The following is a 113507-nucleotide window of genomic DNA, read 5'->3' on the forward strand; positions in this document are numbered from 1 at the left end:
CTGTGCGGTGCTTCCGGTGCAGAACGACTGCGTGTGATGCGTGTGGATGGTTTTCCACAGATCTTCTTATGTCTATTGAGCGGTAGAAGCCGGTAAAGCATGATCCATGCATGTACGTGTTCTTGGACCGAGCCATGCTGGACACGCTGGGGTACAGGGATGCGGCTCTGCGCAGGGCGCTGCAGTGCTGCCTCGTCCGTGTGCGCCGCGACCGCTACACCTTCACCCGGCGCTGTGAGGAGGAGGCACACGCCTCCCTGCAGCGATATGCGGTGGACGAGGGGCTCACCCTCGCGGCGGATCAGCCGGGGCTGCTGGGTGACATCGAACGACTGCGGCGCGGGGTCGCTGCGATCCGCGGCCGGCAGCCGGTCGGCTCGGTGCTCTCGCACACTGCGGCGGCTCTCGTGCATCAGCTGCCGCTGGTGACGGTGAGGGAGAAGGCGGTGGAACTCATCGTGCCCGGGCGCTCGCGGCGGCGGAACGGGCTGCGTGTGCGGGATCGCCGGCTCCCGGCGGGCCATGTCGAGGAGAACGGCGGCTACCGTGTGACCACGCCAGCGCGCACGGTGGCAGACATCGCCCGTGATCATGGCCTGGAGCTGGCGGTCCCCATGCTCGACCATCTGCTTGCGAGGGAAGAAGACGCAGAGGGCGGCGCAGCGTCTGCGATGAGGAGAGCGGTCGAGGCGGCGGCATCTGTCTACGCCACCCCGGCGGCGCGGGGGAGTGCGGCGAAGGTGCTTGCTCAGGCAGACGAGAGGAGGGAGTCGCCGGCCGAATCCCTGTGTGCAGTGCGGTTCTTCCAGCATGCGCTCACCGGTTTCGAACCGCAGGCGGAGATCCGCGGCGGGGACGGGGATCTCGTCGCCCGCGTCGACTTCCTCCACAGGGGTGCGCGGCTGATCGTCGAGGTGGACGGTCTGAGCAAGTACACCGCGGACGGGAACGACCGCGATGTGAGCTTCCGCGCGGAGCGCGAGCGGGAGTACGCCCTCCGCAACCTCGGATACATGGTCGTCCGCCTCACGTGGAAGGATCTGTTCCGCGCGGTGCCGTTCGAGAGGATCCGCGACGCCCTCGTACAGCGCGAGAGGCTCGCGGAGCGCGACGGCCTCGTGACGCGTTGACTGCGTGGTGAAGCGCGAGGGCGTGCTGGAGCGCGCAGGTCTCGTGAATCGTGAGGCAGTGGTGGAGCGTGAGGGTTTCGCGGAGCGCCGACGGGGTGGTGGGCCCCGAAATGTGCGGAACCGTCCGCGTATGTGTGGGTGGCTGCGCGGGTTCCCGGGGTGACGGATGCGCTCGGCCCGGAAACGCGTCGTCCCGCCCACGTATAGGTGGGCGGGAAGGCACCTACGCGGTGTGGGCCCTCGTCGCGTCGTGCGGGTGCGGCGCCACTGCGAAGCACCCGCCACGTCCCCGAGCGCACTCCGGCGCCGCGTCAGCTTCCGGCTGCGTGGCTCCGCAGGGCGGTGACCTCCGTGCTCAGCCCGTGCAGGTACGCGCCGATGTCCGGGACCGCGGAGAGCACGGTGTAGCCCATGTCCAGCGCCGCGGTGGCCAGGGGGCGTGCCGGGGAGAAGATCCCGGCCGCCTTGCCCGCGGAGCGTGCGGCCTCGGCCACGGTGCGCAGCGCGTCGAGGAGCTCCGGCGCGTCCCACTGCCCCGGCACCCCCAGGTTGGTGGAGAGGTCCAAGGGCCCCACGAACAGCACGTCCACGCCGTCCACGGCGGCGATGTCCGCGGCGGCGGCCACGGCCTCGGGCGTCTCGATCTGCGGGAGGAAGACGGTGGAGGCATTGGCCTCGGCCTGTGCTGCGGCTGCGTCCCCGCCGCGGTAGAGGTCGTGCGCGAGGCCGAACGCGGAGCCGCGCACGCCCACCGGCGGGAACTTCATCCACGAGACGATCTCACGGGCCTCCTCCGCGCTGGAGACCCACGGCATCATGATCCCCTCCGCTCCGGCGTCCAGGGCGGTGCTGACGAGGTCCTTCTGCGGCCCCGCGACCCGGACGAAGGAGGCGATCGGCTCCCTGCGGGAGACCGCGAGCGAGGCCCGGATCGCGTCCAGCGACCAGCCGGTGTGCTCGAGATCGTAGAGGATCCAGTCCGCTCCCGCCCGGGCGGCCAGCGCGCCCACCCCAGCGGTGGCGAACTCGAGGGTGAACGTGCCCAGCTGCGGTGTGCCTGCGGCCAGCGCCGCGCGGAAGCTCTCAGTCGTCATCCGGCCACGATAGCCGCGCCGGCCGCCGCGACGGCGGCGGCTTCTCGATCCGTGGGATGCTGGGGGCATGGACGCTCTGCTTCTCATCGACACGACCGCCCCGGCCTTCTCCGCTGATTCCCCTGCGGCGCTGGCAGACCTCCTGGCCCGTGCCCGAGGCGTGGGCGGGGTGATCCTCCACGTCGTCGGCAGCGCGGTGGAGGCCGCCGGCGACGGGGGCGCGGGTGCCGTCGATGGGCCGCACGGCGACGGTGCGCGAGGCCGCGGACCGGACGGTGCCGAGGGGGCGCCGGGAGCTGCCGCGGACGGGCCCGCGGAGTTCCGCAGCGTGTACGCGGACGCGGAGGACGGCGACGAGGAGGAGACGGGTCCGGTCGCTCCGGTCATCGACACCGTCTACGGCACGGGAGAGGACGAACTCGTGCTCGTCTCCGAGGCTCCGGACGCCTTCGAGGGCGTCGAGGAGCTGGCCGAGGGTCTGGACGACCTCGGCGTGGACCGGCTCATCGTGGCCGGCGGCGACGGCCGCGGCGCCGTCTACCAGACCTCCATGGCCGCTCTCGTGCTGGGATTCGAGGTGGTGCTCGCCGGCGACGCCGTGCGCACACCGGAGGGCGGGCAGGTGGACTGGCTCGCAGACGCCGAGGACGCGGGCGCCGTCGTGAAGCCTGCCGGGGACGTCTGGCTCAAGATGTGACCCTGCCGGCCGCGGACGCGGTACGACGAAGCGGCCCGGATCCGCATGGATCCGGGCCGCTTCACGGCTCCTGCCCCGTGTGGGGCGCTCAGCCGGGAGACTCCGTCAGCCGGTGCCGTTCATCCGGTCCGTGCTGATCAGGCCGGTGACTCAGGCGAGTGCGCCGGCCTTCCAGTCGTCGACGAAGTCCTGGTTGTCCTCGACCCATTCGGCGACGGCCTCCTCCGGGTCCTCTCCGCCGTAGTGCTCGTCGGAGAACATGATGTTCTCGAGGCTGGCGAGGTGCTCGTCGTCGAAGACGAAGTTCTTCACCAGCTGGAAGACCTCGGGGTTCTCCTCGCTGAAGCCGCTCCGAGCGAAGCTGTAGATGAGCTCCGCGTCGCCCATCGCGCCCTCGGGATCCTCGAGATCGCGGACGGGGAAGGCATCGTAGGCCCAGTGCGGACGCCACAGCGTGACGAGCACGTTCTCATCGGCATCGGTGGCCGACTTCAGCTCAGCGAGCATCGCCGGAGTCGAGGAGATCTTGAAGTCGTAGTCGTCGAGACCGTAGGTGGGGATGGCCGATTCCTCGGTCTGCTGGGTCAGGCCCGCACCCGCTTCGATGCCGTAGATGGTGCCGCCGTAGTCGTCGACCATGTCGGGCAGGTCGGCGATCGACTGCGCAGGGGAATCCTCGTTGACCGCCAGGGTCAGCTTGGCATTGTCGTACCAGCAGCCTGCGGCCTCGATGTCGTCCCCGTACTGGTTGAGGTAGTCGGCATGGGTGATCGGCAGCCAGGTGTCCATCGCGAAGTCGATGTCACCCTGCGCGAGGGCGGTGTATCCGGGGCCCGCCTCGAACGCTTCCACGTTGACGGTGTAGCCCTCGTCCTCGAGCACGTTCTCTGTGAGATAGGCGACGGCGAAGGACTCGTCCCAGCCGTTGTACGCGCCGATCGTGATGTTCTTGTTCTCGTCCGCTGCGACATCAGCCTCGGCCGAATCCTGGCCCGGGGTGCAGTTGGTCCAGTCCGTGCCGCCCTCCTCGGCGGCGGGTGCCTCCGACTGCTGCTGGCCGGCCTCGGTCTCACCGCAGGCGGTGAGTGCGAGCGCGCTGACGGCCAGCGCACCGGTGAGTGTCATGAGCTTGCGGGTCTTCATCGCTGTTGACCTTTCTTCTCGGGTTGTTCAGGTATGTCACGCCGAGGCGCGCTTGGCGCGCTCGAGCGGGGTCTTGTTGCCCAGGCCGCCGGTCACGCGGTCCAGGTAGACGGCCAGCAGCACCACTGCCAGGCCGGACTCGATGCCGACGCCCACATTCAGGCGGCTGATGGCTCCCACCACTTCGCCGCCGAGGCCGCCGGAGCCGGCCATGCCGGCGAGGACGACCATCGAGAGCGCGAGCATGATGACCTGGTTGATGCCGGCCATGATGGTGGGCATCGCCAGCGGCAGCTGGATCTTGCGCAGGATGTGACCGGGGCTCGCGCCGAATGCCTGGCCGGCCTCGACGGTCTCCCGGTCGACCTGCCGGATGCCCAGCTCCGTGAGACGCACGCCCGGGGGCAGGGAGAAGATGATGGTCGCGATGGCGCCGGGCACGATGCCCACACTGAACATCACGATGGCGGGGACCAGGTAGGCCAGCGCCGGCATCGCCTGCATGAGGTCGAGGACCGGCTTCACGATCATGGAAACGACGGGCGACTTCGCAGCCCAGATGCCCACGGGGATCGCAATGATGAGGGCGATCACCACGGCGACCACGACCATCGAGAGCGTCGCCATCGCGTTCTCCCACTGGCCGAGCGCGTAGATCACGTAGAACCCGATGACCGTGTAGACCGCGACCTTCCAGCTAGCGGCGAGCCAGGCGAGGGCTGCGAAGAGGAGGATCATGAGGATCGTGAGCAGCGCCTTCATCACGGACGAGTCCGCGATCATCTCCTTCTCCACGAGGATCCCGGGGAAGGAGAGGATGAGGAAGAGGAACTCGTAGGTCTCCTGCAGGACGACCGAGATCCCGTCGAGCAGCCAGCCGAAGACGCTCTGGATCCAGCTGATGAACGAGTCCGCCCACTGGCCGAGCGGAATGCGTGGGAAGAGGAACCACATGGCTCAGGCTCCCTTCTGGTCGTCGGACGTGGCTGATGCGGAGGCGCTCTCCTGCGCCTCGTCCTCGGTCTCGCCGTGCACCGAGGCGGCGATGCCGGGCTTGGCGTCCGGGGCCTCGGCCTCGGCGGCACGGGACTCGTCCGTGACCTCGTCCTGCGGCTCCACGGTGGCCGGCAGCTGGCTGACGGCCGGCAGCTCACCGGTCTCCGGCGAGAGGTGGGCCATCGAGTCGAGCAGCGCCACACGGGGCACGATGCCCAGCAGACGGTTGTCGTCATCCACCACGGCGAGCGGCACGCGCGCACCGGCGGACGGTGCGAAGAGCTCGGAGAGCGGGGTGTCCGGCTTGACGGTGAGGATGCCCTCGGTCTCCGTGATGTCCGTGAGCGTGTCGACGCCCTCACGTGCGGCGCGGACCACGGCGCGGTCGGAGACCGTCCCCAGGAGATGACGGGTGCGGTCGACCACGAAGAGGCCGGTCACGCGCTCGCGCTCGAAGAGGCGCATGGCGTAGCGCGGGCCCGCGGAGTGGGTCACCACCGCGTGGGTGTCCTGCATGATCGAGGAGGCCGTCAGCACGCGGGTGCGGTCGACGTCCTGGACGAAGTTCGCCACGTAGTCGTCCGCAGGCCGGGTGAGGATGTCCTCGGCGTCTCCGATCTGGGCGATGCGGCCGTCGCGCATGACGGCGATGTGGTCGCCCAGGTACATGGCCTCGTTGAGGTCGTGGGTGATGAAGACGATCGTCTTGTTGAGCTTGCTCTGCAGCTCGACGAGCTGGTCCTGCATCTCACGGCGGATCAGCGGGTCGAGGGCGGAGAAGGCCTCGTCCATGAGGAGGATGTCCGTCTCCGCGGCCAGCGCGCGGGCGAGGCCCACGCGCTGCTGCATACCGCCGGAGAGCTGGCCGGGGTACTTGTCGCCCCAGCCGCTCAGGCCCACGGTGTCCAGCCAGGCGTCGGCGCGCTCCAGGCGTTCCCGGGGGCCCACGTCCTGGAGTTCGAGGCCGTAGGCGGCGTTCTCCCGGACCGTGCGGTGCGGGAGGAGGGCGAAGTGCTGGAACACCATCGAGATGTGGTCGCGGCGGACCTGACGCAGCTGCGAGCCGCTCATCTTGGAGATGTCCTTGCCGACGATCTCCATGGAGCCGTCGGAGACGTCCCAGAGACCGTTGATCATGCGGATGAGCGTGGACTTGCCGGAGCCGGAGAGCCCCATGACCACGAAGATCTCGCCCTCGGCCACCTCGAAGCTCGCATCGATGACCGCGGCCGTGCCGAGCTCGGCAAGATCCTTGCGGTCTTCACCCGCCTTGAGGCGCTTGACTACTTCTCTCTCATGCCGGCCGAAGACCTTGTAGACATGAGATGCGCGGACTACTGCCACAGTGGCCGTATCCTTTCCTGTCGACTTCTGCGGAGGCGGTTGGCGGATGCGCGGTTCGCTGAGGAGCGGCGCATCCGGCCCCTGCTGCCGGATCGCGAACTCACCATTCCATCAACCTCCGTGGATGAATCGCAGGCCGCGTCGGAGGATCGCTCCGCCGACGTCCGGCGGCGGGACGTCACCGCCCTGCCTGAGAGCGAGCCTAACGCTCACCCTGTGGAAGACCTTGTTGATATCTTGTGGAGTTCCGTTCTCCGCTTGTGCACGGAGCGTTCGATTGCCGCGCTGACCTGCGGAGATGCAGGTCACGGGTGCGTTACTGGATTGTTAGTCGCGGCTCACCGATTCCGCAGGTCAAGCCCAGTGCGGGCACAGGATCCGCGGTGCGGCGCAATGGTCCCTGCCCGGTAGAGTCGGTGGCATGAGGCCACTTCCGTTCGCACCCCTCGCGGTGCCCGCGATCATCGCGCCGCTGACGGGCGGCAGCACCGAGGCCGTGGCCGCGCAGGCCGCCGCAGCCGGGTCGGAGCCCGGCGTGGACGTGCTGGAGTGGCGCGTCGATGCGCTGCTCGAGGCGCAGGATGCGTGGGGTGTGCGGTCATCGCGGGCCGCACGTGCAGTGGTGGAGGGATTCGAGGCCGCCACGCTGCCGGGCCTGCCCGTGCTCGCGACCTTCCGCAGTGAGGCGGAGGGCGGTGAGTGTCCCCTCGAGGTCTACTTCGAGCTCGTGGCGGCGCTCATGGGCGTGGCGGCACCGGACGACCGCGGCGGGATGGTGTCGCCGTCCGCTGTGGACGTGGAGATCGCCCGCGACGGTGCGCTCGAGCTCATCGGCGCGGCACGGGAGACCGGGGTGGCGGTGGTGGCCTCCTCGCACGAGTGGGAGGCCACTCCGCCGGCGGAGGAGATCCAGGCGCGGCTGCACCGGATGGCGGCTGCGGGTGCGGACGTCGCGAAGATCGCGGTGATGCCGCAGACGATGGAGGACGTCTTCGGCCTCATGCAGGCGACCCATGCGGCCTCGGAGGCGCTCGCGATCCCGGTCATCGGGATCGCGATGGGCGAGCGGGGCAGGCTCACCCGCCTCTGCGCGGCGGAGTTCGGCTCAGCGGCGACCTTCGCGACGGTGGGCGCGGCCTCGGCGCCGGGGCAGATGACGGCGGCGCAGGTCGCCGCCGTGCGTCAGGCGCTGCGCCGCTGAGCCCGAAACGCTGAGCCCGGCCCTCCCCGGAGCCCGCGTGCCCGGGCCGCTCTGAGCTGCGGGCGCGCGGAACCCCGTGCGCAGAGGGGCGCCCGGCGGCGGATGAACCGGACCGGAGTCATGGGTGCGGGAACCCCGTGCGCAGAGGCGGCCTCGGGCGATGGCGTGCCGCTGGGGCTGTCAGTCCGGTGCCGGGCGGCTCAGTCCCGCGCGGCCTGGACCAGGCGCATCTTCTTGGGCAGGGCCTCCTCGCCGAACCTGCTGCGGACGGCCTGTGCGGCGAACCGCTGCACCGTCAGCTGGACGACGGCGATGCCCACGCCGGAGACGACGGTCCACGCGATCGCCTCGCCGAGGCCCACCTCGCTGTTCGCGGGGTTGTCCGGCACGGGGCGGTGGGTGGACTTCTCCCACACCGCGCCGAGGGCCTTGCGCGTGGCGATGGCCGCCAGCGCCGCTCCGCCGGTGCCGAGGATCTGCCAAGCGAGCTTGTTCATGGAGTGTCTCCTTACGATGAGGCTGCGGATGCGCGCGGACTCCGCGCGGGTGCTCGTCTCAGCCTAACGTCAGCGGGCGCGGATCCACGCGTGCATGCGTGCGGTGAGTTCGCTCTGCGCGGGCAGGTCCGTGCCGTCGAGGCCGAGGATCGGCACGGCGGTGCGGACGGAGGAGACCATCCACGCGCCGTCGGCGGCGAGGACGTCCTCCACGCTCAGATCCGTGTACCCGGTCTTCCACCCCTCCTCCTGCGCTCCGGCGAAGACGGCGCGCTGGGTGGTGCCGTGCAGCAGGCCCGCGCGCGGATCTGGGGTGAGCAGCGTGTCCCCGCGACGGATGACGAGAGTGGAGTTGGGCCCCTCGAGCACCACGCCGTCGTGGGAGACGAAGAGCGCCTCGTCGGCGCCGCGGGCGCGAGCTTCGCGGGAGGCGGCCTCGTTGACGGCGTAGGAGAGCGTCTTGGCACCCACCAGCAGCCACGGTGCGGACTCGCCGATGTAGGCGGGATAGCCGCGGTCGACGGTCACGGCGCGGATGCCGTCCGCCCGCTGCGCCTTCTGCGCCGCCGTGACGGAGGCGGAGAAGACCCAGCCGTGCGCGCCGGTGGACACCCCCGCCGCCCGCAGCGCCTCCGCGTCCGCGTGGGAGTCGAGGCCGCGGGACATCGCATAGCGCACCGCGAACTCGTCCGCGTCCCCCAGCGTCGCCTCGACCACCGTGCTGATCGCCTTGTCGAAGAGCTCGCGCGGGGGCGCGGGCAGGGCGAGGGCCTGGGCCGAGGCCCGGAACCGTGCGAAGTGCAGATCCGCTCCGTGCACGCGGGGTGCGCCCGAGGCCGGGTCGACGGTGACGAGGGCGGTCTCGAAGATCCCCTCGCCGCGGTGGACGGTGAGGTCCTCGACGGGGAGGTGCGCGGCGGCGAGGTCGTGCGGGACGACCGCGCCGGCGTCGAAGTCGATGAGTGCGAGCGCGTACGGCATGAGCGCAATCCTATTCCCGCGCCGGCGGTGTGCGCGGATGCCGTGGCGGGTCCGCCGATGCCGTGCCAGGTGCGCGGATGCCGTGCCAGGTGTGCGCGGCGTGGACAGCCCGCCCCGCACGCCGCTGCACCTCATGCCCCCGCGCCCGTGTCAGCCGCGCAGCGCCTCACCCGCCCAGGCGCCGATCCCGTCGACGAGGTCCGCGCCCTCACGCAGCACGCCGTCCGCGTGGAGGAACCCGTGCGGCGTCCCGGGGAAGTCCCACTGCGTGACCGGCACGCCCGCCGCGCGGAGCCTGTCCGCCAGTGCCAGGTCCTCGTCGCGCAGCACATCCGCCCCGGCGGTCGCGAGGAGTGTGGGCGGCAGGCCGCCCAGCTCCGCCCGGCCCACGGAGGCCAGCGGCGAGCGGCGCTCCTCGCCCGGTGCGTAGCAGTCCCAGTAGAAGGCCATGCGCTCGGCCGTGAGGCCGCAGCCCGCACCGAAGTCCGCGTAGCTCGCGGTGTCCTGCCCCGCGTCCGTCACCGGGTAGACGAGTGCGAGTGCGGCGGGGGAGGGGGCCTCGGGCGCGGCCCAGCTGAAGGGCGCGTGCGTCCCCGCTGCCGGCGCGGGGATCTCGAACTCCGTCCGGTCGCGGAGCGCCAGTGCGGTGGCGAGTGCGAGGTTGCCGCCGGCGGAGTCGCCCGCCAGTCCCACCCGCAGCGGGTCCAGCCCCAGGCCGGCGGCGTGCTCCGTGACCCAGGCGTAGGCGGCGAGGCAGTCCGTGAGCGGAACGGGGAAGGGGTGCTCCGGCGCCTTCTGCGGGGTGGCGATGACCACGGCGCATCCCGCGGCGTTCGCGATCGCCCGGCTCGCGCTGTCCGCCAGGTCCGCGTTGCCCGTCACCCAGCCCCCGCCCGGCAGCATGAGGAGCGCGGGAAGGGGTGCGGCCTCGGGCTCCCCGCCGAGGGGCCAGTGGATCCGCAGCGGCACCTCGGCGGTGGGGGAGGGGGCGAAGGTGTCCAGGGTGCGGGCGACCGGCTGCGGGGGCCGCTGCTTCCACTCCGCGGCTGAGGCCTGGGCCCGGGCCTGCTGCAGCGGCAGCCGGTCCGTGGGCACCGGAGTGCGGCGGGCCGTCTCCTGCAGATAGGCGAGGGCGGCCGGGCTGAGGGCGGCAGTGCCGGTGAGGCGGGCGTCCTCCGTGGCGGGAGCGGGGCGCGCGGCGTGCGCAGGGCCGGCGGCGTGCGCGGGATCGGGGGCGTCCTCCGTGGCGGGAGCGGAACCGGCGGCGTTCACAGGATGGGCGGCGTTCACAGGGTCATCGTAGGAGAGGACGCGGCTCCGCTCAGCCCGCCACCGTGCCGAAGGCCAGGCCCAGCGCGTAGGTGACGGCGGCCGCACCGAATCCGATGGCGAGCTGCCGCAGCGCGCGGGGCAGGGGCGGGCGGCCGGAGAGCACGCCCACGACGCCGCCGGTGGCGAGCAGCGCGATGCCCACCAGTGCCGAGGCGGTGGCGACGGCGGCGAGGCCCGTCATGCCGAAGATGTAGGGCAGGATCGGGATGATGGCGCCCGAGGCGAAGAAGCAGAAGCTCGACAGGGCCGCGCCGAGGCCGGTGCCCAGCTCCTCGTGCTCGTCGACCGGCCCGAGGCTGAGCTCCGGGTCGCCGCGGTGGGTGGGCGAGGGGCGCTTGTGGATGCGCGACTGCGCGCGGCGGATGCTCGCCTCCGCGCGCGCATCCGCCTCCTCCGGCGTCAGGCCCCGCGCGCGGAAGACGAGCGCCAGTTCGTTGGCGTCGATGTCCAGGTGGGGGAGCGCGCGCGAGGACTCCGGGTCCGGCGAGGACGCCTCGAGCAGCTCCCGCTGTGAGCGCACGGAGACGTACTCCCCGGCCCCCATGGAGAGCGCGCCCGCGAGCAGACCGGAGATGCCGGTGAGGAGGACCTGGCCGGTGGTGAGGCCGGCGGCGGCCACGCCCAGGACGAGTGCGAGGTTGGAGACGAGGCCGTCGTTGGCTCCGAACACCGCGGCGCGGAAGCTGCCCGAGAGCCGTGCCCGGGACTGCTGCGCCAGCGCGCGGACGACCTCCGCGTGGATGGCCTCGTCCGCCGCCATCCGCTTGGTGGCCCAGCGGTCGCTGGCGTAGGGCGAGCGGGACTCCGACTGCTGTGCGAGCGCGAGGACGAAGACGGAGCCGAACACCCGGCCCAGCAGTGCGAGGAGGTAGGTGCCGAAGGAGGGGCGGCGGGGCGGCTCCGCGTAGTCGCCCAGCAGCGTCCTCCAGTGCGACTGGTGCCGGGACTCCGCGTCCGCCAGCGCCGTGAGGATCTCCGCCTCCTGGCCGTCCTTGCGGGAGGCGAGGCTCCGGTAGACGCGCTCCTCGAGGCGTTCGTTGGCGAGGTGCTTCTGCCAGCGGCGCACGAGGGCGCGGTCGGGTCCGGACAGCGTGTCCTCCGAGGTGAAGACGGCCTGGGTGGGGTGCTGACGCTCAGCGGGGGGTGCGGCGGGCTCCTGCTGATCGTCGGTCATGGTCTCTCCTCCTGAGGGTCCGGCTGCGGCGGACGGGGTCCGTGGCTGCGGGCCGCGCTCGAGCGCGACCGGGTCTGTGCCGAGCGTCGAGTCTAGGTCTCAGGAGAGATCAATTCAATAGTTGCGCAATCACTTGATCATAGAGGTGTCGAGAGTCACTGCCTCCTGCTGCGGAAGGCCCGGACCGCCCGCGCGTGGTCCGCGGTCTCCGCGCAGATCACCTGGGAGCGGTACTCCAGGAGGAGGTGATCGTGCAGGCTGGACGCGGTCGCCGCTGCCCCGAGCAGCTCCTTCGTCTGCCGGAGCGACTCCGGCGCTTTCGCGGCGAGGTCCGCGGCCAGCTCTTGCGCCCGCCCGCGCGGGTCCGCGGCGATCTCCGAGGCGAGCCCCCAGTCCACCGCCTGCTGCGCGAGGATCGGGGTCGCGGTGTAGAGGACGTGGGCCGCCCGCCCGGCCCCGATGAGGCGAGGCAGGTGGAAGGAGAGACCCAGATCCCCGGGAGTCATGCCGATGTCCGTGAAGACGGGGTCGAAGCTCGCATCCGGGGCGACGACGCGCAGATCGCAGGCCGCTGCCAGGGCGAAGCCCGCGCCCACCGCATGACCGCGCACCGCCGCGATCACCGGCTGCGGGAGATCGCGCAGCAGCCGGACGGTCTGGAACACGCGACGGCTCCGCCGGGTCCGGTCCTCCACGGCGGCGAAGTCCTGCGGTGCCTTCATGTCCTTGCCCGTGCTGAACGCCCGCCCGGCACCCGTGAGGACGACCACGGCGCAGTCCGGGTCCCTGTCCACCTCGTGCAGTGCCTCGGTGAGACGCGCGAACATGTCCGTGTTCGCGGCGTTGAGGCGCTCGGGCCGGTTGAGCACGAGCGTGGTCACGGGCCCCGCGCGCTCGATCTGCACGGTCTCCGCGGCCTCGGGTGTCAGGGGCGGGAAGCCTGATGCGGGCATGGCTCAGCCCTCCTCCGCGCCGACGATCGCCACGAAGGACACGCATTCGCCGGGACCGCCGCCCAGGTTCTGCGTGAGCCCGTACTTCCTGCCCCGCAGTGCGATCTGCCGCTCCTGAGGCGCCTCGCCCCGCAGCTGCAGCCAGCACTCGAAGAGCATGCGCAGTCCGGAGGCGCCGATGGGGTGCCCGAAGCTCTTGAGGCCGCCGTCGGGGTTGACCGGCAGGACGCCGTCGCGCGCGTAGCGGTTCTCCAGCGTGTCCGACCACGCCTCACCCCGGGCGGAGAAGCCGAGGTCCTCCATGAGCACGAGCTCCGTGGGGGTGAAGCAGTCGTGCACCTCGCACATGGACAGGTCCTCGACGGGATCAGTGACCCCGGCCTGGGCGTAGGCGTCCGAGGCGGAGCGGACGACCTCCTCGAACGAGGTGTAGTCGAACTCGGGGTCGATGGGGCCCGTGCCTGGCCCGGCGGCGAAGGCCAGCGCCTTCACGTAGAGGGGGCCGTCCGTGTACTTGTGAGCGTCCTCGGCGCGCACGATGATCGCCGCCGCGGCGCCGTCGCTCACCCCCGAGCAGTCGAAGACCCCGAGGTCCCCGGCCACGCGCGGAGAGGCGCGGATCGTCTCCTCCGGCACCTCCGAGCGGAACTGGGCGCGTTCGTTCCGTGCCCCGTTCGCGTGGTTCTTCCAGGCGACCCGTGTCATGGCGGACTTGAAGTCCTCGCGCTCCACCCCGTACTTCTCCGCATAGGAGGGGGCGATGACGGAGAAGCGCGCGGGCGCCGTGAGGCTGCCGCCGGTGCCCGCGTTCGGCGGATCGGCGCGATGCAGTCCGGAGTAGCCGGAGTCCTTGAGCTTCTCGACGCCCACAGCCATCACCATGTCGTAGGCGCCCGAGGCCACGGCATAGCAGGCGTTGCGGAACGCCTCGGAGCCGGAGGCGCAGAAGTTCTCCACCCGGGTGACGGGCTTGTAGTCGGTCTTGAGCGCGGACGACAGCGTCATCCCGGAGAAGCCCGAGGTCAGGGTGCCGAGCCAGAAGGCGTCGACATCGTCCTTGGCGACGCCGGCGGAGGCGAAGGCCGCCTCGCAGGCGTCGACGGCCATGTCCGCGGTCGAGGTCTCCCAGTGCTCACCGAACCGCGTGCATCCCATTCCGATGATCGCGACGCGATCCTTGATCCCATGTGACGTCATGACGCCTCCTCGCTGAGTGGGCGGGCCTTCCAGAAGTAGTTGACGATCCCGTCCGCCTCCCCGATCCGGCGGAACGTCATCTGCACGCGGTCGCCGATGGCGACGGCCTCGGGGTCCGCGTCCGTGAGCTCGCAGGCGAACCTGCCGCCGCCGTCGAAGTCGATGACGACGCCGATGACGGGCGGCGCGGGCGAATAGGCCAGGTGGTCGACGGTGTACGTGGCGAGGGTGCCGGCGACGTCCGCGAGCGGCTCGTCCTTCATCCGACCGCTCGCCCCGCAGCGCAGGCACACGCGCTGGGGCGGCATGTGGCGGGTGGCGCACGCATCGCAGCGCGCACCCGTGAACCCGTACTTCCAGCGCGCCTCGCGCAGGGAGGCCGGCGCGGAGATGCGGGCGGGCTCCGGCCTGCGCGGGGCCGGCCGCTCCAGCAGGCCCTTCCAGGTGAGGAACGTGGCATAGGCGAGCTGGTCGTCTCCCGCGGCGATCTGCGCAGCTGTCGTCTCCCTGCGGCGGTGAGCGGTGATCGCCTCCGTCACGCGCAGGACGAGGGTGTCAGCGCCGTCGGCCAGGAGGGTGAGGGCGAGGACGTCGCCGGGCCGTGCCCGGTCGAGCATGTCCGCGAGCAGGATGCCCGCGTGCGCGCTGCCCACCCGGCCGATCACGCTCGTGAGGTCGTCCGTCCGCACATCCCCGAGGCCCGTCGACCTCCCGAGCTGCCGGGCGGCGCGCTCGGAGAGGCCCGTCACCGCCCAGGAGGTGACCTCGGAGGGAGCGAGCCCCGCATCCTCCAGCGCCCGGGCGACCGAGGCGGCGCCGAGGCGCGTGTAGGCCTCCTGGCCGAACCGCTCCTCCCAGGTGCGCGCGAAGGTCTCGCCGGGTGCGTTCCAGCGGTCGAGGAACTCGGCGGTGGCCGCTCCTGTGCCCAGCGGCACCGCGACGGGTGCGGCACCGCCGAGGACGAAGGCGGCGGCACCGTCGCCCCCGCCGATCTCGTCCGCGCCGCCGGCGGGGCCGACGACGGTGTCCGCCAGCGCCACCAGGTGAGTCCCTGACCCGGCGAACCCGTCGAGCAGCGCGCCGAGTGCGCTGCGCTCCGGACCGCAGCGGTCCACGGCGCGGGCGTGGGCGGGCAGCGAGAGCGCCGCGTGGACCGCGGTCGCGTTCGTCTTCGCGGCGTACACCGGGTGCGCCGAGGAGAACGACACCGCGCCCACGGAATCGGCCGGCAGCTCCCGGAGCGCGCGGCGGGCGGCCTCGACCGCCATCGTGGTGGTGTCCTCGTCGCAGCCCGCGACCGCCCGGGTGCGGCCCGCGCGCCCGGTGCCCAGCGCCTCGCGCACCGTCTCGGATCGGAGTCGCGCGCGAGGCACATACGCGCCGTAGCTGATGATCCCTGTCGTCACCCCAGTCTCCCCCTTGAGTCCGCCGTGTTTCCAGAAACATATATGAGCGTTAACTCAAAGGCAAGGGTGACCTAGGGGATCCGGGAGAATAAGGCGTGTTAATGGGTGATCAGGGCTCGCTAGGCGATGCTCCCATGACCGCTTTGGTGCATATGACGGTTAACTCCTGTGCGAGCCCGGGGCGTCCGAGGAGCTCGTCGCTCTGCACCGTGCGGGCGAGGATCGAGAACACGGCCCCGACGTGGACGCGCGCTTCCTTGAGGGACATGCCCGGGAAGGCGTCGTGGAGTTTGGAGGCGACCTCCTCGACGACGACGCGCCGTCTGCGCTTGCTCTCGGCGCGGGCCTCGGGGTCGGTGCCGGCGGCCATGGTGAAGTTGATCCCGAAGAGGTCGCTGAACTCGACGTGCAGCAGGCAGAGGCGCGCGACCATGATCCTGACCGCCTCCTCCGGCGTGCGGGCCGTGCGGAGGGCGACGTCCACGGCGGTCAGCAGCAGATCGTGCCCGCGGTCCACGATCTGGGCGAGCACGCTCTCCTTGCTGGGGAAGTGGCGGTGGATCGCGGAGGGGGTGATGCCCACCTCTGCGCCGATGTCCCTGAGGGTCACGGCATTGAAGCCCGATCTGCGGAAGAGCGAGGTCGCCGCGGCGAGGACGGCCTCCCGGCGGTTCGCGTGCCGGAGCGGGGAAGGGGGGTCCCCCTCCGCGCCCGTCGCGGGATGCTCGATGGCCGGGGCGGCGTCCGGCAGCGGGGTGGAGAGGACGCGTGCAGCCGTCTCCGCGGCGATCGCGGCGCGGCGCGCCCTGCCGGCGTTCCCCGTCAGCCCCACGTGGATGAGCAGGCCCTGCAGGGCGGTGAGCTTGAGCCTGCCCTCGGGTGAGTCGAGGGCGACGCCGAACTCCGCCAGCAGGTCCTTCCACGGCGCGCGGATGTCTGCGCGGATCAGGCGCACCCGTTCGTGCGCCTCCGCGTCCAGATGCTGTCGCTGGTAGGCGAAGACGAAGTAGCCGTCCGGATCGTCCAGTGCGGTCTCGACCACCGCTTCGAGGATGGCCGCGGGGCGTTCCGCGCCGCCCAGGCGGTGCCAGGCCTCGCGCAGGTCGCGCAGATGCGTTTCGATGATCGCGGCGAGGAGTGCGTGTTTGCCCTTGAAGTGGCGGTAGATGGCCGGGCCGGAGATGCCGACGGCGGCGCCTATCTCGTCGATCCCGATCTCCTGGTACCCGCGCTGGCGGAACAGCCGGGCCGCCGCCGCCCTGATCTGCGCGGGACGGTCCGCGCCGCCCCTGCCGTTCCGACTGCCCATGTGCGAACTGCCCCTCGAATGCCGTAATGCGCTTGACCCTTCAAGACTACGGGGGCGGCCGCACTCCCGCCTTGTTAACGTCTGTTGACATACAGTTCCTCCGTAAATACTCTGATCGCAACGCTCGTGGAGGCGCATCTGTCTGCGAAGACGCAGTGCCGGATGCCGTGTGAGCGCGGGCTGAGCGAAAGCCCGAAGATAACGACCGTATGAGTTCGAGGAGAGTCGCATGGGGAATCTGCAGGGTCGGACGGCGATCATCACCGGCGCGGGCAGGGGGCTGGGGCGCTCCCATGCGCTGCGCTTCGCCTCGCTGGGGGCCTCGGTGGTGGTCAACGACGCCGGGGGCGGCCCGGACGGGGCCGGCGCTGACGCCTCACCGGCGCATGAGGTGGTCGAGGAGATCCGGGCGGCCGGCGGCACCGCTGTCGCTTACGTGGGCAGCGTCACCGACTGGGCGGCGGGTGCGGACATGGTGGAGCTGGCGGTGAGCGAATTCGGACGCCTCGACGTGCTCGTCGCCAATGCCGGGATCCTGCGGGACCGGACCCTGGCGAACCTCTCCGAGGAGGAGTGGGACTCCGTCGTCGCGGTCCACCTCAAGGGCCATGTCGCCCCGCTGCACCACGCCGCCGCGTACTGGCGCTCCGAATCGAAGGCCGGACGCGAGGTCAACGGCTCCGTCATCACCACCTCCTCGGGCTCGGGGCTGTTCGGCAATCCGGGCCAGGCGAACTACGCCGCCGCGAAGGCGGGCATCGCCGCGCTCACCCTCGTGGCGGCGCGGGAACTGGAGCGCTACGGCGTGCGGGCCAACTGCATCGCCCCGGCCGCCCGGACGCGCCTGACCCTGCAGACCCCGGGCATGGGGGAGCGCCTCGACGCGCAGATCACCGAGGACGGCTTCGATCCCTGGGCGCCGGAGAACATCACTCCGCTCGTCGCCTGGCTCGCCCAGGCCGACTGCCCGGTCTCCGGCCAGGTGTTCGCCAACCGCGGCGGGCACATCGGCCACATGCAGGGCTGGACCGAGGTCGAGGCCTTCGACAAGGACGGTGCGGCCTGGACGGAGGACGAACTCGACTCTGCCCTCGCGGGCCTGCCCACGGCGGCCTCGTCCTACTCGACGACGATCTGAAGGGAGGACCGGCATGTCGCAGCCGCACACGGAGGCGCCCTCGCAGCCGCGCCCGCAGCCGCAGAGCATCATCGGCAGGACCCTGCCGCCGTTTCGCACCACGCCGGAGAGGAGCCAGCTGCAGTTCTTCGCGCAGGTGATCGGGGAGACGGATCCGGTGTACACGGACGTCGAGGCCGCGCGCGCCGCAGGGCACGCGGACCTTCTCGTCCCGCCCACCTTCCTCTTCAGCCTGGAGCTGCGGCGCCCCGATTCGCACGTGCTCATCGACGAGCTCGGCTTCGACCGCCGGCAGTTCCTCCACGGTGAGGAGCGGTTCACTTACCATGCGCTCGCCTACGCGGGCGAGGAGCTCGAGCTCGCGGCGGAGTACACGGACTGCTATGAGAAGCGCGGCGGTGCGCTGACCTTCATCGTCCGGCGCACCACGGTGAGGCGCGAAGGGGCGCTCATCGCAGAACTGAGCAATGTGCTCGCGATCCGACAGCTGGAGATCCGCTCATGACCGCCACTGCATCCGTCCCGCATTCCCAGGGCGCCCTCGCCCCGGGCGACGAGCTCACCCCGCTCGCGCTCGCCCCCATCAGCCGCACGACTCTCGCGCTGTTCGCCGGCGCCTCGGGCGATCACAATCCCATCCACATCGACCTCGACGTGGCACGGTCCGCCGGCCTGGACGACGTGTTCGCCCACGGCATGCTCTCGATGGCGTACCTGGGCAGATTCCTCACGGCGAACGTCGCGCAGCCGCGCATCCGGGAGTGGGGTGTGCGCTTCACGGCGATCACCCCCGTGCTCGCGGAGCCCGTCTGCACCGGCTCCGTGCGCGAGGTCGTCGAGCGCGACGGCGAGCGTCTTGCCGTGCTCGACATCGCCGTGACCCTGGCCGACGGCACCGTCACCCTCCGCGGCGATGCCCTCGTCGCGGCAGATCCGGAGGACGCGGCATGACGGCGCTCGACCGCACCAAGCCCAGCTGGATGACCGGTGAGGTCGCGGACCTGTTCGAGCTCGCCTGCGACTTCTTCGAGAAGGAGGCGGTGCCGAATCTCGAGCGCTGGAACGAGCAGCGCTTCGTCGACCGCGAGTTCTGGGAGAGGGCCGGCGAGCTGGGACTCCTGCTCACCTCGATCCCGGAGGAGTACGGCGGCGGGGGAGGTTCGTTCCTGCACTTCGCCGCGGTCGCGGAGGCGATCGGCCGGACCGGCGACAGGTCCTGGGGCAACAACGTCCACAGCGGCATCGTCGCCCACTACCTGCTGGCCCACGGCACTCGGGAGCAGAAGCGGCGCTGGCTGCCGCAGCTGGCCTCGGGGCGGCGGGTCGCGGCCATCGGCATGACCGAGCCGTCCGCGGGATCGGACCTCAAGGCCATCCGCACCACCGCGCTGAGGGAGGGTGACGAGTACGTCGTCAGCGGGCAGAAGACCTTCATCACCAACGGGCAGACGGCGGACCTCATCGTGCTCGCGGTGAAGACGGACCCCGCCGCCGGCGCGCACGGGGTCTCGCTCCTCGTCGTCGAGACGGATGCGGTGAGCGGGTTCCGGCGCGGGCGCACGCTGAACAAGATCGGCCAGCACGGCGCGGACACCTCGGAGCTCTTCTTCGACGAGGTCCGGGTGCCGGCGGAGAACCTGCTGGGCGCCGAGGGCGGCGGCTTCGGGATCATGATGGGAGAGCTGCGCCAGGAGCGGCTCATCATCGGCATCACCGCGATCTGCGCGATGGAGCTGGCGGTCCGGGAGACCGTGGACTACGTGAACGAGCGCGAGGCCTTCGGCGCCCCGCTCATCACGATGCAGAACACGCGGTTCGTGCTCGCGGAGGCCGCGACGCAGGCCCGCGTGGCGCGCGTCTTCCTCGACGACTGCATCCGCAGGCACATGGCCGGGGAGCTCAGCGCGGCAGAGGCGGCGATGTGCAAGTGGTGGCTCACGGATCAGCAGAACGACGTGATCGACAAGCTCCTGCAGCTCTACGGCGGCTACGGCTACATGACCGAGTACGCGATCGCCCGCCTCTTCACCGATGCCAGGGCGCAGAAGATCTACGGCGGGGCCAACGAGGTGCAGAAGGAGCTCATCGCCCGCACGCTGGACCGGACCGCGAGGGGCGGGAGCCGGGCAGCGGGCGGTGCCTCCACAGGCGGTTCCGCGGGCAGTGCTGCAGCGCGCAGTGCCACGGGCGGCCCCTCGGCAGGCGGTGCCCGTCCCGCCGATCGGTCGCAGGGCTGAGAGGAGGCGGTCATGGAGCTCACGCAGTCTCTGCACCGCAATCTGCAGCAGCGCCCGGACGCCGCCGCAGTGGTCGACGGGGAGGTGGAGCTGAGCTGGCGGGAGCTCGTCGATGAGGTCGCCCGGCTCGCCGCCGCTCTGCGCGCCCACGGGGTGGAGCCGGGCGACCGGGTGGGGATCCTCGCGGAGAATTCCGTCCGCGTGGTCGAGCACGTCTTCGCCTGTGCGTGGGCCGGCACTGTCGCGACTCCGGTGAACTACCGCTGGTCGGTGGCGGAGATGGCCGGGCAGATCGAGGAGGCCGAGGTCGCGGTCCTCCTCGTGGGTGACGGCTTCGCCGGGGCCGCTGTGGCTCTGCGGGAGCGCTGCGCGTGCCTCACCGTGCTCGTGCACGCAGGCGGCGGATCCGCGCCCGCCGGGTTCGCGGACGTGCGGGAATGGATCGCCGGAGCCGCGCCGATGGCCGATGCCCGGCTCCCGGCCGACGCGCTCGCCCTCCTGCTCTACACGGGCGGCACGACGGGCGAGCCCAAGGGTGTCATGCTCAGCGCCCGCAGCGTCATGACCTCGGCGCTGGGCACGTTCGCCTCCACCGGCCTGCCCAACCGCGCTGAGCGCTGCCTCGTGATCTCCCCGCTGTTCCACCTCGCAGCGCTCGGGAACCTCCTGGGCCACATGATGATCGGCTCCACGATCGTCGTGGTCCCGGGCTTCGACCCGGCCGCCGTCGCGGAGCTCATCCACCGGCATCGCATCACGACGCTCACGATGGTGCCGACGATGATCGCCTGGATGCTCGACCATCTGGAGGAGGGGGAGGAGGAGAGGCTGCGCACCCTGCGGACCGTGAGCTACGGGGCGGAGTCCATCTCCCCGGAGCTGCTGCGCCGGCTGCGCGCGCGGCTGCCGGGGATCAGCCTCTCGCAGCGCTACGGGATGACGGAGCTGGGGCCGGTGGCGACCTCGCTGCGTCCCGATGACCACTCCGACCCCGCGCTGCTGGCCTCGGTGGGCCGGGCCGCGCCCCACGCTGAGGTGCGCATCGTCGATTCGCTCGACCGTGAGGTGCCGGTGGGCGAGGTCGGCGAGATCACAGTGCGCGGGGACAACGTCATGCTCGGCTACTGGAAGCACCCGGAGGAGACGGCCCGCGCCCTGCGCGGAGGCTGGATGCACACGGGCGATGCGGGCCGGATGGACGAGAACGGCTACCTGTTCCTCGCGGACAGGCTCAAGGACATGATCATCTCCGGCGGGGAGAACGTCTACAGCGCCGAGGTGGAGAAGGCGCTCGCGGAGCACCCGGACATCGCGCAGATCGCGGTGATCGGAGTGCCGGACGAGCGGTTCGGGGAACGGGTGCACGCGGTCGTCGTGCCCCGCGAGGGGGCGCACCCCTCGCTGGAGGAGCTGCGCGGCTTCGGAGCGGAGCGGCTGGCCCGCTACAAGCTGCCGCGATCCGTGCAGCTGGTCGAGAGGATGCCGCTCTCACCCGTGGGCAAGATCCTCAAGCGGGAGCTGCGGGATACCGCGGCCGAGGCGGCCGGCGTGACGGTGCCGACGGCGACAGGTGAGAGGGGTGCGGCCGAGGCCGCCGCCTCGGCGGAGAGGGGAGACGGAGGATGAGCGGCACTGATGCGGGCGCGGACACCGGAGCGGGCCCGCTTGCGGGAATCCGGGTCGTCGAGTTCGCCGGGATCGGTCCGGGTCCGCACGCGGCGATGCTGCTGGCCGACCACGGCGCCGAGGTCGTGCGCATCGAGCGTCCCGCGGGTGGTCCGCCTGCGGATGCGATGCTCCGCGGCCGGCGTCTGGTCCGGGCCGATCTCAAGGACACAGACGACCGTGAGGCCGTGCGCGGGCTGCTGGACGCCGCGGATGTCCTCATCGAGGGCTTCCGGCCCGGTGTGATGGAGCGGCTGGGACTGGGGCCGGACGAGGTCATGGCCCGCTGCCCGCGCCTCGTCTACGGCCGCATGACCGGCTGGGGGCAGGACGGGCCGGAGGCGCGCACCGCCGGTCACGATCTCGCCTACATCGCCCGGACGGGCACGCTCTCGCTCATCGGGCAGAGCCCGGACGCCGCGCCCGTGCCTCCGCTCAACCTCGTGGGCGACTTCGGCGGAGGGTCGATGTTCCTGGTCCTGGGCGTCCTCGCCGCTCTGCTGGAGCGTGAGAGGACCGGGCGCGGGCAGGTGGTCGACGCCGCCATCGTGGACGGGACCGCGGCGCTGTCCGCGATGATGTGGGCCCGGCGGGGCAGCGGCGGCTTCTCCGATGTGCGCGGTCGCAACCGGCTCGACGGCTCCGCTCCGTTCTACTCCGTCTATGCGTGCTCCGACGGCCGTCACATGGCGGTCTCCGCCGTGGAGCGGCCGTTCTTCGACCTCGTCACGGAGGCGCTGGGGCTGCCGGGCTGGCCGGAGGAGGAACGGCTGGATCCCGCACGCTGGCCGGCGCAGCGCGCGGTGCTGGCGGCGGAGTTCGCGCGGCATCCGCAGGCGCACTGGATCGAGGTCTTCGACGGCACCGATGCATGCACGGCCCCGGTGCGCGCGATGCCGGAAGCCGCTGCGGACCCGCAGCTGGCGGCGCGCGGCGTGCTCGTGGAGGCGGACGGTGTGGTGCAGCCGAGGCCCGCGCCGCGGTTCTCCGCACACGGAATCCAGGAGCCCCGCCCGGTGCCGCACGAGGCGGAAGCGCTGGAGACGCTTCTCCTGGAGTGGCGAGCCTGACCCCGTGTGCCCCGGCGCGGCGGGGGCAGCCGTGCGAAGTTAATAGATATGCACACGTGGCCGCTGAGCCCTGGTGCCGCTTTCCGAGTGGGAGGGCGGCACCAGGGCCTTTATGTGGCCCTGGAATGGGGTGCCTGTGGCAGTCTGCGTGCGATTCGCCTGCACTGGGAAGTTAACGCTTATTGACGGTAGACACTCGCGATACTAGGCTCGTGCCAGGACCAGGCGCACGGCTCGACGACGAGCGCGCCGTTGGGCGAGGGGGCTCCGGTCGGACTGGCGCGGTCCCTTCTGCGGGGCCGGGCGGAAGGGAGAATCATGCGGAGAGGACTTCAGTGCTCAGCCGTCGCGGCGGTGGGACTGCTGCTCGCATCGTGCGCCGGCGGAGGGGAGGCCGAGGGCGGAGCGGATGACGTGGTGATCACCAGCTACGGCACCTCCACCTCGTCCTATGCGGAGGTGGCGGCCGTGGCGGAGGCCGTCATGCAGGAGGACGGGACGCGCTTCCGCATTCTCCCCTCGGACACCGGGGTGGGGCGGCTGCAGCCGCTCGTCGAGGAGACCGCGGACTTCGCGCGCACGGGCGACGAGTACTGGTTCGCGTTCGAGGGCATGTACGAGTACGCGGTGCCGGAGTGGGGGCCGCAGCGGCTGCGGGTCGTGTGGACGCCCGTCTCGCGGGTGGGCTTCCTTGCGCGCGCGGACGCGGGGATCGGCTCGGCGGAGGACCTGGCGGGCAAGCAGGTGCCGCGGGTGACGGCGAACCCCTCCGCAGACACGAAGGTGCAGGCCCTGCTCCAGGCCGCGGGGCTGACGCGGGAGGACACGAACGCGGTGGACGTCGCCTACGGGGATCAGCCGGATGCGCTGAAGAACGGGCAGATCGACGTGATGATCATGTCCACCGACGCCTCGAACGTGGCCGAGCTCCGGAGTTCGGGCGAGTACGCGTGGGTGGAGATGGATCCCGCGGACCCGGAGCTCCAGGAGGCATTCGCCGAGTGGGCGCCGGCGGTGGAGATCGACGAGTTCTCCGGCGCGCCCGGGCAGGCGGAGGGCGAGTCGGACTGGGCCATGCACTACCCCCTCCCCATCGTCACCCGTGCGGATGCGCCCGAGGAGGAGGCGTATGAGATGACCAGGCGGATCGTGGAGACGTACCCGGAGTACGAGTCCTCCACGGCCATGGGGCAGATGTGGGCCCCGGACCGCGTACCGCTCGTGCCCACCGTGGTGCCGTTCCACGCGGGCGCCATCGCCTATCTCGAGGAGGAGGGGCTGTGGAGCGACGAGGCCCAGGAGCGGCAGGAGGAGCTGCTGGAGAAGGAGGAGGCGATGCTCGCCGGCTGGGAGGGGGTCGTCTCGGATGCGAGCGGAGACGAGCTGGCCGAGGCCTGGGCGGCATGGCGCGAGGACAACCTCTGAGAGCGCGGCCGTCAGGGGGCGACCTCCTCCAGGTAGCCGTCGAGCTCGCCGGTGCGCTCGGCCATCGTCGCGTAGCGGGCGCGGAACTCCTCGGCGTCCTCGGGCAGGTCTGCGCTGATGCTGGAGGCCTCCTCGAACAGAGGGGCATCGGCGCCGGCGGTCTCCGCGAAGCCGGTGACGAGGGCCTCGGCGTCGTCGACGCCTTCGGGTGCCGCCTCGGCCAGATCCTTCGCACGCTGCGTCCGGAACTCCGCGAGGGCATCGCGCATGTCCGTGGGGATGAGGATCTCCGTGTCCGCATCCCTGGCAAGAGGCCCGTCCTCGAGGAGCTCGTGGACCTCGTCGAACGAGGCATGGGCATAGGTGTCGAAGTACGCCTGGCGTCCCGTGGTCCGGATGATCTCCTGCAGGTCCTCCGGCAGGCTCTCGAGCGTGTCCGTGTTGAACAGCACCGGCAGGACCGTCGGCGAGAAGCCGATGGGGATGAGGTGCTTCGCGATCTCGTAGAGGCCCAGGTCCTCCGCGCCGGAGATGGAGGTGATCGTGCAGTCGATGGTGCCGCGCTGCAGTGCCTCGTAGGTCTCGCCGTGCGCCAGGGAGACCGGCGACATGCCGAGCTCCTCGACCTCCGCGCCGTGCTGGGTGGAGGCGACGCGCACCAGCTTGCCGCGGGCCTCCTCCAGGCTGTCGATGGGGTCCTTGCAGACGAGGGCGTAGGAGTCGGTGGTCGCCACCGTGACGGGCACCGCGCTGTGTTCCGCGTACTCCGTCGTGACGGCCTCACTGTCGAACGCCGCATGCATGGCGGGGTTGACCACGAAGGGAGGCAGGATGTTCGCCGTGGGCGCGAGGCCGGTGAGTCCCTCCGCCCAGCTCGCAACGGGCAGGTCCTTGGGGTAGTAGGCGGTCGGGATGCTGGCCGAGTCCACCATGCCGGAGCTGAGCGAGTTGAGGATCTCGGTCCCTCCCGCCATGGAGCCGGACCAGAAGTACTCGACCTCGATCGTGCCTGCGTACTCCTCGTCGATCGCCTCGAACATGGCCTGGGCGGCCTGGCCGAGGGTGTTGTCCTGGGAGGTGAGGTCGGCGAACGTGAGCGTGACGGTGTCCTGCTCGTTCTGCACGCCTCCGGCGCATCCGGAGACGGCGGTGAGCAGGAGGGCTGCCAGGGCGGCGCCTGTGCGGTGGGTTTCCACGGTTCTTTCCTCTCGGTGCCTTCATGTCGATGATCGTTCGACGGCGTTGTCGGCGATCCATGCTGAATGCGTGTGCGTGCGGTGTGCGCAAGGGATGATGTGCTCCCGTGTAGGCAACTCAAATGTATATGTCCGTTAACATCAAGGCAATGGTCGGAGGACTCTCGCCGAGCTGGCGCGTGAGTTGGCGTGGGCGCGCTGTGGCATCGGAGATCACTGGACGGTCACGACCGTTATCAATATGTGACCTTAATCACGCCCCCGTTCGTTACTGTGTAGAAGATGTGACCGCAGTTACAGGCTGCTGAGTGTCACCTGAACCACTCGCAGAGCGCCCGGAGTCCTGCCGCGCACACGCGCCGCGCACCGGGCGCACATCGAAAGGCACACAATGCAGAGACGATCCTCACGGCACCGCGCAGCGGTGCGCGGCACCGCCGCAGTCGCGGCAGCGGCGGCACTGGGTCTCGCCGCCACCGCCACGGCTCCCGCCCTCGCCGCACCGGCGCAGGACGGCCCCTCCGAGCACACGGATATGGGGGTCACCGGCGCAGACGCGATGAAGCACCTGCGCGAGATCTCCGACATCTCGCTCGCACACGCCTCCCAGGGCCACCGTGCGCTGGGCACGCCCGGCTACGCGGAGGCCTCGGAGTACGTCGAGAGCGTCCTCGAGGCGACCGGCGCGTACGAGGTGGAGCGGCAGAGCTTCACGCACGAGGCCTACACGTCCCATTCCGTGGGCTTCTCCGCCGACGGCACGGACTACGAGGCATTCAGCCTGAGCAACGCCGAGGCCGGAGAGGTGGCCGGGGCGCCGCTCACCGTGCCCCAGGACGACGCGTTCGGCGACGGTGCCGGCGGGGAGCTGGGCTGCGAGGCGGGCGACTTCGGTGCGGACGTGAGGGACTCGATCGTCCTCGTGAAGCGCGGCACCTGTGACTTCGGGCTCAAGGTGACCCACGCCTCGAACGCGGGGGCCGCCGGCGTCGTCATCATCAACACGGATGACAACCCCCTCAATGCGACCCTGGGCGACCGGGTGGAGGGCAATGCCCCCGCCGTGGGTCTGACCCAGACGGACGGCGATGCCCTGCGAGACAAGGTGCTCGAGGCCGCGGCCGACGGCGCGGATGCCGACGGCACGGACGCGGACGGCGCAGACGGTGCGAGTGCCGGCCTCGGCGGCTCGAGTGACGGCGATGCCCCTGAGGGCGATGCGGCCGAGGCGACGGCGACCGCTCCCGGTGAGGACGGCGAGGGCTCTGCCGAGCAGGCTGCCGAGCCCCTCACCGGCGACCTCTCCGTGGACGCGAGCTTCGACTCCGTCGAGACGTGGAACATCCTCGCGGAGACGAAGGCCGGCGACCCGGAGAACGTCGAGATGCTCGGCGCCCACCTCGACGGAGTGGCGGAGGGGCCGGGCGTGAACGACAACGGCTCCGGGACCGCGGCACTGCTGGCCGTGGCGGAGAAGCTCGCCGCGCAGCCCACCGAGGTCGACCACCAGGTCCGCTTCGGGTTCTGGGGCGCGGAGGAGGTGGGCCTCGTGGGGTCCACCCGGTACGTCGAGAGCCTCGACGAGGCGGAGCTGGCGAGGATCAACTCCTACCTCAACTTCGACATGGTGGGCAGCGAGAACTTCATCGTCGGCACCCTCGACTCCGACGGCTCGGACATCCCCATCCCCGAAGGCGTCGAGGTGCCGGAGGGCTCGGCCGAACTGGAGAAGATCTTCACGGACTTCTTCGACGCGGACGGGCAGCCGCACGTGGGCACGGACTTCTCCGGCCGCTCCGACTACAAGGCGTTCATGGACCACGGGATCGCCTCCTCGGGCCTGTTCTCCGGGGCCGACGGCATCAAGACCGCGGACGAGGTCGAGAAGTTCGGCGGCGTGGAGGGCGTCCAGTACGACCGCTACTACCACACCGTCGACGACACGATCGAGAACGTCTCCGCGGAGTCGATGGACATCTTCCTCCCGGCCATCGGCTTCGCCGCGCACACGCTGGCCTATGACCTGCGTGAGCCCACGGAGGAGCCGACCGAGGATCCCACGGACGACCCCACCGGTGAGCCCACCGGCGATCCTTCGGAGCGGCCGACGGATGACCCCGGCGGCGAGCCCACCGACGACCCGAACGGCGGTCAGGACGACGGTCGCGGCGACGGCGGCAGGGACGACAACGCCGACAGCCTCCCCCGCACGGGTGCGGACACCCTCCCGCTCGTGACGGCGGCGGCGATCCTCCTGGTGGGCGGCGGCGCACTGGTGGCCGCGACCCGCTCGCGGCGCAGGGGCTGACCCGGAGTCGGATCCCACTCGCGCTGCGTCGTTCCCACCCGGGGCGATGCGGCGCGAGGCCCGGGATCCGAGCAGATCCGTCCAGCAGGTGAGCGCAGGCTTCTCAGATGAGGGAGGCCTGCGCTCACCCGCGTCCGGTCCGTGAGGATGGACGCGTGACTCCCAAGACCTTCTTCAGCATCTTCGCCGTGGGCGAGGCCCTCACCTGGGCACTGCTCCTCGCGGGCATGTTCCTCAAGTACGTGACCCGGACGACGGAGGCGCTGGTGAGCGTGGGCGGTGCCCTGCACGGCTTCATGTTCCTCGCCTTCATCGTCGCCACCGTCTATGTGGGCGTGTCCCAGAAGTGGCGCGTGGGGAGGGTGCTGCTGGGGCTGCTCTCCGCGATCATCCCGTTCGCCACCGTCCCCTTCGAGGTGGTCGTCACCCGGCGCGGCGGCCTCGAGGGCGGCTGGCGCCTGGGGCGCGGGGGTGACGAGCCCGCCGGTGCGGCCGAGGCCGTGGTCTCCTGGACGCTCCACCGGCCGGTGGTCTCCGTCGTGGCGGGGCTGGTCGTGGTGGGCGGTGTGTTCACCGCGCTGATGCTCTCCGGTCCGCCCGTCTGAACGAACGGCCCGCAGTGGCGCCTCCCGCATGCGTTCTCCGCACGCGGGAGGCGCTGTCGCGTGGGGGAGCGGCCGCCCCGCGCCGGTGGGTGCGGAGTGTGCGCGCCGGTGCGCAGCGGGGTATGACCGCCTGCGGGCATGGTCCGCGAAGTGGCGTCCGTCATACTGGTGGGTGACGTTCAGACCGCGACGAACAGGATCCGCATGTTCCAGACCAACGCCGCAGAGATCGTCCTCCTGCTGCTGGCAGCGCTCGTCCTCGCAGGCTGTCTGGCTCTCGCGGCGATGGGGCTGCTCTGGCTGCGGCGGACCGGCCGTGTGCTCGCGCAGGAGGCCGCCGAGCGGACGGAGCGGGAGGCGAAGGCCGCCGGGCTGGAGACCGAGGCCGCGGGGCTGAGAGCGGAGGAGCTCCGTGCGCGGACGGCGGCACAGCAGGCGGCCCGCGCGCTCCGCGAGGTGCAGGCGAGGGAGGCGGAGGCCCGCGTACGGCGCACGGAGGCCGAGGTCGTCCGGGAACAGGCGGAGGCGTCTCGTGTCGAGATGGAGACCCGCCGGGTGGAGGCGCAGGTGCGGCAGGCTGAGGCAGAGACCTCGCGTGCGGAGGCTGAGGCCTCGCGTGCCGAGGCGGAGACCGTGCGTGCCCAGGCCGGCACCGAGGAGCTCCGGCGACCGGCCGGTGGTGTCGTCGGTGCCGGCAGCGGTGGCGCGAGCGGCCGCTCCGGCAGCGGCGGAGGGCTGTCGCCGCATGCGGCGTTCGACGCGGCCTCCCTGCAGCGGATGGCCAGGGAGCTGGGCGCGGACGTGTCTCTCGTGAAGAGGGTGGCGGACACCTTCGGCGACCGCGGGCTCACGGGTCTCTACGATCTCACCCAGCGCTGGGTCCCGGGACGCGGCGAACAGAGGCGCAGGAGCCGGGAGGACCGCGACGCCGAGGACCACGGCACCGAGGAGCGCGGTGCTGACGGGAGGGGCGATGCCGCGGACGAGGTGAGCCCGTCCGCGAGCCCCTCCGGCTGGCACCCGGGAGAGGTCGCCGAGGGAATCGAGCGCCTGCTGGGCCGCGGTATGGACAGTGCCGATCTCGAGGACCTCAAGGACTGGCTGGGCGACTGGTTCGATCTCGGCGCGGTGCGGCGACGGCTCGGAGATGCGGCCGGGCAGGACGATGCGGATGAGCAGTCCCCTCGGCCGGGGAAGGACGATCGGCGCGGACCGGACGGCGGCGCGGGGCCGGGAGAGGACGGGGGCGCCCCGGACGACCCGGCCTCGGGCGAGGACGCTGCGGACGGCCGTGCGGAGGCGGATCGCTCAGCCGCCGATGGCGATGCCGGGCCCGAGTGCTCCGGCGCCGGAGCGGACGCGGACGATCAGGTGCGTGCGGTCGAGGAGGACGGAGGACCCGCGGCGCCGGAGCTCGATGCCTCGCCGGCGCCCACGGGCGGGATCGACGTGCGCGCGCTCATCGAGGAGGCGCTGCGTGAGCGGCGCAGGGGAACGGAGTCCGCGGACGCGGACGACGAAGGCGACCCGGCCTCGGGCGACGCGGACTGAGCCAAGCCTCCGGCGCGCTGCCCCGTCGTCGGACACACACCTCACCTCCGCTGCAATGCATCTCGCCTCCGAGTTCCCCCGCTGCGGACCGGGAGCCCGGAGGCGAGGTGCCGCGCACCGCCCGGCCCGCGTGCATCTCGCCGTGCCGGAGCCCGCTCAGCGCGGGAGGTCGATGACCTCCGTGCGGAACTTCGCGAGCTGTGCCTCGTCGATGCTCACGCCGAAGCCGGGGCCGGTGGGAACGTCCACGACGCCGTCGTGCATGACGATCTCCTCCGTGATGTCCTCGTGGAAGAAGCGGCTGGAGCCGGAGATGTCTCCGGGGAGGCTGAAGCCCGGCAGGCTCGCCAGCGCGGCGTTCGCCGCACGTCCCAGGCCCGTCTCCACCATGCCGCCGTGCCACACCGCCACACCGTGGGCGCGGGCGAGGTCGTGGATCCGCTTGGCCTCGAGGTAGCCGCCCACCCGGCCGGGCTTGATGTTGATGACGGCGGCGGCCCCCAGGGAGATCGCATCGGCGGCGGCCTCGGCGGAGACGATCGACTCGTCCAGGCACATGGGGGTGTGCATGAGCGTGGCGAGCTCCGCGTGCTGGCGGATGTCCGCCTCGCCCAGCGGCTGCTCGATGAGGAGCAGGCCGTAGTCGTCGAGCCGGCGCAGGTGCGCGGCATCCACCAGCGTGTAGGCGGCGTTGGCGTCCACCTGGAAGAGGACGTCGTCGCCGAACTCCTTCCGCACCGCCGCCACCGGCTCGAGGTCCGCACCCGGCTTGATCTTCAGCTTGATGCGCGCGTAGCCCTCCTCGAGGTAGCCGCCCACCACGCGCAGGAGCTCCGGGATCGAATCCTGGATGCCGACGGACACGCCGGAGGGCACGGCGGCGCCCACGCCGCCCAGGTATTCCTGGAAAGAACGGCCCTGCGCCAGCAGCTGGGCGTGGAGGACCGCCATCTCCAGCGCGGATTTCGCCATGGGGTGCCCCACGATGTGGCGCAGGTGCCAGCCCACCGTCTCCGCCGTGAGGCTCTCCGCCTCGTACAGGCGCGGCGCGAGCCAGTCGCGGGTCACGGCGATGCCGCCGTCCACGTACTCCTCCGAGTACAGCGGCGCGATCATCGCCACGGACTCACCCCAGCCGGTCACGGGGCCGGCCTCGGTGTCGAAGGACGCCTCGACGAGGTAGCAGTCCTTCTCCGTCTCCCGCATGAAGGAGGTAGTGAAGGGGGAGATGAGGGGCATGGAGATCCGGTGGAGCCGGAGTGAGGTGAGCTGCATGACAGCAGGGTAGCAACGGAGCGGCTCGGCTTCCCGGCCGTGGGCCGGAGCCGCGGTCTCATTCCCCCGTGAGGCCGTCGAGCGACTGCCGGATGAGATCGGCGTGGCCGAGGTGTCGCGCGTACTCCTCGATCATGTGGGTGAGGATCCAGCGCAGGGAGACCTGCGCCCTCCCGCCCCAGGCCGGGTGCGTCCGCTCCAGTGCCACGGCCGCACCGCCCTCTGTGAGACGCGCGACCTGTGTGCGCGACCGGACAGTGCTCGCCTCCCACAGCGCGCGCAGCTCGACACCGTCGGAGGTGTGCACGAGGTGCCAGTCGGCGTCGGGGTCGGCGTCCCAGTCCGTGCCCGCCCAGGGCTGGGGCATGCGCTCCCGTGCAGCCGTGTGCGTGAACCAGAAGTCCTCCACGAAGGCGAGGTGCGCGAGCATCCCGCCCAGTGTGAGGTCCGCGGGCGGAAGGCAGCGGCGCAGCTGCTCGGTCGAGAGGCCGTCCGTCTTCCAGGCGAGCGAGGCGCGCAGGAAGTCGAGAAAGCCCAGGAGGGTGTCGAGCTCGCCGGCTGAGTGCGGAGGTTCCGGTCGACCGTGCTCGTCGCATGCGGCGTCGTCGTCGGCTGTCATACCGCTGAGTCTGCCACGCGACCGGAGCCTCGTGTCAGCATCGCGGCGGAGCCTCTGTGAGGCTCTGCCCGTTGCCCGTTGCCCGTTGCCCGTTGCCCGTTTCCCTCGCGCCGCGTCGCGTTGCCCGCGCGCCGTGTCGCCCGGACCGCCGCCGTTCAGTCCGCGAGCTGGTCGGCCAGGAGGGCTGCGAGCAGCGCGGTGCGCGGGGCGATGTGGGCACTGAGCGCGTGCTCGTGCTCCGCGTGTGCGCCGTCGCCCACGGCGCCGAGGCCGTCGAGGGTGGGGATGCCGTCCCCGGCCGTGAAGTTGCCGTCCGAGGCGCCGCCCACCTCCACGCCCACGGGAGCGTCGATGCCCAGCTCCGCCGCGAGCTCGCCGGCACGGGCGAAGAGGCCCTCGGAGGCGCTGCGCTCCATGGGCGGACGGTTGATGCCGCCGCGCACCTCGATCCGCGCACCCTCGACGGTGGGTGTGAGCGCACGGATCGCCGCGTCGACGCGTTCCTGCTCCGCGAGGGACTTCGCGCGCACGTCCACGTCGAACTGCGCCTGCGCCGGCACCGTGTTCGTGGTGGTGCCGCCGGACAGCAGCGTGGGCGTGACCGTGGTGCCCAGTGCGGGATCGCCCAGCGTCGCCACCTGCTGCAGCAGATGCGCGAGCTCCAGGCCTGCGTTGACGCCCTTCTCCGGTTCCAGCCCGGCGTGGGCCGCATGCCCGTGGATGACGAGGGTGTAGATGGACGTGCCCTTCCGCGCGAGCTTGAGCGCACCCGCCTCGCCGGCCGAGGCCTCGAGCACGAAGGCGGCGCGGGCACCGGCGGACTCGGCCCGGAGGAAGTCCGAGCCGGTGAGGGAGCCCACCTCCTCGTCGCCGGTGACGAGGAGCGTGAGACCGTCGAGGGCCTCGGGCCCGCCGTGCTCCTGCAGCATCGCGATGGCGTGGATCGCCATGATCGCGCCGGTGAGCATGTCGAAGCTGCCGGGCCCGCGGATCACGCCGTCCTCATGTGAGAAGGGGATGCGCTCCAGCGTGCCCACCGGCCACACGGTGTCCTGGTGGCAGAGCACCGCGACGCGGACGGGCGCGGAGCCGAACCGCAGGCGCAGGTGCGTGACCCCGTCCACCACGACGGTCTCCGGCGTCGCTCCCAGGCGCTCTGCGATCAGCGCGGCGAAGTCCGCGGCACCGGCGGCCACGGCGGCGAGATCGTGCGAGGGCGTCTCGACGGAGATGACCCGCTCGAGGTCCGCGAGCATCTGCGGCAGACGGGACTCGGCGGTCGGGACGAGCGAGGACAGGACGGCGGAATCGAGGTGTGCGGTCATGCGGCGAGTGTATGCGCGAGGTCCGCGGCGGTGAGCAGCCGGGGCCGAGGCGGGCGGGACGGTGAGAGGGCATGGAACGGAAAGTGGGAGCGGAGGTGAGATCTGTGCCACCATTCGTGCATGGGAGAAGCAGTCGGGTCCACCCGGTACACACCGCGCGAGCGGACGCACTACAGGACGAAGCTCCAGGAGAACCTGGAGACCTTCGACTCGTATCTGCAGAAGGCGGTCTTCGTCGCCAAGGGCACGGTGGGCCTCGAAGTCGAGTTCAACCTCATCGACGAGGAGGGGGAGCCCGCGCTCCGCAACGCCGAGGTGCTCGCGGAGGCGGACGACGGCGACTTCCAGTCGGAGATCGGCGCCTACAACGTGGAGATCAACCTGCCGGTCATGCGGGTGCGGGACCACGGGCTGGCGAAACTGGAGCAGAGCCTCGAGACGAGGTTCGCCGCCCTGCGGAAGGCGGCCTCGGCGGTGGGCGCCACCCCCGTCTCCATCGGCACGCTTCCCACGGTCACCACGGAGCTCCTGGAGAACGAGGCGTGGATGACGGAGGAGAACCGCTACAAGGCGCTCTCCAACGCGGTCATCGACGCCCGTGGGGAGTACGTGGGCATCGACCTGGACCGGGAGGACCACTACACCCACGAGTTCGCGGACATCGCTCCCGAATCCACCTGCACCTCCATGCAGCTGCACCTCCAGGTGGCGCCCAACCGCTTCGCGGACGTCTGGAACGCCTCGCAAGCCATCGCCGGTGTGCAGGTGGCGATGGCCGCGAACTCACCTCTGTTCCTGGGGCGGCGGCTCTGGCACGAATCCCGCCTGCCCATCTTCGCCCAGTCCATCGACACGCGGACGCCTGAGCTCGTCCACCAGGGGGTGCGGCCGCGCGTGTGGTTCGGCGAACGCTGGATCACGAGCGTCTTCGATCTCTTCGAGGAGAACGTCAGCTACTTCCCGCCGCTGCTGCCGGAGAGCAGGGAGGCCTCTGGCACGCCCATCGCCACGGATGGCGGCGTGCCGCTCCTGCACGAGCTGCGGCTGCACAACGGGACCGTGTGGCGCTGGAACCGGCCCATCTACGCGCCCGGCGGGGATTCCGCGCACATCCGGATCGAGAACCGGCTCCTGCCGGCCGGACCCTCGGTGAAGGACATGGTCGCGGACGCTGCCTTCTACTACGGGATGGTCTCCTTCCTCGTGAACGAGAACCGTCCGGTGTGGTCGCGGATGACCTTCGCGGAGGCGCACGAGAACTTCGAGAACGGAGCCCGGGACGGGATCGGCGCGCGCGTGAGCTGGCCCAAGCACGGCACGCTCGACGTCACCGAGCTGGTGCTGGAGACGCTGGCCCCGCAGGCGCGGGTGGGCCTCGAGCAGCTCGAGGTGGACGAGGAGCTGATCGACGAGTTCATCGGCATCTACGAGGAGCGTGCGCGCACGGGGCGCAACGGCGCGTGGTGGCAGCGAAAGGCGCTCGACGCCCTGTCCGGCCGTGCGGCGGTGGGCACCGAGGAGCGGGCGGAGGGTCTGCGGACGCTCACCCGGCTCTATGCGGAGAACCAGGCCTCGGGTGCGCCTGTGCACACCTGGGAGCTGCCCTCCGCATGAGGGGTGGGGACTGAGGTGCTGCGGTGGGCCTCGGCGATGCCGGAGCGCCGTTAGAGTGAGGCCATGATCGACGACCAGACCGGAACGGACCGCGCCGTCGCTGCCGCGTCCGTGACCGCTGCCCCGCTGACGGTCTCCCGCCGCTCCTCCCGCGTGCGCCCTTTCGAGGTGATGACGATCCTCAACCGGGTCTTCGAGATGCGCGCGGAGGGCCGCGACGTCATCTCGCTGTGCGTGGGCGAGCCGCAGCAGGGTGCGCCGGCGGACGTGCGCAGGCGCGCGGCGGAGGTGGTGCTCGACGGCACGGACCTGGGCTACTCCGAGGTGTTCGGCATCGTGGGCCTGCGCGAGCGGATCGCGGAGCACTACCGGCGCTGGTACGGGGTGGAGGTCCCCGTCTCCCGGATCGCCGTGACGAGCGGCTCGTCCGGCGCGTTCGACATGGTCTTCCTCGCGAGCTTCGACGCCGGTGACAGGGTGGCGCTCGCGACGCCGGGCTACCCCGCGTACACGAACATCCTCCGCGCGCAGGACGTGGAGGTCGTGGAGCTGCCCTGCGGGCCGGACGTCCGCTTCCAGCCCACCGTGGAGATGCTCGAGGCCGCGCACCGGCAGGAGCCGCTCAAGGGCCTCATGCTCGCCTCCCCGGCCAACCCCACCGGCACGATGATCTCCCGCGAGGAGCTCGCCGCGCTCGCCGGCTGGTGCGCGGAGAACGGCGTGCGGCTCATCTCCGACGAGATCTACCACGGCGTCACCTTCGGCTCGTCGAAGGGCACGTCCCTCCTGGAGTGCTCGGACACCGGCGTCGTCATCTCCTCGTTCTCCAAGTACTGGGGGATGACCGGGTGGCGGCTGGGCTGGGCGATCCTGCCGGAGGACCTCGTGAAGCCCTGCGACGACATCGCGGGCAACCTCGCACTCTGCCCGCCGGTCCCGGCGCAGCACGCCTGCGTCGAGGCGTTCACGGAGGAGTCCTACGCGGAGTGCGACGCCGCGGTGGCCGGCTTCGCGCGTGCGCGGCAGCTGGTCCTCGACGCGGTGGAGGGACTGGGCTGGACGAACATGGCCCCGGCGGACGGCGCCTTCTACATGTACTTCCGCATCGACCAGGTGCTGGGCGTCTACCGGGACGCCACTGCCTGGTGCGCGGGCCTCCTGGAGCGGGAGGGCGTGGCGCTCGCCCCCGGTCTGGACTTCGATCCCGTCAACGGCCGGGACTACGTGCGGCTCTCGCTGGCCGCAGGGCCGGAGAACATCGCCGAGGCGCTGACCCGGATCCGCCGGTTCCAGGACTCCTCCGCGGGCTGAGGAGGCCGGTCTCCCGGCGGCGCGGCCCCGGCGCTCCTCCGGAATCCGTGCCTGCCCGTCACCGGACGCGCAGGTCCCCTCTGCTCCGCGAAGGAGCGCCGTCCGTAGGGTGGGGCCGAGCGGTGCCGTCGAGGGTGGGCGCACCGTCGACGGGCGTGGGTGAGGGGTGCCGCGGCGGGCGGAGGCATGTGCGCGCGGACCGAGGCGCGGCCTCAGTCGTCCTCGTGCTCCACGCTGTGGTCGAGCGCGTCGAGGAGGATGTGGGAGACGTGGTCGTCCTTGAAGGAGTAGATCGCCTCGCGGCCCATGCGGCGGACCTCCACCAGGTGAAGGCTGCGGAGCAGTTTGAGGTGCTGGGAGACGAGCGGCTGGGAGAGGCCCGTCTCGTCGACGATCCCGGACACGCTCGTCTCGCCGCGGGTGAGGACCAGGAGGATGCGCAGCCGGGAGCTCGCGGCGAGGGCGCGGAAGACCTCGGCGGTGCGGTCGAGGGTCTCCGCGGAGTAGTCGGGACCGTCTGCGGGGTCGAGGTCCGGGGCGCACACCTCGACGGGTGCCTGCGCGCCCGGGGAGTGTGCGGTTCCGACGGTCTGCGGCTGCTGGCTCATGGAACGCATCGTAGCGCGGCACCCCCGCCGCCTTCCCTCATCCCCCCTTCCCCTCCCGCTTCCCTGCAAGTTCTCTCCCTCTCCTCTCCCCTTCCCCTTCTTCCCCTTCCCGCAAGTTACGTCTGCGTACCGGCCGTGGTGGGCGGCCGGTACGCAGACGTAACTTGCGGGGAGAGGGGGTTTCGGAGGGGAGGCGGAAACGCGGAGGTGCTGGGGATCGGGAAAGCGGCGGTCAGCGGACCTCGGACTCCTCCAGCAGGGAGGTGGCGAGAGCCTCCCAGCGCCCGTACTGCTCGGGGTGGTTGGAGCGCTGCACCTCCTGCGCGGCATCGTTGAGCGACATCGTCCGCCAGTTCGCGACGTCCAGCAGTCCGGGATTCTCGACCGCGTCGTTGGTGCCCAGGAACGCCGCCACCGCCCACTGCGGATCCCGCACCTGCTCGATGTCTCCCCAGCCCATCGACGGCCGCTGCTGGAACAGGCCCTGCGAATCCGCGTCGCCGTGGTTCAGATTGCGCAGCGAGCTCTCCTGCAGCGCCGTCATGAGGACGATCTTCTGGGCCCGGGCGATGTCGTCGGACGCGAGGCCCGCGGACTCGAGTTCCGCGCGGGTGATGTCAGCCACCTCTCCGGCCACATAGCGCTGACCTGCCGAGAGCTGCGAGGTGGTCATCGTCTCCGCGTCGCGCATGGACGAGGGGGACGCCTGGCCGAGGGTCAGCCCGCCTGCCACGAGGAGGGTGATGAGCGCGGAGGCGAGGACGGAGCGGCGGCGCCGAGTGCGCGAGCGGGCGACGCGGTCACCGGCCGCGTGCGCTGCGCGGGGGCCGGCCATCGCCGAGGCGTCAGCGCCCGTCGCTGTGTCTTCTGCGGGCGGGTGCGCCCGGCGCTCTGCGAGCAGTGACATGGTCCGGCCTCCTCTCTCGGCAGCGGTTCCGATGGCGGCGTGCGCGGGGTTCCCGCTCACGCATCCGGCGATGTTACACGATCGTGATGTTCCCGGCGTGCAACCGGGTGTTTGGCGCGCGCCCCCGGGGCTGGCAGGATCGAAGGATGCGCTACATCGTTGCGGTCGCCGCTGCCGTCGTGGTTCTGTTCCTGCTGAGCGTCACCACGGGGTTCGGCGACTGGCCGCGCCCGTGGGGCAGCCTGTCGCGCGGACTGGTGGGCGGGCTCGTCTGCGTGGGAGTCCTCATGCTGTGGGAGCAGTTGGCGCCCAGCCCGGACCGGGACACGCAGGCGGACGAGGAGCCCGAGGCCGGTGGGGACAGCGCTCACGCCGCAGACGGCGAAGGCCCGGAGAGCGGCGCTCCGGAGGATCGCTGACCGTCCGCACGGGCGGCGCGCTGTGCGGGCCGGGTGATCCGCTCAGCGCGCCGCCGCTCAGCGCAGTGAGTCGAAGAGCTCCCGGGCGAGGACGAACCCCGCGGAGGCCTCCTCGATGAACGCGGCCTGCTGCGCCGGGCTCAGGGGTGCCGAGTCGAGCGCCTCCCGGTAGGCGTCCTTGTACGGCTTGAGCTTCTCGATGCCGTCGAACCGCCAGGTGCGCATGGCGGTCTGCGGCACGCCGTAGTGCCGACCTGCGAGTCTGCCGATGACCTGCCCGCCGGAGAGATCGCCGAGGTAGCGCAGATAGTGGTGGGCGAAGAACCTCTCCGGCTGTTCCGGTCCGAGGCTGCTCAGCCGTCCCATGTACTCCGCCGTGGCTGCGGTGGGGGCGGCGAGCGGTGCCTCGTCCTTGAGTTCGGCGAGATCCGCCTCGAGTGCGGAGGAACGGTGCAGCCGGGCGTCCAGCACGCCTGCGAGCTCCGGTGCGGCGGCGAAGCGTGACTCCACCGCCTCAAGCACCCGGTAGAGGTGCAGGTACTGCTCGAGGAGGGAGACATAGGCCTGTGCGTCGAGCCTGCCGTTCAGCAGGTCGTCCATGAAGGCCGAGTGCTCGGCATCGTCGTGTGCGGCCTGGGTCTCCGTCTTCACCCGTGCGGCGAAGCCGGCGGCAGGCTCCCCGGGCCGCTGCGGCATGGTCTGCTCAGCGGTGTGCTGGGCTGCGGTCATGATCTTCTCCAGTGCTCGTGGTGGTGATGAGGGTAGTGGGCGGGTCTGAGTGCGAACCGTGTGCGGACCCGCCGCGAGATGCTGCGTTCAGACGAACGCGGCCGGGTCCAGCCCCAGCCGTCTGCGGAAGTACACGATCGAGGTGATCGTCGCGGCGAGGCCGGCACCGCCGGTGATCGCCGCGATGACCACGGTCCTCGTCGGTATCCCCTCCATACCGGCTGCGTCCTGCGCGACCTGGGAGAACGCGGAGCGGTCCTCGGAGAGATCGGCCTCCTCCGCCGAGGCCGCCTCCGGGGCTCCTCCGCCGTTGGCACCGTCCGGCTGTGCGCCGGCATCGGGATTCGTGGCCTGTGGTGCGCCTCCGCTTCCTCCGGCTGCCTCCTCTCCGGAGTAGTCGCCTGCTGTGGTGTCGTAGTCCTCGCTGTAGCCCACGGTCATGGGCACGGTGGGCTTGTACGGATCACGGGCACCGTCAGAGCTGAACCAGTAGGAGAACTGCCCGGTCTCGTTCTGGAAGTCGAGGAAGTCGGAGGGGAAGGCGCCCCAGTAGTCCTCGTTCTCAGCAGTGCGCGGAGCCTGCTTGTTGGGATTGCCTCCCTCGCCGCCCACGTCGTTCCCGCCGCTGTCCTCCTCGCCGCCGGTGCCGGAGTACTTCACGCCCAGGTATTCGGGGGTGACGGTGAAGCCTCCGTCGGACTCCGCCTTGTCCACATCGACGCCCTTGACGTTCGCCAGGGTGATGGTGGTGGACGAGAGCTTGTCCCACTTGGAGGAGTCGTACATGGCCGCGCCGTAGCCGGAGGCCTCGGCGGTGACCGTGCCGTTGCCGTTCCCGTCGAGCTCGAGCACCGGGTCCTTGGCGAACCAGTAGGTCATGCCTCCGTAGAAGACCACGCTGAACGAGCCCTTCCACTGGATCTTCACACCGTCGCCGCTGGTGGTCCTCTCGCCACCGGTGATGACGACCTGCTGCTCGCTCCACTGGTCCTTGCCGTTGGTGGAGAGCGTCTTGCCGTTGCGGTCCAGGCACTTGTTGTCCCAGGTGGCGTCCACCCAGTCGCCGGAGGCGTTGGGCTTGCGCACGGAGACGTTGCCGGCCTTGGTCTTGTAGAAGGACTTGTCGGTCCAGACCTTGGACATGCCCGTGTCCGGAGCCTCGCCCGCCGTGATGAAGTTGCAGCCGCCGAAGTACGCACCGGAGCCGGCCTCGCGGTTCATGCCCCAGCGGAACACCGCGCCGTCGGAGGAGGAGCCATCGCCGGTTTCGTCTCCGTCCTCCTCATCGCCGCCGGGCAGGGAGTCCGGTGTATCGTCCGGCGGCGGCTCCTCCGCGGGTGTCTTCCCGGTCGTGAAGGTCGTGCTGATCCAGTCGCCGATGAGGTCTTCGGGGTATTCGCCGTCCTCGTTCTTGTTGGAGGCGCGCAGCGCGACGGTGTACTCGGTCTCGGGCTCCAGGCCGTTGATCGTGGCTGACTTGACCGCGCCCAGATTCTGCGACGACCAGCCGGAGTCGTTCTTCGGATCGGTGTCCTGCCCGACCGACTGCGAACCCTTCGCCCAGGCGAGCTCGTACTTGGGTGCTGCGCCATTGGACGGGTGCTCCCAGGAGACCGAGGCCGAGTTGTGCCCGGGACCGACCTCGAGACCGGTGATGGCCTCGGGAACCTGTCCCGGGGGCATGGGTGAGGCGATCTCGACCGTGATCGGGTTGGTGGGTTTGCGGGGCTGGATGGAGGTCGCGCCGCCGGCAGACGAGTACCAGTAGGAGTCCTGACCGGTGGCGACGTTGAAGTCGATCCACTCCTGCGGGAAGGCACCCCACCACTCCTGGCTCCGGTCCTGGATGTTGCGGCCCTCGGTGTCCGTCTCCACCCCCAGGTAGTCCGGCGTGACCTCGAACCCGGTCTCTGTGACATCCACCGTGGAGTTCTGCAGATTCGCGATCGGGCCCTCCACCGGGTCCAGCTTGATCCACTTGGAAAGGTCGTCCATGTCCGTGCCGTAGCCGGAGTAGGTGCCGGTGATGGCGCCCTTGCCGTTCGTGACCTTCAGATGCGGATCGGAGATGGTCCAGTAGGTCATGCCGCCGTAATAGGCGAACGTCCAGGACCCCTCCCAGCGGATGTCCGCGGTGTCGGTCTCCGGATCGACCGTCCCGGTGCCGCCGGTGATCTCGACGAAGTCACCGGTGTGGTTGTCGTCCGCCTGTGCATTGGTGTTGCTGTTGACCGTCGCACCGTCCGCCGTGCTGCAGCGCTTGCTGAAGCTGCTGACGGCGACCCCGTCGGACTTGCGGATCGTGGTGTTGCCGACTCTGAAGTTCCCGTCCTCGTCGGTCTTGTAGACGGTTCCGGCGTCGTTCGCGGTCCAGATGCGGGCCATGCCGGTGTCCCCGGCCTCTCCGGCGACGAGGAAGTTGCAGCCGCCGAAGTAGGAGCCGCCGGTGGACTCGTCGTTGACCGACCAGTTGAAGGTCACGTCCTCGACCTCTGTCTCCGCCGCGTTCGCGGGCGTCGCTGCCATGCCGATGCCCATGACCGCCGTGAGCAGCGAGGCGCCTGCCATGCCGCCGAGGCGCGCCAGCCGCCTCCTGAGCGTCTGCCGGGGGAAGGCGCGCGGATTCCTCCGCCCCCCTCCTGCGTTCGTCCCTGTGCGTCTCATCGCTCATCCTCCTTCACGTGTGTCAGCACGGTGGTGCGCGCCTCGGAGGAGGGCGTCGCAGAGGTGCCTCCCACCGGGTCGATCGACTGTGTGTCCGCGTCCTCGGCCGCGGGCGTGTGCGCCGGTGTCGCCCACTGCGCCGCGCCGTTGGCCGCGGTCGGCACGGCGACGTCGTCGCCTCCGGCGAAGAAGCGCATGAGGGCTTCGTCCGCGGTGCTCGCGCCGGTCTCCGGCGAATCCATGGTCGCGCGGGCGACGCGGCCGCCGTCGCGGGCCTCGGCGCGCTGGCTGCGGATCTCCTCGCGCCTGCGGATGGCGGAGATCCTGCGCCGGCGCTTCGCCTCGGCGCGCACCGCACGGGCCTCCCGCCTGGCCCGGACCTTCTCCAGCGCCTCCGGATTCACCCCCAGCAGCAGGGACTTCATCGCGAGATAGCCGCCTATGCCGAAGGCGAGCCCCACCACGCAGAGTGTGAGGACGATGCCCACGCCCAGCAGCACTGCGAGCAGGGTGGTCTGCCGCTGCTGTGCGGCGAGGAGCTCGGGATCCGCGGCGGCGGGAACCGCCGCCTGCTGCGCGGTGCCCGGGTCCGCGGCGGCGGCCTCGGGGGAGGCCTCGGCGTCCTCGGCCTCGGGAGCGTCCGCAGCGGCCTCAGCGTCCTCGGATTCCTCCTCGCCGCCTCCGTCCCCACCGCCGGAGCCGCCGGCGAAGGAGACGGGGGTGAAGGTTTCGTTGTTCGCGTTCACCACGCCGTGCGCGCCGATCGTCATGATCCCGCAGCCGTCGGCCAAGCAGTCGACCTCGGCCACGTTCTGCGAGCGGTCATAGGACTCGAACTTCGCGCCGGGCACGCGGAGCGTGGCCTCCCAGGTGCCATCGGCGTTGATCTGCCCGCCGTTGGCGGCGTCGGCGGTCGAGGAGCCGGGGAAGGTGACGAAGAGCTGGAAGCCCGCGGGCTTGGTCTCGTCGTCGTAGACGTAGCGGTAGTCCTCGCCCGTCTTGCCGCCCTTGCTGGGCCGCCAGCCGCCGCCGGTGCCGTCCTTCGCCCAGCCGAACAGCACGTAGATCCCGCCGAACCCGCCCTGCACGGACTGGAAGCCCGTGCCCTTGAGCTTGAGCTGGGTCTCGCCGTCGGGATCGAGGCTGTCCCCGCCTTCGATCGTCACCTTGGCGGCCGCCTGGGCCGGGGCGGACGGGCCGACGGCTCCGAGCAGACCGCCGCCGGCGACGAGCGCGGCGACGGCGAGCGCGGAGAGCGCCGCCCTCAGCCGGCGGCCGCGTGTGCGGCGTGCGGCTTGTTCGCGCGCGGCGCGCCGGGGCGCGAGCGCTTCCTGGTCCGCGGCGCACGCGGGCGCATCGGCGCGAGCGTGACGCATGTGTGCCTTGCTCATAGCAGCTGCTCCTTGGGAGTGCGGATGGGGACGATCACAGGCGCCCCGGTGATGGGATCCGGCACCACGTGCACCGGATAGTCGTAGACGTGGGAGAGGAGCTCTGCGGAGAACACCTCTTCGGGCGGGCCGTCGGCGGCGATCCTGCCGTGTGCGAGCACGGCGACCCGGTCCGCGTAGGCCCCTGCGAGGTCGAGGTCGTGGATGATGACGACCACGGCGCTCCCGGTGGCCGCGTACCGGCGCGCGGTGGCGAGGACCTGTTCCTGGTGGCGGATGTCGAGTGCGGCGGTGGGCTCGTCCAGCAGCATGGCGGCCGCGGTCTGGGAGAGCACGCGGGCCAGCGCCACGCGCGCCCGCTCGCCGCCGGACAGGGAGGAGTAGCTGCGCGCGACCAGGTGGGAGGTCTCCGTGCGCGCCAGGGCGCCGTGGACGATCTGCTCGTCGTTCTGCGACTCCGGCAGGTTCGCCCACGGCGAGCGGCCCATCTCCGTGACCTCGAGCGCGGTGAAGGGGAAGGAGACGTCCACCTGCTGGAGCAGGACGGCCCTGCGCATGGCGAGCTCCCGTCCGGTCCAGGCGTGCCAGGCATGACCGTCCACCTCGACGTTCCCGCTCACCAGCTCCGCGTCGCCGGTGATGACATTCAGCAGGGTGGACTTGCCGGCGCCGTTGGGGCCGACGATCGCGAGGACCTCCCCGGCGCGGATGTCCAGGTCGATGCCGTCGAGCACCCGCTTCTCCCCGAACTCCACGACGACGTCGCGGACTCGGATGAGCGTGGTGCCGACGGAGGCGTATGCGGGGCGGCGCGGCCCGCGGAACAGGGGCCTCATGCCCAGCCTCCGGACGCCGCGCGGGACCGGCGCAGCAGGTAGAAGAAGAACGGTCCGCCCACCAGCGAGGTGAGCATGCCGATCGGCAGGTCCGCGAACTCCACGAGCGTCCTGGCGCCGAGGTCCGCGATGACGAGGAGCACCGCGCCCCCCAGCACGGAGGCCGGGAGCAGGGCCCGGTGGCCGGGGCCGATGAGCATGCGCACGAGGTGCGGTACCACGAGGCCCACGAAGGCGATGATCCCGGCGAAGGCCACGGCGGCCGAGACCAGCAGGGCCACGTAGATCATCGCGAGCATGCGGAGCCGCTCGACGTTGACTCCCAGGTGGCGGGCGGACTTCTCGCCGAGCGCGAGCAGGTCGAGCTGCTGGGCGAGGAAGAGGGAGGCCGCGATTCCCGCGATGATGATGGGCAGGATCACGCTCACCTGCTCCCAGCGGGAGCCGTTGAAGGAGCCCATCTGCCAGAAGACGATCTGTTCGCGCGCCGAGGTGGGCGCCTTGAACACGATGAAGGAGATGGCGGCGCCGGCCACGGCATTCACCGCCACACCCGTGAGGATGAGGGTGACCACCTCGGTGCGCCCGTGCGCCCGGGCGAGCCCGTAGACCAGCGCGGTGGTGGCGAGGCCCGCGAGGAAGGCGAAGAGCGGGGTGGTGAAGGAGCCCAGGAAGGTGAAGCCGAAGAGGATCGAGAAGCTCGCGCCCACGGCGGCCCCGGAGCTCACGCCCACCACACCGGGCTCCGCGAGGGGGTTGCCGAAGATCCCCTGCATGAGTGCGCCGGCGATCGCGAGCGCGGCGCCCACGAGGATCGTCATCGCCACGCGGGGGAAGCGGACCTCCCAGAGGGCCTCGTGGCCGAACTCCTGCCCGGGGGCCGGCAGCCAGGAGAAGCTCAGTCCCAGACCGCGGAAGAAGGAGCCCACCACCTCGCCGGGCGGGATGAACAGCTGGCCGATCATCGCCGAGGCGAGGGTGGCGAGCACCAGCACGACCGAGAGCACGAGGAACAGCAGGCCTACTGCGCTGCGTCCGCGTCCGCCGCGCGGCTTGGGCTCCGGCGGGGCCACCCCGCCGCGTCTCGGGGCTCCGCCCTCCGCGCCCGGCAGTGCGGAGGGCGCACCCGCGCCCTCCGCTGCGGTGCGGTCCTGCGAGTCCGTGACGACGGAGTGCCGTCCGCGCAGCTGGGTGCGGTCACGCCGTTCGACGGGAGCGCTCATTCGGTCTCTCCTTCGTCCTGAGCCCGCTCCTCGCGGATCTCCTCCACGCGCTTCTCCACGGCCTCGGGGCCGTGCTCGGGCTGATAGGAGTGCTCAGGGTCGTAGATGGCGGTCGACAGGGCGGCGAGCACCGAGGCGGACCGCGGTCCGAAGCTCATGACCTCGTAGTCGCTCATGTCGACGATCCGGCGGTTCTTCCCGGCGGGCGTCTGCCTGATGCCGGGGAGTTCGAGCGCGCGGTCCAGGCCGCCCACCGATTCCAGTCCCAGCGTCATGACGATGATGACGTCCGGCGCCGCCTTGATGAGCGCCTCCGAATTGGTGGGGGACATGCCTTCGAAGCCCACCTCGGTGGCGACATCGCGTGCGCCGATGCCCTGGATGAGCGTGTCCGCGCCCGATCCGCGGCCGAACCAGTAGTAGATGCTCCCGCGCAGGTAGAGGAAGACAGTGCGCGGCTTGTCCTCCGCGTCCGGCGGTGCCTGCTCCGCGCCGATCGCCTGGATGGTCTGGCTGATCTCCGCGTCGGTGCGTTTGGCGAGCCGTTCGCCCAGCTCGGACAGGCCCAGCGCATCGCCCACGGCCTGGATCTGGTCGCCCACACCGTGGATGCCGTCCTCGCTGCTCGAAGGGATGAAGACGACGGGCACCCCGGCGTTGCGGAGCTGGATCTGCGTGTCGTAGGGACCGATGGTCGTGTCCGTGAGGATGACCGTGGGCGCGAGGTTGAGGACCGCCTCCGCATTGAGCTCGTGCCCGTTCTGGGTGACGAGCGGGACGTCCTCGGCCTCCGGCATGAGACCGCTGATGTTGGTCGCCACGTCCCTGCCGATGATGTTGCAGCCCAGCCCCAGGCCGACGACCGCGGCGGCGAGCCCGCCGTTCTGGTTGAGGGCGAGGATGCGGCTGGTGTCGGTGATCGTCTGCTCCGGTCCGTCCGAACTCTTCACGGTGACCGGCAGGCGCTGGGACAGCTCCGGGTTCGCGTCGATCGGAGCGATCTCCCCGGTGCGGGTGTAGGCGGTGGTCCTGCCTTCGATGGTCTTGGGGTCGGGGAGGTCGGCGCGATCTGTGCCGGGCAGCTCGGGAGGCTGCGGATCCGCGACTGCCTCCGGTGGGGTGCAGCTGTCGTTCGCGGCGAAGGTCGAAGATCCGATGTTGTGGAGTCCGTTGTTCCACAGCAGCAGGACGACGACGAGGCCGCCGGCGATCCAGGAGCCGCGGCGGATCGCCTTCCGGCGGGTGCGCAGCACGCGCCTCAGGGGACCTGCGGGCATGTGTTCCCTTCAATCTGTTCTACCTGCGCGGGCCTGGCTGCGCCGGAGGCAGGTGCGGTGCGTTCGGTGTGCCGACTCCCGTGGCAGGCGGCGCTGTCGTTGAGTGACCGATCACCGGATTCACATTTGATTCCAAGGTGCGGCACGGCTACTGTAGCGCATGACGTTGAGGTCAGCCTAACCTTTGAATGGTTAGCCTCACTAAATTCAGGTGAGGCTAAAAGATCAGGAGCTCTGCGGAATGAAGCGGGGCCGTGGCTGACAGGAGCGCGTCACTACCAGCGCCGGCGGGACACACCGCGGCGCGCACGACGAACTGGAGAGTCATATGAAGACACCTGCTCGCAAGAGCGGTGCCCGTTTCGCTGCGCTCGCCGCTGCGGTGACGGTGGGAGCGGCCGCCTCCGGCCTGCCCATCGGTCCCGCGCAGGCGGCGGAGGGGAACGTCACCGATGCGACCTTCAACTGGTCGGTCAACGACGAGTCCACCGGCGGCTCCTACTTCGGCGGCTGCAACTTCCTCGTCGCCGGAGAGGCCGGGGACAGCGGCATGGCCCGCATCTGGACCGCCGCCGACGCCGGGGAGCTGTTCCCGACCGATGCCGACGGCAGCTTCGTCGACGGCAACACCTCGATCAGGAAGTCCGACGGCGAGGGTCTCAACAACTTCGCCGATCGCTGCAAGACCGTGGACGGCGCGCTGGTCAACAGCAAGACCAACGCGCAGGCCGAGGACAACCACACCGGCGACTTCGTCGAGATCACCGGCGGCACGGGCACCGTGGATCCGGAGACGGACACCGGCACCATCGAGTGGGAGGGGTCCTGGACCTTCGCCTACTACGGCGGCATGACCTACTGGACCATCTCCGACCCCAAGCTGGTCGTGGAGAACGGCAAGGGCACCATCACCGGCACCTACTCCGGCTACGGCACGGACATGGACGACCTTTCCAAGTGGATCAAGCTGGACCCGGTCGAGGGCCCGATTGCCAATCTGCAGAACTCCACGGTGGATCTCACCGAGACCGGGTTCGAGGTCACCCCCGACTACCTGGGGGTGGAGACGGACACCCAGGGCCGCAACATCCAGGACCGCACCCAGGAGTGGTGGGGCGCCTTCCCGCAGGAGTGGATCGACTTCAACGTCGCCACCGGCCAGGACTCCTACTGGTACTCCACCGCCGGCGGCGCGACCTCCATCCAGCCCCGCAAACCCACCAACCCGGTCGAAGTCACCTACAGCTACGAGGCCCCGCCCGAGGAACCCGCGGAGTTCGAGGGCGCCACCGCGCACGAGGTCATCGGCGCCTCCGAGGCGGACGGCCTCCAGGTCGAGGTCGAGGGAACGGACTACAGGAACCTGCCGAAGACCTCGACTGGCAGCGATGCGGTGGGCGTGTACTCCGCCATCATCGACCGGGAGAAGCCCGACGAATTCACCTCCGCCGACGTGCTCGGTGCCGAGTTCTCCTACTTCCGGGACACCTCGGCGGCCAACAGCTTCACGAAGGTCTCCACCGTTGCTGCGAGCAGCCTCGAGGAGGCGAAGGAGTACGACGCGGTCGTCTGGACCGCGCACGGCAACGGCACCGAGGAGTCGGTCGTCTACCGCGAGCCCGTCGAGCTGACCGACGAGCAGCGCGACGCGCTCTTCCCTGGTGAGGAGCCGACGGAGGAGCCCACGGACGACCCGACCGAGGAGCCGACCACGGACCCGACGGAGGAGCCAACCGAGGAGCCCACAGACGACCCGACCGAGGAGCCGACCACGGACCCGACGGAGGACCCGACCACGGAGCCCACGGACGACCCGACCGAGGAGCCGACCACGGACCCGACCACGGACCCGACCACGGACCCGACGGACGAGCCGGCTGAGCCGGCACTGGGCATCAGCCCCGAGGAGATCGGCGTCTCCGACTTCCTCGACGAGGGGAAGGGCGTGACTCTCACGGTGGACGGGCTGGAGCCCGGCACCGAGGTCGAGTTCGATGTGGCGCCTGCTGCGGAGCAGAACGTCGAGCCCAGCACCCTCCCGGGTGAGGCCGACGAGGAGGGCGTCGCATCGGCGGTGGTCTACGGGGTCAGCGCGGCCGACGCCGAGGACTACCTGGGCGAGTACTCCGTGGAGGCCTCCGTGGAGGAGGGATCCGGTGAGGCCTCTGCCGTCGACGCCTCGGCGGAGGACCTGAGCGGAACGTTCAGCGTCGTGGCCGACGACGATGCGCCGAACGGTGGCGACGACGGTGCCGGCGACGACGGTGACGACAACGGCAGTGACGACGACGGTGCCGGCGACGGCTCGGACCTGCCGCGGACCGGCGGCAGCAGCCTTGCCGCTCTGCTCCTCGGCGTGGTGACCGTGGGAGTCGGTGTGACCGCGCTGTTCTTCACCCGCCGCCGCAGGGCCTGAAGGGGAACCCGGCCCGAGAGCTGAGGACGGCGTGCTGAGGGAAGGGCTGGGAGGCGAACGCCTCCCAGCCCTTCATTCCGCGGTGTGTCCCGGTGCCGTGGGCGGCCCGCGCTCGGTGACGCGGGGCCCTTCACTCCGCCCCCGAGGGGGCGACCGCTCAGCGGCTCAGCCCCTCCCGCAGGCTCTCCAGCACGGTGACGTCCTCGATCGTGGAGGGGATGCGCACCTCCTCGCCGTCGACGATCTCCCGCATGGTCTTGCGGAGGATCTTGCCGGAGCGCGTCTTGGGCAGCGCTTCCACCACGTCCACCTGCCGGAGTGCGGCCACCGGTCCCACCTCGGAGCGGACCAGGGAGACGAGCTCCGCGGGCACCGTCTGCGCGTCCGCTCCCGGGGAGAGCACCACGAAGGCCCGCGGGATCTGTCCCTTGGTCTCGTCGTGGACGCCGATCACGGCGCACTCCGTCACGCCGGGATGCGAGGCGACCACGGCCTCCAGCACTCCGGTGGAGAGCCGGTGACCGGCGACGTTGATGACGTCGTCGGTGCGGCCCATCACGTAGACGTACCCGTCCTCGTCGATCATGCCGGAGTCGCCGGTGAGATAGGTGCCCTCGAAGGCGGAGAGGTAGCTGGAGACATAGCGCTCCTCATCGCCCCAGAGTCCCGCGAGCGTGCCGGGCGGCAGCGGCAGATCGATGACGATGAGGCCCTCCGTGCCGGCGGGGACCGGAGCGCCCGCGGAATCCACGACGCGCACCTGATATCCGGGGGTGGGCACGGTGGGCGAGCCGGGCCGCAGCGGCAGCCGTTCGATGCCCAGCGGATTCGCGGCGATGGGCCAGCCGGTCTCCGTCTGCCACCAGTTGTCCACCACCGGGATGTCGCGGCCCGTCGAAGACCGCAGCATCTGCGTCGTCCACTCCCAGGTGTCCGGGTCCAGCCGTTCGCCGGCGAGGAACACCGCGCGCAGCGAGGAGAGGTCCCGAGCGGCGGGGTGCTCCCCGTCCGGGTCCTCCTTGCGGACCACGCGCATGGCGGTGGGGGCGGCGAAGAAGACGTTCACGCCGTGCTCCTCGATCACCCGGAAGAACGCGCCCGCGTCCGGGGTGCCGATGGGCTTGCCCTCGTAGAGGACGGTGGTGACGCCGGCCAGCAGCGGGGCGTAGACGATGTAGGAGTGCCCCACCACCCAGCCCACGTCCGAGGCCGTGAACATCGTGTCGCCGGGGTGCAGGTCGAACACGTGGGGCATGGACCACTGGAGTGCGACGGCACAGCCGCCGGCATCGCGGAGGATCCCCTTGGGCTTCCCCGTGGTGCCCGAGGTGTAGAGGACGTAGAGCGGGTCCGTCGCCTTCACCGGCACCGGGTCGATGCCCTCCTGCGCGGCCTCCAGGAGCCGGGCATAGTCGAGGTCGAAGCCCTCGCGCAGCTGCGCCGGCGACTGCTCCCGCTGCACCACCACGCTGAACTCCGGCTCCGCCTCCGCGATCTCCAGCGCGCGGTCCAGGAGGGGCTTGTACTCGATGACCCGGTTCCGTTCGATCCCCGCGGACGCGCTGATGACGGCCTTGGGACGGATGTCGTCGATGCGGACGGCGAGCTCATTGGCCGCGAAGCCGCCGAACACCACCGAGTGGACCGCGCCCAGGCGCGCGCAGGCGAGCATCGCGACCACGGCCTCGGGCACCATGGGCATGTAGATGACGACCGTGTCTTCCCGGCCCACGCCCCGCTCCGCCAGCGCGCGGGCGAAGCGGGAGACCTCGTCGAGGAGCTCTGCGTACGTGTAGGTCCGGACCGTACCGGTGACGGGGGAGTCGTAGACGAGTGCGGCCTGCGCCCCGCGGCCGGCGGCCACGTGCCTGTCGAGCGCGTTGGCGCACACGTTGAGCTCCCCGTCCGGGAACCAGCGGTAGACGGGCGCACGGCTGCCGTCCACCGCGCGTGTGGGCGGAACCGTCCAGTCGATCGCCTCTGCGGCCTCCAGCCAGAAGCCCTCCGGGTCTGCGGCCGCGCGCCGGGCGACTGCGGAATACGTCTGATCCTGTGTGCTCTGCGTCATAGGAATACTGTAATGATGGTCACGGACATTGCCAGGCCGGGCGCCCCGGGTGGCGCTGCGCGTCCGCGACGTGGACCGCACGCGCTGCGCCCGGATGCGCTCCCGGCCGTGACGGAGACCGGGGGAGACCATGACCTATGACGCCGAGCTCGAGGCCAGCAGGCGCCTGCACTGGATGAACATGCTGGAGCTGCACGCGCAGGACCGCGGCGGGGCCGAGGCGCTGGTGGGGGAGGGGCTCCGGCTCACCTGGCGGGAGCTGAGGGACCGGGTGCGCGCCGTCGCGGCGATGCTTCAGCGCAGGGGAGTGAGCCGGGGCGACCGCGTGTACCTCCTCGCCCTCAACAGCGTCGAGTACATCGCGGCGCTCGCTGCGATCAACACCGCGGGCGCCGTCGCGGTGCCGCTCAACATCCGCTCCGCAGGGCCGGAGCTCGACTACCTCATCGGCGACTCCGGCGCGGTGTTCGGCTTCGTCGACGAGCTGGGAGCCGCCAGGCTGGCCGAGGCCACGGCGGCGCAGGACGTCCCCGTCCTCCGGTTCGGGGAGGAGTTCGCCGCGTGCGCGGCCTCGGGCGAGGTGCCGGAGCCGGTGGACGTGGCGGAGACGGACACCGCCTTCCTCGTCTACACCTCGGGCACCACCTCCGCGCCCAAGGGCGCCATGATCAGCCACCTCAACCTCGTCACGCAGGTGATCACCGCCAATCGGATGGGTCCTGCCGGCACCGCGCACGACGCCTCGATCATCGTCGTCCCGCTGTTCCACATCGTGGGCGTCTCGAACGCCTACACGGCGTTCTTCAACGCCTCGAAGGTGGTGGTCGCGCCCTCCAGGGTGCTCATGAGCATAGAGGCGCTCACGGACACGGTGGAGGCCGAGGGCGTCACCCACATGTTCCTCGTGCCCACCCTCTGGCAGGCGTTCTGCTCGCAGCCGGGCATCCGCGAGCGGAAGCTGGACCTCAAGGTCATGACCTGGGGCGCCTCGCCGGCGAGCCGGGAGACGCTGCAGCTCATGGCGGACACCTTCCCGGACGCCATCATCAGCGCGGGGCTGGGGCAGACGGAGATGTCGCCCACCACCACCGCGCTCACCGGCGCGGACTCCCTCGTGAAGATGGGCTCCGTGGGCCGGCCCGTGGGGATGGTCGCCGCGCGCGTCGTGGGTCCGGACGGGGAGGACGTGCCGGCGGGGGAGACGGGGGAGATCGTCTACCGCGGACCCGGCCTCATGCAGGGCTACTGGAACAAGCCGGAGCAGACCGCCGAGGCCGCCTACGACGGGTGGTTCCACTCCGGTGACCTGGTGACCCGGGACGAGGACGGCTTCGTCTACGTCGTCGACCGGGCGAAGGACATCATCATCTCCGGCGGGGAGAACATCTCCTCCGTGGAGGTCGAGCACGCCGTCGCCGCCCACCCCAAGGTCGCCGATGCCAGCGTCATCGGCATGCCGCACCCGCAGTGGGTGGAGACGCCGGTCGCCGTGGTGGTGCCCGCCGACCCCGAGGACCCGCCCACCCTCGAGGAGATCCAGGACTTCCTCGCGCCCCGGCTGGCGTCGTTCAAGAAGCCCACGCGGCTGGAGGTCGTGGCCGAGCTGCCGCGGAACGCCTCGGGCAAGCTGCAGAAGCACCGGCTGCGGGAGGCCTTCTCAGGCTGAGCGAACGGCGGCGGAAGCAGGTATCCTCGGTTCCAGTCCACGTTGACTGATCGTTCGTTCAAAGGAGAGCCGAACAATGCTGGAACCGACGACTGCGCGCATGTCCGGAGGTCCCTCCCGTCGTCCCCCGGCCGGCGATGCCCACACGGTCCGCGCCGCCGGTATCACTCGCCCCAGAGGCGCCGTCCGCGAATCCCGTCCGCACCGGGGACTGCGCTCCGCCGCGCTCCCCGCTGCGGTGCTCGCGCTTGCGCTGGGGATGAGCGGCTGTGCGGGCGGCGCGGGCGGCGGCGCTGGTGGGGAGGCCGGCGGCGGCGAGGGCGTGGAGTACGGTGCGAGCCCCGAGGAGTACCAGGCGGCTCTGGAGGACATGGAGCCCGTCACCCTCACCTACCAGGGCGGTGGGGCCTCGGCGGAGAGCGGCAGCGGCAAGGCGGAGCTCGAGTTCGCGCAGCGGGTCGAGGAGCTCACCGGCGGCAAGGTGACGTTCGAGATGGCGTGGGGCCAGTCGGTGGCGCCCTTCGACGAGGTGACCGAGGCCGTGGCGGACGGGCGCATCGACATCGGCGTGGAGATCCCCATCTACACGCCCAGCAAGTACGAGGCGATCGGCGAGCTCATCAGCCTGAGCCCGTCCACGCCCTCGAGCCCCGTGCTCACCGAGGTCGCCACGACCGCGGCCGCGCTGGAGACCGCCTGGGACACGCCCGAGGTCGTCGAGAACTACGAGGAGATGGGCGCGACGGTGCTGCGTCCCATGTTCTTCGAGACCTCCAACGCCCTCATGTGCACGGAGCCCGTCACCTCCGCGGCGGACTTCCGCGGCAAGCAGATCCGCGTGGGGTCCGCCTCGGACTTCACGATCGTGGAGGCGCTGGACGCCTCGCCGGTGTCGATGCAGTTCACGGAGGCCTATGAGGCGCTGCAGCGGAACACCATCGACTGCACCCTGGGCGGTCTGCGCATCGGCGCGGACTACGGCTTCCTCGAGGTCGCGCCGCACGTGTCCCTGCCGCAGGACGGTGCATGGGGCCGCAACCCCACCGCACTCGTCGCGGGGCCCGGCTACGAGCGTCTGCCGCTCGCGGCCAAGCAGGCGATCTTCGACTCCTTCGAGGTGTTCACCGGTGCCGGTCTCACCGCCATGATCGACTCCTCGGCGACCGCCGTGGGCATGATCGAGGACAACGGCGGTGAGGTTGCCCGCCTGGAGGACGACGCCGAGTCCGCGTTCCAGGGCGCGGTCGAGGAGCTCCGCGCGCAGGTGGAGGCCTCGGACGCCCTCGACGGTGCGGCCGCGGCAGCCTCCTTCGACGAGGGCTACGAGAAGTGGGCGGCCCTCGCGGAGGAGAGCGGGATCCCCGCCGAGGACGACTACCACGCCTTCGCGCAGGAGTGGGAGGGCTCGCCGCTGGATCTCCAGCCGTTCGGCGCGCGGATCTACGAGGAGATCCACCTGCCGCGGAGGCCGGAGTGAGAGCGGAGTGAAGGATCCGGGTGTCCGCGGCGCACCTGGGGAGGATTCGACGCCACGAGAGGTCGGGACGCAGCGGCCGCGACGCCCACAGCGCTCCCGGGAAGAACGGACATGCGCGGATGAGCGCGGAGGAGGAGACGACGATGTTGGATGCACAGCTGGCCGCGAGCAGGCGGCTGCACTGGATGAACATGGTGGAGCTGCACGCTCAGGACAGGGGCGAGCAGATCGCCCACGTGGACGGTGAGAGCCGGACCACCTGGGCCCAGCTGCACGCGCGGATGCGGGCTGTCGCGGCCGAGCTGCAGCGCCGCGGCGTGGGGCCCGGCGACCGCGTGTTCCTGCTCTCGCTCAACAGTGCGCAGGCGCTGGCCGCGCTCCTGGCGATCAACACCGCCGGCGCGGTCGCGGTGCCGCTCAACATCCGCTCCGCCGGTCCGGAGCTCGACTACCTCATCGAGGACTCCGGCGCCGTGCTGGGGTTCGCGGATCAGCTGGGCGAGGCGCGGCTGGCGGAGGCCACTTCCGGCGGCGAGGTCCCGGTCATCCGCTTCGGGGAGGAGTTCGAGGCGATCGCGGACTCCGGCGAAATCTCCGCACCCGTGGACGTGGCGGAGTCCGAGGCGGCCTTCATCATCTACACCTCCGGCACCACCTCCGCCCCCAAGGGCGTGGTCCTCACACACCTGAACATGGCGGCGCAGACCATCACCACGAACCGCATCGCCCCGGCCGGCGGAGCGGACGACGCCCTGATGCTCGTGGTCCCTCTGTTCCACATCGCCGCGATCGGCACCGTCTATCCGGCGGTCCTCAACTCGGTGAAGGTCGTCGTGGCGCCCTCGCAGGTGATGACGAACATCGCCGCGCTCGCGGACCTGGTCGAGGCCGAGGGCGTGACCAACATGTTCCTCGTGCCCACCCTCTGGCAGGCGTTCTGCTCGCTGCCGGGCATCCGGGAGCGCCGGCTGCGTCTCAAGGCGCTGCAGTGGGGTGCGTCCCCGGCGAGCCGGGAGACGCTGCAGCTCATGGCGGACACCTTCCCGGACGCGGCGATCAGCGCCGCCTTCGGGCAGACGGAGATGTCTCCCGTCACGTGCGTCCTCTCCAGCGAGGACTCGTTCACCCGGATGGGTGCCGTGGGCAAGCCGGTGGGCCTCGTCGCCGCGCGAGTGGTGGGGCCCGACGGCGAGGACGTGCCGGTGGGGGAGACGGGGGAGATCGTCTACCGCGGCCCCGGCCTCATGCGCGAGTACTGGCGGAAGCCGGAGCAGACCGCCGAGGCCACCTACGACGGGTGGTTCCACTCCGGCGATCTCGTCACCCGGGACGAGGACGGCTACGTGACGGTGGTGGACCGGGCGAAGGACATCATCATCTCCGGCGGGGAGAACATCTCCTCCGTCGAGGTTGAACATGCCGTCGCCGCTCATCCCAAGGTTGCCGATGCGAGCGTGATCGGCGTGCCGCACCCGCAGTGGGTGGAGACGCCCCTGGCGATCGTCGTACCGGCGGATCCGGCGGACCCGCCCACGCTGGAGGAGATCCAGGACTTCCTCGCGCCCCGGCTGGCGTCGTTCAAGAAGCCCACGCGGCTGGAGGTCGTGGACGAGCTGCCGCGGAACGCCTCGGGCAAGCTGCAGAAGCACCGCCTGCGGGAGGAGTTCGCCGGCTGAGGCCGGGGTCGGAGGCAGCGGGGCGAGGCTCGCGCGAGGCGGCCCGAGGCCGGGGTCGGCTGTGCCGGAGCCGGCCGTGCTGGGACAGGCGGCCTCGGCGAGGGTGGGATCTGCCCGAGGCCGGCCCGGGTCAGCCGGCCGGCCTCGGCGGCCTCAGTCCGCGCTGCCGCCGTAGTGGGCCGCCGTGAGCGCGAGCCCCTCCTCGACGGAGACGCGCGGCTCCCACTGCAGGACCTCGCGCGTGCGGCGCTGGTCGAACCAGTGGGCGGTGGAGAGCTGTTCGGCGAGGAAGCGGGTGAGCGGCGGCTCGCCGTCACCCTTCTCCCGCACGGATTCCGGCAGATGCTCCCACGCGGTCTCCACCGCCGCACCTGCGGCCAGCCCCGCCGCCACCGGCACGTGCACGGCCGGCGGCTTCGCCCCTCCTGCCAGCGCGATCCGGCTCATGAGCTCGCCGATCATCCGCGGCTGCCCGTTCGTGAGCACGAGGGCCTCGCCGTGCACGCGCGCACACGCGGGCAGCGCCGCGGTGATCGCCTCGACGGCGTTGGCCGAGTACAGCGTGTCCACCAGTGCGGCACCGGAGCCGATGAAGGGCAGCCGCCCCGCCCGCGCGCGGTCGATGATCCGCTCCGTGAGCTGCGTGTCGCCCGGCCCCCACATGAGGTGCGGACGCAGGACGAGGACGCGGAAGTCCTCCCCCGCGGCCTCGGCACGGGCGTCCGCGCCCAGTGCCAGCAGCTCGCCGGCGGCCTTCGTCCGGGCGTAGTCGCCGCGCGCGCGTTCCGGGTCCGCCGGGCCCGCGCCGTCGCCCGTGAGCGAGGAGCCCGCGTGCGCCACCGACGGCGAGGAGATGTGCACCCAGCGGCGCACGCGTGCCGCGCGCGCACCCTCGAGGAGCACGCGGGTGCCCTCGACGTTGATGCGCTCGAAGTCCGCCGGGTCCCCGGAGACGGAGACCTTCGCCGCCATGTGGATGACGGCCTCGGCCCCGGAGACCGCCATCTGCACGGCCTCCGGATCCGTGACGGAGCCCTGCACGTCCACTGCCCCCGGCACGCCTGAGGGCCTGCGCTGCAGCGTCGTGACGGTGTGGCCGGCATCGATGAGCGCCCGGGCGGTCGAGGAGCCGAGCAGCCCGGAAGCGCCGGTGACGAGTACGTGCATGAGTGCCTCCTGGTGACGGGGACGGACGATCCGGGTCCGACGAACGGGAGCCGGGGCGGGCAGGCCGGGGTGATGCGCCCGGCCTGCCGTGGGCGGTGCCGGCGGGGATGGTCCGCCCTGCGTGGCGTCAGGGCCTCCCGATGCGCCCGCCGGCCAGCACCTCGGCCGCCCAGCGTGCGAGCCGTGAGCGGTCGATCTTGGAGTTGTGGCGGATGTCCGTGGGGAAGGACCGGGTGACGAGCACCGCGGCGACGTCGTGGCCGGTGACGGCGCGCACGGCGGAGCGGACCGCCGAGGCCAGCCCCAGGGGCGCCGGACCGTGCGCCGGGAGCCCCCGGGAGTGCAGCCCGCGGCCACGGACGCCCGGGGACCGTGCGGGATCCGGCTCCACGACGATGACGAGGGCCTGCGTGCCGGTGGGCCCCACGCCCACGGCGGCGGAGCGGAGCACGCCGTCCAGCGCGTCCACCACGGCCTCCGGGCCGCCCGGTCCCAGCGGACCGTGCGGTGTGGTGACGACGTGCTGGACGCGTCCCTCGAGCCAGACGCGGCCGTGAGCGTCGAAGTGGCCGATGTCGTTGGTGCGGTGCCAGAGGAGGCCGTCGCGCGAATCGCGGGCGGCGGCGCGGTCCGTGCTCCACAGGCGGTCGTAGCCGGCCTTGAGGTGTGCGCCGGAGGCGACGAACTCGCCCAGGACGCCCTGGGCCTCCTCGCCCTCCAGCAGGGCCTCGGACGGAGCGCCGTCTTCGCCGATGGGAGCGAGCGCCAGGCGCACGCCGTCCACCGGCCGGCCCACGCAGACGCCCAGGTCGCGGGAGACCGCGGTGCGGGCGGAGGTGCGGGCGGTGCCGGAGGCAGCTGCGGTGCCGGAGGCAGTCGCGGGGGCGGAAGCAGCAGCGGGGGCGGACCCTGCTGCGGCCTCGGAGGTGGCTGCAGCCTCGGCGGACGGCTCCTCCGCTGCGGCACGGAGCGCGCGCTCGGAGTCCGCGTGCGCCTGAGCGACCTCGGCCCGGTCGATGTCCGTGAGCACGAGGCCCTCGGTCATGCCGTAGGGCGTGTGGATGCGCGCATTGGGGAACACGGACGCGAGGGCGTTCATGAGCTCCAGCGGTACGGGCGCCCCTGCGGAGAGGACCATCTGCACGCGTGCGCACGCCGTGGACTGCGCGAGGCTGAGCTCATGGGCCGTGGCGACGACATTGCGGTAGGCGGCGGGGGAGGCGAAGACCATCGTGGCCCCGCCCTCCTCGATCGCCTCCGCCAGGGCCGCGGCCGTGAGCGTGCGCGGCTTCGTCACCGCCATGTCCGGCGTGGTCGAGACCGCCCCGATCCCCGGCCCCAGCAGTGCGAAGGGCGGGAAGCCCGCGACGAGCGAGGTGCCCGGCTGTACGTCGAAGACCCGCGTGAGCACCTGTGTGAGAGCGGTGAGACGCGCATGCGTGTAGCGGACGCCCTTGGCCGGTCCAGTGGAGCCGGAGGTGAAGAGGATGGCGGCGTCGTCCTCGGCCGCGGGGCGGGGCAGCGGTGTGCCGGCGGCCTCGGGCGCATCGAGGAGCTCCTCCAGGCTCGTCTCCACGCTCAGGGCGGTGCGCTGGGCGCGGGAGAGCTTCTGCACGGAGAGCCTGCGACCGGGCCAGCCGGCCATGCGGGCGAGGGCCAGGCCGGGTCGCTCCCCGATGATCCACTGCGGGTCGGCCGAACGCACCGCGCGGGTCATGCCCGCAGGCCCCAGACCCGCGTCCGCCACCACAGCGACTCCGCCCGCACGCAGCACGCCGTAGAGGCCGGTCGTGAGGTCGTTGCCGGGCGGCACGAGCATGGACACGCGGTCGCCGGGCCGCAGGCCCAGCCGCACGAGGCCCTCCGCGATGGCCTGGACGCGCGCCGCGACCTCCGCCCAGGTGAGGGATGCGGGCGGATTCTGCGACATGTCCACGGTGGCGGGGGAGTGGTCGTCCGCGCGCTCCTCGAGCGCATCGACGATGAGGCGCGTGGATTCCGAGGGCTGTGTGCTGGTGCGGGGCTGTTCGGCTGCGGGGGCCTCCGCGTCCGTGGGCGCCGCCGAGGCTGCGGACGGTTCCGAGGCCGTCGTCGCAGAGGTGCGCGCGGCCTCGGCCGCGGGGGTCTGCGCGACTGCGGACGGACCGGCTGCGGGGAACTGCTCCTCCAGCCAGCGCAGCACCACGCCGGCCACGTCCTCCTCCTCGCTCACCAGGTGGCTCGCCTTCTCGAAGCGGTGCAGGTCCGCCTGCGGCAGGCGGGTGCGGAGGTCGCGGAGGTAGCGCTCGAGGAAGACGGGGTCCTTGGGGCCCCACACCAGCAGAGCCGGGTGCGTGAAGGAGGCGATGTCCTCGCCCAGCTGCTGCAGCTCGGAGTGGGAGGGGTGCGTGTCCGTGGCGGGGATGTCCGCGACGAACCCGCCGATCCCGCCGCGCTCCGCCGCCGTGGTGTAGGGCGCCCGGAACCCGGCGACGGCCCCGGCGGAGAGTGCGTCCTTCGCCAGCGAGAGCGTGGTGCGCAGGAACAGATCCGTGTGCACCGTGGAGACGGGGAGCAGCGGTCCCGCGAGCGCGGCGGCCAGCGGTGCCGGCAGCTGCGCGTGCTCGGGCTGGTGCACGGCGGTGTTGAGCGAGACGGCGGCGGAGACGCGGTCCTGGTTGCGCGCGGCCCAGGTGAGCGAGAGCACGCCGCCCCAGTCGTGGCCGATCGTGACGACGGGGTGGTCTGCGGTGCTCTCCCAGGCAGCCTTTGCTGCGGCGGCGGTGGCTTCCGCGGTGCCTGCTGCGGTTGCCGGACCGGTGGGCGCGTCTCCGTCACCCTCGGCCAGCAGGTGGGTGACGAGCGCGTCGAAGTCCGCCACCCGGTCCGCGATGCGGCGCACACCGGGATCCGCCGGGCGCGGGGCGCGGGCGTGCGGGAGGCGCTCGGAGAATCCCATGTCCAGCTGGTCCGGGGCGATGACACGCCATACGCGCCCGGGCCGAGGCCCTGCGGCCTCGGTCCCCGCGGCCTGGTCCATCGCCGCCTGTGCGAGGTGCCGCCACAGGTACGACCAGGTGGGGTTGCCGTGCAGGGCGAGGATGGTGCCGGTGGGGGTGAGGCCGGCCTCGGCGAGTGCCGGACCGGTGTCCAGCACGTGGAAGGTGCGGGCGCCGTCGAAGGTGTCGACCGTGACGAGCCGCGACCAGGCGGGATCGAAGCCCTCGAACTCGCCGCAGGCCTCATGGGGCAGGCGCGCGGGGAGGGCGGGGATGCCGGAGGCGGGCAGGGCGGGGCGCAGCGCCTTGGGCGCGCCGGGGATGCGGGGGCTCATCCGCGGCTCACCAGACGATCTCTGTCATCGCGGTGTTGAGCCCGCTGCCCACGCCCATCGCCAGCACCCGGTCGCCGGCACGCAGGCTCTCGACCTCGCGGGCGAGGGTGATGGGCAGGGCCGCGGGGCCCACGTTGCCCAGCTCCGGGTAGGTGGTGGGGACGCGGCGCGGGTCCAGATCCACGGCCTTGGTGATGGCGTTGGTGTGGATGGAGGAGACCTGGTGGGTGACGTAGCGGTCCATGCTGCGCCAGTCCCAGCCGTCCGCGTGCGCCTCCTCCCACGCGGCGACGACGAGTTCCATGCCGTTGTCCAGGAGGCCCTTCGCGTCCGTGAACATGCCGTTGTGGTCGCCCACGCAGAGCTCGTGGTTCCAGGTGGCCGCACGGGTGACACCGCCGAGCACGCGGTGGCCCTCGGGGTGGCGGTCGGCCGGCCCCAGCACTGCGGCGGCGGCGCCGGAGCCCAGGGTGAGGGAGGCGAACTCCTCGAGGTACTCCTCACGGGTGATGCCGTCACGGCTGAGCCGGCGCACCGTGGCGTCCTGGACGTGGGAGGCATCCTCGCCGGCGACGATGAGCGCGTAGTCGATCTGCCCGGAGTCGATCATCGTGCCGGCCACGGTCATTCCGTTGACGAAGCCCAGGCAGGCGTTGGCGATGTCGAAGTTCATGGCCTGCGGGCCGAGCCCGATCCCGTCGTGGACGGCCACTGCGACGGAGGGCTCGAGCTGCTCCCGGGTCACCGAGGTGTTGATCATCAGGCCGATCCGGCTCTGGTCGATCCCGGAGACCTTGAGCGCGCGGCGGCCGGCCTCGGCAGCCCCGGCGGTGAAGTCCTGCGGGCGGTTCCAGTTGCGGCGGGCGTGGACCCCGGCCACGCGCTGGAGGAGGCCGTTGGGCAGCCCGAGCGAGGTCAGGGCGCCGGCGAGGCGGGCATCGAGCTCGTCCGAGGTCAGCTCCACCGGGGCGGTGACCTCAGAGATCCCCAGAAGGGCGACGTTCCTGTGGCGGAAGGTCGTGTTGCCGTTGCTGCCGTTGCTGCCGTTCAAGAAGCGTCCGTTCCGGGTCGATGCATGGGGTGTGCGGGTCCGGAGCGATGGGCGCGGACTCGCATGCGTGCGGGCGCACCTGTGGGGCAGGTCCGCACGAATCCGGATACATCTTAGTACCCGCACTCTGAACGCCTCCCGAAAGAGTGTGTGAGCAGGGAACGGGCGTGGCGGAGGTGCCCGGGCGCGGCGCGGGCTCCACCCCACTCGTAGGTTACGTCTGCGTAGCGGCCGGGGTGGGCGGCCGCTACGCAGACGTAACTTGCAGGGGTGCGGGGGGTCAGCCTCGGGCGGCGTCGAGGTCTTCGAGGAGGAGCTGGACGCGCGCGGAGAGCAGCTCCGCGGAGCGCTCGTCGAAGTCCGGCTTGGTGGGGTCCGCGAAGAGGTGCGCGTCGCCGGGGTAGAGGTAGTGCTCGGCGCGGGCGCCGGCGCGAGCGGCCGAACGCAGGAGGTTCTCCGGGCCGCCCTCGTCGATCCACGGGTCGTCGACGGAATGGTGGATCTGCAGCGCGACGCGGGCGGGCCAGTCGATGAGCCGGGACTCGCCGCCCGCGTGGAGGAGCACTGCGGCCTCGGTCCGGGGGTCCTTCTTCCCCAGGCGCTGGGCCAGCGCGGCTCCCAGGGAGATGCCCGCGGCCACGAGGGGTCCCTCGACCCCGGCCAGCGCGGCCGTGGCGCGGTCCGTGAGCGTGCGGAAGCCCACTTCGTCGCGGTAGGCGATGCCCTTCTCGGTGGAGTCGAACACATGCCCGTCGTAGACATCAGGTGTGGTGACGGTGTGCCCGGCCTCGCGGATGGCGTCTGCCATTGCGTGGACGCCCTTGTCCAGGCCCAGAGCGGAGTGGAAGAAGATCACGTGTGCCATGGACGCCATACCATCACAGTGATGTGGACCACGTCGATGCGGGCGCCCTCTGGTCTCGCGGAGCGGACGGTCTGCAGCAGAGGACGTGGCGTACCCGCTCGGAGCCGAGGCCAGGGCGCCTGCCGCTGCGCCCCTCCCGCCCCGCCTTACCGTGCCTCCGCCCTCCCGCGCCTGCCCTCCCGCGCCCGAACGACCTCCCCGGGAGTAGCCTCGGAGCGTGTCCGCCTCGCTCCTCGCCCTCGTGATCGCCGCGGTGCTCGTGGGTGCCGCGCTGCAGCGTCTCTCCGGCACCGGCGTGGGCCTCGTCGTCGCTCCCACCCTCGCCCTGGCGATGGGGCCGGGCCTGGGCGTGTTCGTCACCAACGCCACGACCGTGGTCTCCGGCTTCCTCATCATGCTCTCCGTCCTCCGCGACGTGGACTGGAAGCGGTGGCTGGTGTTCGCCCCCATGGCGGTGGTGGGCGGCGTCCCGGCGGCGCTGCTGGTGCGGGAGCTGGGGGACGGGTGGCTCAACATCGTGATCGGCGCCGTGGTGCTGCTGGCGCTCGTCATGACCTTCAGCCTGCCGCGGGTGCCGCACGTGAGCGGCCGCGGTCTGCCGCCCGTCACCGCGGCCGCGGGCATGGTGGGCGGCTTCCTCAACACCGCGGCGGGTGTGGCGGCCCCTGCGATGGTCATCTACTCCAAGCTCGCCCGCTGGGAGCAGCGCCGCTTCGCCGCCACCATGCAGCCCACGTTCATGACAATGGGGCTCGTGTCCGTGGGCGCCAAGCTCTCCGTGGGTGCGACGACGGTCGCGCAGCTCCCGCCGCTGTGGCTGTTCCCCGTGATCGCCGTCGCAGTGGTGGGCGGGATCGGCGCGGGCACATGGCTCTCCCGCAGGGTCTCCGCCGAGGCCGCCCGCACCGTGGCGATCGTGCTCGCCGGCACGGGTGCGCTGGTGGCGCTGGCACGGGGTCTGTTCTCGCTCCTCGGCTGAGCGGTGCCGGACCGCCTGGGCGCGGGCGGGGAGAGGAGGCGCGGCGCCGGGCAGGTACGGTGAGAGGCGACATGCCGGCCGCAGCCGGGCGCCCCAGGCTCCCGGACCCGCCGGCCCTGCCCGAGGAGGACGATGACGACCACACCCCCATCCGCGTCCCACGCACAGAGCGGGACGCCCGCACAGACTGAGACGCCCGCCCAGGCCGTGGCCCCAGCCCAGGCTGCCGCGCCTGACCGGGACTCCGCCGCTGCCGCGCCCGCCCAGGCCGCCGCGGGTGCCACCGCACCGGCACCTGCCGCTCCCTCACCGCAGACCCCGCCCGAGGCCTCGGGCACGGCCGTGCTCCCCGCGCCGGATGCGGTGCACGCCATGCCCGCAGGCACCGTGCGGATCGAGACCTACGGACCCGTCGCGCATGTGGTCCTCGACCGCCCGGACACCATGAACTCCGTGACGCCGGACGTCATGCGCGACCTCATCGCCGCGGCCCTGGAGCTGCGTGAGGACGGCACGGTGAACGCCGTGGTGCTCCGCGGCGAGGGACGCGCGTTCTGCGCCGGGCTGGACATGGGCCAGTTCAAGCGGCTGGCCGAGGGCGGCGCGGCCGGCACCCCGCTGGACCTCCCCACCGCCGCGAAGGCGCTCGCCCAGCAGTCGGTCGAGATGTTCTCGCACGTGCCGGTGCCGGTGATCGCGTGCCTGCACGGTCCCGTGCTGGGCGCGGGCTTTCAGTACGCGCTGGGGGCCGACATCCGCGTGAGCGCACCCGATGCGCGCCTCGGGCTCATGGAGGTCGTCTGGGGGATCGTGCCGGACATGATGGGCACGCAGCTGCTGCCGCGCCTCGCGGGGCCGTCGAAGGCCAAGCACCTCATCTTCACGTGCGACATGATCAGCGGTGAGAAGGCGCTGGAGTGGGGCGTGGTCGACGAGGTCGCCGCGGAGCCGCTGGAGCGCGCGCATGCGCTCGCGGTGCAGATCGCGGACCAGTCGCGGTCCTCGCTGGTGGCGGCGAAGAAGCTCGTGGACCTCTCCGCGACGGCCTCGCTGGAGGAGGGCCTCGCGGCGGAGCAGGAGGAGCTCGCGAAGCTCAAGGGGACGGACGAGCAGAAGGCCGCGATCGCGAAGCGGATGGCCCACCTGCAGGCGCGCAAGGAGAAGAAGCGGGGATGACGGTGGAAGGCAAGGACACGGGCCGGGCGTACAGAGGTGCCGCCGAGGCCGAGAGGCTGGGGCCGCACACGGTGCAGCTGCGTGCCGGGGGCGGGAAGTACCCGTACGGCTCGCCGCTGCTGGTGACGGGCACGGAGCGCACCGCGATGCTCGACTCGTGCCTGGAGGCGGTGCCCGAGGACGCGGACCTGCTGCTCATCAGCCACTACCACGAGGACCACACGGTGGGGCTGGGGAGCTTCCGGGGCGAGGTGCGGGTGCATGAGCGCGATCTCGACGCCGTGCGCGCGGAGGACGCCTTCGCCGAGGCGATGGGCATGTCCGAGGACGCGGTCGCCTCGGTCCGCCGGGACTTCGCGTGGTCGCCGGTCCCGCACGCGCAGGGCTTTGCGGACGGCGATGTCTTCGACCTGGGCGGAGGCGTGCGCATCACCGCGGTCCATCTTCCCGGACACACCCCGGGGCACTGCGGGTTCCTCGTCGAGCCGGACGGCGTGCTGTTCCTGGGCGACGTGGACCTCTCGTCGTTCGGCCCGCTCTACAGCGACGAGGAATCCGGCATCGCGGACTTCCGCGCCGCGCTGGCCCGCTGCGCACAGATCGAGGCGCAGGTCTTCACGGGCGCCCATCACAAGGGACCGTACCGGGACCGCGAGGAGTACCTCGCCGCTCTCGAGGCCTTCTCCCGTGTCCTCGATGCGCGTGAGCAGGCCGTCCTCGACCTCGTGCGCGCGGGAGCCGCCACGCCGGAGGAGATGGTGGGGAAGGGCGTCGTCTACCGTCCGGGCAAGCGCCCCAGCTTCGCGGACGGCGTGGAGCTGCGCACATGCGAGAAGCACCTGGCCGATCTCGCGGAGCGCGGAGTGGTCCGAGGCCCGGACGCGGAGGGGCGGTACACCCTGGCCTGAGGCGGTGCGCCGCGACGCGCCCGCGCCGCGGGTGACACTGCGCTATGGGTGACGCGGCGCTGCGGGTGACACTGCGCTGCGGGTGACACTGCGCTGCGGGTGACACTGCGCTGCGGGTTACGCGGCGCCGCGACGCGCCCGCGCTGCGGGCAACCGAACACACCGCCTATCGGTTCAGCCGCCCACATATGAGTGGGCGGCTGAACCGCTTCCCGGGCTGTGGTGCGAGCGCCCGGAGGGCTCAGTGGACGCCGGGGATCTTGGGGCGGATCGACTCGATGACGCGTTCGCCGCCCGTCGCAAGGTCCATGACGGCGCTCAGGTCGCCCAGCGCATCGAGTTCGGTGAGGAGCGCGAGCGTGGGGCGCATGAGCCGGAACCGTTCGGCGCGCTCGCCGTCGAGCAGTTCGCGGACGCCCAGCCACTCCGAGTTCGTGGCCTCCGTCGTCTGATGCGTGAGGGCGGAGAGCTCCGCGCCGCCGGTCACGTAGAAGTAGGTGTCGAAGCGCTTGGAGCGTCCCGGGGGTGTGACGAGGTTCGCCCAGGGATTCAGCGCGGCGGGCGCGATCCGCTGGCCGGTCTCCTCCTCCACCTCGCGCACCGCGCAGGCGAGGAGGGAGCGCACGCCGCCGGCTGCCTCGGCGTCGGTGCGCTCCCAGGCACGGGTGTGGGCGGCCTCGGCGGCGGGGTCCAGGGGAAGCGTGGAGGCCGTCTCATGGTCCGCGGGGTCCACGCGCCCGCCGGGGAACACCACCACGCCCGCGGCGAAGTCCATCGTCTTCACCCGGTGCTGCACGAACACCTCCAGCGGCGTGGACCCGCGGCCCTCCCGGAGCATGATGACGCTGGTGGCCGGTCGCACCGGGACCTCCCGCGAATAGTCCAGTGGCACGCCGGTGGACGAATGCGTGGGGCGGCCCCGGGAGTCGACGGACCCTCCCTGCGCGGATGAGCCCTGCGCGGCCGGACCCTGTGCCGAGGTCCCGGCGGCGGGGGCTCCCCGTGTCGCGCTCTTCTCATGGGAGGCGGCCCGCGCAGCGGCGTACTCGCGGGCTGCGTTGAGGTCGGCGGTGAGGTCGCGTGCGTCTGCTCCGCGCTGTGTCAGCGGGTCCGTGGCCTGTGACAGATCCGCGCGGTCGTCGCCCATCACGAGGGCTTCGAGGTCGACTGGCTTTCCGGTGCTCATCCGTGCTCCTTTGGTTCCGCCTGGCGGTCCGCATCGGCGGGGACCGTCCTGATCGATAGTATCCCCAGTGTGACTGATCACTCGTTAAGCAGCGTGCGAGCGCCCGGTGGAGGCGCGGTCGAGGCCTGTGCGGTGCGCGTGCCCCGTCCGCGGATGCGCCGATGGGCTGTTCCTGTGGCACCTGCGCGTCTACACTGTTGCTGAGAGTGTAAGCAGTCACGGTTCATTGATAGTAAATCTGTACTGATAGAAGGAGACCGCAATGGTGCGCACCATCAACGGAATCGCAGAACTCGAACAGCTCGTCGGCCAGGAGCTGGGCTCCAGCGACTGGTTCACGGTCGACCAGGACCGCGTCAACCTCTTCGCGGACGCCACCGGCGACCACCAGTGGATCCACATCGACGAGGAGAAGGCCGCGGCCGGTCCGTTCGGCGGCACCATCGCCCACGGCTTCCTCACCCTGAGCCTCCTGCCTGTCCTGGGCGCCCAGGTCACGGACGTCACCGGCATGAAGATGAAGATCAACTACGGCCTCAACAAGGTCCGCTTCCCCAACCCGGTGAAGGTGGGCTCCAAGGTGCGCGACGTCGTCACGCTCAAGGAGGTGGTCCGCAAGTCCTCCGGCGTCCAGGTCGTCATGGACCACGTCATCGAGATCGAGGGCCAGGACCGCCCGGCCTGCATCGCAGAGGCCGTCACCCTCATGGTCGAAGAGGACTGAACCATCCGTGTGCGGCCGGTTCAGGCGTGTGCGGGGAGCGCGGATGCGTGTCTCCGCCCGGCGTCTGAACCGGCTGTTCGCGGCTGAGGCAGCCGCCCGGGCACGCCGCGGCCGTCCGCTGTCATCCGCAGCACCGGACGGCCGACGACCCGCCCGGCAACCCGCTTCGCAGTGCGGTCGCATCACAGAATCGAGGAGCAGATGAGCACCCAGAACCCCTACCCCGGCAACCCCGGCATGGACGAGGAGACCTTCCAGGAGGTGCTCGCCACGGTGCGCGAGTACGTCCGCGAGCAGGTCGTGCCCCGCGAGCTGGAGATCGAGGAGACCGACGAGATCCCGCAGTCCATCCGTGAGGAGTCCGCGGAGATGGGCCTGTTCGGCTGGGCCATCCCGGAGGAGTACGGCGGCCTCGGCCTCAATGCGGAGCAGGACGCGCGCCTGGCGTTCGAGCTGGGCTACACCACCCCGTCCTTCCGCTCGCTGTTCGGCACCAACAACGGCATCGCCGGCCAGGTGCTCGTGAACTACGGCACGGAGGAGCAGAAGCAGGAGTGGCTGCCCAAGATCGCCTCGGGTGAGGCCATCGCCTCCTTCGCCCTCACGGAGGCGGACGCGGGTTCGGACCCGTCCGGGCTGACCACCAAGGCCGTGCGCGACGGCGACGACTACGTCATCAACGGCTCCAAGCGCTTCATCACCAATGCGCAGCTCTCCACGGTCCTCATGGTCTTCGCGCGGACGGACCCCGACGCCACCGGCACCAAGGGCATCAGCGTCTTCCTCGTGCCCACGGCCTCGGCGGGCGTCACGGTGGGCCCGCACGACAAGAAGATGGGCCAGGCCGGTGCCTGGACCTCGGAGATCTTCTTCGACGACGTGCGCGTGCCCGCGGCGAACATGATCGGCGGCGAGGAGGAGGGCTTCCGCGCGGCGATGGCCTCGCTCAACAAGGGCCGCCTCCACATCGGCGCCATGTGCGTGGGCCAGGCGACCCGCATCCTCGACGACACGGTGGAGCACGCCAAGAACGCCAAGCAGGGCGGCCGGCCCATCGCGGACTTCCAGCTCGTGCAGGCCCAGCTCGCGGACTGCTACACCGAGCTCGCCGCCGCACGCGCCCTCGTGCTGGACTCCGCCCGCCGCTGGGACGATGGCTCGGACCGGAAGCTGGGCCCCAGCTCGTCGAAGCTCTTCGCCTCGGAGATGCTGGCCCGCGTGGCCGACCGCGGCGTGCAGGTGCACGGCGGCATGGGCTACATGCGCGAGACGAGCGTGGAGCGTTTCTACCGCCACGCGCGCCTCTTCCGCATCTACGAGGGCACCTCGGAGATCCAGCGCCTCGTCATCGCCCGGCAGGTGCTCAAGGGCGCACACAAGAACTGAGGGCACACCGCGCCCGAGGCCGGCTGAGCTCCCCGCGCGGGGCGAGCCGGCCTCGGGCACGGGCCTGCTCCACCACACGAATCCTCACCACACGAATCTCTGAAGGAGAATGGACATGGCACTTCTCGAAGGCCGTACAGCAGTCGTCACGGGAGCCGCGCAGGGACTGGGCTTCGCGATCGCGGAGGCGTTCGTTGCCGAGGGCGCGAACGTCGTGCTGGGCGATCTGAATGAGGAGGCGGTCGTCGAGGCCGCCGCCAAGCTGGGTGTGGGCGACCGCGCTGTGGGCGTGGCCTGCAACGTCGTCTCGCTCGAGGCGGTCGAGGCGCTCTGCCGCACCGCGGTGGAGACGTTCGGCAGCCTGGACGTCATGGTCAACAACGCCGGCATCACGCGTGACGCCACCATGCGCAAGATGACCGAGGAGCAATTCGACCAGGTCATCGCCGTGCACCTGCGCGGCACCTGGAACGGCCTCAAGACGGCCTCCGGCATCATGCGCGAGCAGGAGAACGGCGGCTCGATCATCAACGTCTCCTCGATCTCCGGCAAGGTCGGCATGCTGGGCCAGACGAACTACTCCGCCGCCAAGGCAGGCATCGTGGGCATGACCAAGGCCGCCGCCAAGGAGGTGGGCTTCAAGAACGTCCGCGTCAACGCGATCCAGCCCGGCTTCATCAACACCGCCATGACCGCCGCCATGCCGCAGCACGTCATCGACTCCAAGCTCGCGGAGATCCCGATGGGCCGCCCCGGTGAGCCCTCCGAGGTCGCGTCCGTGGTGCTGTTCCTCGCCTCCGACATGTCCTCGTACATGACCGGCACTGTGCAGGAGATCGCCGGCGGCCGCCACATCTGAGCAGCGTGCAGCTGCCGCAGGTGAGCAGCGCGCAGTTGCCGCATCTGTGTGGAGCTCCGGCCGGCTTCCTCCGCGATCCCCCGCACCGCCTCGGTGCGGGGGATCGCCGTGTTCGGCCCGAGGGTCCTCTCATCTCCTTCGCCTGCCCGCCTCGGCGGGGCGGCGAATGGAATATGCGGGCACTTGTTCCTTCGGGGCTGCTCACTCCAGGTCGAGGTCGAGCAGATGGTAGCTGAGCGCCTTCCCGTGTCCGTCGAGGAGGGACGAACCGGTCACCCCTCCGCCCAGATATCCAGCGAGAGTGAAGGTGAGGGCCCGGAGGTGCGGCAGCTCGGTGCGGGAGACCCGCTCCACCGGGGAGCCGTAGTGCTCGGCCACCGCTCGCGGTGTGAGCTTCTCCGCGAGCATTTCGAAGCCGTCCTCGCTGCGGGCGACGACGGCGAGAATCAGCGAGTCTCCCTTGTCTCCTGTGCGGGCGTCCGCCAGCTCGTCGACACGGGTCATATCAGGCCTCCTCGTCGATGGTGCAATCCCCTGGCGCCGCAGTCCCTTCGCCCGTCGCGGGCCGGTGCAGGATCACTTCGGAGGAGACGGCGTCCCTGGAAATGCTTGCGGACTTCACGGCGATGACCTCACGGATGGAGTGCCGTGCGCCGCCTCCCCCTGCCGGGCCGTTGGTGTAGAGGGACTCGACCTCCCGGCCGACCGCCAGCGCCGCGCGCCGTTCGGGCAGGACGGCCGCCATCCTCAGTCGCACTTCCTCGGGAACCGCGGAGGGCGGACGTCTGAGGGCTGCGCCCGTGCCGATGAACTCGACGCCCACGTCCTCCGGGACGATGCCATGGACGCGGTCGAGTCTGCTCAGCACGACCTCCGCGGCGAGCTGAGCGCGGTCGAGGGCGCGCGGACCCGCATAGCTGATCTGGCCCTCGCCCTCCCAGCCGCCGTGGAAGCCGAGTGTCGCTTTGAGCTCTGCCGGTCTGGCGCGGCCGGTGCCGCCGCTCACCCGTACCTCGTCGGGGGCGAGCTGCTCGAACTGTGCCCGCGAGAAGTCGGCGATCACATCGGGCGTGAGGTAGCTGCGGAGATCGTTCACCTCGTAGAGGAGCTGCTCCGTGCAGGTGGCCGTGGTGACAGTGCCGCCCGTCCCCTGCAGCTTGGAAAGGACGGCAGAGGCATCGGCGGCCACGTCTGCGAACGGGAAGCCGAGGCGGTCGAGGCCGTCCACCGGCTTCGTGACGGGGTCCGCGAAGTATCCCCCGGTCACCTGCCCTGCGCATTCGAGGAGATGGCCGATGAGGGTGCCCCCTCCCAGGCGGTGCCAGTCGTCGGGAGCCCAGCCGAAGCTGTGGCACAGCGGCGCCACGTAGAGGGAAGGATCCGCGACCCTCCCGGTGATGACGATGTCAGCTCCCCGAGCCAGCGCACTTATGATTCCGCTGCTGCCCGCGTAGGCGTTCGCCGAGATCAGCGCCGACCCGGCAGATGAGACGGGTCTTCCTGTCTCCCAGAGCACCGGGTCCGCAGCCGCAACGGCTGCCTGTACGTCGTCACCGGTCACGGCTGCCACTGTCAGAGGTATGCCCCGCTGGGCGAGCAACTCTGCCACTGCACGGGCGGCCGCAAGGGGATTCGCCGCGCCGCCGTTGGTGATGACCGTCGTTCCATTGGCCGCGCAGTGCGCAGCTACGGCGTCGATGCGTTCGAGCAGCATGGGGTCGTAACCGGTGTCGGGGTCGTGGAGCCGCCTGAGCTGGGCTGCTGCAACAGTCCGCTCGCCCAGGAGTTCGAAGACGAGGTAGTCCAGCATTCCGAACTGGGCCAGCTCTACAGCAGGGTCGATCCGGTCACCGGCGTATCCGGCACCGGCGCCGAGGCGGATGTGCCCGGGATCCTTGGGACGCGGACGGAGCGCGGGTGTCAGGCGGTCCATGCGGGGATCACTCCCATCAGTACGGCGACGACGAGCATGACGACGCTGACGATCCACGCCCATCCGATCAGATTGAGGATATGCCTGCCGATCGACACCCCGCCAAGGCCCACGAGGAGGTAGAACGCCCCGGTGAGCGGGCTGATCGGGAAGCCGACGGTCTCCTGGCCGATGATCGAGGCCTGTGCGAGCACCACCGGATCGATGCCGTGTTCCGCTCCCACCGCGGTCAGGACCGGCAGCACACCGAAGTAGTAGGCATCGGGGCCGAAGAGAAGGCTCATCGGAACGCCCAGAATCCCGACGAGCAGAGGCAGGACGGGCATGAGCCCCGTGGGGAGGACGCCGGCGGCGCTCTTGGCCATCGCCGCGATCATGCCGCTCTCCTCGAGCACCCCGAGGAGAACACCCGCGGCGAGGAGCGTACTCGCCATGAGCATGGCGGACTGCGCGCTGTGGTCGAACTGTGCGACCTGGCTCTTCATGCCGCGGTGGTTGAGGAGCAGGGCGAGGATAGTTGCGACCATGAACACCATCGCCGGGGAGACGATGCCGGACATGAGCACACCCAGGGCGGCGAGGAGCAGGAGGCCGTTTGTCCACTGGCGGAGAGCGCTCCGCGGCACGGGTGCGGTCGGGTGGGCTGCATCCGTACTCGCGGGCTCTCCCTCACCGTGGCCGTCGGTGAAATCCGCCGCACCGCCGCGGGCCAGGCGGCGGGCTTCACGATGTCCGAGGAGGAATGCGATAGCGAGAGCCGCCGCGATCCCCACGATCTGGGCAGGGATGAGGGGGACCCAGAGCTCGTTCGCATCCACCCCCACGGTCACTGCTGCGCGTGCGCTGGGGCCGCCCCAGGGCAGGATGTTCATCACTCCTGCTCCCAGTCCCACACATGCCGTCAGCGTGAGCCTGCTCATCCCGAGGCGCTGGTAGAGGGGGAGCATGGCCGGAATGGTCACGAGGAAGGTCGTCGCTCCTGCGCCGTCGAGATGGGCGACACATGCGAGTGCGGTGGTGGCCACGGTGACTGTTCGGGGAGAGCCGCCACCGAATCGCACGAGGGCGTCGATGACGGGATCGAAGAAGCCTGCGTTCCTCAGGATCCCGAAGAAGACGATGGCGAAGACGAACATCACCACGACGTCGACGACCCCGGCGACTCCCGTGCTGAGGAAACCGCTCACCTCTCCGGGTGGGTTGCCGGCGATGAGAGCTGCGACTATGGGCACACCCGCCAGCGCGACGACGGGGGAGACGCGCTGCGTCAGCAGCAGCGCGAGGATGATGAGCATGGTGGCATAGCCGATGAGCGAAAGCATCGTCGATTCCCTTCTCGGTGTCCCGTCCATGCTCCGACAACCCAGGAAAAGCGTCCAATACCGGTTCTCTCTGAGGACATAACCTGAACGCATGAACTTGGGGATGAGGCACTTGACCTCCGTCGTCGCGCTGCACCGCCTGCGCAGCTTCACGCTTGCGGCCGCGGAGATGGGCGTGAGCCAGCCTGCGCTGAGCCGGACTGTCGCAGAGGCGGAGAGGCGCATCGGCATCAGACTGTTCGTGCGGACCTCGCAGGGGGCTGTTCCTACGGATGCGGGGACTGCCGTTGCCGAACGTGCGGCGACTGCCGTGCGAGCGTTCGAGGACGCAGTGGGCTTCGCCTCGGCGTATTCCGCAGGCTCGGTCGGGTCCGTGCGCCTGGCATGTCTGCCGTCGGTCGCGGCCACCGTGCTCCCCGCAGTGGTGGCGGGATTCCGCGATACGTACCCGGACGTGCAGCTTGTGCTCGAGGACGGTCAACAGGACACAGCGATGGCGCTCGTCGCCGAAGGCGGTGCTGAGCTGGGTCTTGTGGCAGTAGACGAGGCTCTGCCTGCTGGGATCCGGGCAGAGGTCGCGATCCGCGACGGGTTCGTGGCAGCGGTGCCGTCGGGACACGAGTACGCAGACAGGGAACTGCTGCGGTGGACGGATTTCCAGGCGCAGCCGTTCGTTGCGTTCGACGCGATCACCAGCATCGGCCCTCTGGTGCGAAGAGCACTGGCCCAGCAGCGGGTGCGCGTCTCGGAGATGGTGAGTGCAGGGAGCATCGCGGCGGTGGGCGGTCTCGTCGCCGCGGGGATGGGCATGACTGCGGTGCCGCGTTTGGTAGTCCCGCTCATGCAGCTCTCGGGCATCGTCATCATCCCTCTGGAGGAACAGGTGGAGAGGACCCTCGCGGTAGTGCACAGGGCAGGTATCGGGCTCAGTCCCGCAGCGGAACTCTTCCGCGGCGCGCTGCTGGAGCATCTACGTTCCTGAGGCCGGATCGGGGTATCGCCTCTGGAGCCCAGGAGGTTCCCTTCACCACCCCATCGCAGCTGAGTGGCGAAGGGAGTGCGTGGGTCCTCGCCCGTCGGGGCCGGGTGCAGACGTCCGCCGTGTCCGGCCCGGACGATAGGCTCATGGCGTACACACTTCCCACCTCCGCAGATGCGCCTGCGACTAGGAGCTGCCATGGACACCGCCGGGCTCGTGCAGTGGGCGCAGTCGCAGCTGCCCGGGTGGACGGCGTTCGTGGTCCTGGGCCTGGATCTCGCGATCCGGGTGATCGCCCTCGGCACCATCCCCTACCGCCGCAAGCCGGAGGTGGCGCTGGGGTGGCTCATGCTCATCTTCCTGTTCCCCTTCCTGGGGCTGCTGGTCTACCTCTTCCTCGGCTCGCCCAAGCTGCCGCTGCGCCGGCGGGAGAAGCAGCACGAGATCAACCAGCTGGTGAAGGAGGAGGCAGGCCACCAGGCGATCGTCGGGAAGCACGACCATCTGCCGCTCCCGCTGTCCACCTCGGCCCAGCTCAACTACGAGCTGGGCGCGCTGCCGATGGTCCACGGGAACGACTTCACCCTCCTGCAGGACTCCTCCGAGTGCATCCGGCTCATGAAGGAGGCTGCGGAACGCGCTGTGGACTACGTCCACTTCGAGTTCTACATCGTGGCGCTCGACCAGGACACGCAGGGACTCATCGAGGCGATGCTGGCCGCGCACCGCAGGGGTGTGCGCGTGCGGATCCTCGTCGATCACGTCGGGTCGCTGGGGTATCCCGGGTACAAGCAGCTCGTGCGGATGCTGGACGAGTCAGGCGTTCCCTGGCGCCGGAGCCTGCCCATCCGCCCGTGGAGAGGCGAGTACCAGCGGCCGGATCTGCGCAATCACCGCAAGATCTTCGTGGTCGACGGGGAGGTGGCCTATACGGGCTCCCAGAACGTCATCCACCCGTCCTACAACAAGCGGGCCAACCTCCGGCGCGGGCTGCGGTGGAAGGACCTCATGGTGGAGTGCCGCGGGCCGGTCGTCGACGAGCTCAACGCGGTCTTCGCCTCGGACTGGTACTCGGAGACGGACGACATCCTCTTCGACGAGTTCGAGCGGCAGCTCGACCTGCCCGACGACGGGGGCATGCTCGCCCAGGTGGTGCCCTCGGGGCCGGGGTTCGAGCAGGAGAACAACATCCAGCTCTTCACCCACCTCATCTACAACGCCAATGAGAGCGTCGTGGTGTGCTCGCCGTACTTCGTGCCGGACACCGCCCTGCTCACCGCGCTGAAGACGGAGTCGCAGTCCGGCGTGGCGGTCAGGCTGTACGTGGGTGCGACCAGCGATCACTGGGTCACCGCCAAGGCACAGGAGTCCTACTACGACGAGCTGGTGGAGGCCGGGGTGGAGATCTACCAGTACCACGCCCCCACGGTGCTGCACTCGAAGTTCATGATCGTGGACGACCAGGTCACCGTCATCGGCTCCTCGAACATGGACCAGCGTTCGTTCTCCATGAACCACGAGGTGTCCCTGTTCGTCATCGACCGGGACTTCGCCGCGCAGATGTACGAGCTGGAGGAGCAGGACTACCGCGCCCACTCCGCGCAGCTCAATCCCAAGGTCTGGCGGCAGCGGTCGATGATGCGCAAATACATCGAGAACGTCTGCCGGCTGACCTCATCGCTGCTCTGAGCGCGTCTGTGCCCCGTCCGAGGCGGTGGGAGGTGCGCCGGTGAATCCTCTTCGCGTGTGAGCGCAGTGCGTGCGTCTGTACCCCGCCGGCTCCGTACGGGGCACAGACGTCCTGCAGCTCAGCGTTCGTGCAGCGGTCCCTCGTCCTCCATGGGCGTCTCGGGATCGGACTCGGAATCCGGATCGAGCGCGATCTCCCCGTCGCCCAGGGGCGGGATGTGCTCGGGTTCCAGATCGAGGTCCGCCTCCGTCTGCTCCTCGGCGGAATCGGGGGCCGAGGCCGCGTCCCCGGTGTCCGAGGCGGTCCGGTGCTCCACGGCCTCCTTGAGCTCTCCGGCCTTCTCCGCGGCCGCGGCGGCCGCGTGCTTCACGCCCGCCGCCACCTCCGGCGCCTTGTCCTTCACCGCCTCGCCGGCTCGTCCGACCTGTTCCCGGACCCGCGGGTCGGAGACGAGCTCGTCGAACCGGGCGCGGAGCTTCTCGTAGCTCGATCGTCCGGAGTACGAGCCGATCACGAACCCGATCCCCACGCCTGCGAGCAGTATCAATCGCTTCTTCATGGTCTCCTCGGTCTCCTCCTGCCGGAACGGGTGTACGGCACCAACCTATCGCCGTTCGTGACGCCGGTCACCACCCCTTCCGGGTGCGGGGGAGACGCGGCCGGACTTTCGGCACGCGCGAGCGCGCTCACTACGATGGTCGGGTGACCTCGTGCTCCTCCACCCCTCGCCCCTCCGCACGTCCGGACACGGAGCCGTCTCCGGATCCGGCGCCCGGGTGCATCGCCGCCCTCGACCTCGGCACCAGCCACGTGAAGGCCGCGCTCGTCGACGCCTCGGGCCGAACCCTCGCCGAGGCCGCCGCACCGCTGCCCACCGAGCGCGGACCGCACGGGCGGATGCATCAGCATGTGTTGGACTGGCAGACCGCCGTCCGTGCGGTGCTGGGGGAGCTTCTGGGCCTGCTCTCGGGGGAGGGCCCTTCTGCCGCAGAGGGACCGTCGGCCGAGGAGGATGCGCTCGCTTCGCTCGGTGCTTCCGCCCAGCCCGGAGATCCCGGTCAGCCCGAGGGTTCCGTCCCGCCGGGAGAGCCCGCTCCGTCGGCCGCGCCCATCCCGCCGCTCCTCGCCCTCGCGGTGACCGGTCAGATGCAGGACCTCGTGCTGCTCGGTGCCGCCGGCGAACCCACACACCCGGTTGTCCTCTACTCGGACACGGAGGCGGAACCGGAACTCGCGGAGCTCCTCGCGGCGCGCCCGGACTGGGCGGCCCGCCTCCTGCTGGCTCCCGGCCCCGATGCGCTCCCGCCCAAGCTGCTGCGTCTTGCCCGCACGGAGCCCGAGGCGATGCAGCGCTCCCGGCGGATCCTCTTCTCCGCCGCCGGCTGGCTGGGCTTCGCGCTCACGGGCAGGAGCGTCTGCGACAGGCTGACGGCCAGCACCACCTCGGCCTACTTCACGCGGACCGATGACTGGTTCCCGTTCGGTCCCGTGTTCGAGCCGCTGGCCTTCCCGGAGCTGACGGACCCGGGAACGATCGGCGAGGTGACGCCCGAGGCCGCAGCGCAGTTCGGACTGCCTGCGGGGCTGCCGGTGGTCATGGCACTCGGCGACGCGGGCGCGGCGACGGACGGCATGGTCGGCAGCATGCCGGGAAGCCTCTACCTGCACCTGGGCACGACGGGCTGGGCCGCGCACGTGCATCCACGGCCGGCCTCGGCGCTGCCGCTGCCGTCTGAGACCGGTGAGCCCGGCACACACCACCGCCTCACCCATCCGGCCGGGCACCTCGCGCTCGCACGTATGCCCGAGGCCGGGGAGGCCCTGGAGCGGGTGCGTCGCAGGGAGCTCGGTCTCGAAGACCCGCACTCCGAGGCCGCACATGCTGCCGCGGAGGCCGCTCTCCTCCGTGCGCTCGCCGCGGAAGCGGGAACGGGCGGAGGTACGGCCACGGAGCGGGGAGCGGCGCGGAATGATGCGGTAGGGAGCGGCGCGGCAGAGAGCGGCGCGGTGGTGCGCGGTGCGGCGGCGCGCGGTGCGGCGGCGCGCGGTGCGGCGACGGGTGGCGCTGCGGAGAGTGGCGCGGAGAGCAGTGCGGCGAGCGGCGCGGCAGAGAGTGATGCGGAGACGGGTGGCGCTGCGACGGGTGGCGCTGCGGAGAGCAGTGCAGAGAGCGGCGCGGCGATGGGTGGCAGCAGTGCTGCCGGCAAGGCAAGGGGCCCTGGTGGTTCAGGCGCAGCGGGCAGCGCAGGGGTGAGCGCAGCGGGCAGCGCAGGGGTGAGCGCAGAGAACGGCGAAGTGCCGGACGCCAGCGGTGTGGAGGCGGCGGGGGAAGGCACCACGGACGCCGATCGTGCTTACCTCGCCGCAGTGCGTGCTCTTGCCGGAGAGGTGCGCGAGCTTCTCGTCCGCCTCGATGCCGCGCCGGAGGTGCTGCCGGCCACCGGGGGAGTGGTGCGTTCGGCGGCCGTGCGGACGGTCCTCGAGGCTGAGCTCGGGGTTCCGGTCGTCCTCCTGCCGGCTGCCGAGGCCGGACTGCGCTCCTGCGCCCGCGTGGGTTTCGAGGCCTTGGGCCGCGAACACACGATCACGCCGCTCGTACACTGAGCCGAGTCACCGAGTCACCGAGTCACCGAGTCACCAAGCCGCCCAGCCACCGAGACCGCGGGCAATGGCCCCGCGTGTCCCCTCATGAGCATCCGCGGGGATGACACCCGCTTCTCGCCCAGACACCCGCGAATTCGCGTGAAGAAGTGGGTATCCGAGACGAGAAGCGGGTGTCATGCTGACGCGAAGCGGGTGCCCAGGACGGGTATGGGGCGCGCGGCAGAAGAGGCGGGTGCGCAGGATGTTGCGCGGCATGCACGTGGAGCGCGGCGACAGACCTCCGAGGCCGCGGCGGCATGCGGAGAGGCGCGCACCTTCGTTGCTGACGCGGCCCGCACGGATCGCAGCGCTTCACACAAAGCGAAGGGGCTCTCCCACCCACATATATGTGGGTGGGAGAGCCCCTTCACGGTGCTTGCGCTGATGCGGCGTTCACGCGACGCCTGGGCGCTCACGTCTTGCGCCAAAAGCGCCGCTGCGAACCTAGGCATTCACGCTGACGCGCCACGGCACCGAAGCGCCTCGGCGCAAGCGCCGCCGCGCTCACGCTCACTTGCGTGCGTTGACCGCCTCGGTGGCCTGGGGGAGGACCGAGAAGAGGTCGCCCACGACGCCGTAGTCGGCGAGCTCGAAGATGGGAGCCTCGTCGTCCTTGTTGATGGCGACGATGTTCTTCGAGGTCTGCATGCCGGCGCGGTGCTGGATGGCACCGGAGATGCCGGCGGCCACGTACAGCTGCGGGGAGACGGCCTTGCCGGTCTGGCCCACCTGGTGCGAGTGCGGGTACCAGCCTGCATCCACAGCTGCACGGGAGGCGCCCACGGCTGCGCCCAGGGCGTCCGCCAGGGCCTCGACGGGGGAGAAGTCCCCGCCGGTGCCGCGTCCGCCGGAGACCACGATCGCGGCCTCGGTGAGGTTGGGCCGGCCGGAGGCGGGCTTCTCCTCGACGCGGACCACGCGGGCGGTCTTGGAGGCGTCGGAGGGCGCGAAGGAGACGGACTCCACGGCCGCGGCGCCGGAGGCCGGCTCGGCGGAGACGGAGTTGGGCTTCACGGCGATGAACGGCGTGCCGGCGGTGACCTTGGCCGTCGAGTTGTAGGCGGCGGCGAACACGGACTTCGAGGCGGTGGCGTCGGCGGCCACGTCCACGGCGTCCGTGATGAGGCCGGAGCCGGTCTTGATCGCGGCACGGGCGGCGATCTCGCGGCCGTCGGCGGAGGCCGGGACGAGCACGGCGGCCGGCTGGCGCTCCGTGACGAGGTGTGCGAGCAGCTCGGCGGCCGGGGCCACGAGGTACTCGGAGTAGGCCGCGTCCGAGGCCACGAGGACCTTCGCGGCACCGTACTCACCCAGCGTGGGGGCGGCGGCCTCGCCGGCGGCGGCATCGCCCACGAACACGGCGACGGGCTCGCCGATCCGCGCGGCGGCGGTCAGCAGCTCGAAGGTGGACTTGCGGACGCTGCCGTCCGCGTGATCGACGAGAACGAGAACTTCAGACATAGGGTTCTATTCCTTACGCGAGGAGGGGCTGGAGGTGACGGGCACTCTGGGCGCAGCTCAGACGAGCTTCTTGTTCGCGAGCCACTCGACGAGCTTGGTGCCGCCGTCGCCCTCGTCCGTGACGATCTCGCCCGCGCTGCGCGGAGGAGCCGCGGAGAGCTCGACGAGCTGGACCAGCGCGCCGGCGCCGCCCACCTCGGCCGCATCCAGACCCAGGTCGGCCAGGTCGTACTGGGCGACGGGCTTCTTCTTCGCCTTCATGATGCCCTTGAAGGAGGGGTAGCGCGGCTCGTTGATCTGGTCCGTGACGGAGACCAGGGCGGGCAGCGCGACCTCGACGTGCTGGGAGGCGACGTCGCCGTCACGGCGGATCGTCGCGGTGGTGTCGGTCACCTCGAGTGCGGAGCCCTGCGTGGCGGCGGGGCGGCCCAGCAGCTCCGCGACCATGACGGGGACGACGGACATCTGTCCGTCCGTGGAGGCGAGGCCCGTGATGATGAGATCCACCGGGCCCTCGTCGGCCTCCACTTTGCGCACGGCGGCGGCGAGGATCTTGGCGGTGCCCACGGCATCGGCGCCGGAGATGGCGTCGTCGAGCACGTGCACGCCCTTGTCCGCGCCCATCTGCAGGGACTTGCGAACGGCGTCCTTGGCCTCCGCGGGACCGACGGTGAGGGCGATGGTCTCCGAGCCCTTGTCCTTGTCGGTGAGGTTGAGAGCCTCTTCGATCGCGTACTCGTCGAGCTCCGACAGCAGGCCGTCGGTCTCACGGTCGACGGTGTTGTCGGACTCGAAGGAGCGATCGCCGGCGGCATCCGGCACGTACTTGACAAAAGTGACAATCCGCATGTGGGTGATTCATCCTTCCTGGGGAACCGCTGGCCCGGGGACGCGGCGACGTACGCACCGCTGCGGGGTCGGGTTCTCTAACGTTATCAACTGTGAATGATACCTGCGTCACAGAGTCTGCCCAGCTCGGCATGGCTCAGACCCAGACGGGCGCTCAGCACCTGCTGCGTGGCGCCTCCGAACACGGTCGGGCTCTCGTCGCCCAGGTACTCGCCGTCGAAGCGGATGGGGTTCGCCCCCACCAGCATCGTGCCCAGCTCCGGGGACTCGAGGGTGCGCAGCACCCTGCCGCCGAGGCCGGCCGGGGTCCCGCTCGCCTGTGCGCCTTCGCCGGTGCCGGAGCCCGCCGTGCCCGAGGCCGGAGCGGTGTTCGCGGCCGCCGTGCCGTCCTGGCTCACACCGCCGTCCGTGCCCACACCGTGTGCGGCCGCGACGCTCGCGGCGACCTCGGCCGTGGTGCGGTAGGGGGCCCACAGCACGGCGGTGCCCTCGAAGGCCTCGGTCACCTGCGCGAGCGTGCGCGCGGCGAACCACGGCTTGAGCAGGGACTCGAGGGTCTCCCGCAGCCCGTAGCGCTCGGACTCGTCCGCGAGGTCCACGCCCAGTGCGCTCTGCAGGGCCTCGACGACCGCGGTCATCCCGGTGGCCTCCACGAGGCCGGCCCACTGGCGACGGGTGATGGCGGTGACCATGACGGAGCGGCCGTCCGCCGTGGCGAAGTCCGTGCCGAAGCTGCCGAAGATGTGGTTGCCGTGCTTGGCGCGCTGGCTGCTCAGCGCCTCCGTGTACCAGCCCAGGTTCGCCACGGCGGCGAACGCGATGTCCGCCAGCGAGATCTCCGAGTACGCGCCCCTGCCGGTGGCCTGGCGCTGGAGCAGGCCCGTGACGACCGCGGTGGTCGCGGCCTGGCCGCAGAGCAGATCCCAGGCGGGCAGGGCGTGGTTGACCGGCGCTGAGGAGCCCACGGGGCCCGTGATGCCGGGGATGCCGGTCTCCGCGTTGACGGTGTAGTCCACGCCGGGGCCGCCGCTGGGGGAGCCCTGGACCTTCACGTGGATGAGGTCCGCGCGCCTGGCGCGCAGGGCCTCGTCGCCCAGGAAGGGGCGGCCCACGTTGTTGGACACGAAGATGCCGTTCTTCGAGGGGTCGTCACCGCCGGCCGTGATGAGCGCCTGCGCGAGCTCCTGGCCCTCCGGGCTGCGGAGATCCAGCGCGACGGACTGCTTGCCGCGGTTGAGGGTGCCCCAGTAGATGGAGTGGCCCTCGGCATTGAGCGGCCAGCGATCGATGTCCGGCCCGCCCTTGAGGGGGTCGATCTTGATGATCTCCGCGCCCAGCTGGGCCAGGCCCAGGCAGGAGGAGGGGCCGGCGACGAAGGAGTCCTGCTCGACGACGGTGATGCCCGCGAGCGGGCGCGCCGGGGCCTGGGCCGTGCCCGAGGCCGTGGCGGCTTCCGCTGCTGTGCCCGTGCCGGCCTCGGGCGCGGGGGTGGTGCCGGAGGTCTCCGCCATCAGGCGTCCACCCGCTCGAAGACCGCGGCGAGGCCCTGGCCGCCGCCGATGCACATGGTCTCGAGGCCGTAGCGGGCCCCGCGGCGCTCCATCTCACGGGAGAGGGTGGTGAGGATGCGCACGCCGGTGGCGCCCACGGGGTGGCCCAGGGAGATGCCGGAGCCGTTGACGTTGGTGCGGGCGAAGTCGTCCTTGCCGAATCCCCACTCGCGGGTGCAGGCCAGAGCCTGGGCGGCGAAGGCCTCGTTGAGCTCGATGAGGTCGATGTTCTTGAGCTCCAGGTCTGCGCGCTGCAGTGCCGCGGCGGTGGCCGGGACCGGGCCGATGCCCATGGTGCGCGGCGGGACGCCCGCCAGTCCCCAGCTCACGATGCGGACGAGGGGCTTGAGGCCCAGGGCCTCGGCCTTCGCGCGGGTGGTGACGATGGTGGCCGCGGCGCCGTCGTTCTGGCCGGAGGCGTTGCCCGCCGTGACGGTGGAGGCGGGGTCCAGGCCCAGACGCATCGGCTTGAGCTTGGCGAGCTTCTCCACCGTGGTGCCGGGGCGGATGTGCTCATCCGTCGTGATCTGCGTCTCCGGGGTCTTGCGGGTGGCGGCGATCGTGACGGGCACGATCTCCTCCGCGAAGGTGCCGTTCTCCGCCGCCGCGGCTGCGCGGCGGTGCGATTCCGCGGCGAGCTCGTCCTGCTCCTCGCGGGAGATCGAGTACTCCTCCCGGAGGTTCTCGGCGGTCTCGATCATGCCGCCCTCCACCGGGTAGTTCCTGCCGCCGGCCGTGAGACGGCCGCGGACCAGGCTGTCCTTGAGCTCGATGTTGCCGCCGCGGACTCCCCAACGGATCTCCTCGTTGAAGAACGGCGCGCGGGACATGGTCTCCGCGCCGCCGGCGATGATGAGTTCCGCGCCGCCGGTCGAGATCGCACCCATGGCGTCGATGACGGCCTGCAGGCCGGAGCCGCAGCGGCGGTCCACCTGGCGGCCGGGGACCGTGACGGGCAGGCCTGCATCGAGCGCGACGACACGGCCGATGGCCGGGGCCTCGACCTGCGGGTAGCACTGCCCGAAGATGACGTCGTCGATGACCTCGGGATCCAGTCCGGTGCGCTCGATCAGCGCGGAGACGACGGTGGTGCCCAGCACCTCCGGCGCGATGTCCTTGAACTGGCCGCCGTAGGCGCCCACTGCGGTGCGCAGCGGTTCGCAGATGACGATGTCAGATGCAGATGCAGGTGCGTTCGACACGATCTCTCCTCGATGAGTGTGGTGTGGCTCCTACTGTCCCACGCGCATCTATACCTGTCTAGTTGATAGTGGCATCGAATTGATGCGCACAGGTGGAACAGTCGGGGGCGTGCGAACCGAAGACTGGGGCATTCGGGCGAGATTGTGGCTGCGCGTGCGGGGTCTGAGGTGTGCGGGCGGGACCCCTGGGTGCGCATGGTCCATCCGAATGCGCCTGCTCGTGTCCCGGTGGCCTCGCCTGTCGCCTCGCGGCCCCCCTCCCGACGCTCGCCCCCCCAGCCGCATATTCCGATTCTGGATTGCTCGTTTTCCCCGGCCGACGTCGCGGAGATGGCTGGGTGAAGTGATCAGTCCAGCTCTGGGGCATGGGTGAGTGTGGGGGACTGGCGCAGGGATGAAGGCGTGGGCGGAGGTGGGTGGCGCTCAGGTGCGCGAGGTGGGCACGGCGTCCTGGGGCTCACTCCGGGAGAGGATGCCCGGGAGCCCCCGGCCGCGCTCCATTGCGAGCACGAACACCGCCCCCACCAGGAGGAACAGGAATCCGAGGCTGCCGGTGGCGGAGATGAGCTGATAGCCGCCGATCCCGCCCAGCCAGCGCAGGATGCGGCCGGGCGCGGACAGGGCGTGTGCGCTTGCAGTCGGATCGGTGATCATGCCCGCGGGTGCGTCCGGGGCAGGACCGAGGGCTGAGGCGGAGCCCGTCCCGGAGGCGGGGTCCCAGGAGGAGGCCGAGGCCGCGGTCCCGGAACCTGCAGTTCCGGAGCCTGCAGCTCCGGAGCTTGCTGTCCCGGAACCGGCAGCCCCGGAGGTCGCAGTCCTGCTGTCCGCGGGTGCTGCGGAGGCATAGCGGATCGCGACGGTGTGGTCGCCCGGTGTGCGGCCGGTGAAGAGGGTGAGGAGACCTGTGACCGCGACCGTTCCCCAGATTCCCAGGGCGGTGCCGAGGTCTCCGGAGGAGTCCGCCCGCAGTTCGCCCGTGAGCGCGTACTCGAGGAGATTGATCGTCACCGTGATCGTCGTGGAGAGCAGGGTGGCGAAGAGGAGATCGCAGACCGCGCCCAGGACGCGTCGCCGCTTGGAGACCGGACGGGGCCTTCTTGCGGTGCCCGCGCTCGACTCGAGTGCAGACCTGTCCCCGCCGGCCGCGTGCGCAGACGTGCCCGCGTCGGCCGTGACTGGGGATGGGCCCGCGCCGGCCCCGGCCTCGGGCGCGGTGCTCATGCCGGCCTCACCTGCGGCAGTGCCTGCGGCCAGCCGCCGCAGCAGTGCGAAGGCGGCCGCGAGGACTCCGCCCAGGAGTGCGCCGACGGTGTTCGCCATGAGGTCGTCGACGTCGAAGAGCCGGTAGGCGCAGGGATAGAGCCCCCACAGTCCGGTGAGCTGCGTCGTCTCGATGCAGAGCGAGACGGCGAAGCCGAGCACGGTGGACCAGATGATCCCGCGTCCCCACAGCCAGCGCAGCAGGATGCCCAGTGGCAGGAACAGCAGGATGTTGAAGGCCACCTGGAGGACGGCGGGATTGTGCAGGAGCGCGCGCGGGCCCGAGGTGTCGAACGTCCGGACGTCCGCGAGGAACTGGAAGGGGGTGAGCTGGGCGGGCGCACAGCGGATCTGCGCGGGGTCCGGCAGCGGCAGCAGGGTGTAGGTCCACAGCGCCATCGCGTAGATGAGGAACGCCGTCCAGAGGAGGGTGCGCAGCAGCGTGAGATGTCCGCGTCGCCGGTAGTTCGCGTACACGAAGGGGACGAACAGCGCGACGGCGATGAGGATGCCCACGCCGATCGCGACCGCTGCCGAGAGGACCTGACCGTTCATGGGTCAAGATTCTCACGCGGACGGCGGCCCTGAAGGCGGCCGCGGCGAGGAGGTCTCTCCAGAATCACACGCGGACGCGGACGCGGAGGGCGGAGGTGTGATCTCCGGCCGGGTGCGCGTGGTGCGGCAGCCGGATCTGCGGGGGCGGACGGACGCGGCGTGTGCGCCCGAGGCGCCGGCTCAGCCGGTGGGCACCTCGATGGTGGGCAGGGCGGTCGCGGCGGTGGTGAGGACCTCGCGCAGCGCCGGGCTGCTGGGCGGCTCCCGGTGGGCGAGGTAGACGACGATGGGGTCGTCGTGGCCCACCTCCAGGGGCACGCTCACCACTCCGGGGTGGTTGAACCCGGCGGTGACGGAGTCGTAGGAGATGGTGATGCCCATCTCCGTGGAGATGAGGGCGCCGATGATCCACGAGTCCGCGACCTCCTGGACGACGCGGGGTTCGAAGCCCGCGCGATGGCACCAGCGGGAGATGAGTTCGCGCATCGTCGAGCCGGAGTCCGAGGGCAGGAGGATGAAGCTCTCGTCCGCGAGCTCCTCGACCCTGACGGAGGTGCGCCGGGCGAAGCGGTGGGAGCCGTAGACGGCGACGACGGGCTGGTCGATCATGACCGGCCGGCCGTAGATGTGCGGCGGCTGGGTCTGCCAGCGCACGAGTGCGAGGTCGATCGTGCCGTCGCGCAGCCGGTCCAGGGCCTCCTTGGTGTAGATGCTGGACTCGAGCTCCATCGTGATGCCGGGCTTGCGGTGGCGGACGGCGCGGGTGAGCCGTGCCGCGAGCAGGGCGGAGGAGTAGCCGCCGAATCCGAGGCGGACCCGGCCCGTGTCGCCGGCGGCGGCGAAGTGCACGGCCTGCTCCGCGGTCTCCGAGGCCTCCAGCAGTGCGCGTGCCGGGCCCACGAGGGCCTCGCCCGCGGGGGCGAGGGCGACCTGGCGGGTGGTGCGGTGGAAGAGTTCGGCGCCCAGCTCCTTCTCGAACTGGCGGATGGTGCGGCTGAGCGGTGGCTGCGCCATGCCCAGCCGTTCCGCCGCGCGACCGAAGTGCAGCTCTTCCGCCACGGCGAGGAAGGCGCGGATCTGTTGCAGTTCCATGAACGGCAGTATCGCATGATTAATGCTCAAATATAAAGAAAGAAGGTGGATTCTCTCTGGCTGTTGACATAATCTGGCGGGGTCCTGCTGTGACGCGGGACGCTCGGTGAGCAGGACGCTCCGGAGCGGAGCGATGAAGCTGTGAGAGAGGGAGCTGCCAGTGGCAGAGGAGCAGGGGGCGCCGGACCGGCGCTCGGACAAGGTCAGAGACCTCGGCGAGGCGATCGCGGAGCTTGTGCACGACGGGGACACCATCGCACTCGAGGGCTTCTCGCACCTCATCCCCTTCGCCGCAGGCCACGAGATCATCCGGCAGGGGAGGAAGCACCTCACATTCTGCCGCATGACCCCGGATCTCATCGCGGACATGCTGATCGCCGCGGGCTGTGTCGACCGGCTGGTGTGCTCGTTCTTCGCCTCCGGCTCCGCCGGCAGCCTCTACGAGATCCGCAGGCGTCTGGAGAAGCACGACCCGGAACCCCTCGCGGTGGAGGAGTACAGCCACCACGCGATGGTCCTGCGCTACCACGCGGGTGCCAGCCGCCTCCCCTTCGTCCCCATCCGCTCGTTCGCCGGCTCGGACATCCCCCGCATCAACCCGGACATCCGCGAGGTGGACGACCCCTACGGCGAGGGCACCGTCTACGTGGTGCCGCCGCTCAACCCGGATGTGACGATCATCCACGCACAGCGCGCGGACTCCCGCGGCAACGCGCAGATCTGGGGCATCACGGGGGTGCAGCAGGAGGCCGTCTACGCCGCGCAGCGCGTGATCGTTACGGTCGAGGAGATCGTGGACGACGAGGTGGTCCGCTCCGATCCCAACCGCACCCTCATCCCCGCACACGCCGTGGACGCCGTGTGCGTGGTGCCCCGCGGCGCGCACCCCTCGTATGTGCAGGGTTCCTACGACCGCGACAACGCCTTCTACCGGATGTGGCCGCCGCTCGCCAAGGACCCCGCGAAGCTCCAGGAGTGGCTGGACACCCACGTGCGGGGGACCCGCACGCACGAGGAGTACCTGGCGCAGGTGGGCGAGGAGCACCTGCGCTCGCTGGAGGTGGCCTCGCGGCCCTCGCAGCCGGTGGACTACGGCAGAAGGAGGACGGACGCATGAGCGCGGTGGACGGAGCACGCACGGAAGCACGCACTGTGGAGGGAACGGCAGCGGTGGACGCAGGACAGGCGGCGGTGGCTCAGGACTACTCGCAGACGGAGCTCATCGTCTGCGCGGCGGCTGCGCTGCTGGCCGGCAAGCGGACGGTGTTCGCGGGCATCGGACTGCCCACCCTGGCGGTGGACCTGGCGCACCGGACCATCAACCGGGGCATCGAGCTCATCTACGAATCCGGCGTGGCCGGAGCGCACCCCGAGGCCATGGCGGAGGGCATCGCGGACTCCGTGGTGGTCTCCGGCGCGGAGTCCGTGGTGAGCATGCAGGCGCTGTTCGGCTACGTGCTGCAGGGCGGCAACGTGGATGTGGGCTTCCTGGGTGCGGCGCAGATCGACCGGCACGGCTCGCTCAACACCTCCGTGATCGGCGACTGGGAGAAGCCCACCGTGCGGCTGCCCGGCTCCGGCGGGGCGACGGACATCATGGCCAACGCCGGAGAGGTGTTCGTCATCATCCGCCGGCACGACCACGCCTCGTTCCCCGCGCAGCTGGACTTCGTCACCTCGCCCTCGCCGGTGGCCGCACGCGCCAGCGGCCGCGGCATCATGCCGCAGGGCCACGGCGTGAGCACCGTCATCACCCCGCTGGGCGTGCTGCGGCGTGAGGACCCGTACGGCGAGCTCGTGCTCACGCACACGCACCCGGGAGTGACGGTGGAGCAGGTGCGCGAGGCCACCGGCTGGGACCTGGCCGTCGCGGACGAGGTCGCGGTCACCTCGGAGCCCACGGCGGAGCAGGTGCGCCTGCTCCGGGACGAGATCGACACCGTCCGCCTGTACCTGCGCTGACTGTGCCTGCGCTGACTGCGCCTGCGACGAGCACGGCCGGCACTGGAGATTCGATGAGAACGGAAGAGGAGAGTCAGCCGATGAGCTCGGAGAACGTGACCACGGAGAGCCTGTTCGAGCGGTCCGGGGAGGGCCCGCTGGCGGGCGTGGTCGTCGCGGACTTCTCACGGGTGCTCGCGGGCCCCTACGCCACGATGATGCTGGCGGACCTGGGTGCCACCGTCATCAAGGTGGAGGGCCCCGGCGGTGACGACACCCGCAGCTGGAAGCCGCCGGTGCGCGGCGACGACGCCACCTACTACCTCTCCGTCAACCGCAACAAGCGCGACGTGGTGCTCGACTTCGGCGTGCCCGAGGACCTGGCGCTCGCCCAGGAGCTCGCCCGGCGCGCGGACGTGGTGGTGGAGAACTTCAAGCCCGGTGGGCTCGCGAAGTTCGGGCTCGACTACGAGACCGTCCGGGCCGGCAACCCCAGCGTCGTCTACGCCTCGGTCACGGGGTTCGGCGGGCACAATCCGCAGCCCGGCTACGACCTGCTCGTCCAGGGCCTCTCCGGCTTCATGAGTCTCACCGGCGCTCCGGACGGCCCGCCCTTCCGCGGCGGAGTGGCGATCTTCGACGTGATGACGGGCCTGCACACCACCATCGGCATCCTCGCCGCGCTCCGTCACCGCACGGCGACGGGGGAGGGCCAGCAGGTGGAGACGAACCTGCTCTCCTCCGCGCTCTCCGGCATGGTCAACCAGACCTCCGGCTACGTGGCGGCGGGCAACGTGCCCACGCGCATGGGCAACGAGCACCCCAGCCTCTACCCGTACCAGCCGATGGCGACGGGTGAGGGGGAGCTCATCATCGCCTGCGGCAACGACCGCCAGTTCGCGGTGCTCGCGGAGGCGGTGGAGCGTCCGGAGTGGCTCGAGGACGAGCGCTTCGCCACCGCCGTTCCCCGGAACCGGCACCGCAAGGAGCTGGAGCCGCTGCTGCTGGAGGCGCTCTCCCACCGGTCCGCGCAGGAGTGGTACGCCCTCCTCACGGAGCGCGGGCTGCCGTGCGCGCCCATCAACTCGGTGGCGCAGGGAGTGCAGCTCGCGGAGCAGATGGGTCTGGACCCGGTCGCCGAGGTGGGCTCCGGCGACCGCGTCGTCCCCACCGTGGCCAGCCCCCTGCGCCTCTCGCGCACGCCGGTCGCCTACGACCTCGCCCCGCCGCGGCTGGGGGAGGACTCGGACCTCGTGCGCGCCTGGCTGAGCGCTCCCCCGGCGGGGGAGGGCTCCGCACAGTGACCGGCACCCGCCCGCCGGGCAGGCTGGCATACCTGGCGATGCTGGGTGTCACCGCGGCGGGCACGCTCGGCGGCACCGTCATCAACGCGCCGCTCGACTGGATCCGCGAGGAGTTCCACTCGACCGACGCGCGCGTGGTCCTCGCGGTCGCCGCCTACACCGTCGCGATGGCGGTCTCCGTCCCGCTGGCGGGATGGCTGTGCGACCGGTTCGGGGCCATCCGCGTGGTGCTCGCGGGCCTGGCGCTGCTGGCGCTCGCCCAGCTGCTGGCAGTGTTCGCCCCCAGCCTCGAGATGCTCATCGTCCTGCGGGCCGTGCAGGGGGCGGCCTGCGCGGCGTTCCCGCCGGGAGTGCAGCGCTCCCTCGTGATCCTCTGGCCGGAGAAGGGGTCAGCGGCCCTCGCGGCGTGGGCGGCTGCCATAGGCGTGGGACAGGCGATGGGACCTCCCCTGGGCGGGCTGATCACGCAGGCCGTGGGCTGGCGCGGCGTGTTCTGCTTCTCCGCGGCCTTCTCCGGCCTGCTGTTCGCCGTCGTGGTCCTCACCGTGCCGCGCACGGCGGGCCGCAGAGTGCCCCTGCACGCGCCGGGCATGGGGTTCCTCATGGCCGCTGTGGGCTTCGCGATCGCGACAGTGACGCTGGTGGGCCAGCGCGGACCCTGGCCCGTGGAGCTCCTCGTGGGCGCTGCCGCCGTGGTCTGCGGGGTGGTCTTCATGGTGCTCGCCTCCCGGCACCCGGACGAGCTCGTGCCGCCCCGACTGCTGATGGAGGCCCGGTACATGCGGGCGACGGCGATCGCGATGTCCGCAATGGTCGTCACGGGGATCACGCTGTCCTCCCTGCCGCTGTGGCTCGCGCAGGTGCTGGGGCTGGAACCGGGGTTCGTGGGCCTCGTCGTGTTCACGACCGCCGCCGCGATGGCGCTGGCCGCGCCGCTCACCTCCGTGCTGCAGAAGCGGCTGGGCGGGTGGCTCGCGGTCGTGTCCGCACTGTCCGCGCTGCTGGCGGTGACGCTGGCGCTGGGCGCCTGGCTCGACTGGGGCCCGGTGGGCACGCACACCGTCGCCGAGGCTGCGGGACGTGCCGCAGCCCAGGCGGGTGTCGCCGAGGCCCAGCCGGGTGCCGCGGTCCCGGCCCCGGTCGTGCAGGCGCTGGTGATCGTCGTCCTCCTGGCGGTGCTCGGGGCCGCCCTCAACGCCAGCCAGGGCCTCGCCGCATTCTCCGTCTCGCAGACGGCGGGCGGGCGCAACCCGCTGGCGTTCGGCCTGCACAACACCGGGCGGTTCGCCGGCCTCGCGGTGGGCTTCGCCTGGACGGCGCTCACCTATCCGCTGGGCTCGATGCTGCTGGTGGGCAGCGGTGCGGCCGTCGCGGTGGCCGTCTCGCTGCTGCTCGTCCTGCGCGGGGGACCGCTGCCGGCGCAGGAGTGAGCGCTCTGCACCCGTGAGCTCCGCCCGGGGCGTGAGCGGTGCGTTCGCAGAGGAGCGAAGAGGCCCGGCCCCGCGGGTGCGAGCGCTCAGCTGACCTTCCGGCACCCGGCAGTCCGTACCCCGCCCCGCGGACGTGAGGGCTCAGCTCCGGGAGGGCAGAGCGTTCTCCCACGGCCAGGTGAAGTCGGGATCCTCCCAGGGCCAGGTGAAGCCGCCGTCTCCGGAGCCCCCGTCGCTTCCGGAACCGCCGTCGTTCCCGGAGTTCCCGCTGCCCTCGTCCGGGGAGCCCCCGTCCGAGCCCTCGCCGCTGCCGGAGCCGTCGCCACCGTTGCCGCTGTCCGAGCCGCCGGAACCCTCGCCGTCGTCCCACGGCGGCCGCCAGTCGTCGAACGGTCCTCCGCCGTCGTCCTCGGGCGCAGGGCTCTCCTCCTCGGGGGAGTCGTTCCCGGAGTCGTCGCCGGAGGGCGATTCCTCCTCGGAGCCGCCGTCGGACCAGGGGAAGCGCGGGCCGGAGTCGTCCTCGGGCGTGGGCTCCTCGGCGGGTTCCGTCTCCTCCACCTCCTCCGTGGCCGCGGGCGCGGGGTCGTCCGCGGCCTCGTCGTCCCGCGGCCAGAACAGCAGCGCCGCCGCAGCGACCAGCAGTGCGAGGAGGACGATGATCACCCAGGAGGAGGCCCGCCGGTACCAGGGCGTGGGCTCCTCGGGCTCCTCCGGGGCGGGCCCGGAGGCAGAGGCCCCGGGTACGGGAGCGAGGTCGATGCCCTGCGCGAACACGGCTCGCGAGAACGCGGTGTCCTGGAACTCGGGCTCGCCCGGTCCCCCTTCCGCCCCGAAGCCGCCGGGAGTGCCGGGGCCGCCGGAATCTCCGCCGCCCGCACCGAACCCGCCGGCCCCGGCTCCACCGGCCCAGTTCGCGCCGGCCTGCGGGTACAGGCGCGTGCCCCCGTCGTCCTGCCCGGCGGCGCCTGTGCCCTGTCCGGGCGTCGCACCGCCGGAGCCGGCCTGCGGGTAGAGACGTGTGCCGTCGTCGGCTGCTTCCGCGGCTCCGGCCGCACCCGCTGCTCCCGTCGCGCCCGCCGTTCCGGCCGGGGCCGCCGCGGACGGCATCACGCGGGTGGACGGCGGGGCTGCCTGTGCCTCACCGGCGGCGGGAGACCGCGGGTGGCCCCGGCGCCTGCCGAGGATCGGGCCCTGCTGGGACTCCTGCTGCGAGGCCGCGCGGCGGATGCGGGGCGACTCGGCCCGCGGCAGCACGCGGGTGCTGTCGTCCTCCGTGTACCGGACCGTCTCCTCGTCCGCGCCGCTCGAGCCTCTGCGCGGGCCGGTGCCCTCTTCGCCGGGTCCATGGGTCATGCGTGTGTTCCTCCTTCACCACACCGGGCGGAAGCCGGCGTGCAGCTCGTCCGGGGTGAGGGTGTGCAGGGCGCCGGTGTCGCTCACGAGGAAGCGCGACCGGCGGTTCATCTCGAACTCGTAGACGTGCTCCGTCCGCAGCAGCACAGCGGTGCCGCGCAGCGTCGGGAGGCCCTGGCCGCCCTGGGTCGGGGCGAGTGAGCTCAGCAGGTTCCTGTGCAGCTGGAAGAAGTCCACCAGGCCGCAGAACCCCAGCTCGGTGCCGTCCCAGACGAACACGGGGTGCGCGTCTCCGGTGTGCAGGCTCTGCCACATGCTCACGCCGGGCGGCTGCTGGGGGCCGGGAGGATCGGCGATCGAGACCGCCCCGCTGCTCTCCGCATGGAGGGTGCCGCCCTGGCGCACGTGCAGCAGGCGGAGAGTCCCCTGCGGGTCGCGGAGCAGCGCGCGGTAGTCGCGGGGGAGGCCCTGTTCCAGAGCCTCGGGTGCAAAGGCGGCGCGCGCCTGCGTCCAGAACGCCGTCGCGGCGCGCGGTGAGGTGCCGGGGGAGGAGGCCACGACCTCGTATCCGGCCTGTGTGACGGCATAGGCGACGTCTGCGGCGGACTGTGCGGAGCCGCTGTAGTGGGCTGCTGTCATGGGCCGAGCATAGTGGCCGTGCGTGTGCGCGCCGTGGATGCGGCCGAGGCGGGCGTGCGGGGGAGGGACGGCTCCGGTGCGCCCGAACGGCCTCGGCAGAGGATGCACACGGCGCGTGCCCGAGGCTTTCGGGCACGCGCCGGGCGCAGGCGAGGGTGAGCGGTCAGGCGCCGCCGCCCAGGGTGACTCCGCCGTCGGCCACGACGAGCTCGCCGGTGATCCAGGAGGCCTCGTCGGAGAGGAGGAAGGCTGCCAGCGCGGCGATGTCCTCCGGCTCGCCCAGGCGCTTGAGCGGATAGGCCGCCGCGACCTTCTCCTCGCCGGCCTCGTAGAGCTTCTCCGCGAACCTCGTCTTCACGACGGCGGGCGCGATCGCATTCACGCGGATGTCCGGCCCCAGCTCCATCGCGTACTGCTTGGTGATGTGCGTGATCATCGACTTGGTGGCGCCGTAGAAGCCGATCATGTGCGGCTGGCGCACGGCCGCCACGGAGGAGAGGTTGACGATGGAGCCTCCGTTCTCCTTCATGGCGGCCTCGTAGACCTTGCGGGTCCACTGCATGGTGGAGTGGACGTTGACCGTGAAGATCTTCTGGATCGCCGCGTCGTCGAGCTCGATGAGGGGGCCGTAGACGGGGTTGATGCCGGTGTTGTTGACCAGCACGTCGACGGAGCCGAAGGCGTCCAGCGCCTTGGCGATCGTCTCGTCCTGGTGTGCCGGGTCATCGGCCTTGCCCGCGACCGCGAGCGCCTTCTCCGGGCCGCCCAGCTGCTCCACGGCCGCGGCTAGCGCTTCCTCGCCGCGTGCGGTGATGACGACGCGGGCTCCCTCATCCACCAGACGCTGGGCGATGCCCAGCCCGATCCCGCGCGAGGCGCCCGTGACGATCGCGACCTTGCCTGTGAAGCGTGCGGACATGTGCTCTCCTTCGAGTCTGGGTTCTGCCGGGGCAGCCGGGCCGCGACGTGGTGGCCGCATCTCCCCTGCGCGAGACTGCGCGGGCGAGGCGGTGTGCACGCCGGGGCGCACGACTGATCGATCGTTTAGAAATCTGTCACATCCGCGCGGGCGAGTCAACGGAATTGACGGCCTCGTCAGGTCAGGCTGTCCTTGCGGCCTTGCGGCCTTGCGGCCTTGCGGCCTTGCGGCCTTGCGGCCTTGCGGCCCTGCGGCCCAGTGCTTCCGGTTCCCGGGAGGCGGTCGTGCCGGTGAGGACGCCCCGGGCTCAGGCTCCCCCGGACGAGAGGGCGGTGCGGGCGCGGGCTTCCGTCGAGTGGAGACGAAAGGCCGCCCCGGACGAGGACACGAGCACGCGCGAGCACGGGAGAAGGAGACAGACCGCCGGGGCGCGCAGTCAGTAGGGTGGAGGGCGAGTCCGCCAGCCCCACATCACAGGAGTGCGCATGCCGCTGTCCGAGTCGACTGTCTCCGCCGTCACCCAGGCCCTCGCCGAGGCCTCCGTCACCGCCGAGGCCCAGTCCCTCTCGCACGGCACCACCCTGCTGCGCATGGGCGTGCCGCTCGCCGCCGATGCGCAGACGGTGTGGGACCACCTCACGCAGCCGGAGCTGCTGGCCCGCTGGTCGCCGATCGTCCCCGACCGCCCGCTCACGGAGATGGGCCCGGCGGTCTCCCGGGAGACGTCCGAGGGCCCCGCGGTCGACGCACGGGTCATCGAGGTCGCGCCCGGTCAGGTGCTCCGCCACGCCTGGGGCGGCGAGGGCGAGGTGCTGTGGGAGATCACCGCCGTCCCGCTCGACGAGTCTGCCGCTGCGGAAGTGGGCGCCGCCTGCGTCCTCACCGTCACCCAGACCTTCACCCGCCGCGACCTCGTACCGCCCACCGCCGCCGGCTGGCACGTGTGCCTCGCGGTGCTGTCCCTGCTCATGGAGGGGCGTGAGGTGGAGCGCGTGGTGGGTGAGGACGCGATGGCGGTGGGCTGGGAGGCCCTGCGCGACGCCTACGAGCGAGGCTTCGTCGAGGCGGACTGAGCCGGAGGCCGGGGCGCGGCGGGTGCATTCCCTCCGGACACCCCGGTAGTGCACCCGGCCGCCCACGTATACGTGGGCGGCAGCGTCGACAGGCGGGCCCCAGCGTTGGCTGCCCCGCCCGCCCCGTCCCTGCGGCGCAGCTCGCCCCGTCCTGAGGCGGCGCAGTCCGTCCCGTCCCCGCACCACTCCCGCACGCCGCAGGACACCCCGGCACCGCCCCACCGCTGCTGGCACGGAGCTGAGCCGTCCTCCGCCCCGCTCCCCGTAGACTGACCCGCATGGGTAAGAAGTCCAAGAAGTCCAGAGAAGAGATCATCGCCAAGCGCCTGGCGAAGGCGCAGGCGGGCGCATGGGTGCCCCGGCCGTTCGAGGGGCTGCCGTTCGAGGCGGATCTCATCTGCCTGCGGGAGCTCGTCCCGGCCGCCACCGCCACCGTGCGGCTCACGGAGGAGCACGGCGGGCATGAGGTGGTCCTCGCCTCGCTCCTCCCTGCCGCCTGGCAGGCGCTCCACCGCGCGGACGGCGTGCTCATGGCCGGCCTGCAGGTGCCGTTCTCCTCCGCGGACCCCTCCCGCGACCTCGCCGCCGCGATCCTCGAGGTGGCCGCCGGCGAGCCCGGCACCTACGTGGAGGCGAACTCGCAGCCCGGCGAGGGGCCCCGTCTCCAGGACGTCCTCGACCTCTCCGCCCCCTTCGACATCACCCTCCACGAGACCTTCGACTACTGGGTGCCGGAGGACGAGTCGCTGCGTGACGAGGACGTCGTCGCCGCGCTCGCGCAGGCCAATGAGTCCATCAGCCCCACGGAGAAGCTCGTCTCCGCACCGTCCGCGTACTGGACGAACATGTCCGGCCGCGTCTACGTCCGGTGGGCGCAGACGCAGCCGGAGGAGAAGGTGCTCAACGGCCTCGCCCGGCTGCACGCCAAGGGGGAGAACGACCTCGGCACGGAGGGCGGGAAGTACCTGGGCTGCTTCCGCGCCCACGGCATCGTCGTCCCCGTCTGGGAGTTCCCGCCGGCCACGCAGCCGGACGACCTCGAGGAGGGTCTGGCCTCCTTCGCCGCGCGCTTCGACGAGGCCGTCTCCGCCGAGACCGCCCTCGACTACGAGGAGCGCCGCGCCAAGGCGGGCGTCGTCTCCCGTCAGCTGACCATCCGCTGACATGGGTGAGGCAGCGCAGACACCAGGCAGGCCCGCCCCCGAGGCCGGTGCGGGCACCACTCCCGAGGCCCTCGCCGTCATCATCCCGGCGAAGGACGAGGCCCAGCGCATCGCGGCGACGGTGGCCTCGGCGAAGACCATCCCGGGGGCGGACCTCGTGATGGTCGTGGACGACGGCTCCTCCGACGAGACGGCCGCCCGCGCCCGTGAGGCCGGCGCCCAGGTCGTGACGCACCGGAAGAACCGGGGCAAGGCGCAGGCGATGATCACCGGGGCCAATGCGGTGCGCAACCGCGAGATCTCGCAGCTGGAGCCGGGACAGCGGCCTCGGCACCGGGCGCTCCTGTTCATCGACGGCGACCTCGAGGACTCCGCGGCCAACACGGCACCGCTCGCGGGCCCCGTCCTCGCAGGCGAGGCGGACGCGACCATCGCGATCCTGCCGCCCCAGAAGCGCAAGGGCGGCGGGTTCGGGCTCGTGGTGGGGCTGGCGGCCAGGGGGATCGAGGCGCAGTCCGGCTTCGTCGCCACGCAGCCGCTCTCCGGCATGCGCTGCCTCACGCGGGAGGCCTTCGAGGCCACCCAGCCCTTCGCGGCGGGATGGGGCGTGGAGACCGGCATGACGATCGACCTGGTGCGCGCGGGCATGCGCGTCCAGGAGGTCGAGTGCGATCTCCACCACCGCGTGACCGGTCGTGACCTCCGCGCAGTCCTCCACCGCGCCGCACAGTACCGCGATGTGGCACGCGCCCTCGCCGCACGCAAGCTCGCCTCAAGGAAGAACCGCACTCGCCCATGACCGCTCCGTCCTCACCGTCTGCTCCCGCGCGCTCCTACGCCTTCCTGGGCCCGACCGCCACGTTCACGGAGGCCGCGCTCATCCGCATCCTCACCCGCAGGGGCGAGCTGGAGACTGCGGAGCGCGTGCCCATGCGATCTGCGGATCTCATGCTCGAGGCGGTCCGCAACGGTGAGGTCGACGCCGCGGTCGTCCCCATCGAGAACTCCGTGGAGGGCGGCGTGCCGGCCACGCTCGACGCGCTCACCCGCCACGGCCGTCTGCAGATCGTCGCCGAGGCCGTCATCCCCGTCCGCTTCGTGCTCGCTGCGCGGCCGGGCGAGGCGTCGGTGGAGACGCTCACGAGCTTCGGTTCGCATCCCCACGGGGAGGCGCAGGCGCGTCTCTGGCTCGCGGAGCACGCGCCGCGTGCGGAGTACCGGGCGACGTCCTCGACCGCGGCCGCTGCGGCCGAGCTCGCCGCCGCACCCTCTGCGGCCGAGGCCCCGTTCCAGGCCGCGGTGTGTCCTCTGCTGGCGGCCGAGACCTACGGGCTCGAGGTGCTGGCCGACGACATCGGCGAGGAGCGCAACGCGGTCACCCGCTTCATCTGCGTGACCCGCCCCGGCGAGCTGCCGGAGCGCACCGGCGCGGACCGGACCACGTTCGTCGTGGGACTCGCGAGCGACCGCGCGGGGGCGCTGCTGGAGATGCTGGAGCAGCTGGCGGCCCGGGGCGTGAACATGTCCCGGATCGAGTCCAGGCCCACCGGCAACGGCCTCGGGCTCTACCAGTTCTCCATCGACGCCAAGGGCCACATCGCGGAGGCGCGGGTGGCGGAGGCCATGCAGGGCATCCACCGCATCGCCGCCAAGGTGCAGTTCCTGGGGTCCTACCCCGCGGACGAGGGCGAATGGGACGTGCCGATCTCCGCTGAGGCGGCTGCCGCGGCGGCGGACCCCCGCGTCACGGACGAGGCCTTCGCCGCCGCAGCGTCCTGGCTGGAGCAGATCAGGCGCACCGGCGGGCTCGCGGACTGAGAACCCCGCATACCGTCACGCAAGCTCAGGCGGTGCACGCACGTGCGTGCACCGCCTGAGCTTCTGCGTCTGCGTGACTAGCTGTGCGGTGCGAGCCTCTGCTCCGGCTGGACTCCCAGCAGACTCGTGAGCCTCGCGAGGCTGTACGTCCTCTCCCGCACGTACTCCTCGATCTGCGCGACGGTGTGGGCGGGGCGGTTGTCCGCACGCGGCTTCCCGGCGCGCTTGGCCGCGAACCACGCGCGTGCCTTCGCCAGGTCCGCCGGGCGCTCGTCGAGCAGCACCGGAGGATGGTCGGTGCGCGCCAGATACGTCATGAGCGCTTCGCGGAAGAGGTAGGGCTCCGGGTCCGCGACGTTGATCCGACCGCTCACCTGCGGCCTGTCGATGCCGGCGAGCACCGCCTCCACCACGGTGTCGAGGTGGGCGAGCATGACGGTGTTCCTGGCACCGCCGGGCAGCAGCAGGGCGTCCTTGCGGCGGAAGCTCTCGAGGTCGTCGATGAGGCCGTCCGCGGACCCCGGGGCGTACACGCGTGCGGGCCTCAGGACCAGCGCGTCCGGACGCACCCGCGCGATGACCTGCTCCGCGCGCGCGGCGGTGAGGGGGAAGGGCGCCGTGTGCTCCGACTCCTCCAGCGGACCCGCCTCCTCGTGCAGACGGGTGTGGTCGCGGTCGATGCCGTAGACGGCGGTGGTGGAGAGGTGGATGAAGCGTGCGTGGGGGAACACGTCGAGGACCTTGCGGGTGCCCGCGGCGTTGACGGCGTGGAACTCCTCCTCGGGCCCCCAGTCGTCGCTCCTCCGTGCGCAGTGCACCACGGTGCGGACGCGGCCTGAGAGGGCGGCGACCTCCTCGGGGACCTCGGTGGTGAGGTCCCACCGCATGAGGCGCACGTGCGAGGGTCTGCCCGCTCCTCGCCCGGAGACCGCCCACCCGGCGGACTCCCGGCCCGAGCCGTGCGTGCCGGCCGCGGCCTCGGGCGTGTCTGCCTGTGTCCCCGTGCCCGGCGAACTCGCTCTGCCGGGGCCGGGCGCGGGCGGAAGGTCCGCGGCGAGGACGGGGGTGCCGCGTTCGCTGAGGGCACGGACCACGGCAGAGCCCACCAGGCCCGAGGCGCCGGTGACCAGGACGGTCATGCGCCCTGCCCCCGGACGTCCTCGCGGTCGTCCGAGCGGCCGGTGAAGCCGCCCCTGCCCGCGTGCGGGTCCGAGGCCTCACGCCCCTGCCAGGTGGGGGTGCGCTTGGTGAGGAAGGCGTCGATGCCCTCCTGCGCATCGGGGAGGACGGCGTTCTCCGCCATCGTGGCCGCCATGGCGGCATAGGCCTCGGGCGTGGACATGGACAGCTGCCGGTAGAAGGCGGCCTTGCCCAGCGCGACGGTGGCAGACGAGGCCTCGGCGACCTTCTCCGCGAGCGCCTGGGCGGCCTCGACGAGCTCCTCCGCCGGGACCACGTCGGAGACGAGTCCGTGGGCGAGCGCCTGCTGGGCGGTGAGCGCATCGCCGGTGAGCAGCATGCGCATGGCCTGCTTGGTGGGCAGGGCGCGTGCGATCGCCACGCCGGGGGTGGAGCAGAAGAGCCCGATGCGCACGCCCGGCGTGGCGAAGGAGGCGGTCTCCGCGGCCACCGCGAGATCGCAGGTGGCGACCAGCTGCGCACCCGCGGCCGTGGCCAGCCCCTGGACCTGTGCGATGACCGGCTGGGGTATCCGCTGGACCGTGAGCATGAGGTCCGCGCACAGGTCGAAGATCTCCTGCTGGCGGGCGTGCGAGGCGCCGCGGATCTCCTTGAGGTCGTGGCCGGAGGAGAAGACGTGGCCCTCGGCGGCGAGGACGACGGCGTGGAGATCGGTCCGCTCGCCGACGGTCTCCAGCGTGTCGCGCAGCTGCGTCATGAGAGTGGTGGACAGGGCGTTGCGCGTGGCGGGCGAGGCGAGCGTCAGCGTCACGACGGCGCCGCGGATCTGGATGGTGAGGAGGTCGGTGCTGTGGAGGTCGCTCATGGCCCCATGGTAGTGGGCGGGGCGCGCGGGACCCGGGAGGAAACGGCCAAGTTACGTCTGCGTAGCGGCCGTGTAGGGCGGCCGGTACGCAGACGTAACTTGGCGGGGTGGGACGCGGGGTGGAGCGCGGGGTGGAACGTGGGGGCGGAAAGGGCCGGCGGGCAGGGTGGTCGATCCGTTGCCGTGTGGAAATGAACGTTCTGCGCATGAAGTGCACACGAAGCGAACGGATTTGCACGAATGACGTTTCAGTAGGTTACTGAGGTGTAATTTCCTCTCTCGTGTGGTTCGAATCCGGCTTGTGCTGAGGGACGAACTGCGCGCGCAGTCCGCTGTGCACCGGCAGAGATGAATCAGGAGCGGCGATCCCGCTCCTCGACCACGAGGTGAGAATGAACGAAGAGACGAAGACGGGCCTGTCGCGACGGAGCCTGGCGAGGGGTGCGGCCTGGTCCATCCCCGTGATCAGTGCGGCGGTGGCCGTGCCGCTGGCCTCCGCGTCCGTGCAGGCGCCGCTCGAGGGGATCGTGGTCCAGGGCCGCTGCGCCGGGCTCGGCCTGCTGGGCCGCCACTTCCGGATCACCGCCTCCGCGGACCCGATCCCCGCGGGCTCCGTGCTGACCATCCGGAAGGAATCGGGGCTGGGCGTGAGCCTCATCGACTGGAATCTCGAGGGCTTCGGCGGTCTGCTCAGCGTCGCGGCGATCGACTCCAACACGGTGGCCTACACGTTCAACGACGAGTGGTCGGGGCAGGGGAGCATCGGTTCCGCGGTGAATGTCGATGTCGCAGTGCGCCTCTACGCGACCCTCGCCCTGCCCGCCGGCTACGAGGCGGGTGAGACCTCCAAGCTCGAGGGGAGCATCCGGAACACGCTGGTCGTCTGCCGCGACGAATGACCGTGGGGCGGGTGGGCCGGAGAGGCTCACCCGCCGCTCGGCACGCACCCACCCGCTGCTCTTGCACGCATCCGCCCGCCGCTCCGCACCGGGATCCGTGCGCCAGGAAGGGAAGCCGCTCTGTCAGCTGAAGCCTCGGTCCTCTCCCCATCCGGCCCTGTACGGGCCGCCGTGTGGGACCAGGCCGCCATGTGGAACCAGATCGCCGCCGGGGAGCAGGCTGCTGCCTGGGGGCAGGCAGCAGCACAGGCGATCAGCGGCGGCGCTGCGGGCAGCTTCGCCCTCGGGGTGCTGGTCGTCGCATTCGGCGTCGCGGGAGCGGCCAAGCTGGGGCACCCGGGTCGTGCGCTCGCGGCGATGCGCGGTCTGGGCGTGCCCGCTCGCCTGCAGAGGCAGGGGTTCGCGCATGCGCTCCCTGTGGCTGAACTGCTGCTCGCACTCGCGCTGGGCCTCACCGGTGGTGCGGTCCGCGCTGCGGCGGTGCTCTGCGCGTTCGGCGCACTCCTGGCCTTCACCGTGCTGCTCGCACTCGCGCTGGGCCTCACCGGCGGTGCGGTCCGCGCTGCGGCGGGGTGAGGCGGTCGACTGCGACTGCTTCGGCGCGCTGTCCGCGGGCAGCCCGGTGACGTGGCGTTCCGTGGCCCGCAATCTCCTGCTGATGCTCGCCGCCGGGACGGTCCTCGTCTCACCTCCTGCGGGTCTCCTGCCCGTCGCACTGCTGCGCGCGGGTCCTGTCGCTGCGCTCGGCGTCGTCACGAGCTGGGCGCTCCTCCTCGTCCTCGTCCTGTTCCTCCAGGTGCGCGGCCTGCGCAGGAAGGCCGGGCAGGCATCTGCCTCGGCGGGCAGAGGTGAGGACCCCGGTTCCGCGGCAGAGGCATCCCCTTCCCCGGCCGGAGCCCCTCCGCTCCTCGCCGGCGCCTACGCACCGGGAGCGGCTCCGTGCGCCAACTGTCCTGTACCGGCTCAGACGGCCGCGTTCCCTTCTGCGGGCCGCGCTCCGGCACGCATGGGCGACCGCATACCGGATGCCGAACTCCTGCACGAGGACTTCACCGCGGTCCCTCTCGCGCGCCTCGGCGGGGACCTTCCCGTGCTCCTCCTCTTCCTCTCGCCCTCCTGCCCGCCCTGCCGCGAGGCGGCCCTCCGGCTGGCCGGGTGGAGCGAGGCGATCGCTCCCGTCGCGCTGCGGGTCGCGTCCACGGCGACGCCGCGGGAGCTGCGGGAGGAGCTGCCCGAGGCCGTGCCCTTCTCCCTCCACGCCGCAGGCTGGGCGAAGCGCGCCCTGGGAGTGAAGGGGACCCCGTCCGCCGTCCTCCTGGGCGGTGGGGCGGAGGGGGTGGTCGCCTCGCCCGTGGTGGAGGGCATGGAGCAGATCGAGATGCTCGTGGAGAGCCTCCTCGCGGCGAGAGGCGAGAGCCGGGCGAACGGCTGAGTGACGTCTGGGTAGCGGCCGTGGCGGGCGGCCGCTGCGCAGACGTCGCGTATGTGAAGCGGGCCGGGACAGTGCGGAGCGGGCCGGGGCGGAGCGACGCAGGGCGGGGAGCGCGGACGGCTGCCCCTCGAGCCGTACGTGCACGGTAGATTTCTCCTGAGCGCATTCCAGCGTCGCCCACGGGACGCCCCCGGTGGGCGACCGACAGTCACGGAGAGGCCCTGCAGAGAGTGAATCCGCAGACGAACGAGGAGATCCGCCCGGTGCCGGTGGAGGTCGTGGGCGACCGCGCTGAGGGCTGGGTGGGTGCCATGGGTCTGCGTGTGCGTGTGTGCGCGGCCGCGGAATCGCGGCACCTGCTCGCCCGGCTGCTCGCGCCGTGGGCGGAGTCCGGCCCCGAGGCCGGGGATGGTGCCGGCCGCCGGATCGTCCTGCCCGCCGGCCCCGAGGGCGCGGACGCGGCGGCACCGCATGCCTGCCCCGAGGTCGACCTCGGGATCCTCACCGAGGCCTCGGCGGAGCGCGTCGCCTCCGTGCTCAGCACCCGGGTCACGCTGGCCGCGCTCGAACACCACCGGGGCGCGCACCTCCTGTTCCACGCCGGCGGGATCGCCGACGAACGGGGACGGGTCGCAGTCATCGTGGGGCCCTCCGGGCGCGGGAAGACGACGACCACGCGCCGCCTCGCCCAGGAGTACGGCTACGTGAGCGACGAGACCATCACCCTCACGGGAGACGGTGTCGTCCTGCCCTATCGCAAGCCGCTCTCCGTCATCACGGAAGGGCACGCGCACAAGCTGCAGATCGCTCCGTCCGCCCTGGGCCTGCTGCCCCTGCCGGATGTGAAGCTGCGGGTCGCCGGCCTCGTCCTGCTGGAACGCCGCGACGACGGCGCGGCGGAGTCCGCGGTGACGCCGGTGCCGCTCGCGGAGGCACTCGTGGAGCTCGTGCAGCAGACGAGCTACCTGGCGGAGCTGCCCCGCCCCCTCCGGCGGATCGCGGAGACGGCGCAGGCCACGGGCGGGATCCGCCGGCTGCATGCGGGGGCACCGGAGCGGATCGCCGAGGCCGCTCCCGCGCTGTTCGCGCCGGGCGTCTGTGAGCGGTGGGAGCAGGTGCTGCCGATGGGTCCCGGGGAAGGCGGTGCTCGACGTGCCGGCGCCCGAGGCGCAGGTGCCCGAGATGCCAGTGCGTCGTCCCAGCGCACTCTCGGGGTGGAGCCGGGTGAGCGCGGGGTGGAGCCGGGCGACGGCACAGGCCCCGGGCCGGCAGGACTGCCCTTTGCGGCCGCACCCGTGCTGGATGCGATCGAGTGCGAGAGCGGCACGGTGGTCTTCAGCGAGGACCGCCAGGTGAGGCTTCTCTCCGGACTGGGTTCCGTGCTGTGGCGCGGGGTCTGCGAGGGCGATGACTGGGAGGATCTGGAGGCTCGTGTCATCGCGCAGCTGGGCACTCCGCCGGACGGAGATGTGCGCTCTGCGGTGTTCGAGGCGTGTGAGGCGCTCGTGGAGGCGGAGGTCTTCGCCTCGCGCCCTCGCGAGTGACCCGAACAGGCCGCGGCGCCGGGGAACCCGCGGCGCCGGTCATCCGCGATGTGACGTCTGCGTAGCGGCCGCCCACCCCGGCCGCTACGCAGACGTCACTTGGGCGGCGGGGGCGCTCCGCCCGGCTGCGTGGGACTCATGCATGGGGCTCATGCGTGGGGCTCAATAGGCGCCCTCCTTGGCGAGCACCACCTTGACGGTGCGGATGAGGATGATGATGTCCTGGACGAACGACCAGTTCTCCACGTAGTAGAGGTCCAGGCGGATGCTCTCCTCCCAGTCCAGGTCCGAGCGCCCGCCGACCTGCCACAGTCCGGTGATCCCCGGCGTGACCTTGAGCCGGCGCATGGCGTAGGGGTCGTACTGGAGGACCTCGCGCTCCAGGGGCGGCCTGGGTCCCACCATGGACATGGTGCCCAGGAGGACGTTGAACAGCTGTGGGAGCTCGTCGATGGAGTAGCGGCGGATGAATGCGCCCACCCGGGTGATGCGCGGGTCGTCCTTCATCTTGAACAGGACGCCGTTGCCGGCGTCCTGGCCGTGCAGCGCGCTGAGCTCCGCCACCTTCGCGTCCGCGTCCACCGCCATCGAGCGGAACTTGTACATGGTGAAGGGTGCGTTGCCCCGTCCTATGCGCTGCTGCGCGTAGAAGACGGGGCCGCCGTCGTCCAGCTTGATCGCGATGGCCGTGGCGAGCAGCAGCGGGGAGATGACGACGAGACCCACGGCGGCGCAGAAGAGGTCGAAGGTGCGCTTGAGCGCTGCCTGGAAGCCTTCGATCTTGGGGGTCGAGACGTGGATGAGGGGAAGATCCGCGACGGGATGGGAGTGGATGCGCGGCCCGGCGATGTCCGTGAGCGCCGGCGCGAGGACGAGGGAGATCTCCCGGGAGGCGAGCTCCCAGCTGAGCGCGCGCATGGTGCGCGGTTTGAGCCCGTGGCCGGTGATCGCGACGACCTCCGCGCGGTTCTCCAGGATGCTGTCCATGATCGCGTCCGCGGTCCGCTCCACGGAGACGACTGGGAGGGGGAGCTCCTGACCGTCCGGTGAGTGGAGGCTGTAGCCGGGGAGGACCGCGCCGATGGGCAGATACCCGCTGCCGGGCGTGCGTTCGAAGCTCCTGTGGAGCTGCAGGACCTCCGCGGGGCCGCCGATGATGAGGAGACGGCGGCTGAGCTCGCCGCGGCTGCGCCTGCGGATGATGAGCTTCCGGGAGATCCAGCGCCACAGCAGCAGGGCGAGGAGGCCCAGGGGTGCGGCGAGGGCGACGTAGCCGCGGGCCAGCTCGATGCGCAGCGCGTAGGAGACGATCGCGACCCCGCCGAACACGGCGAGCGTGGCCGCGAAGATCCTCTGGTACTCGAGGGTCCCGGAGCCGATCACCCGGATGTCCCAGGCACGCCAGATGTTCAGGGCGAGGACCCAGAGCACGCCGATCAGCACTCCGACGAGCCAGTAGTCGATGCGGAGATCGTCCGCGGCCAGCTGTGCGTCCTCGTCGCTGAAGCGCACGACCTGCGCGGCGGTGAGCGTGAGGACGATGATCAGGACATCGCCGATGAAGGCGTTGCGCGGCAGACGCTTCTGCCATGCAGACTCAACATCGTCTCTCAACGAGCCTCCTCGACAGCGTGTCAGAGCCACTGTACGAGATGTGACGCACAGTGGCTCTGAGAGAGTGGAGCGAATGCGGCTGTCCGGCGGAGAGCCGGGGCCTGGGGGCGAGTATAGGTATTTCTGGATATCGGAACGACCGGTTCTGCCCATGCGGGGAAAAGTGTGATCCCTTCGTTGCCTGATGGCGGGATCCGGACGCATGGTGACGCATTCCGGGAGGACGGCGACGCGCGCAGCGCAGTGCCTGCGATCCAGGGTGCGTTCGCGCGCTGCGGCCGACGAATTCTCCCCTTGAGTGGAATAGACTCAACTTTGTTCCTGTTGACCTGGCATACGCACAGACACCAGAGCAGAACGGAGTCCTCATGGAAGCCAAGTTCACCACCAAGTCCCAGGAGGTCCTGGCCGCAGCGGCCCAGGACGCCGTGGCGCGCGGCCACGGCCAGATCGAGCCCGCGCACATCCTCATGCAGCTGCTCGCGCAGCCGGAGAGCATCGCGGTCTCCCTGCTGGAGGCCGCGGGCGCGCAGGCCGCGCCCCTGCGCGCCGCCGCGGAGCGGATCCTCGCCGCGCAGCCCACGGTCTCCGGGCAGTCCGTGAGCCGGCCCGGCCTCTCCCGCCCGGCCATGGCGCTGCTGAATGCCGCGGAGCAGGAGATGCAGGCCCTGGGCGACACCTTCGTCTCCACGGAGCACCTCCTGCTGGGGGCCGCGGCGGAGCAGGGTGAGGTGGGTCAGGCGATGAAGAGCGCCGGGGCCACCCGAGAGGCCCTGCTCGCGGTCCTCCCGCAGGTGCGCGGCGGGAAGAAGGTGACGAGCGAGGATCCGGAGTCCACCTTCCAGGCGCTGGAGAAGTACGGCGTGGACCTCACGGCGGCCGCACGGGAGCGGAAGCTCGATCCGGTGATCGGCCGCGACTCGGAGATCCGCCGTGTGGTGCAGGTGCTCAGCCGCCGCACCAAGAACAACCCCGTCCTCATCGGCGAGCCCGGCGTCGGCAAGACCGCCGTGGTCGAGGGGCTCGCGCAGCGGATCGTCGCCGGCGACGTGCCGGAGTCCCTGCGCAACAAGCAGCTCATCAGCCTCGACCTCTCCGCCATGGTGGCGGGCGCCAAGTACCGCGGTGAGTTCGAGGAGCGCCTCAAGGCCGTGCTGGAGGAGATCAAGGGCTCCGACGGTGAGGTCATCACGTTCATCGACGAGATCCACACGGTCGTGGGCGCCGGTGCCGGAGGGGACTCCAGCATGGACGCCGGCAACATGCTCAAGCCCATGCTGGCCCGCGGCGAGCTGCGCATGATCGGTGCGACCACCCTGGACGAGTTCCGCGAGAACATCGAGAAGGACCCCGCCTTGGAGCGCCGGTTCCAGCAGGTGTTCGTGGGCGAGCCCAGCGTCGAGGACACCGTGGCGATCCTCCGCGGTCTCAAGGAGCGCTACGAGGCCCACCACCAGGTCACCATCGCGGACTCCGCGCTCGTGGCCGCGGCCTCCCTGTCCCACCGCTACATCCCGGACCGGCAGCTGCCGGACAAGGCGATCGACCTGGTGGACGAGGCGGCCTCGCGCCTGCGGATGGAGATCGACTCCGCTCCCATCGAGATCGACGAGCTCCGCCGTGTGGTGGACCGGCTGAAGATGGAGGAGCTCGCACTCTCGCAGGAGTCCGACGCCGCGTCGAAGGAGCGCCTCGAGGCGCTGCAGGCGGACCTCGCGGACAAGCAGGAGGAGCTCGGCCGCCTCAATGCGGTCTGGGAGCGCCAGCGCGCGGATCTCAACCGCGTGGGCGAGCTGAGGAAGAAGCTCGACGACCTGCGTTCGCAGGCGGAGATCGCCACGCGGGAGACGGACCTGGAGACCGCCTCGCGGCTGCTCTACGGCGAGATCCCCGCCGTGGAGAAGGAGATCGCCGCAGCCGAGGCCGCAGCGCAGGCCGCCGAGGCCTCGGGCGAGGACCAGGAGGACGGCTCCGACCGGCCCATGGTGAACGAGCAGGTGCGCGCCGACGACATCGCCGAGGTGGTCGCCGCCTGGACCGGCATCCCCGCCGGCCGTCTGCTGCAGGGGGAGCGGGAGAAGCTCCTTCACGCGGAGGACGTGATCGGTGAGCGGCTGATCGGGCAGAAGGCGGCGGTGCAGTCCGTCTCGGATGCGATCCGGCGTTCGCGCGCGGGTGTGTCCGATCCGGACAGGCCCACCGGTTCGTTCCTGTTCCTCGGCCCCACCGGTGTGGGCAAGACGGAGCTGGCGAAGTCCCTCGCGGACTTCCTCTTCGACGACGAGCGTGCGCTGGTGCGCATCGACATGAGCGAGTACGGGGAGAAGCACTCGGTGTCCCGGCTCGTGGGTGCGCCTCCCGGATACGTGGGCTACGAATCCGGCGGTCAGCTCACCGAGGCCGTGCGGCGCAGGCCGTACTCCGTCGTCCTGCTGGACGAGGTGGAGAAGGCGCACCCGGACGTCTTCGACATCCTCCTGCAGGTGCTCGACGACGGCAGGCTCACGGACGGGCAGGGCAGGACCGTGGACTTCCGCAACACGATCCTCATCCTCACCTCCAACCTGGGCTCGCAGTTCCTCGTGGACCAGTCGCTCACGCAGGAGGAGCAGAGGTCCAAGGTGATGGAGGTCGTGCACATGGCCTTCAAGCCGGAGTTCCTCAACCGGCTGGACGACGTCGTGCTCTTCGACGCGCTCAGCACCGCGGAGCTCAGCCGGATCGTGGATCTGCAGATCGCGGAGATGCAGCAGCGGCTCGCGGAGCGGCGCATCACCCTGCAGGCCACCGCGGCGGCCAAGGACTGGCTGGCGATGGAGGGCTACGACCCCGCCTACGGCGCTCGCCCGCTCCGTCGCCTGGTGCAGCGGGAGATCGGCGACAGGCTGGCCAAGGAGATCCTGGCGGGCGAGGTGCGCGACGGCGACACCGTGACGGTGGACCGGCCCGAGGCCTTCGAGGAGCAGGGCCTGAGGCTCAGCACCGTGCGGTGAGCCGGGCCGGGGTGACGAGCCCGGCGGGTGAGCCCGGGCAGCTGACGTCCGCGGGCAGGCCGGCACCGGCCGGCACCGGCCGGAGGAATCCCTGCGGAGGAGCCGGGGAGAGCGCGTGCTCTCCCCGGCTCCTCCGCGTCTCCACATGGTCCGGGCGGCCGAGGTGCGGGTCACCGCGCCTCGGCCGGCGCCGTCACGGCCGGGCAGGGCCGGAGACGGCCTCGCCCGGTGCGGAGCCGATGTCCTACAGCCGCGTCCGGGCTGTTCCGCCGAGCTCCGGGTCGAGCGGGCGCGGGGATCCCGCCAGCACGCCCGCCGCACCCATCGCGAGGGCGAGGACGACGAGCCCGAGCAGGGGCACGTCCCAGCTGCCGGTGCGGGCCAGCACCATGCCGATGAGCAGCGGGCCGCCGGCGGCGAACAGGTAGCCTGCGGACTGCACGAAGGCGGACACCCGGGCCGTGATCTCCGGATCGCGGGTGCGGGCGCTGATGAGTGCGAGGGCGGAGGGGAACGAGAGAGCCCCGACCGCCAGGCACAGCGCCCAGAGCCACGGGAGAGAGGTGGGGGCCAGGAGGAGCCCCGTGTAGCCGGCGGCGGAGATCGCCCCGTAGCAGCCCAGCACGGTGCGGGTGTGCCAGCGGCGCACGACGATGAGCGGGGCGATGAAGCCGCCGGGGATGCCCACCGCGATGATGAGGGTGATCATGAACCCGGCCTCGACGGCGGAGAGCCCGGAATCGCGGTAGATCTGCGCGACCCAGCCGAAGTGGGTGTACGCGTGCAGCGACTGCAGCCCGAAGAACAGCGTGAGCAGCCAGACGCCGCGTGAGCGCACCACGCCGGGTGCCTGCTTCCGTGCGGAGCCTTCGCCGGGCTCCGCGGGCGCGCCGGAGCCTTCGCCGCCGTTCGCGGACGCAGGTGGTGCGCCGTCCGTGGGAGCCGTGGGTGCGTCTGCGGGCAGGTGGGCGCCTCGGACCTCGTCCTGGGGAGCGGCCTCGGGCGGGAACGCCGCCTTCCTGAAGGCGAACCAGGAGAGGAGCGCCATGAGCGGGAGGACGGTCCAGATGCCCAGTCCCAGCTGCCAGCCTCCCGAGGCCGCCGTGAGCGGGGCGGTGAACAGCGCCGGCAGCGTCGAACCGAGCCCCAGACTCACCGTGAACAGGGTGACGGCCAGCGACTGCCGCTGCGGGAAGCGGGCCTTCGCGAAGACCGGCAGGAGCACGTTGCCCAGGGCCATGCCGGCGAGGGCGAGCGTGGTGAAGGCCGCGAAGCCCCACCAGCCCCCGGCGAAGATCCGGAGGAGCAGTCCCGCGCCGATCGCCGCGCTCGCGGCCGCCAGCGACCAGAACAGCCCGAGCCGGCGGAGCAGCACGAAGGAGAAGGCCCCGAACACGGCGAAGGCGAACCCGGGCATGGCGGTGAGCAGTCCGGTCTGCCAGCCGTGCAGTCCGAAGGCGGTCTGGATCTCCTCCAGGACGGGGCCCACGGCCGTGGCCGCAGGGCGCAGGCAGATTGCCAGCAGAGCGAGGCTGATGAGGGCGAGTGCGTCGAGTGGGGTGCGGTGCGGATGCGGTCGGTTCACTGTGCGGCTCTGGTTCACTGTGCGGCTCTGTCGTCTTCCCGGAGGGAGGTCTCATGCGAGTGGGCGGTGTCGCCGTCCGTCCGGCCTGGACGGGCGAGGCCGCCCGGGTGGTCGGCCAGGCGGGTGCGGGCGGCCTCGGCGGCATCCGGTGCGAGGTGGCGCAGGCTGCTGTGCAGGTGAGCGGCGCCCAGACGGCCGGCGGCCTCGGCGTCCTGTTCCTCGATGGCCTCGCAGAGGGCGCGGTGCTCCGCGGTCATGTGCGCGAGGTCGTCATGCTGCGCCAGGAGCCAGCGCATGCGACTGTTGAGGGTCTGCCCGAGTTCGCGCAGCAGGTGGTTCCCGGCCAGCTCCAGCACGATCGCGTGGAAATCGGCGGCCGCGCGGCGGGCGCGGATCGCGTCTCCGCGCCCGGCGGCCTCGGCCTGAGCGCGCAGTGCGGCGCGCAGGCGCGCCAGGCCCGCAGGTGTGCGGCGGAGCGCGGCCAGGCGGAAGGCGCGGGCCTCCCAGAGGCGGCGCACCTCGATGAGGTCGGCGATGTCCTCCGGGGCGAAGACGCGGACGGTGGCCCAGGTGCGCGGCCGGAGCGTCACCAGTCCTTCCGCCGCGAGCGTCCTGAGAGCCTCGCGCACCGGAACCCGGCTCACAGCGAGCTCCTCGGCCAGACTGCGCTCGACGAGGCGGCTGCCGGGGGCGCGGACGCCGTCGAGGATCTGCTCACGCAGCTGCAGCGTGACGCGGGCGACCTCGGAGTCCTCATCGCCGGAGGGGAGCATGGGGGATTCCATGCGCGCCACCATAGCATTCGGTATACCAAAAAGTGTCCGCACCCGAACGGGCGGCATGCGGCACTGCCGCTGTCGTACCGGTGAGTCCGACACTGCCGTCGTCCCGGTGAGCGCGCCGTCGCCCCGGGGTGGTGTCTTCCGTGTGCTCCTCGCTCGGTGTCGTTCGCCGGCGGCGGTGCGTCATTCGCCCGGTGCCGACCCGGGGCGGTACGCCGTCCTGCCGCCATAGAATCGCAGTGGCGGCGGAGCGGACGCGGTTTCTGCGGGAGAGGGTGATGCCGGGTGGATACGGCAGCGGTGCTGGGGATGACCGGGCTCACGGTGGGGGAAGGGCGGCGCACGCGGCTGCGGAACGTGGACATGGACCTCCGCGCGGGGGAGGTCGTCGCCCTCGTCGGGGCGAACGGTGCGGGCACGTCCGCGCTCATCGAGGCCGCGAGCGGCAGGCGGCCGCCGGCTGCGGGACGACTGTGCGTGCACGGTGAGCCCGTCTCCCCGCGTGACGAGTCGGAGGCGCTCGCCGCGGGAATCAGCACCGTCGCCCAGCATCCGCGGATCCCGGCACCGCTGCTCACCGCGGAGGCGCTCTACAGGCACATGCCGGAGGAGGCGATGCCCGCGGATCGCCGTGCGGCGGCACAGCAGGCGTTCGCGGCGCACGGCCTCGACTTCACCGGTGCCGAGCGCATCGGGAGCCTGAGCGATGCGGAGATCGCGCTGGTGGAGATGGTCCGCGTCGCGCACGAGGGGAGCAGCGTCGTTCTCCTCGACGACGTCGCGAGCGCCCTCAGCGGATTCGACATGCTCCTCTGCATGGACCTGCTCCGCCGGATGGCCGCGCAGGGGCGGGCCGTCCTCTATGCGACGCACCGGCTCGAGGAGGTGCGGGGACTGTGCGACCGTGCGGTGATCCTGAGCGACGGTGAGGTGCGGGCCGAGGTCACGGGTGCCGACCTCGACCGCGACTCCCTCGTGCGCCGGGTGTTCGGTCAGAGGCTGCGCCGCCGCGCTCGCCCCCTGCCTGCGGAGCCCGGTGAGGTGCTTCTCTCCGTGACCGGCCTCGGCACGGCGGGCGGCGTGCGCGGTGCGAGCTTCTCCGTGCGCGCAGGCGAGGTGCTGGGGATCGCGGGGCTGCGCGGCTCCGGTGCGGAATCCGTCATCAGGGCGGCCGCGGGCAGGGAGGAGGTCACCGCGGGGACCGTCGAGGCGGTCGAGAGCTCCGTCTTCGTCCTCGACGACCCCACCCGTGGGGCGGACGAGGCGGGCCGGGTCGCATTCCGGCGTCATCTGCAGGAGCTCACGGCATCCGGCGCCGCGGTCCTGCTCGGGTCCCCGGACCTCACGGAGATCATCGGCAGCTGTCACCGGGTGGCGGTGTTCCGCGACGGCCTCTGCTGCGGGGTGTTCGAGAACTCCGCCCTGGACGAGGACCGGATCGTCGCGCTCTCCGCTGGCAGCCGCCGAGGTGAGGACCCGCGCGAGACGGAGGAACAGGTCCGAAGCCCCGCGCCCGGCTGGCACCCCTCCGATCCCGCCGCGGTCCACCAGGACTGGCCGTACGGCAGAGCGGTGCCTGTGGCGCTGCCGGGGTGAGGCTGCTGGAGTGAGGGCGGGTCCCGGCGGCATGCATCCACCGGCCCGCATCCGGCAACCCGCATCCGCCGGCAGCGAGGACCCTCAGCGAGATGGAGGACGCCCCCGCAGCCCGTCGCTCACGAGGCGGCGCGGGCCCCGCTGCGCAGAGCCGAGGGAGGATCGTAACCCTCCTGCGCGAATGCGCGGGCCAGGCTGGAAGCGCCTCCGTAGCCCACGTGCTGTGCGATGCGCGCCGTGCTCAGAGCGTCGTACGTCTCATCCTGCAGCAGCTCTGCGGCCTGTTGCACGCGGACGCTGCGGAGAGTGCCCCGGATGCTGGCCCCGCGCCGGGCGACGAGCCGTTCGAGCTGCCGCCTGGACATGTTCACCGCCGCGGCGATGCGGTCGGAGCTGAGCGTGGGGTCCGCGTACTGCGCGGCGATCACGTCGAGTGCGTCGCTGTAGGCGTCCCGGGGCGTGAGGACGCGCGAGATCCTGGCCGTGTGGGCGACGATGCCCAGCATCATCTCCTGGATCAGCTTCTCCACGTAGTACACGCTGAGCGCGGAAGCGGAGGCGCCGTCGCCGCGTGCCGCCTGTGAGGCGAATGCGGCCATCGGCATGAGCAGCATCGGCGTCCCGGCGAGCAGCAGCGGCGCAGTGCCGACGTCGGAGAATCCCTCCAGCTCTGCGGCGAGTTCGAGGGGCACCGAGATGACGACGCTCTCGCAGCCCTCCGCCGTGAACAGCTCGCAGTCCGCGAGGGAGTGGAGCAGCGCACCCTCACCGTCGCAGACCTGGGACGCGGTGCGCCCGGCCGTGGCCGGCCACCCGTCTGCGGCCGGCTGCGGGCCGGTCGCGGACCGGGAGACGGTGCCGCCCTCGTGGGGCCGGAGGACTATCCGGAGGTCGCCGCCGCGAGCCACCAGCAGATGGAGGGCGTCCGTGCCGAGGTCCAGGTCCAGGCCGGTCGCGGCGTCCAGGCGGTGGATCGACACGGAGACGGAGCCGAAGTCCGCACGGACGTGTGCGTTCATGCCGGGCCCTCCCCTCCGCCGCCGGATCCGATTCAGCGCGGTGATCGTATGACGCGATCGGTGGCGAAGAGGTCCGAAGCAGCGGCGGCGGAGGATTGTTCACCCTCGAATTCACCCTGCCGCGGGCTTCGGGGTGAAGGAGCCGTCACACCGCATGCGGGCGACCGGTCACGGCTCGGGCAGCAGCCCCTGTCCGCGCGCGAGGTCCAGAGCCTCTCGGCGCGAGGACGCACCGAGCTTGCGGTAGATGCTGCGCAGCTGGGTCTTCACGGTGTTGGGCGAGACGACGAGGACCTCGGCGATGTCCCGGGCGGAGGCGTGCGAGGCAAGTGCGCTGAGGACGACCTTCTCCCGCCGTGTGAGGAGCGGGGCCGGGATCCGCTGCGGCGAGACAGGGCCGCCGGGCTCCGGTGCGCGGCCCGGCACGGCTCCGGGGGTCGCCTCCCGTGCGTCGAGGAAGCGGCCGACCACGGCGCCGCTGTCGTCGGCGAACAGCTCGCCGAGACGCCGCCGGTCCTCGGGCCGCAGCCAGGCCACGTGAGCGCGGGGGCCGTACACGTCCCACGTGACCGCGCTCGCGACCAGCAGTGCCCTGGCGTCGTCGAGGGCCCCGACCCGCAGGGCGGCCACCGCGCCCAGGAGCTGGGTCTCCGCCTCCGAGCGGAGCGTGTGGCCCGTGCACTCCAGTGCGCGCCGTGTGCGGTCGTGCGCCTCCTGCTCCCTGCCGGAGGCCAGCAGCACCGCGATCTGCGCACCTGCCAGCTGGGGCCCGCGCCGGGGGAGCCGGGCCAGCAGGCGCGCCGCCTCAGCCGTTTCGCCTGCGGAGACCAGCGCGAGGGCCAGCACCGCGCAGAGGCGTTCGGTGGCCACGTTCTCGCCCACGCCCGGCGGCGGGACAGCGCCGCGCAGCTCGCGCAGCAGCCGCCGCGCCTCGGGCAGGCCCTGCCCCAGACCGCTGCGGGCTGAGAGGGAGAGCGCGGTGAGGAACGGCCAGAACTCCGCCGTGCCGATGAAGCCGTCCGCGTGGCGCAGGACGTCGAGGGCTCCGGCGTGGTCGAGGGCGTCCAGGCGGTGGTACCCGTTCGCGACGATCCCCAT

93 protein-coding genes and 3 pseudogenes (1 of these 96 running past the window's edge) are annotated in these 113507 nt (G+C 71.4%); 44 read left to right on the forward strand and 52 right to left on the reverse strand.

Going from position 1 to position 113507, the window contains the following annotated elements; all coding sequences use genetic code 11:
- The first annotated feature begins 110 nt into the window (after positions 1 to 110).
- Entirely contained in the window at positions 111 to 1130 is a 1020-nt protein-coding gene (locus ABD240_RS08180; RefSeq protein ID WP_344336843.1) for a hypothetical protein, read from the forward strand.
- A gap of 311 nt (positions 1131 to 1441) precedes the next feature.
- On the opposite strand, the gene ABD240_RS08185 is transcribed toward ABD240_RS08180, so the two are convergent.
- Entirely contained in the window at positions 1442 to 2224 is a 783-nt protein-coding gene (locus ABD240_RS08185) for an HpcH/HpaI aldolase family protein (protein WP_291795913.1), read from the reverse strand.
- Positions 2225 to 2291: 67 nt separating this feature from the next.
- On the opposite strand from ABD240_RS08185, the gene ABD240_RS08190 reads away from it, so the two are divergent.
- Positions 2292 to 2921, forward strand: coding sequence for an isochorismatase family protein (locus tag ABD240_RS08190; protein ID WP_344336844.1), 630 nt, complete (start codon positions 2292 to 2294; stop codon positions 2919 to 2921).
- 150 nt (positions 2922 to 3071) lie between these two features.
- On the opposite strand, the gene ABD240_RS08195 is transcribed toward ABD240_RS08190, so the two are convergent.
- From ABD240_RS08195 to ABD240_RS08205, 3 genes are read right to left on the reverse strand one after another with little or no spacing between them, the layout of a single operon-like run.
- Positions 3072 to 4064, reverse strand: coding sequence for a glycine betaine ABC transporter substrate-binding protein (locus ABD240_RS08195; RefSeq protein WP_291795907.1), 993 nt, complete (start codon positions 4062 to 4064; stop codon positions 3072 to 3074).
- Between the two features lie 36 nt (positions 4065 to 4100).
- On the reverse strand, positions 4101 to 5018 hold the full coding sequence (locus tag ABD240_RS08200) for an ABC transporter permease (RefSeq protein ID WP_291795904.1): 918 nt from the start codon (positions 5016 to 5018) through the stop codon (positions 4101 to 4103).
- Between the two features lie 3 nt (positions 5019 to 5021).
- The gene (locus ABD240_RS08205; protein WP_291795901.1) at positions 5022 to 6404 is read right to left on the reverse strand and encodes a quaternary amine ABC transporter ATP-binding protein; all 1383 of its coding nucleotides are present in this window, start codon (positions 6402 to 6404) and stop codon (positions 5022 to 5024) included.
- A gap of 421 nt (positions 6405 to 6825) precedes the next feature.
- Here ABD240_RS08205 and aroD point away from each other — a divergent pair, with 421 nt between their 5' ends.
- Positions 6826 to 7605, forward strand: a complete 780-nt coding sequence (gene aroD / locus ABD240_RS08210) for a type I 3-dehydroquinate dehydratase (RefSeq protein WP_344336845.1) — start codon at positions 6826 to 6828, stop codon at positions 7603 to 7605.
- Positions 7606 to 7805: 200 nt separating this feature from the next.
- Here aroD and ABD240_RS08215 read toward each other — a convergent pair whose 3' ends face one another.
- The 8 genes from ABD240_RS08215 to ABD240_RS08250 form a co-directional block, all read right to left on the reverse strand.
- Positions 7806 to 8102: a DUF4235 domain-containing protein gene (locus ABD240_RS08215; protein ID WP_291795895.1), complete on the reverse strand. Its 297-nt coding sequence runs from the start codon at positions 8100 to 8102 to the stop codon at positions 7806 to 7808.
- A 69-nt stretch (positions 8103 to 8171) separates the two neighbouring features.
- Positions 8172 to 9083: an aminotransferase class IV gene (locus tag ABD240_RS08220; protein WP_291795892.1), complete on the reverse strand. Its 912-nt coding sequence runs from the start codon at positions 9081 to 9083 to the stop codon at positions 8172 to 8174.
- A 150-nt stretch (positions 9084 to 9233) separates the two neighbouring features.
- Positions 9234 to 10373 (reverse strand): alpha/beta hydrolase, encoded by a 1140-nt coding sequence (locus tag ABD240_RS08225; protein WP_344336846.1) that lies wholly within the window; start codon positions 10371 to 10373, stop codon positions 9234 to 9236.
- A 31-nt stretch (positions 10374 to 10404) separates the two neighbouring features.
- Positions 10405 to 11589 (reverse strand): VIT1/CCC1 transporter family protein, encoded by a 1185-nt coding sequence (locus ABD240_RS08230; protein WP_291795027.1) that lies wholly within the window; start codon positions 11587 to 11589, stop codon positions 10405 to 10407.
- A 155-nt stretch (positions 11590 to 11744) separates the two neighbouring features.
- Positions 11745 to 12542, reverse strand: coding sequence for an enoyl-CoA hydratase/isomerase family protein (locus ABD240_RS08235; protein WP_344336847.1), 798 nt, complete (start codon positions 12540 to 12542; stop codon positions 11745 to 11747).
- Between the two features lie 3 nt (positions 12543 to 12545).
- Positions 12546 to 13739: an acetyl-CoA acetyltransferase gene (locus ABD240_RS08240; protein ID WP_291795025.1), complete on the reverse strand. Its 1194-nt coding sequence runs from the start codon at positions 13737 to 13739 to the stop codon at positions 12546 to 12548.
- Positions 13736 to 15145, reverse strand: a complete 1410-nt coding sequence (locus ABD240_RS08245; protein WP_291795024.1) for an OB-fold domain-containing protein — start codon at positions 15143 to 15145, stop codon at positions 13736 to 13738. Before ABD240_RS08245 ends, ABD240_RS08240 begins: the two co-directional genes overlap by 4 nt.
- Positions 15146 to 15254: 109 nt before the next feature.
- Positions 15255 to 16454 carry a TetR/AcrR family transcriptional regulator gene (locus tag ABD240_RS08250; RefSeq protein ID WP_344336848.1) on the reverse strand — a complete coding sequence of 400 codons (1200 nt, stop codon included), beginning with the start codon at positions 16452 to 16454 and terminating at the stop codon, positions 15255 to 15257.
- Positions 16455 to 16683: 229 nt separating this feature from the next.
- On the opposite strand from ABD240_RS08250, the gene ABD240_RS08255 reads away from it, so the two are divergent.
- The 7 genes from ABD240_RS08255 to ABD240_RS08285 all read left to right on the forward strand — a co-directional run bounded on the left by ABD240_RS08255 (position 16684) and on the right by ABD240_RS08285 (position 23989).
- Positions 16684 to 17592: an SDR family oxidoreductase gene (locus ABD240_RS08255; RefSeq protein WP_344336849.1), complete on the forward strand. Its 909-nt coding sequence runs from the start codon at positions 16684 to 16686 to the stop codon at positions 17590 to 17592.
- Positions 17593 to 17605: 13 nt separating this feature from the next.
- Positions 17606 to 18097: a MaoC family dehydratase N-terminal domain-containing protein gene (locus ABD240_RS08260; RefSeq protein WP_291795021.1), complete on the forward strand. Its 492-nt coding sequence runs from the start codon at positions 17606 to 17608 to the stop codon at positions 18095 to 18097.
- Positions 18094 to 18543, forward strand: a complete 450-nt coding sequence (locus ABD240_RS08265) for a MaoC/PaaZ C-terminal domain-containing protein (RefSeq protein WP_291795020.1) — start codon at positions 18094 to 18096, stop codon at positions 18541 to 18543. Before ABD240_RS08260 ends, ABD240_RS08265 begins: the two co-directional genes overlap by 4 nt.
- Positions 18540 to 19829, forward strand: coding sequence for an acyl-CoA dehydrogenase family protein (locus ABD240_RS08270; protein ID WP_344336850.1), 1290 nt, complete (start codon positions 18540 to 18542; stop codon positions 19827 to 19829). The genes ABD240_RS08265 and ABD240_RS08270 overlap by 4 nt, the downstream gene beginning before the upstream one ends.
- A gap of 12 nt (positions 19830 to 19841) precedes the next feature.
- Positions 19842 to 21455, forward strand: coding sequence for a class I adenylate-forming enzyme family protein (locus ABD240_RS08275; RefSeq protein ID WP_344336851.1), 1614 nt, complete (start codon positions 19842 to 19844; stop codon positions 21453 to 21455).
- Entirely contained in the window at positions 21452 to 22564 is a 1113-nt protein-coding gene (locus ABD240_RS08280) for a CaiB/BaiF CoA transferase family protein (protein WP_344336852.1), read from the forward strand. Before ABD240_RS08275 ends, ABD240_RS08280 begins: the two co-directional genes overlap by 4 nt.
- Before the next feature lie 318 nt (positions 22565 to 22882).
- Positions 22883 to 23989, forward strand: a complete 1107-nt coding sequence (locus ABD240_RS08285) for a TAXI family TRAP transporter solute-binding subunit (protein WP_344336853.1) — start codon at positions 22883 to 22885, stop codon at positions 23987 to 23989.
- Between the two features lie 11 nt (positions 23990 to 24000).
- On the opposite strand, the gene dctP is transcribed toward ABD240_RS08285, so the two are convergent.
- Positions 24001 to 25185, reverse strand: a complete 1185-nt coding sequence (gene dctP / locus ABD240_RS08290) for a TRAP transporter substrate-binding protein DctP (protein WP_344336854.1) — start codon at positions 25183 to 25185, stop codon at positions 24001 to 24003.
- A gap of 391 nt (positions 25186 to 25576) precedes the next feature.
- Between dctP and ABD240_RS08295 the strand changes: the two genes are divergently transcribed.
- The 3 genes from ABD240_RS08295 (at position 25577) to ABD240_RS08305 (ending at position 29649) form a co-directional block, all read left to right on the forward strand.
- A complete protein-coding gene (locus ABD240_RS08295) occupies positions 25577 to 27493 on the forward strand; it encodes a M20/M25/M40 family metallo-hydrolase (protein ID WP_344336855.1) in 1917 nt (638 codons plus the stop codon).
- Between the two features lie 155 nt (positions 27494 to 27648).
- Positions 27649 to 28098 (forward strand): DUF3817 domain-containing protein, encoded by a 450-nt coding sequence (locus ABD240_RS08300; protein ID WP_344336856.1) that lies wholly within the window; start codon positions 27649 to 27651, stop codon positions 28096 to 28098.
- Between the two features lie 204 nt (positions 28099 to 28302).
- A complete protein-coding gene (locus tag ABD240_RS08305) occupies positions 28303 to 29649 on the forward strand; it encodes a coiled-coil domain-containing protein (RefSeq protein WP_291795011.1) in 1347 nt (448 codons plus the stop codon).
- Between the two features lie 156 nt (positions 29650 to 29805).
- Here ABD240_RS08305 and menC read toward each other — a convergent pair whose 3' ends face one another.
- The 3 genes from menC to ABD240_RS08320 form a co-directional block, all read right to left on the reverse strand.
- Positions 29806 to 30924: an o-succinylbenzoate synthase gene (menC, locus tag ABD240_RS08310; RefSeq protein ID WP_291795009.1), complete on the reverse strand. Its 1119-nt coding sequence runs from the start codon at positions 30922 to 30924 to the stop codon at positions 29806 to 29808.
- A 58-nt stretch (positions 30925 to 30982) separates the two neighbouring features.
- Positions 30983 to 31543, reverse strand: a complete 561-nt coding sequence (locus ABD240_RS08315) for a DinB family protein (RefSeq protein WP_291795007.1) — start codon at positions 31541 to 31543, stop codon at positions 30983 to 30985.
- Between the two features lie 155 nt (positions 31544 to 31698).
- The gene (locus ABD240_RS08320) at positions 31699 to 32868 is read right to left on the reverse strand and encodes a M20/M25/M40 family metallo-hydrolase (protein ID WP_291795005.1); all 1170 of its coding nucleotides are present in this window, start codon (positions 32866 to 32868) and stop codon (positions 31699 to 31701) included.
- 120 nt (positions 32869 to 32988) lie between these two features.
- On the opposite strand from ABD240_RS08320, the gene ABD240_RS08325 reads away from it, so the two are divergent.
- Together ABD240_RS08325 and ABD240_RS08330 are read left to right on the forward strand one after the other, a co-directional pair.
- Complete coding sequence (locus ABD240_RS08325) at positions 32989 to 34482, forward strand: glutamate-cysteine ligase family protein (protein WP_291795003.1); 1494 nt, start codon at positions 32989 to 32991, stop codon at positions 34480 to 34482.
- Positions 34483 to 34545: 63 nt separating this feature from the next.
- On the forward strand, positions 34546 to 35793 hold the full coding sequence (locus ABD240_RS08330; protein WP_291795001.1) for a pyridoxal phosphate-dependent aminotransferase: 1248 nt from the start codon (positions 34546 to 34548) through the stop codon (positions 35791 to 35793).
- A gap of 212 nt (positions 35794 to 36005) precedes the next feature.
- On the opposite strand, the gene ABD240_RS08335 is transcribed toward ABD240_RS08330, so the two are convergent.
- Both ABD240_RS08335 and ABD240_RS08340 read right to left on the reverse strand, forming a co-directional pair.
- Positions 36006 to 36401 (reverse strand): ArsR/SmtB family transcription factor, encoded by a 396-nt coding sequence (locus ABD240_RS08335; RefSeq protein ID WP_291794998.1) that lies wholly within the window; start codon positions 36399 to 36401, stop codon positions 36006 to 36008.
- 232 nt (positions 36402 to 36633) lie between these two features.
- A complete protein-coding gene (locus ABD240_RS08340; RefSeq protein WP_291794662.1) occupies positions 36634 to 37308 on the reverse strand; it encodes a peptidoglycan-binding protein in 675 nt (224 codons plus the stop codon).
- 146 nt (positions 37309 to 37454) lie between these two features.
- Here ABD240_RS08340 and ABD240_RS08345 point away from each other — a divergent pair, with 146 nt between their 5' ends.
- Positions 37455 to 37727 (forward strand): hypothetical protein, encoded by a 273-nt coding sequence (locus ABD240_RS08345; protein WP_291794663.1) that lies wholly within the window; start codon positions 37455 to 37457, stop codon positions 37725 to 37727.
- A 57-nt stretch (positions 37728 to 37784) separates the two neighbouring features.
- Here ABD240_RS08345 and ABD240_RS08350 read toward each other — a convergent pair whose 3' ends face one another.
- From ABD240_RS08350 to ABD240_RS08375, 6 genes are all read right to left on the reverse strand, one after another.
- Positions 37785 to 38456: a biliverdin-producing heme oxygenase gene (locus tag ABD240_RS08350; protein ID WP_291794664.1), complete on the reverse strand. Its 672-nt coding sequence runs from the start codon at positions 38454 to 38456 to the stop codon at positions 37785 to 37787.
- A gap of 87 nt (positions 38457 to 38543) precedes the next feature.
- On the reverse strand, positions 38544 to 41120 hold the full coding sequence (locus ABD240_RS08355; RefSeq protein WP_291794665.1) for a fibronectin type III domain-containing protein: 2577 nt from the start codon (positions 41118 to 41120) through the stop codon (positions 38544 to 38546).
- Positions 41117 to 42511, reverse strand: coding sequence for a hypothetical protein (locus ABD240_RS08360; protein ID WP_291794666.1), 1395 nt, complete (start codon positions 42509 to 42511; stop codon positions 41117 to 41119). The genes ABD240_RS08355 and ABD240_RS08360 overlap by 4 nt, the downstream gene beginning before the upstream one ends.
- Positions 42508 to 43347 carry a heme ABC transporter ATP-binding protein gene (locus ABD240_RS08365; RefSeq protein WP_344336857.1) on the reverse strand — a complete coding sequence of 280 codons (840 nt, stop codon included), beginning with the start codon at positions 43345 to 43347 and terminating at the stop codon, positions 42508 to 42510. The genes ABD240_RS08360 and ABD240_RS08365 overlap by 4 nt, the downstream gene beginning before the upstream one ends.
- Entirely contained in the window at positions 43344 to 44312 is a 969-nt protein-coding gene (locus ABD240_RS08370) for a FecCD family ABC transporter permease (RefSeq protein WP_425547003.1), read from the reverse strand. The genes ABD240_RS08365 and ABD240_RS08370 overlap by 4 nt, the downstream gene beginning before the upstream one ends.
- A 254-nt stretch (positions 44313 to 44566) precedes the next feature.
- Positions 44567 to 45847, reverse strand: a complete 1281-nt coding sequence (locus ABD240_RS08375) for a heme/hemin ABC transporter substrate-binding protein (protein WP_291794669.1) — start codon at positions 45845 to 45847, stop codon at positions 44567 to 44569.
- 550 nt (positions 45848 to 46397) lie between these two features.
- Between ABD240_RS08375 and ABD240_RS17175 the strand changes: the two are divergent.
- A pseudogene (locus ABD240_RS17175) lies at positions 46398 to 46880 on the forward strand (HtaA domain-containing protein); the annotation flags it as partial.
- A 575-nt stretch (positions 46881 to 47455) separates the two neighbouring features.
- Here the strand turns inward: ABD240_RS17175 and ABD240_RS17180 are convergent.
- Together ABD240_RS17180 and ABD240_RS08385 are read right to left on the reverse strand one after the other, a co-directional pair.
- On the reverse strand, positions 47456 to 47743 hold the full coding sequence (locus ABD240_RS17180) for a hypothetical protein (RefSeq protein WP_486303408.1): 288 nt from the start codon (positions 47741 to 47743) through the stop codon (positions 47456 to 47458).
- Positions 47744 to 48420: 677 nt separating this feature from the next.
- Complete coding sequence (locus ABD240_RS08385; protein WP_291792823.1) at positions 48421 to 50331, reverse strand: acetate--CoA ligase; 1911 nt, start codon at positions 50329 to 50331, stop codon at positions 48421 to 48423.
- Between the two features lie 130 nt (positions 50332 to 50461).
- Here ABD240_RS08385 and ABD240_RS08390 point away from each other — a divergent pair, with 130 nt between their 5' ends.
- The 3 genes from ABD240_RS08390 (at position 50462) to ABD240_RS08400 (ending at position 55150) form a co-directional block, all read left to right on the forward strand.
- On the forward strand, positions 50462 to 51997 hold the full coding sequence (locus ABD240_RS08390) for an AMP-binding protein (RefSeq protein WP_344336860.1): 1536 nt from the start codon (positions 50462 to 50464) through the stop codon (positions 51995 to 51997).
- Between the two features lie 76 nt (positions 51998 to 52073).
- A complete protein-coding gene (locus ABD240_RS08395) occupies positions 52074 to 53474 on the forward strand; it encodes a type 2 periplasmic-binding domain-containing protein (RefSeq protein ID WP_344336861.1) in 1401 nt (466 codons plus the stop codon).
- 143 nt (positions 53475 to 53617) lie between these two features.
- Positions 53618 to 55150, forward strand: coding sequence for an AMP-binding protein (locus ABD240_RS08400; RefSeq protein ID WP_291798348.1), 1533 nt, complete (start codon positions 53618 to 53620; stop codon positions 55148 to 55150).
- 153 nt (positions 55151 to 55303) lie between these two features.
- On the opposite strand, the gene ABD240_RS08405 is transcribed toward ABD240_RS08400, so the two are convergent.
- The 4 genes from ABD240_RS08405 to ABD240_RS08420 form a co-directional block, all read right to left on the reverse strand.
- Positions 55304 to 56317, reverse strand: a complete 1014-nt coding sequence (locus tag ABD240_RS08405) for an NAD-dependent epimerase/dehydratase family protein (protein WP_291798351.1) — start codon at positions 56315 to 56317, stop codon at positions 55304 to 55306.
- A gap of 127 nt (positions 56318 to 56444) precedes the next feature.
- Positions 56445 to 59630 carry an alpha/beta fold hydrolase gene (locus tag ABD240_RS08410; protein WP_344336862.1) on the reverse strand — a complete coding sequence of 1062 codons (3186 nt, stop codon included), beginning with the start codon at positions 59628 to 59630 and terminating at the stop codon, positions 56445 to 56447.
- Between the two features lie 7 nt (positions 59631 to 59637).
- Positions 59638 to 60681, reverse strand: coding sequence for a 3-oxoacyl-ACP synthase III (locus ABD240_RS08415; RefSeq protein ID WP_344336863.1), 1044 nt, complete (start codon positions 60679 to 60681; stop codon positions 59638 to 59640).
- 280 nt (positions 60682 to 60961) lie between these two features.
- Positions 60962 to 61546: a dienelactone hydrolase family protein gene (locus tag ABD240_RS08420; protein WP_344336864.1), complete on the reverse strand. Its 585-nt coding sequence runs from the start codon at positions 61544 to 61546 to the stop codon at positions 60962 to 60964.
- A gap of 217 nt (positions 61547 to 61763) precedes the next feature.
- Here ABD240_RS08420 and ABD240_RS08425 point away from each other — a divergent pair, with 217 nt between their 5' ends.
- From ABD240_RS08425 to ABD240_RS08435, 3 genes are all read left to right on the forward strand, one after another.
- Complete coding sequence (locus ABD240_RS08425) at positions 61764 to 62525, forward strand: TSUP family transporter (protein WP_344336865.1); 762 nt, start codon at positions 61764 to 61766, stop codon at positions 62523 to 62525.
- Between the two features lie 132 nt (positions 62526 to 62657).
- Positions 62658 to 63701 (forward strand): enoyl-CoA hydratase-related protein, encoded by a 1044-nt coding sequence (locus ABD240_RS08430; RefSeq protein WP_291793252.1) that lies wholly within the window; start codon positions 62658 to 62660, stop codon positions 63699 to 63701.
- Positions 63698 to 64609 carry an MBL fold metallo-hydrolase gene (locus ABD240_RS08435; RefSeq protein ID WP_291793255.1) on the forward strand — a complete coding sequence of 304 codons (912 nt, stop codon included), beginning with the start codon at positions 63698 to 63700 and terminating at the stop codon, positions 64607 to 64609. Before ABD240_RS08430 ends, ABD240_RS08435 begins: the two co-directional genes overlap by 4 nt.
- 241 nt (positions 64610 to 64850) lie before the next feature.
- Here ABD240_RS08435 and ABD240_RS08440 read toward each other — a convergent pair whose 3' ends face one another.
- Complete coding sequence (locus tag ABD240_RS08440; protein ID WP_291793259.1) at positions 64851 to 65795, reverse strand: NUDIX hydrolase; 945 nt, start codon at positions 65793 to 65795, stop codon at positions 64851 to 64853.
- Between the two features lie 262 nt (positions 65796 to 66057).
- Between ABD240_RS08440 and ABD240_RS08445 the strand changes: the two genes are divergently transcribed.
- From ABD240_RS08445 to fabG, 3 genes are all read left to right on the forward strand, one after another.
- A complete protein-coding gene (locus ABD240_RS08445) occupies positions 66058 to 66519 on the forward strand; it encodes a MaoC family dehydratase (RefSeq protein WP_291793262.1) in 462 nt (153 codons plus the stop codon).
- Positions 66520 to 66720: 201 nt separating this feature from the next.
- Positions 66721 to 67905 (forward strand): acyl-CoA dehydrogenase family protein, encoded by a 1185-nt coding sequence (locus ABD240_RS08450; RefSeq protein WP_291793265.1) that lies wholly within the window; start codon positions 66721 to 66723, stop codon positions 67903 to 67905.
- Between the two features lie 115 nt (positions 67906 to 68020).
- Complete coding sequence (fabG, locus tag ABD240_RS08455) at positions 68021 to 68764, forward strand: 3-oxoacyl-ACP reductase FabG (protein WP_291793268.1); 744 nt, start codon at positions 68021 to 68023, stop codon at positions 68762 to 68764.
- A 201-nt stretch (positions 68765 to 68965) separates the two neighbouring features.
- Here the strand turns inward: fabG and ABD240_RS08460 are convergent, their stop codons facing one another.
- From ABD240_RS08460 to ABD240_RS08470, 3 genes are read right to left on the reverse strand one after another with little or no spacing between them, the layout of a single operon-like run.
- Positions 68966 to 69268, reverse strand: coding sequence for an AtuA-related protein (locus ABD240_RS08460; RefSeq protein WP_291793271.1), 303 nt, complete (start codon positions 69266 to 69268; stop codon positions 68966 to 68968).
- 1 nt (position 69269) lies between these two features.
- A complete protein-coding gene (locus tag ABD240_RS08465) occupies positions 69270 to 70697 on the reverse strand; it encodes an acyclic terpene utilization AtuA family protein (RefSeq protein WP_291793274.1) in 1428 nt (475 codons plus the stop codon).
- Positions 70685 to 72019: a CitMHS family transporter gene (locus tag ABD240_RS08470; protein ID WP_291793278.1), complete on the reverse strand. Its 1335-nt coding sequence runs from the start codon at positions 72017 to 72019 to the stop codon at positions 70685 to 70687. Before ABD240_RS08470 ends, ABD240_RS08465 begins: the two co-directional genes overlap by 13 nt.
- Before the next feature lie 103 nt (positions 72020 to 72122).
- Between ABD240_RS08470 and ABD240_RS08475 the strand changes: the two genes are divergently transcribed.
- On the forward strand, positions 72123 to 73001 hold the full coding sequence (locus tag ABD240_RS08475) for a LysR family transcriptional regulator (protein ID WP_344336866.1): 879 nt from the start codon (positions 72123 to 72125) through the stop codon (positions 72999 to 73001).
- Between the two features lie 195 nt (positions 73002 to 73196).
- Entirely contained in the window at positions 73197 to 74687 is a 1491-nt protein-coding gene (gene cls, locus ABD240_RS08480; RefSeq protein ID WP_291793285.1) for a cardiolipin synthase, read from the forward strand.
- Between the two features lie 119 nt (positions 74688 to 74806).
- Here cls and ABD240_RS08485 read toward each other — a convergent pair whose 3' ends face one another.
- Positions 74807 to 75247, reverse strand: coding sequence for a hypothetical protein (locus tag ABD240_RS08485; protein ID WP_291793289.1), 441 nt, complete (start codon positions 75245 to 75247; stop codon positions 74807 to 74809).
- A gap of 143 nt (positions 75248 to 75390) precedes the next feature.
- On the opposite strand from ABD240_RS08485, the gene ABD240_RS08490 reads away from it, so the two are divergent.
- Entirely contained in the window at positions 75391 to 77292 is a 1902-nt protein-coding gene (locus tag ABD240_RS08490) for an FGGY family carbohydrate kinase (protein ID WP_344336867.1), read from the forward strand.
- A 549-nt stretch (positions 77293 to 77841) separates the two neighbouring features.
- Here the strand turns inward: ABD240_RS08490 and ABD240_RS08495 are convergent.
- From ABD240_RS08495 to ABD240_RS08520, 7 genes and pseudogenes are all read right to left on the reverse strand, one after another.
- Complete coding sequence (locus ABD240_RS08495; protein WP_291793294.1) at positions 77842 to 78792, reverse strand: electron transfer flavoprotein subunit alpha/FixB family protein; 951 nt, start codon at positions 78790 to 78792, stop codon at positions 77842 to 77844.
- Between the two features lie 57 nt (positions 78793 to 78849).
- The gene (locus tag ABD240_RS08500; protein WP_291793296.1) at positions 78850 to 79641 is read right to left on the reverse strand and encodes an electron transfer flavoprotein subunit beta/FixA family protein; all 792 of its coding nucleotides are present in this window, start codon (positions 79639 to 79641) and stop codon (positions 78850 to 78852) included.
- An 86-nt stretch (positions 79642 to 79727) separates the two neighbouring features.
- Complete coding sequence (locus tag ABD240_RS08505) at positions 79728 to 81152, reverse strand: CoA transferase (RefSeq protein ID WP_344336868.1); 1425 nt, start codon at positions 81150 to 81152, stop codon at positions 79728 to 79730.
- Positions 81152 to 82393 (reverse strand): acetyl-CoA C-acetyltransferase, encoded by a 1242-nt coding sequence (locus ABD240_RS08510; RefSeq protein ID WP_344336869.1) that lies wholly within the window; start codon positions 82391 to 82393, stop codon positions 81152 to 81154. Before ABD240_RS08510 ends, ABD240_RS08505 begins: the two co-directional genes overlap by 1 nt.
- Positions 82394 to 82850: 457 nt before the next feature.
- On the reverse strand, positions 82851 to 83576 hold the full coding sequence (locus ABD240_RS17110; protein WP_425547004.1) for a pentapeptide repeat-containing protein: 726 nt from the start codon (positions 83574 to 83576) through the stop codon (positions 82851 to 82853).
- 104 nt (positions 83577 to 83680) lie between these two features.
- Positions 83681 to 84208, reverse strand: a pseudogene (locus tag ABD240_RS17115) (VanZ family protein); the annotation flags it as partial.
- A 180-nt stretch (positions 84209 to 84388) separates the two neighbouring features.
- On the reverse strand, positions 84389 to 85300 hold the full coding sequence (locus ABD240_RS08520) for a LysR family transcriptional regulator (RefSeq protein ID WP_291793304.1): 912 nt from the start codon (positions 85298 to 85300) through the stop codon (positions 84389 to 84391).
- A 160-nt stretch (positions 85301 to 85460) separates the two neighbouring features.
- On the opposite strand from ABD240_RS08520, the gene ABD240_RS08525 reads away from it, so the two are divergent.
- The 4 genes from ABD240_RS08525 (at position 85461) to ABD240_RS08540 (ending at position 89975) form a co-directional block, all read left to right on the forward strand.
- Complete coding sequence (locus tag ABD240_RS08525) at positions 85461 to 86417, forward strand: CoA transferase subunit A (RefSeq protein ID WP_291793306.1); 957 nt, start codon at positions 85461 to 85463, stop codon at positions 86415 to 86417.
- Positions 86414 to 87262 (forward strand): CoA-transferase subunit beta, encoded by an 849-nt coding sequence (locus tag ABD240_RS08530; RefSeq protein WP_291793308.1) that lies wholly within the window; start codon positions 86414 to 86416, stop codon positions 87260 to 87262. The genes ABD240_RS08525 and ABD240_RS08530 overlap by 4 nt, the downstream gene beginning before the upstream one ends.
- A gap of 80 nt (positions 87263 to 87342) precedes the next feature.
- A complete protein-coding gene (locus ABD240_RS08535) occupies positions 87343 to 88545 on the forward strand; it encodes a CaiB/BaiF CoA transferase family protein (RefSeq protein WP_291793310.1) in 1203 nt (400 codons plus the stop codon).
- Positions 88542 to 89975, forward strand: coding sequence for an MFS transporter (locus ABD240_RS08540; protein WP_291793312.1), 1434 nt, complete (start codon positions 88542 to 88544; stop codon positions 89973 to 89975). The genes ABD240_RS08535 and ABD240_RS08540 overlap by 4 nt, the downstream gene beginning before the upstream one ends.
- Before the next feature lie 141 nt (positions 89976 to 90116).
- Here the strand turns inward: ABD240_RS08540 and ABD240_RS08545 are convergent, their stop codons facing one another.
- The 3 genes from ABD240_RS08545 to ABD240_RS08555 form a co-directional block, all read right to left on the reverse strand.
- Positions 90117 to 91328, reverse strand: a complete 1212-nt coding sequence (locus tag ABD240_RS08545; protein ID WP_344336871.1) for a hypothetical protein — start codon at positions 91326 to 91328, stop codon at positions 90117 to 90119.
- Between the two features lie 15 nt (positions 91329 to 91343).
- A complete protein-coding gene (locus tag ABD240_RS08550) occupies positions 91344 to 91967 on the reverse strand; it encodes a hypothetical protein (protein ID WP_291793316.1) in 624 nt (207 codons plus the stop codon).
- A 163-nt stretch (positions 91968 to 92130) separates the two neighbouring features.
- Entirely contained in the window at positions 92131 to 92886 is a 756-nt protein-coding gene (locus tag ABD240_RS08555; RefSeq protein ID WP_344336872.1) for an SDR family oxidoreductase, read from the reverse strand.
- Positions 92887 to 93371: 485 nt separating this feature from the next.
- Between ABD240_RS08555 and ABD240_RS08560 the strand changes: the two genes are divergently transcribed.
- The 4 genes from ABD240_RS08560 to pheA all read left to right on the forward strand — a co-directional run bounded on the left by ABD240_RS08560 (position 93372) and on the right by pheA (position 96940).
- Positions 93372 to 93959, forward strand: a complete 588-nt coding sequence (locus tag ABD240_RS08560) for an SRPBCC domain-containing protein (RefSeq protein WP_344336873.1) — start codon at positions 93372 to 93374, stop codon at positions 93957 to 93959.
- 278 nt (positions 93960 to 94237) lie between these two features.
- Positions 94238 to 95122 carry a DUF5926 family protein gene (locus ABD240_RS08565; RefSeq protein WP_344336874.1) on the forward strand — a complete coding sequence of 295 codons (885 nt, stop codon included), beginning with the start codon at positions 94238 to 94240 and terminating at the stop codon, positions 95120 to 95122.
- A 1-nt stretch (position 95123) separates the two neighbouring features.
- Positions 95124 to 95921: a glycosyltransferase family 2 protein gene (locus ABD240_RS08570; protein WP_344336875.1), complete on the forward strand. Its 798-nt coding sequence runs from the start codon at positions 95124 to 95126 to the stop codon at positions 95919 to 95921.
- The gene (pheA, locus tag ABD240_RS08575; protein WP_291794701.1) at positions 95918 to 96940 is read left to right on the forward strand and encodes a prephenate dehydratase; all 1023 of its coding nucleotides are present in this window, start codon (positions 95918 to 95920) and stop codon (positions 96938 to 96940) included. The genes ABD240_RS08570 and pheA overlap by 4 nt, the downstream gene beginning before the upstream one ends.
- 77 nt (positions 96941 to 97017) lie before the next feature.
- Here pheA and ABD240_RS08580 read toward each other — a convergent pair whose 3' ends face one another.
- Together ABD240_RS08580 and ABD240_RS08585 are read right to left on the reverse strand one after the other, a co-directional pair.
- Positions 97018 to 98079: an NAD-dependent epimerase/dehydratase family protein gene (locus ABD240_RS08580; protein WP_344336876.1), complete on the reverse strand. Its 1062-nt coding sequence runs from the start codon at positions 98077 to 98079 to the stop codon at positions 97018 to 97020.
- The gene (locus ABD240_RS08585) at positions 98076 to 98945 is read right to left on the reverse strand and encodes an enoyl-CoA hydratase (protein ID WP_291794703.1); all 870 of its coding nucleotides are present in this window, start codon (positions 98943 to 98945) and stop codon (positions 98076 to 98078) included. The genes ABD240_RS08580 and ABD240_RS08585 overlap by 4 nt, the downstream gene beginning before the upstream one ends.
- Before the next feature lie 392 nt (positions 98946 to 99337).
- Here ABD240_RS08585 and ABD240_RS08590 point away from each other — a divergent pair, with 392 nt between their 5' ends.
- The 5 genes and pseudogenes from ABD240_RS08590 to ABD240_RS08605 all read left to right on the forward strand — a co-directional run bounded on the left by ABD240_RS08590 (position 99338) and on the right by ABD240_RS08605 (position 102820).
- Positions 99338 to 99844, forward strand: coding sequence for a hypothetical protein (locus ABD240_RS08590; protein WP_344336877.1), 507 nt, complete (start codon positions 99338 to 99340; stop codon positions 99842 to 99844).
- A 189-nt stretch (positions 99845 to 100033) separates the two neighbouring features.
- Positions 100034 to 100420: a MauE/DoxX family redox-associated membrane protein gene (locus ABD240_RS08595; protein ID WP_344336878.1), complete on the forward strand. Its 387-nt coding sequence runs from the start codon at positions 100034 to 100036 to the stop codon at positions 100418 to 100420.
- Positions 100395 to 100472: pseudogene (locus ABD240_RS17120) on the forward strand (hypothetical protein); the annotation flags it as partial. The gene ABD240_RS08595 and the pseudogene ABD240_RS17120, both read left to right, overlap by 26 nt.
- Positions 100473 to 100481: 9 nt before the next feature.
- Positions 100482 to 101276 carry a TlpA family protein disulfide reductase gene (locus ABD240_RS08600; RefSeq protein ID WP_344336879.1) on the forward strand — a complete coding sequence of 265 codons (795 nt, stop codon included), beginning with the start codon at positions 100482 to 100484 and terminating at the stop codon, positions 101274 to 101276.
- Between the two features lie 230 nt (positions 101277 to 101506).
- Positions 101507 to 102820 (forward strand): hypothetical protein, encoded by a 1314-nt coding sequence (locus tag ABD240_RS08605; protein WP_344336880.1) that lies wholly within the window; start codon positions 101507 to 101509, stop codon positions 102818 to 102820.
- Positions 102821 to 102982: 162 nt separating this feature from the next.
- Here the strand turns inward: ABD240_RS08605 and ABD240_RS08610 are convergent, their stop codons facing one another.
- On the reverse strand, positions 102983 to 104434 hold the full coding sequence (locus ABD240_RS08610; RefSeq protein ID WP_344336881.1) for a sugar transferase: 1452 nt from the start codon (positions 104432 to 104434) through the stop codon (positions 102983 to 102985).
- A gap of 368 nt (positions 104435 to 104802) precedes the next feature.
- Between ABD240_RS08610 and clpB the strand changes: the two genes are divergently transcribed.
- On the forward strand, positions 104803 to 107427 hold the full coding sequence (gene clpB / locus ABD240_RS08615) for an ATP-dependent chaperone ClpB (RefSeq protein WP_344336882.1): 2625 nt from the start codon (positions 104803 to 104805) through the stop codon (positions 107425 to 107427).
- 244 nt (positions 107428 to 107671) lie between these two features.
- Here the strand turns inward: clpB and ABD240_RS08620 are convergent, their stop codons facing one another.
- Positions 107672 to 109012, reverse strand: a complete 1341-nt coding sequence (locus ABD240_RS08620; protein ID WP_344336883.1) for an MFS transporter — start codon at positions 109010 to 109012, stop codon at positions 107672 to 107674.
- Positions 109013 to 109026: 14 nt separating this feature from the next.
- A complete protein-coding gene (locus ABD240_RS08625) occupies positions 109027 to 109797 on the reverse strand; it encodes a GntR family transcriptional regulator (RefSeq protein WP_291794657.1) in 771 nt (256 codons plus the stop codon).
- Positions 109798 to 110079: 282 nt separating this feature from the next.
- Between ABD240_RS08625 and ABD240_RS08630 the strand changes: the two genes are divergently transcribed.
- On the forward strand, positions 110080 to 111390 hold the full coding sequence (locus tag ABD240_RS08630) for an ATP-binding cassette domain-containing protein (RefSeq protein ID WP_344336884.1): 1311 nt from the start codon (positions 110080 to 110082) through the stop codon (positions 111388 to 111390).
- A 119-nt stretch (positions 111391 to 111509) separates the two neighbouring features.
- On the opposite strand, the gene ABD240_RS08635 is transcribed toward ABD240_RS08630, so the two are convergent.
- Both ABD240_RS08635 and ABD240_RS08640 read right to left on the reverse strand, forming a co-directional pair.
- Positions 111510 to 112409, reverse strand: coding sequence for a helix-turn-helix domain-containing protein (locus tag ABD240_RS08635; protein ID WP_344336885.1), 900 nt, complete (start codon positions 112407 to 112409; stop codon positions 111510 to 111512).
- Positions 112410 to 112577: 168 nt separating this feature from the next.
- On the reverse strand, positions 112578 to 113507 hold the 3' end of the coding sequence (locus ABD240_RS08640) for a helix-turn-helix transcriptional regulator (RefSeq protein WP_344336886.1). Its footprint extends 1320 nt past the window's final position; only the last 930 of its 2250 coding nucleotides appear in the window; the start codon falls outside the window, past its right edge — the gene reads right to left on this strand; its stop codon occupies positions 112578 to 112580.

Origin of the sequence: Brevibacterium salitolerans (assembly GCF_039531405.1) — a bacterium.
Lineage (GTDB): Bacteria > Actinomycetota > Actinomycetes > Actinomycetales > Brevibacteriaceae > Brevibacterium > Brevibacterium salitolerans.

Bases quoted from the DNA above. Each gene is read 5' to 3' on its own strand.
- ABD240_RS08180 (WP_344336843.1), top strand. From the start codon at position 111: ATGTACGTGTTCTTGGACCGAGCCATGCTGGACACGCTGGGGTACAGG.
- ABD240_RS08185 (WP_291795913.1), bottom strand. From the start codon at position 2,224: ATGACGACTGAGAGCTTCCGCGCGGCGCTGGCCGCAGGCACACCGCAG.
- ABD240_RS08190 (WP_344336844.1), top strand. From the start codon at position 2,292: ATGGACGCTCTGCTTCTCATCGACACGACCGCCCCGGCCTTCTCCGCT.
- ABD240_RS08195 (WP_291795907.1), bottom strand. From the start codon at position 4,064: ATGAAGACCCGCAAGCTCATGACACTCACCGGTGCGCTGGCCGTCAGC.
- ABD240_RS08200 (WP_291795904.1), bottom strand. From the start codon at position 5,018: ATGTGGTTCCTCTTCCCACGCATTCCGCTCGGCCAGTGGGCGGACTCG.
- aroD (WP_344336845.1), top strand. From the start codon at position 6,826: ATGAGGCCACTTCCGTTCGCACCCCTCGCGGTGCCCGCGATCATCGCG.
- ABD240_RS08215 (WP_291795895.1), bottom strand. From the start codon at position 8,102: ATGAACAAGCTCGCTTGGCAGATCCTCGGCACCGGCGGAGCGGCGCTG.
- ABD240_RS08220 (WP_291795892.1), bottom strand. From the start codon at position 9,083: ATGCCGTACGCGCTCGCACTCATCGACTTCGACGCCGGCGCGGTCGTC.
- ABD240_RS08230 (WP_291795027.1), bottom strand. From the start codon at position 11,589: ATGACCGACGATCAGCAGGAGCCCGCCGCACCCCCCGCTGAGCGTCAG.
- ABD240_RS08235 (WP_344336847.1), bottom strand. From the start codon at position 12,542: ATGCCCGCATCAGGCTTCCCGCCCCTGACACCCGAGGCCGCGGAGACC.
- ABD240_RS08240 (WP_291795025.1), bottom strand. From the start codon at position 13,739: ATGACGTCACATGGGATCAAGGATCGCGTCGCGATCATCGGAATGGGA.
- ABD240_RS08250 (WP_344336848.1), bottom strand. From the start codon at position 16,454: ATGGGCAGTCGGAACGGCAGGGGCGGCGCGGACCGTCCCGCGCAGATC.
- ABD240_RS08255 (WP_344336849.1), top strand. From the start codon at position 16,684: ATGGGGAATCTGCAGGGTCGGACGGCGATCATCACCGGCGCGGGCAGG.
- ABD240_RS08260 (WP_291795021.1), top strand. From the start codon at position 17,606: ATGTCGCAGCCGCACACGGAGGCGCCCTCGCAGCCGCGCCCGCAGCCG.
- ABD240_RS08265 (WP_291795020.1), top strand. From the start codon at position 18,094: ATGACCGCCACTGCATCCGTCCCGCATTCCCAGGGCGCCCTCGCCCCG.
- ABD240_RS08270 (WP_344336850.1), top strand. From the start codon at position 18,540: ATGACGGCGCTCGACCGCACCAAGCCCAGCTGGATGACCGGTGAGGTC.
- ABD240_RS08275 (WP_344336851.1), top strand. From the start codon at position 19,842: ATGGAGCTCACGCAGTCTCTGCACCGCAATCTGCAGCAGCGCCCGGAC.
- ABD240_RS08280 (WP_344336852.1), top strand. From the start codon at position 21,452: ATGAGCGGCACTGATGCGGGCGCGGACACCGGAGCGGGCCCGCTTGCG.
- ABD240_RS08285 (WP_344336853.1), top strand. From the start codon at position 22,883: ATGCGGAGAGGACTTCAGTGCTCAGCCGTCGCGGCGGTGGGACTGCTG.
- ABD240_RS08295 (WP_344336855.1), top strand. From the start codon at position 25,577: ATGCAGAGACGATCCTCACGGCACCGCGCAGCGGTGCGCGGCACCGCC.
- ABD240_RS08305 (WP_291795011.1), top strand. From the start codon at position 28,303: ATGTTCCAGACCAACGCCGCAGAGATCGTCCTCCTGCTGCTGGCAGCG.
- menC (WP_291795009.1), bottom strand. From the start codon at position 30,924: ATGCAGCTCACCTCACTCCGGCTCCACCGGATCTCCATGCCCCTCATC.
- ABD240_RS08315 (WP_291795007.1), bottom strand. From the start codon at position 31,543: ATGACAGCCGACGACGACGCCGCATGCGACGAGCACGGTCGACCGGAA.
- ABD240_RS08320 (WP_291795005.1), bottom strand. From the start codon at position 32,868: ATGACCGCACACCTCGATTCCGCCGTCCTGTCCTCGCTCGTCCCGACC.
- ABD240_RS08325 (WP_291795003.1), top strand. From the start codon at position 32,989: ATGGGAGAAGCAGTCGGGTCCACCCGGTACACACCGCGCGAGCGGACG.
- ABD240_RS08330 (WP_291795001.1), top strand. From the start codon at position 34,546: ATGATCGACGACCAGACCGGAACGGACCGCGCCGTCGCTGCCGCGTCC.
- ABD240_RS08335 (WP_291794998.1), bottom strand. From the start codon at position 36,401: ATGAGCCAGCAGCCGCAGACCGTCGGAACCGCACACTCCCCGGGCGCG.
- ABD240_RS08340 (WP_291794662.1), bottom strand. From the start codon at position 37,308: ATGTCACTGCTCGCAGAGCGCCGGGCGCACCCGCCCGCAGAAGACACA.
- ABD240_RS08345 (WP_291794663.1), top strand. From the start codon at position 37,455: ATGCGCTACATCGTTGCGGTCGCCGCTGCCGTCGTGGTTCTGTTCCTG.
- ABD240_RS08350 (WP_291794664.1), bottom strand. From the start codon at position 38,456: ATGACCGCAGCCCAGCACACCGCTGAGCAGACCATGCCGCAGCGGCCC.
- ABD240_RS08355 (WP_291794665.1), bottom strand. From the start codon at position 41,120: ATGAGACGCACAGGGACGAACGCAGGAGGGGGGCGGAGGAATCCGCGC.
- ABD240_RS08360 (WP_291794666.1), bottom strand. From the start codon at position 42,511: ATGAGCAAGGCACACATGCGTCACGCTCGCGCCGATGCGCCCGCGTGC.
- ABD240_RS08365 (WP_344336857.1), bottom strand. From the start codon at position 43,347: ATGAGGCCCCTGTTCCGCGGGCCGCGCCGCCCCGCATACGCCTCCGTC.
- ABD240_RS08370 (WP_425547003.1), bottom strand. From the start codon at position 44,312: ATGATCGGCCAGCTGTTCATCCCGCCCGGCGAGGTGGTGGGCTCCTTC.
- ABD240_RS08375 (WP_291794669.1), bottom strand. From the start codon at position 45,847: ATGCCCGCAGGTCCCCTGAGGCGCGTGCTGCGCACCCGCCGGAAGGCG.
- ABD240_RS17180 (WP_486303408.1), bottom strand. From the start codon at position 47,743: ATGCCCAGTGCCGGCTCAGCCGGCTCGTCCGTCGGGTCCGTGGTCGGG.
- ABD240_RS08385 (WP_291792823.1), bottom strand. From the start codon at position 50,331: ATGACGCAGAGCACACAGGATCAGACGTATTCCGCAGTCGCCCGGCGC.
- ABD240_RS08390 (WP_344336860.1), top strand. From the start codon at position 50,462: ATGACCTATGACGCCGAGCTCGAGGCCAGCAGGCGCCTGCACTGGATG.
- ABD240_RS08395 (WP_344336861.1), top strand. From the start codon at position 52,074: ATGCTGGAACCGACGACTGCGCGCATGTCCGGAGGTCCCTCCCGTCGT.
- ABD240_RS08400 (WP_291798348.1), top strand. From the start codon at position 53,618: ATGTTGGATGCACAGCTGGCCGCGAGCAGGCGGCTGCACTGGATGAAC.
- ABD240_RS08405 (WP_291798351.1), bottom strand. From the start codon at position 56,317: ATGCACGTACTCGTCACCGGCGCTTCCGGGCTGCTCGGCTCCTCGACC.
- ABD240_RS08410 (WP_344336862.1), bottom strand. From the start codon at position 59,630: ATGAGCCCCCGCATCCCCGGCGCGCCCAAGGCGCTGCGCCCCGCCCTG.
- ABD240_RS08420 (WP_344336864.1), bottom strand. From the start codon at position 61,546: ATGGCACACGTGATCTTCTTCCACTCCGCTCTGGGCCTGGACAAGGGC.
- ABD240_RS08430 (WP_291793252.1), top strand. From the start codon at position 62,658: ATGACGACCACACCCCCATCCGCGTCCCACGCACAGAGCGGGACGCCC.
- ABD240_RS08435 (WP_291793255.1), top strand. From the start codon at position 63,698: ATGACGGTGGAAGGCAAGGACACGGGCCGGGCGTACAGAGGTGCCGCC.
- ABD240_RS08440 (WP_291793259.1), bottom strand. From the start codon at position 65,795: ATGAGCACCGGAAAGCCAGTCGACCTCGAAGCCCTCGTGATGGGCGAC.
- ABD240_RS08445 (WP_291793262.1), top strand. From the start codon at position 66,058: ATGGTGCGCACCATCAACGGAATCGCAGAACTCGAACAGCTCGTCGGC.
- ABD240_RS08450 (WP_291793265.1), top strand. From the start codon at position 66,721: ATGAGCACCCAGAACCCCTACCCCGGCAACCCCGGCATGGACGAGGAG.
- fabG (WP_291793268.1), top strand. From the start codon at position 68,021: ATGGCACTTCTCGAAGGCCGTACAGCAGTCGTCACGGGAGCCGCGCAG.
- ABD240_RS08460 (WP_291793271.1), bottom strand. From the start codon at position 69,268: ATGACCCGTGTCGACGAGCTGGCGGACGCCCGCACAGGAGACAAGGGA.
- ABD240_RS08465 (WP_291793274.1), bottom strand. From the start codon at position 70,697: ATGGACCGCCTGACACCCGCGCTCCGTCCGCGTCCCAAGGATCCCGGG.
- ABD240_RS08470 (WP_291793278.1), bottom strand. From the start codon at position 72,019: ATGCTTTCGCTCATCGGCTATGCCACCATGCTCATCATCCTCGCGCTG.
- ABD240_RS08475 (WP_344336866.1), top strand. From the start codon at position 72,123: ATGAGGCACTTGACCTCCGTCGTCGCGCTGCACCGCCTGCGCAGCTTC.
- cls (WP_291793285.1), top strand. From the start codon at position 73,197: ATGGACACCGCCGGGCTCGTGCAGTGGGCGCAGTCGCAGCTGCCCGGG.
- ABD240_RS08485 (WP_291793289.1), bottom strand. From the start codon at position 75,247: ATGAAGAAGCGATTGATACTGCTCGCAGGCGTGGGGATCGGGTTCGTG.
- ABD240_RS08495 (WP_291793294.1), bottom strand. From the start codon at position 78,792: ATGTCTGAAGTTCTCGTTCTCGTCGATCACGCGGACGGCAGCGTCCGC.
- ABD240_RS08500 (WP_291793296.1), bottom strand. From the start codon at position 79,641: ATGCGGATTGTCACTTTTGTCAAGTACGTGCCGGATGCCGCCGGCGAT.
- ABD240_RS08505 (WP_344336868.1), bottom strand. From the start codon at position 81,152: ATGGCGGAGACCTCCGGCACCACCCCCGCGCCCGAGGCCGGCACGGGC.
- ABD240_RS08520 (WP_291793304.1), bottom strand. From the start codon at position 85,300: ATGGAACTGCAACAGATCCGCGCCTTCCTCGCCGTGGCGGAAGAGCTG.
- ABD240_RS08530 (WP_291793308.1), top strand. From the start codon at position 86,414: ATGAGCGCGGTGGACGGAGCACGCACGGAAGCACGCACTGTGGAGGGA.
- ABD240_RS08535 (WP_291793310.1), top strand. From the start codon at position 87,343: ATGAGCTCGGAGAACGTGACCACGGAGAGCCTGTTCGAGCGGTCCGGG.
- ABD240_RS08545 (WP_344336871.1), bottom strand. From the start codon at position 91,328: ATGACCCATGGACCCGGCGAAGAGGGCACCGGCCCGCGCAGAGGCTCG.
- ABD240_RS08550 (WP_291793316.1), bottom strand. From the start codon at position 91,967: ATGACAGCAGCCCACTACAGCGGCTCCGCACAGTCCGCCGCAGACGTC.
- ABD240_RS08555 (WP_344336872.1), bottom strand. From the start codon at position 92,886: ATGTCCGCACGCTTCACAGGCAAGGTCGCGATCGTCACGGGCGCCTCG.
- ABD240_RS08560 (WP_344336873.1), top strand. From the start codon at position 93,372: ATGCCGCTGTCCGAGTCGACTGTCTCCGCCGTCACCCAGGCCCTCGCC.
- ABD240_RS08565 (WP_344336874.1), top strand. From the start codon at position 94,238: ATGGGTAAGAAGTCCAAGAAGTCCAGAGAAGAGATCATCGCCAAGCGC.
- ABD240_RS08570 (WP_344336875.1), top strand. From the start codon at position 95,124: ATGGGTGAGGCAGCGCAGACACCAGGCAGGCCCGCCCCCGAGGCCGGT.
- pheA (WP_291794701.1), top strand. From the start codon at position 95,918: ATGACCGCTCCGTCCTCACCGTCTGCTCCCGCGCGCTCCTACGCCTTC.
- ABD240_RS08580 (WP_344336876.1), bottom strand. From the start codon at position 98,079: ATGACCGTCCTGGTCACCGGCGCCTCGGGCCTGGTGGGCTCTGCCGTG.
- ABD240_RS08585 (WP_291794703.1), bottom strand. From the start codon at position 98,945: ATGAGCGACCTCCACAGCACCGACCTCCTCACCATCCAGATCCGCGGC.
- ABD240_RS08590 (WP_344336877.1), top strand. From the start codon at position 99,338: ATGAACGAAGAGACGAAGACGGGCCTGTCGCGACGGAGCCTGGCGAGG.
- ABD240_RS08595 (WP_344336878.1), top strand. From the start codon at position 100,034: ATGTGGAACCAGATCGCCGCCGGGGAGCAGGCTGCTGCCTGGGGGCAG.
- clpB (WP_344336882.1), top strand. From the start codon at position 104,803: ATGGAAGCCAAGTTCACCACCAAGTCCCAGGAGGTCCTGGCCGCAGCG.
- ABD240_RS08625 (WP_291794657.1), bottom strand. From the start codon at position 109,797: ATGGAATCCCCCATGCTCCCCTCCGGCGATGAGGACTCCGAGGTCGCC.
- ABD240_RS08635 (WP_344336885.1), bottom strand. From the start codon at position 112,409: ATGAACGCACACGTCCGTGCGGACTTCGGCTCCGTCTCCGTGTCGATC.